Source organism: uncultured Psychromonas sp. (assembly GCF_947489755.1).
In the GTDB taxonomy this organism is placed as follows: domain Bacteria; phylum Pseudomonadota; class Gammaproteobacteria; order Enterobacterales; family Psychromonadaceae; genus Psychromonas.
Genome location: NZ_CANLFB010000013.1, coordinates 1 through 115,343, shown reverse-complemented (window position 1 = coordinate 115,343; position 115,343 = coordinate 1). Strand labels below are relative to the sequence as shown.

Below are 115,343 nucleotides of genomic sequence, written 5' to 3'. Positions count from 1 at the left end.
CAGACTTAAATAAATAAAATGCCAAGCGATTAGTCATTTGTTACACTGTTTTTTCAAACTTTTAAGGGATTATCATGGTCAAGCATAACAATACAAAAACACCACAGTTGAGCCTAGCAGAACAATATCAAAGTTGTGAACGAGCATCATTTTTTAAACGTTTAGGTGCCTATATCTATGATTTATTTGCATTAGGCGCCGTGCTGATGCTTGCCACTGTTTTAGCATTATTAGCGGTCGTTATTGCGAGCAAAGTAGGTGCTATTGACTTAAGTGTTTATAAAGACACTGCTGATTATTTAGGGCAAAGCTTAGTTTTCTTAATTTACTTATCGGTTGTCATTATTGGTTTTTTTACTTACTTTTGGAGCCAAGCAGGACAAACTATCGGCATGAAAGCATGGCGCTTACGCGTGCAAAATAGCGATGGTAGCAATATCAGTTTTACTCAAGCGTTGATTAGGTTATCAACGTCAGCTTTTGGGCTAGGTAACGTGATGGCGCTATTAAAAGATCGTAATGCCTTTCAAGACTTATGGGGTGAATGCGAAGTGATTGTAATGACCAAAGAATTAAGTAATTGGAAAGGCTTTAAAGGCATGGCATTTATGGATGAAGATAAGAAGTAATCATTTTGCCTAGGCAGTGCTTGCCAACAGGTTACAAATTAGGCAGCACTGGCCAGGAATCACTATTAGACAATCATTGCTAGTCAACTATCACTAGCCAATCACTTGCTAGCGATATTAGTTGTAACGTATCGCAAACCTAAATAGATAATAGCCAGTTATTAGGCATTTAATATTAATCAAGTCCTAATAACTGACTGCTCATTATTTTTCTAAGTTTGTTTTCTTAATAAATACATGGCAATAAGCAAGACTAAAATACTAGGTAATAAAGCCCCTAGTATAGGCGGTAACCCAAAGACTAGACTTGCAGGTCCAAATAACTCACCAGACACATGGAATGCGAAACCACTCGCAATACCAAAGATTAAACGCGTTCCCATCGGGACTGTTCTTAGCCCACCAAAAATAAATGAAACTGACAACAACATCATTACAACAACAGTAAAAGGCAATACGGCTTTGCGCCATAACGTCAACCAATAGGTATTTGCATCTTGATCATTACTTTCTAAATAAGTGATATAACCATATATATCACGCATCGACATTTTATCAGGCTCACTAATAATCACTTCAAACTTTTTCGGTGTTAATTCAGTCTTCCAAGTAAACTCAGGAAAACTTTCAACAGCGGTTTTATCATCAAAGAAAGTTGTTTTACTAACGTCTTCTAATAACCAAAAACCTTCTTGATAAGTGGCTTTATTCGCCGCCATTGCATAATCTAACGTTAAGTCTTTGGTGAAAAAATAAAGTTGTACGTTGTAAAGTTCAGCTTTACTGTTCATTCGCCCAATACTGATAAATGAATCGGCATCTTTTGCCCAAATCCCATATTTATTCTCTACTTTTTCACTACCATTTCGTAACTGGTCTCGCATAAAGTAGGCTTCTTTATCGGTTTGAGGGGCAACAAACTCCCCTAATAGCATAACGGCAATAACCATTGGAATGGCCGTTTTCAATACCGAATTTGCAATACGAAATTTAGACATACCAGCGGCCTGCATGACCACTAACTCACTGCTACTTGCCAATGAACCTAAGCCAATAAGCGCCCCAATTAATGCAGCCATTGGAAAAAACAATGCAATTTCAACAGGCATTTTTAATAACACAAAATAAGCAGCAGAAAAAACAGTATAAGCGCCTGTACCGACGCTTTTCATTTGCTCTACAAATTTAATAATGCTACTCAAACCAATTAATACAAATAGGCTTAAAAATGTTGCAGCAAAGATCGTGCGGCCAATGTATCTGTCTAAAATACCCATTTATTTATCCACCTTAGACGATTTAGCATTTTTCAATTTTTCTTTTTTCGGCTTAACATTAAACTTTCCGATAGTTTGTAAATGCAATACAACACCAATAGCAAAGAATAATATTTGCACTGCCCAAATACCAAAATAAGGAATCGCACCGTCCTCTATCAAACTTTTTGAAGCACTTAATAATAAAAAGAAGCTTAAATAGAGTGCTAAAGCCGGCAATAGTTTTGCATAACGCCCCTGACGAGGATTAACTTTAGCCATTGGTACAGCCATAAACGTAATTAATAATATAGAAACAGGGATAGCAATACGCCATTGTAGCTCAGCTTGAGAACGAGTATCGGTAGCACCTATTAATGCAGAAGTAGGCAAAGCATCTACACTACGCTTCTTGCTCTCAACCGCTGCATTAGCGATATGTACTTGATAGGTAGAGAATTGTGAGTTTTCAAATTCATTCTTACCGACTATGCCAGCATAACGTTGGCCATTTTCTAGTGTTAACCATGTACCATCTTTTTTACTAGCCACATTACCTGTTTTAGCAGTGATCACTGAAGGCGATATTCCCTCTTCTTCTTTTGGCCAATGAGCAGCAAACACATTAACTAACGTTTTATTTTGTTCGTATTTTTCAACATAAACCACCCCACCATTGCCAGAGGCTTTATGAAAACGCCCTTCGATTAAGGTCGCAGTACCTGCATTAGCTTCGGCTTTCTCAATAACTGCGACCATTTCATCTTCAGCAGCAGGTGCTAAATATAAGCTATTAAAACTAGCAAAAACAAACGTGAGTAATGACAACATCAGCGTTGCTTTCAGCACTTTATTAGGGCTGTAGCCACAAGAGGTTAACGCCACCATTTCACTTTCACTGTGCAATCGACCATGCGCAAACAATATTGCGAGGTAGAAACTAATGGGTAACATTAACGTTCCCAATGTCGGCATGTTTAAATACAAAACAGTTAATACTAAGTCAGCAGGGATAACACCATTAATCGCCTGAGCAAGAATGGTAATAAATTTCTGACTAACAAATATGAGAACTAAAACAAAGAGAATGCCAATTTGGCTTTTAAATGTTTCTAACATTAAATAACGAAGAATAATCAAGCCGATCTCCAGTGTAAAATAAGATGCTACAAAAGCGGTAAAATAGTGGATTAAGCAAACAATTGCGGTAAAATTGCTATTTTAGTAAGTTTATATTACGTTTCAAGGTCCACAAAGACCAATGATAACTGCATTTTCACAAAAATAGCATAGTTAATCTCAATATAATCGTTTTAAGGATACATATGGAATTTCTCGTAAAAAGTGGTAGCCCAGAAAAACAGCGCAGCGCATGTATCGTAGTTGGTGTATTTGAACCTCGACGTTTATCTCATGCAGCTGAAGTTTTAGATGAAATCAGCGAAGGTTATTTAAGTGCATTATTACGTCGCGGTGATATTGAAGGTAAAGTAGGACAGGTATTATTTTTACACCATGTGCCTAACGTATTAAGCGAAAGAGTTTTATTAGTTGGCTGTGGTAAAGAGCGAGAGTTGACTGAAACACAATACAAACAGATCATCGAAAAAACCATTTCTACATTAAATGATACAGGCGCACTTGAGGCCATTTGTTTTTTATCTGAATTACACATTAAAGGTCGAGATAGCTATTGGGCAGTTCGCCAAGCGATCGAAGCAACGCAAGATAGCTTATACAACTTCGACCAATTCAAAACTAATAAAGACAATACTCGACGTCCATTACGTAAATTAACGTTTAATGTACCAAGCCGTAAAGAATTAACGCGTGCTGAATTAGCATTACAACATGGATTAGCTGTATCAGCAGGTATGAAGTTATGTAAAGACTTAGCGAATATGCCGCCAAACATTTGTACTCCGCTGTATTTAAGCCAACAAGCACAAGAGCTTGATCAACGCTTTGATAAAATCACAACTGAAGTGGTTGATACAGAGCAAATGAAAGCGTTAGGCATGAACAGTTACCTAGCAGTAGCACAAGGTTCGGCTAACCCTGCTTATATGTCGATTATCAATTATCAAGGCGGTCCAACGGATCAAAAACCGATTGTACTTGTTGGTAAAGGGTTAACCTTTGACTCTGGTGGTATTTCATTAAAACCAGGCGCAGGTATGGATGAAATGAAATACGACATGGGTGGTGCTGCATCAGTCTTTGGTGCATTAGAAGCCATCGCTCAACTAGACTTAGGCATTAACGTGATTGGTGTGATTGCAGGTGCTGAAAATATGCCTTCAAGCAAAGCATACCGCCCTGGTGATATCTTAACGACTATGGCTGGACTTACTGTTGAAGTATTAAACACCGATGCGGAAGGCCGTTTAGTCTTATGTGACGCATTAACTTATGTAGAACGTTTTGACCCGGAATGTGTTATCGACGTAGCGACCTTAACAGGTGCTTGTATAATGGCATTAGGTCATAACATTAGTGCACTAATGAGCCCGCATAAAGGCATGGTTCATGAGATTTTAGGCGCATCAAACCAAACGGGTGATAAAGCATGGCAATTACCGATGGATGATGATTTCCAAAAGCAACTTGATAGCCCATTTGCAGATATGGCAAATATTGGCGGTCGCCCTGCTGGATCAATTACAGCAGCTTGTTTCTTATCTCGTTTCACTAAAGCTTATAACTGGGCACATTTGGATATTGCCGGTACAGCTTGGCGCTCAGGTGCTAACAAAGGTGCAACTGGCCGCCCTGTTCCGTTATTAACACAATTTGTCATTAATCGTAGTGAACAAGAAATAGCGGAATTAGACGCTTAAATGTCAACATTCAATAACAAGTTGAGTTCATAATGAGCCAAGTTATCTTTTATATTCACTCAGAAGATACTTTAGCATCAACAGCTGAAGCGAGTTTGCCAACACATTTTGTGCAAGCTTGCCAGCTCGCGGCTTTTTATTACCAACAAAATAAAAAAGTGTTTATTTATACAGAAAATCAACAAGATGCTTTTACAGTTGATGAGTATTTATGGCAGTTTGATGGCGATAGCTTTGTCCCGCATAACTTAGTCGGTGAAGGTCCACGTTATGGGTCTCCGGTTGAGATTAGTTGGCTTGCACCGCAACATCCTCGTGCAGTGCTAATTAACCTCAGCCAAAACATTCCGGAATTTAATTTAAACTTCCAACAAATTATTGATTTTGTGCCAGCACAAGAACAACTAAAAATTAATGCGCGAATGCGCTACAGTGCTTATAAAAAATTAGGCCACACCCTCTCTACTCAAGATGTTAAGACTGCATCTCAAGAGTTAACTAACCAGACAGAAGACAAATGATGGAAAAAATATACAACCCAAGTGCGATTGAGCAAAAGAATTACCAAACCTGGGAAGAAAAAGGTTACTTCAAACCACACGGTGATACTGATAAAGAAAGCTTCTGCATCATGATCCCACCACCAAATGTCACTGGTAGTTTACACATGGGTCATGCATTCCAAGATACCATCATGGATACCTTGATCCGTTACCAACGTATGCAAGGTAAAAATACCTTATGGCAGATGGGTACAGACCATGCAGGTATTGCGACACAAATGGTTGTTGAACGTAAACTTTTTGCAGAAACAGGTCAAACGCGTAAAGAATTAGGCCGTGAAACCTTCATCGAAAAAATCTGGGATTGGAAAGCCGAGTCTGGCGGCAATATTTCTCGTCAAATGCGTCGTTTAGGTACCTCTGTAGATTGGGATCGTGAACGCTTTACCATGGACGATGGTCTTTCTGAAGCCGTTAAAAAGACCTTTGTTGATTTGTATAATGATGACCTTATTTACCGTGGTAAACGTCTAGTAAACTGGGATCCTAAATTACAAACTGCCATTTCAGATTTAGAAGTGGAAAATAAAGACGTTAAAGGGTTTATGTGGCATTTCCGCTACCCATTAGCAAATGGCGTCAAAACAGCTGATGGTAAAGACTACATCGTAGTAGCAACCACTCGACCGGAAACAGTATTAGGTGATACAGGTGTTGCTGTTAACCCTGAAGATCCACGTTATAAAGACCTTATCGGTCAGACTATTTTATTGCCTTTCGTTAATCGTGAAATCCCAATTATTGGTGACGACCACGCTGATATGGAAAAAGGCACGGGTTGTGTGAAAATAACCCCTGCGCATGATTTTAATGACTATGAAGTAGGTAAACGCAACAAATTACCAATGATCAACGTCTTAACCTTTGAAGCTTGTATTCGTGAAAGCGCTGAAGTATTTAATACTAACGGTGAAAAAAGTGAAGATTATCCAACTGATTTACCAGCACAATTCCAAGGTTTAACACGTGAGGCTGCGCGTAAACTGGTGGTTAGTGAATTAGATGCATTAGGTTTATTAGAAGAAGTTAAAGACCATGATTTAACAGTACCTTACGGAGACCGTGGTGGTGTTGTGATTGAACCAATGCTAACAGACCAATGGTATGTACGTGTTGCACCGCTTGCTAAAACAGCAACAGAAGCGGTTGCTAATGGCGATATCAAATTCGTACCGCAACAATACGAAAACATGTACAACTCATGGATGAATGACCTTAACGATTGGTGTGTGTCACGTCAATTATGGTGGGGACATCGTATCCCAGCTTGGTATGACGAAGCGGGTAAAGTTTATGTTGGGCATACAGAAGCTGAAGTACGTGCGAAACATGACTTAGATGATAGCATTGTATTAAACCAAGATGACGATGTACTAGACACATGGTTCTCTTCGGGTCTTTGGACATTCTCTACATTAGGTTGGCCAAACCAAACCATGGATCTTAAAACCTTCCACTCTACTGATGTATTGGTAACCGGTTTTGACATTATCTTCTTCTGGGTTGCGCGTATGATCATGATGACCATGCACTTTATGAAGAATGAAGATGGCACACCACAAGTCCCCTTCAAAACGGTTTATGTAACAGGCCTAATTCGCGATGAGAATGGCGATAAAATGTCTAAATCTAAAGGTAATGTATTAGATCCTTTGGATATGATTGATGGTTTAGACCTAGAAAGCTTAGTGACAAAACGTACTGGCAACATGATGCAACCACAACTTGCGAAGAAAATTGAAAAAGACACACGTAAAACCTTCGCTAATGGTATTGAAGCGCATGGTACAGATGCACTACGTTTCACTCTAGCAGCAATGGCATCAACCGGTCGTGATATCAACTGGGATATGAATCGTCTTGAAGGTTACCGTAACTTCTGTAACAAGTTATGGAATGCGAGCCGTTATGTATTAATGGATGCAGAAGATCAAGATTTTGGTTTTGGCGATAACAAAGCGATGCAATTTAGTCTTGCCGATCGTTGGATCCAAGGTCAATTACAAAATATGATCAAAGAGTTCCGCCAAGCATTAGACACCTATCGTTTTGATATTGCGGCAAATATTCTTTACGATTTCATCTGGAATGAATTCTGTGGTTGGTACTTAGAATTAACTAAACCTGTTTTATTCAAAGGCAATGAAGACGAGCAACGTGGTACTCGCCATACATTAATCAGCGTATTAGAAACATTATTACGTGTTGCACATCCAATGCTACCGTTTATGACCGAAGAAATTTGGCAACGTGTGAAAGCAATCACAGGTCAAGGTGGTGACACTATCATGCTTGAAGCTTACCCTGAATATGATGCAGCGCAGGTTGATGAACAAGCCGTGGCTGATCTAGAATGGGTTAAGCAAGTGATTGATGCAGTGCGTAACATTCGTGGTGAAATGGATATCAGCCCGAAAGTACCACTTAACGTATTAGTTAAAAATGCAAGTAGTGAAGATACGCGTCGCTTTGCTGATAATGAAGCATTTTTAGCGGCATTAGCAAAACTAGAGAGTGTTACTTTTGTTGCTAAAGGTCAAGAAACACCAGCGTCTGTTACAGCTTTAGTAGGCGGCTTAGAGTTGTTGATTCCAATGGCTGGTTTAATTGATGTTGAAGCTGAGCTAGCACGTTTAGCGAAGCAACTTGAGAAAGCAACCAAAGAGCTAGACAAGGTATCAGGCAAGTTAAGTAACGAACGTTTTGTGAGTAATGCACCAGAAGCGGTTATTACTAAGGAAAAAGCGAAACAAGCTGAATTCCAAACAACTTGCGACAAACTAAATGAGCAAATTGAGACAATCAAAGCGCTTTAATATAATGATTAATTAGTTTGTTATTAACGAAGTAAAAACTAAAAAGGGACTTAATTTAAGTCCCTTTTTTTATATTTTTTGTCTCAAAATGAAATATGTTAACTTTTATGTCCTTTTTATTTGTACTCTGAAATAGTCAGCTAATAGTAATAAATCTTTACATAAGTAAATGTAAGCGATTGTTCCCTTTAAGAAATATATAAAAAGAAGTTAATTTTTTAAATCTGCGTAATAAATAAACTATTTATTATGATTGATATAACGCTTAAATTTACAAAAATATAACGCTGAATACGCTAAATTATCCTACACTATTGCCACTTTAAATTTTAATGATAAAAATAGGCATAAATTGGCAGTTTTAATATTCACCATGTTCTCTATATTCACCCTTACTTTTTCAGTATTTAGTCATGCTAAAGAAGCATTAATGACGCCTCCAGCACCACCAAAAATAATTGTTTGGCAACAAACCTTTGATCACCCTACCAATATAATGATGACAATACTTACCCAAGCACTTGATATTACAAAAGCAGAATTCGGTGATTATGAAATAGTCCCATCAATACCAATGGAACAAAAAAGAGCGCTTTCTACTTTATCGGATAAATATGAAGGCGACTTGGATGTTGCACATTTTGTAAGTAGTGAAGGTAGAGAAAAAAGTGCAATTCCAGTTCGAATTCCAATACTTGAAGGATTATTAGGTTATCGAGTTTGTTTAATTAAGCAAAATCATCAATATAAATTCTCTGGCATTAATAACATACAAGACTTCATCGATAAGAATATCACTATCGGACAACAGCAAGATTGGCTTAGTACCAAGGTATTAAGGGGAAATGGGATACAAGTTCAAACATCCTATAAATATTCTTTATTATTTGGCCAGTTACAAAAACAACGCTTTGATTGCTTTTTACGAGGCATTAATGAAATTACTGAGGAACTCGAGCTTCATGAAAGTGCTAATTTTGTAGTCGAAAATAACTTACTCTTTCATTATCCATTTCCAGTATTCTTTTTTGTGAATGAGGGACGTCCAGATTTAGCGTATAGATTAACCAAAGGTTTAACAGTACTTCAACATAATGGCTTCCTAACAAAACTATTAGAAAACTACTATAAAGATAAACTTAAGACATTACATTTAGGTACACGTAAGGTTTTTCATATTGAGAATACTTTTTTACCTGATAAATCACTACACTCAATTAATACAATTCCTTGGTTACCTTTATAACGAGAGTAATCAACAGATAAAAGCTTAATTGACTGTGTAAAACAGTCAATTAATATCAACTAATTGAAGCTACTCAATAAGCGGTCCATCGCTCGATAGTTTAATGCTTCACACAAGTGTGCTTTACTAATATCTTGTTGTTGCTGCAGATCGGCAATGCTCCGAGCAACTTTCAACAAACTATGCCAAGCCCGAATAGACAATCCCATTTTCTCAATCGCTTGCTCTAAAAACAACGCATCCTCCTTCGTTAATACGCAATATATATTCACCTCTTGACTCGATAAGTAATGGTTTAACTTACCTTGACGTTGTAGTTGAATATTACGAGCAACTAAAACCCTTTCTTTAATATCTGCACTTTTTTCGGTTGAATTATGTAACCCTTGCTGTGAATCAGCCAACATTCCCTTAGGTAATAAGGGCACCATAATAGCTAATGCAAAACGGTCTAAAAATGGCCCAGATAAACGATTTAAATAACGTAAGATCTGATCTGGAGTACTGCGCCTGAGCTGTCCGGATATATGACCACAAGGACTTGGGTTCATGGCCGCAATCAGTTGAAAATGAGCGGGGAAAGTTACTTGATTGGCCGCGCGAGAAATAGTGACATTATGGTTTTCCATTGGCTGGCGTAAACTGTCTAACACTTGTCTTGGAAATTCAGGTAACTCATCGAGAAATAAAACACCATGATGAGATAAAGATATTTCACCCGGTTTAGGCTTTCCACCGCCCCCCACTAATGCAACCGCTGAGGCACTGTGATGCGGAGCTCGATAAGGAGGAGAAAACCAATCATCACGTTGCTTGCCACATACTGAATATACAGCCGCCGTTTGTAATGCTTGCTGCTCTTCCAAATTAGGCAATAACGTCATAAACCGCTCAGCTAACATACTCTTTCCAGTACCAGGTGGACCAATCAATAGTAAATTATGGGAACCAGTCGCAGCAATCTCTAATACCCTTTTAGCTTGCTCTTGTCCTAATACATCACTGAAATCAAGGTGAGAATGTTTAGCTGGCGGCGCTTCACTTTGCTCTGCTGAAGGTAATGTTAATTGTTGCTGTAAAAAGGCACAGACATCAATCAAATGTTTTGCAACAAAACCTTGTGCGCCAGTCAAAGCACATTCATGCTCGTTATCAGTACACACAACCACTTGTCGCTTTTGTTGTTTAGCCGCTAAAGCACAAGGAATGATGCCATCGACGCAACGTAATTCACCTGATAGGGATAACTCCCCATAACACTCGAAGTTTAATATTTCAGGGCATTTTATTTGGTCTGATGCTAATAAAATACCGATAGCGATCGCCAAATCAAATCGACCACCCTCTTTAGGCAAATTAGCAGGCGCTAAATTGACGGTGATTCTTTTGCTTGGGAATTTAAAGTTACTATTCAAAATAGCGCTACGCACTCTATCTTTAGCTTCTTTGACCGACGTTTCAGGTAATCCAACTAAAGAAAAACCGGGTAATCCAGTCCCAAGATGTACTTCAACCTCGACTTCAGGTGCATCTACGCCTGAAATAGAGCGACACACTAATCTCGCTAATGCCATATGACTCCCTTTGATACTCATTAGTTAAAGAATTAATTAACTCGGTAATCAATCAAGTATAGAAGTCAAAAATTATTCAGCAAAAAATAGCACAACAATAACCATCATTAAGATATTTAAACAAAGCATTAACACTACAAGAAATAAGGATTTTAATGTTGTTATTTTTCTAACTTGGTATGACTTAAACTGTGATTATTTAATATAAAGGGTATTTAAAGTGGGTGGCTCTTCACGGTATTCCCTCACATTAAATAGTATCGTATGACAACTTAAACAATAGCAAATCAATCACTAAGTGAGGAAATTTAGAATGAGAAGCAATAAAGAAATTGCATTAGATGCCATCGATTTAGTCACACCAGCAATACTTAAATTATTTGAGCGTACCAATCGTAAAGAGCTACATATCGTGGTTATGGACCCTACATTAAAACCATGGGAGTCTGACTTTGATAATGCGATTTTAGTTGAGCAATCGCTAGGAAACCCAAGCGAATGGACTATCCCATTTGACAAATTAGCGAGAAAAAAAGCATATCAAGCTTGGCGTAATGGTTGCGCTAATGTTGATATTCAAAATAAGCACCCTTCAGCATTGCAAGATGACGATATTTTATTTTACGGTTCTTTTGTATACGGCAATATCGTTGTTGGTTGTAGTGGTGTTGAGCAGCATTACGATATGTTAATGAGTAGCTGGATTGCATTAGCGTTTGAACAATTAACTGTCGCAGAATATACAAAGAGTAAAGCTGAAACCCCAACAAAAGCATTTAGATAATTTATTTTTACCTTTCTCAACCTTCGTGGTTAATTAGCTTTTGCTTTAAAAATATAACCACGAAGCGCTCCGTTTCACTAAGAGCACGAAGGTAAATCAAAACACCAAAAATATTTTTAAAAAAATGAGTGTTTTAAAGATATAAATATTTTTAACTTACTTTATTCATCCTCCGTGGTTATTTAGGTTTAGCTTTAAAAATATAACCACGAAGCGCTGCGCTTCACGAAGAGCACGAAGGAAAATCAAAATACTTTTAAAACAAAACACAATATTTAGTGCTTTAAAGATATAAAGATTTTTAACTTACCTTCTTCATCCTCTATGGTTAATTAGCTGTTGATTTTAAAACAACAATTACCGCGAAGCGCTACGCTTGAAGAAGAGCACGGAAAAACAACAAAATATAACCCCTTCTTTCTATTTAATTCATATAAAGCTTCATTCTAATCTCCTACTATCTGCGTGATTAATCCACTTTTGATTTTAATAAAACTAAGCAATACAAAGATTAATAGTAATGCTATTTTATATTTAACAACTTACTAGTAAATATATGCTTAATGATCTGCTTAAAAATGTGACAAAAGTTGTTTGATAAGCGCTTTTTTGCTATAAATAGCACCCTTTTAAAATCAATCCATCCCCATTTTATAAGCGATTGATCATCATTATTTCAGGAAGAACCCATGAACGGTGCACATTTTGTTGTACAGGCCCTAAAAGAACAAAACGTAACACAAGTGTTTGGTTATCCAGGTGGTGCTATTATGCCGCTTTACGATGCGCTTTATGATGGTGGCGTTGACCATCTATTATGTCGTCATGAGCAAGGTGCAGCAATGGCTGCTATTGGCTATGCACGTTCAACAGGGAAAGTCGGTGTTTGTATTGCAACCTCAGGCCCAGGTGCTACAAATTTAATTACAGGCTTAGCGGATGCTTTGCTAGATTCAATTCCTGTGATTGCAATTACAGGACAAGTTCCAACACATTTAATTGGTACTGATGCATTTCAAGAAGTTGATGTGTTGGGTTTATCACTAGCCTGTACTAAACATAGCTTCATGGTTCAAACTGCAGAAGAGTTAGGTTCAGTCATCGAACAAGCTTTCGAAATTGCAACGACAGGCCGCCCTGGCCCTGTTTTAATCGACATACCAAAAGATATTCAAGTAGGTCCAAGTGTTACACACGCACTTGCTAAATTAATAAAAACAGAAAATACACTTAACAGTGCCGCAATCGATCAGGCGAAAAACATGATCAGCCTATCTCAAAAACCGCTTATTTACGTCGGTGGAGGGGTTGGAATGGCAAGTGCGGTTAATGAATTACGCAACTTAATTGCTGCAACGGAAATTCCAAGCGTATGTACATTAAAAGCAATTGGTTGTATCAAACACGATTCTCCTTATTTCATGGGAATGGTAGGGATGCACGGCAGTAAAGCTTCAAATCTAGCCATTCAAGAGTGTGACTTATTGATTGCTATTGGCGCTCGTTTTGACGACCGAGTAACAGGTAAGTTAGATGAGTTTGCACCGAACGCAAAAGTGATTCATTTAGATGTTGATGCGGCAGAAATTGATAAGTTACGTCAAGTGACCCTATCGATGACTGATGATTTAAAACAAGTATTACCTGCTATCACAATCAAACCTAACATTGAGCAATGGCAACAGCATGTTGCAGCAATGAAAGTCGAGCATGAGTGTCGTTATGATCATCCAGGTGAGCCGATTTTTGCACCTGCATTACTTCGCCAATTAGCACAAACAATGCCTGCCGATACAGTAATCTGTAGTGATGTAGGTCAGCACCAAATGTGGGTTGCGCAGCACATGTTTGTCGATCGCCCAGAGAATCACATATCAAGCTCAGGTTTAGGTACAATGGGATTTGGCGTTCCTGCTGCAGTTGGTGCACAAGTTGCACGTCCAAATGATACCGTGATCGCTGTTTCTGGTGATGGTTCATTTATGATGAACGTACAAGAACTAGGCACAATTAAGCGCAGGAAATTACCAGTCAAAATTTTACTGATTGATAACCAACGTTTAGGCATGGTTCGACAATGGCAGAAATTGTTCTTTAATGGTCGTTATAGCGAAACAATTTTAACAGATAACCCAGACTTCGTTACATTAGCTAGCGCATTTGACATCCCTGGTGAAACTATTGTCGCAAAATCACAAATAGACCAAGCATTACAGCGCTTATTAAATAGTGATGGCCCCTATTTATTACACGTATCAATTTCTGAAGAAGAAAATGTATGGCCATTAGTGCCACCTGGCGCCCCTAATGACAGAATGATGGAGAGTATAGAATGATTAACGCATTAACAGTTGAAGCTAAAAATAGCCCAGAATTTTTAGAGCGTTTATTACGTGTTTGCCGTCATCGAGGTTTTACAATCCAAAGTATTAATGCGGAAGTGAATAATACACTGCAAACAACACAGATTAATTTAACCGTTTTTAGTGAACGAGATATTACCCTCTTAACTAAACAAATTGAGAAAGTCGTTGGCGTTATAGAAATCACACTATTGCAACAACCAGAAAACATTAAAGTCAGTGCGTAAATTGTAGATTGTCCCTTTAAGGATTATCTGTTTTACTACCACTAACTATTATTACTATTAAGGCCAAGTTACTTGGTCGCAAGCAGTTTAAGGAAATAAGAATGCCAGTTTATCGTTCAAAAACATCCACACATGGTCGTAACATGGCAGGTGCTCGTGCATTATGGCGCGCAACTGGCGTAAAAGATGATGATTTTGGAAAGCCAATCATCGCGATTGCCAACTCATTTACTCAATTTGTACCTGGTCATGTACACCTAAAAGACATGGGTCAATTAGTAGCACGTGAAATTGAAAAAGCTGGTGGTATCGCTAAAGAATTCAATACTATCGCAATAGATGATGGTATCGCGATGGGTCACTCAGGTATGTTATATAGCTTACCTTCACGTGATTTAATTGCAGATTCAATTGAATACATGGTGAATGCTCACTGTGCCGATGCGATCGTTTGTATTTCTAACTGTGACAAAATCACACCGGGAATGTTAATGGCGGCATTACGCTTAAACATTCCTGTTATTTTTGTGTCTGGCGGACCAATGGAAGCAGGTAAAACTAAGCTTTCTGATCAAATCATCAAACTAGACCTCGTTGATGCAATGGTAATGGGTCCAGATAAAAATGTTTCTGATGAAGATTTAGAAAAAGTAGAACGTAGTGCATGTCCAACATGTGGTTCTTGTTCTGGTATGTTTACTGCTAACTCAATGAACTGTTTAACAGAGGCATTAGGCTTATCATTACCAGGTAACGGTTCAATGTTAGCAACACATGCTGACCGTGAAAATTTATTCCTTGAAGCGGGTCGTCGTATTGTTGAAATTACAAAACGTCATTACCAAGAAGATGACTACTCGGTATTGCCACGCTCTATCGCAGGTCGCCCTGCTTTTGAAAATGCAATGGCACTAGATATTGCGATGGGCGGTTCAACTAATACGATCTTACACCTATTAGCTTGTGCACAAGAAGCTGAATTAGACTTTACCGTTGAAGTTATGGATGAAATGTCTCGTCGTATCCCACAGCTTTGTAAAGTGGCTCCTTCTACACCTGAATACCACATGGAAGATGTACATCGCGCCGGTGGTGTAATGGCTATCTTAGGCGAGTTAGATAGAGCGGGTTTATTAAATAGCGAAATCCCTACTATCCTAAGCCCGACCATGAAAGAGCAGCTTGCTCATTACGATATTATGCAAACTAAAGACCAAGCGATCATCGACTTCTATCGTGCAGGCCCTGCAGGTATCCGCACAGTAAAAGCTTTCAGCCAATCTTGTCGTTGGGATACTGTGGATAATGACCGTAAAAATGGTTGTATTCGTTCACTAGAAAACGCATTCAGCATGGAAGGCGGTTTAGCAGTATTATTTGGTAATATGGCGGTTGATGGCGCAGTAGTTAAAACGGCGGGTGTTGATGATGATAACCTAACGTTTACTGGTCCTGCTAAAATATACGAAAGCCAAGATGATGCAGTTGAAGCAATTTTAGGTGGCAAAGTTGTTTCAGGTGATGTGGTTGTAATTCGTTACGAAGGCCCTCAAGGTGGCCCAGGTATGCAAGAAATGCTTTACCCAACGTCTTACCTTAAATCAATGGGACTTGGCAAACAGTGTGCATTAATTACTGATGGTCGTTTCTCAGGCGGTACTTCTGGTCTGTCAATTGGTCATGTATCACCTGAAGCAGCTGCTGGTGGTGTCATTGGTTTAATTGAAAACGGTGACATCATCGATATCAATATTCCAACACGTGCAATGGACTTAAAAGTCTCTGAAGAAGTACTTGCTGAACGTCGTGCAAAACAAGATGTTATTGGCTGGAAAGCAGTGGATCGTATCCGCCCTATTTCAGCGGCATTAAAAGTCTATGCAATGATGGCAACATCAGCTGACAAAGGCGCTGTACGCGATTTAAGTAAACTTAAATAAGTTATCTAAAGCTGTAAAGGTTATTAAGACAATGTAGATTATTAAAACAATATTGTTTACTAAACTTTTATAAAGAAAAAGCCCATTATGGTTATCCATGATGGGCTTTTTTATTTTCTGTTGTTTATTTGTAATACTTTGCATCTTATTGGTAATACTCACTATCCGATTGAGCGTGACCGTAAAACTATTCAGTAACTAATCAACTAAGGAGCTTAGCGACTTACTTTAAAAGGCAGAACACTAGATCGTTCCACTAAGGTTGGCTCAAGCTGGATCTCTAAATCAGTTTCTCGTTGGGTTTGTATTTTATCTAACAGCGTATCAAAAGCTTGTTGCCCCAAATTGAATTTAGATTGATGAATAGTAGTTAAAGAAGGCGTCATATAGCGCGCTATTTTAATATCATCGTAACCGATGATAGATAAGTCTTCAGGAATAGATAATCCCAGCTCATTCGCCATATTAATCACCCCCATGGCCATCATGTCATTACACACAAATATTGCCGTAGGTAGTGTTCCTTGTGTATGTAATGACTTAAATGCTATCGCCCCCCCCTTACATTCAAAATCAGCCCCCATTATCCATTGAGCATTAATCACTAGGTTTGCATCGACCATTGCTTGTTTAAAGCCGGCATAACGCTTCTTCGCTGTTGCTTTTTCTAATGGACCATGAATACAACCAATATGTGTATGACCTTGGCGGATCAAATATTGAGTCGCAATATAACCACCGCGGTAAGAGTTATCTTGAATTTTATCTGCTGGAAAGTGTGTTTCACCTGAATCCATCACTACGGTAGGGACTGGTTTATGACGCGCGAAGATATCAATATGTTGGTTAACTAATTCATCGCTCATTAGTAATAATCCATCGACTCTTTTCTGTAATAACATATCGATATTAAAACGAAGACGATCAAAATCTCCCTCGGTATTACAGAGCAATAAATTATAACCTTGCTCATAACAACGACGTTCGACCCCTTTTACGACTTCAGCAAAAAAGGGATTAATTGAGGTTGTCACTAACATACCAAAGGTATGTGTATTTTTTAGTTTAAGGCTACGAGCAAGAGCAGAAGGTGCGTAATTTAATGCTTCGACGGCAATCAACACTTTTTCAGTAACCACTTCACTAACATAACGCGTTTTATTTAATACATGACTAACAGTGGAAGTAGAAACTTGGGCATGTTTTGCTACATCTTTGATAGTGGCCATTGTTATATTTATTCCCTTACAGTTATGCTCTTGCAGCTATGCTCTTTCAGTTAAGAACTCAGTCACATCTTGACGATATGGAATCGATGATTGTGCACCTTGCCCTGTTACAGTGATAGCAGCAGCTGCATGGGCAAATTGTACAGCTTCATTTAAATACTTGCCTTCTAACAATGCAGTTAAAAAAGCACCATTAAAAGTATCACCAGCTGCGGTAGTATCTACTGCATCGACTTGATACCCCATTATTTGGATACCTTGACCATCTTTGCTTAACCACACGCCTTGGCTACCTAAGGTAATCAATACTGTTTTGATGCCTTTTTTATGTAATACATCAGCGGCTAATTGTGCTGATTGCGCATCAAAAACGTTAATTCCCGTTAATATTTCAGCTTCGGTTTCATTTGGGGTAATAATATCAACGAGCTTTAATAGCTTATCACTTAAAGGCTGAGCTGGTGCTGGATTAAGTATCACCGTCGTGCCAGATCTATTCGCAACTTCAGCAGCATTTTCAATGGTTTCTATTGGAACTTCTAATTGCAATAATAACATATCAGCATTTTCAATCGAACCAATATGCGCAACTATACGCTTTGGCGTTAAACGTGCATTTGCCTCAGCAGAAATACAAATACTATTTTCACCGGTTGCTGCAACTTGAATCATTGCGATCCCCGTCGGTGTATCTTTTTCAACCATCACTGCATCGATATTAATACCATCTTTCTCAAATTCCTGACGAATATGAAGACCAAAACTATCATCACCGACACAAGCAATAAAATTAACATTAGCACCTAAACGAGCAGCTGCAACCGCTTGATTAGCCCCTTTACCACCAGCAATAACAGAATAACCTTGTCCATGTAATGTTTCCCCTGGGCGAGGAAAACTATCAACCCTCAGAACGTGATCCGCATTAACACTACCTAGTACTGTCAGTTGACGCATAAAAATACCTTTTGAGAAGAGTTAAATGGTATTAGTCTCTCAACCAATACGCATAACTTATTAATAAAAGTAAAAATAAAAGGGAGTTTACTTTCAATAAACTCCCTCAGTGTTATTTTACAACCATCATCAATGGGACAGGGATGCTTTTAGCAACTGTTTTGCCACTTAATAGCGCAACGGCTGACTGCACACCAATTTCACCAATTAAAGCGGGTTGCTGTGCAATCGTCGCGCCTAATAAACCACGTTTTACAGCAGCAATACCATCATCGGTACCATCAAAACCGACAATTAATATTTTCTTGCCAGATGCTTGCACTGCACGGAATGCACCTAATGCCATTTCGTCGTTCTGTGCAAACACCGCTTGTGTTTCAGGTTGTGATGAAAGCAAGTTTTCCATTACATTTAAGCCTTTGGTACGGTCAAAATCAGCGGGTTGGCTAGCAAGTAATACTAACCCTTCGCTTTTCACTGCTTTCATGAAACCTTCGCCACGTTCACGTGCTGCCGATGTACCAGCAATGCCTTCAAGTTGAACAACTTTTGCATTTTTACCCATTTTTTCACTGATGTATTTACCCGCTAATTCACCACCAGCTACATTATCAGAAGCAATATGGCTGATAACATCACCGTTATTTGCTGCTCTATCTAGCGTAAATACTGGTACTTCAGCTTTATTGGCCATACGTACTGCATTTGACACCGCATCAGAATCGGTTGGGTTAATTAGAATTGCTTTTACGCCACGCACTAATAAATCTTCAACGTTAGCTAATTCTTTACTTGGATCGTTTTGTGAATCAAGCACGATTAGTTTATAACCTAAATCATCTGCTTTTTTTTCTGCTCCTTCTTTCATCGACACAAAAAATGGGTTATTCAATGTTGAAACGACCATCGCAATGGTGTCTTGTGCCATTGCACCGACATTAAATGAAGTTGAAATAACAGCTGCTGAAATTAATGTTGTTAACTTTTTCATTGAGCTTTCCTTTTTGAGGTTAAAAATATTTGTTTAATTTTGAGTTTAGATTTGAGCTTAGATTCTAGCTGCTAAGCGGTAGATTCTAAGCTCTCGTTACTGCCGCTTATTTATTTTTGTTATCAACTAATACCGCTAATAAAATAACCGCTGCTTTAACTATCATTTGGAAGTAAGAAGAAACATCTAATAGGTTCAATGCATTATTTAACACACCAATAATTAAAGCGCCGATCAGAGTGCCCATTATGTAACCTCGCCCACCAGCCAAACTGGTACCGCCAACAACGACTGCCGCAATCGCATCTAACTCGTAGCCCATGCCTGCGGTTGGCTGCGCAGAAGATAAACGAGAAGTAATGATGATGCCCGCTAATGCAGATAACAGCCCGCAAATTGAATACACACCAATCTTGATACGATCTACGTTAATACCTGATAATTTAGTAGCAGACTCATTACCGCCTAATGCATAAACATAACGCCCAAAACGAGTGTGATTTAATAAATACCAAATAGTTGCGAACACAAAAATCATTAACCAAACAGGCACAGGAATGCCAAACATATAGCCCGTACCAAACCATGCAAAATGATCCGCTATATCGGTAAAGCCAGTTGAAATAGGACGCCCATCAGTGTAAACCATGGTGACACCACGTAATAAAGTCATCATCACCAAAGTGGCAATAAATGCTTGAACTTTACCTTTCGCAATCACTAAACCAGTAATAGATCCTAGTATCGCACCGCCTAATAACGCGACCAAAACAGCAATAACAGCTGGAATTTCTAAACTGATCATACTGGCGGCAAATGCACCGCATAACGCCAATATTGAGCCAACGCTTAAATCAATACCCGCAGTTAAAATAACCAGCGTCATTCCCGCGGCTAAAATTGCAATCACTGACGTTTGACGCAAAATATTCAGTAAATTATCAATGGTAAAAAAGTATTCATTAAGTACTGATACCACTGCAATTAATACAATCAATGCAATTAATGATTTCTGCTCAATAAACCACGCTTTACTCAAGAAGTGTCTTGATGATTGACTCGATTCAAAATTAGTCATATTTGTACTCATGCTGCTACCCCATTATTATTTTTACCAACAGCGCAAGCCATTAGCTTTTCTTGATCTGCTTCTTTTACGTTGAACTGGCCGCTAATTTGACCTTGATGCATGACTAAAATACGATCGCTCATTCCCAATACTTCAGGCATTTCCGATGACACCAGAATGATGCTCATCCCCTCTGCTTTGAATTTATTAATTAGTTGGTAAATTTCTTTTTTTGCCCCTACGTCGACGCCACGTGTAGGTTCATCTAAAATTAATACTTTCGGTTTTGTCATCAACCCTTTTGCAATCGCCACTTTTTGCTGATTACCACCGGATAAATTACCAATAATTTGATCCATCGAAGGCGTTTTGATATTAAATAATCGAATAAAATCAGTAACCGAAGTGGCTTCTGCTTTATGATCTAACTGCCAGCCTGTAGATAAGTCTTTTAACGCACATAACGACATATTATCTTTAACTGATAACCCTAAAACTAAACCGTCTCCTTTGCGATCTTCAGAGATATAAGCAATACCTGACGCTAAAGCTTGCTGTGAATTTCGAGGGTTAATGATTTGACCATTTAAAATGATGTCACCTGATTCGCGCGCTAATGCACCATAGATAACTTTCATTAATTCAGTACGCCCAGCTCCCATTAATCCTGATATTCCTAAAATTTCACCATGATTTAATGTAAAACTGACGCCGTGAGTGGCTTTTGCATATAGCTCTTTGACTTCTAAACAAACCGTTCCATGAGTACTTTCAATACGCGGGTATTGCTCGTCTAAACGACGCCCTACCATTAATTCAATCAGCTTATCTTCATCCATCGATGATACTGGTTTTTCCGCGATAAACTTACCATCTCGTAACACCGTAATATCATCACAGATTTCGAAAATTTCTTTTAAACGATGTGAAATATAAACAATGCCATACCCCTCATCACGCAGCTCATTGATCACATCAAATAATGACTCTACTTCACTGTCCGTTAATGCATCTGTAGGTTCATCCATAATGATCACTTTCGATTTAAACGATAGCGCTTTAGCAATTTCGACCATTTGCTGTTCACCTAAACTTAACTCACTGAGTTGAGTTGATGACTTGTGCTTCACTTTTAAGCGCTTCAATAATTTATCCGCTTGCTCAAACATAACTGACCAATTAATGGCACCAAATATATTCGTGTTCTCTCTACCTAAAAATATATTCTCTGCAATGGTCAATTCAGGCAGTAAGTTTAATTCTTGGTGAATAATACTGATACCTGCTTGCTGCGAGTCACGCGGACCATTAAAGCGCACAGGTTTATCTTGGTAACGAATGTCACCTTCATCTAAGGAATATATCCCCGTAATCACTTTCATTAAGGTTGATTTACCTGCGCCATTTTCACCTAATAAAGCCATCACTTGCCCAGGATAAACATTCAAACAAGCACCATCCAGCGCCTTGACTCCCGGAAAAGATTTATGGATATTAGTCAGTTGTAATATCGGCTGTTTCATACGATTCCTCAACGTCAATTCTTTATGCGACGGTTTACTAAACGATAATGATTAAAAAACCACACCAGATTGAAAAATAACATTCGCATAAGGTGTACATTCACCGGTACGTACCACAGCCTTGCTATGATTCGTTTTTGCTTTAAATGCTTCGTGACTAATGTAAGTAATGTCAATCTGATGTCCGGTTATTTGCTCAGCCTCAATTAACACTAATAATTGCAAATGTAAGTCTGGGCTTATTTTTTTGAACTCTTCAGCTAAGACCACACCCGTGATCTGCATTTCGCTCAATATCACTTTAACTGTATCGATAAAGCTCGGTACACCGTGCGTCAGGGCTAAATCAATTCGTTCGACCTGACTAGGGATCGGTAAACCAGCATCACAAATAGTCACTTCATCAAAATGCCCTAATGTGGCAATACGGTAAGATAATTGTGCATTTAATAGTGCTGATTTTTTCATTTTATAGCCCTGTAAAATTAACCTAAAAGCCGGTTTAACTAAATTTAATCATCGTTTAAATAAGATTAAAAAACCAAAACAAACGTTTGCGCAATCGTTTCGATGAAGTGAAATTTAAACTTTAATAAAAATAATGCACGTACCTCTTTCGTAAAAAGAGAGCAAGTTCACGATAAATATTTCATTTTTGTTAAATGTACAAATAATCAAAAATGCAGCTTGCGTAAGGCAGGTAGGATTGATACTAATAAAAATAGAAAACAATAAAAATGGACATTAACAGGGAAATATAATGAGTAACCAATTAATACAATTAAAAAAAATGTCGACTGTCGTCGCGGATACAGGTGATGTTCAAGCAATCGCAAAATACCAACCACAGGATGCGACCACTAACCCCTCTTTACTATTAAAAGCAGCGTCATTAACGCAATATCAAGGGTTATTAGAACAAGCAACAGCATGGGCAAAAGAACAATCAAATGATACTTTTCAACAAATTATCGATGCCAGTGACAAGCTTTCAGTCTTAGTTGGATTAGAAGTCTTAAAAATCATTCCAGGTCGTATTTCAACTGAAGTCGATTCGCGCCTTTCTTTTGATACGCAAGCTTCTATTGTCAAAGCGCGTAAATTAATCGCTTTATATAATGAAGCAGGTATCAATAATGACCGTATTTTAATTAAATTAGCAGCAACATGGGAAGGCATTAAAGCTGCAGAAACACTTGAAAAAGAAGGTATTAACTGCAACCTAACCTTGTTATTTAGTTTTGCTCAAGCACAAGCCTGCGCAGAGGCAAACGTTTATTTAATCTCGCCTTTTGTTGGCCGTATTCTTGACTGGTACAAAAAGGAAACAGGCAAAAACTTTTACCCTGCAGATGAAGATCCGGGTGTCGTCTCTGTGACTAATATTTATGACTACTACAAGCAACAAGGCTATAAAACAGTGGTCATGGGTGCAAGCTTTAGAAGTGTTGAAGAAGTGTTGGCATTAGCGGGTTGTGACCGTTTGACTATTAGCCCAGATTTAATGGCTGCATTAGAAAGTAGTAATAAGCCAATTCAACAAAAATTAATCGACAAAAATGCAAGCAAACATGAAGTCAAACCATTAACCGAAAGTGAATTCAGATGGTTATTGAATGAAGATGCCATGGCAACTGAAAAATTAGCGGAAGGTATTCGTAACTTTACACTTGATCAAATTAAACTAGACAAACAGTTAGCGAATTTATTACAAGCATAAATAGATATAACTTATTGTTTCCTTTTTTGAAAAAATCATAACGAAGCACTAAGTTATTTTAGCAAGTAAAAGAGAACAGCCATTTACTGTGATTGCTATTATTAAAAGCTTTTCAGCTCACACACCATAAACTAACCAAAAGAGATCACCGCTTATTCGAGATCTCTTTTTTATTGTCTATTTTATTGGCAAAGTAAAAAAAATCTTATAAAAAACGAGAGATATTAGTACTCTCCTAATTAATTAGGCAAGCCAAAACGTGACGATCCTAAAACCAACAGATACAAAAAAGCCGCGATAAACTATGAGTTAGTTCATCGCGGCTTTTAAACGAATAGAAAGTTAACTAATTATAGTGCGTTAGCTGTTTCTACTACGTTTTTAACAGTGAAACCAAACATTTCAAATAGTTGATCAGCAGGTGCTGACTCACCAAATGTTGTCATACCAATAACTGCGCCGTTTAGGCCAACATACTTGTACCAGTAATCAGCAATACCCGCTTCAATAGCAACACGCTTAGTAACAGATGCTGGTAATACAGACTCTTTGTATTCAGCTGATTGAAGTTCAAACTGCTCAGTACAAGGAATTGAAACAACACGTACTGCTTTACCTGAAGCTGTTAATTCAGTAGCCGCTTGCATTGCTAGTTCAACTTCTGAACCAGTCGCAATTAAGATAATTTCAGCAGGTGTAGCACTATCAAGCAATACGTAACCACCTTTTGCAACGTCAGCCAATTGCTGTGTATCACGAGCTTGTGGTTTCAAGTTTTGACGACTAAAGATAAGTGATGATGGTGCATCCACTGATTCAATCGCAAATTTCCAAGCAACAGCAGATTCAACGCTGTCACATGGACGCCATGTGTTCATATTTGGTGTTAAACGTAAGCTTGCAATTTGTTCTACTGGCTGATGAGTTGGACCATCTTCACCTAGACCAATTGAGTCATGCGTAAACACTTGAATAGAACGTTGCTTCATTAATGCAGACATACGTAATGCATTACGCGCGTATTCCATGAACATTAAGAACGTTGCGCCGTAAGGAACAAAGCCTTTATGTAATGCGATACCGTTAATGATAGCTGCCATTGCAAACTCACGTACACCGTAATGTAAGTAGTTACCAGTAGCGTCATCAGCAGTAATGGCTTTAGTACCAGACCACATTGTTAAGTTAGATGGCGCTAAATCAGCAGATCCACCTAATAGCTCAGGCAATATTGCACCGTAAGCTTCGATACAATTTTGTGATGCTTTACGTGTTGCGATGTTACCTTGGTTTGCTTGTAAGTCAGCAATGTAAGCAGAAGACTTAGCTTCCCACTCAGCAGGTAATTCGTTGTTAACACGACGTTTGTATTCGCTTGCTAATTCTGGGTAAGCGGTTGCGTATGCTGCAAACTTCTCATCCCAAGATTGTTCCGCTGCTTGACCTTGCTCTTTGTTATCCCAACCCGCATAAACGTCAGCAGGAATTTCAAATGGTGCATGTGACCAACCAAGTGCTTTACGTGTTGCTTCGATTTCATCGTGACCTAATGGCGCACCGTGACAATCGTGTGTACCTTGCTTAGCAGGAGAACCGAAACCAATGATCGTTTTACAACAAATCATCGTTGGTTTAGTTGTTTCAGCTTTTGCAGAGATAATAGCCGCTTTAATCTCTTCAGGGTTGTGCCCATCAACAGAAATAACTTGCCATCCGTAAGATTCAAAACGTTTAGGTGTATCGTCAGTGAACCAACCTTCTACTTCACCATCGATTGAAATGCCGTTGTCATCCCAAAATGCAATCAGTTTACCTAAGCCTAATGTACCCGCTAGAGAACAAGCTTCATGCGAAATGCCTTCCATCAAACAACCGTCACCTAGGAAAGTGTAGGTGTGATGATCAACAATCTCGTGACCTTCTTTGTTAAAAGAAGCGGCTAATGAACGTTCAGCAATCGCCATACCGATAGCATTCGTAATACCTTGACCTAATGGACCGGTTGTTGTTTCAATGCCTGGCGCATAGCCGTATTCAGGATGACCAGGTGTTTTTGAATGCAATTGACGGAAGCTTTTAAGGTCTTCAATTGATAAGTCATAACCTGTTAAATGCAATAAAGAATAGATAAGCATAGAGCCATGGCCGTTAGATAGAATAAAACGGTCGCGGTCAGCCCAGTTTGGGTTAGTTGGGTTATGTTTTAAAAAGTCTGTCCATAACACTTGTGCAATATCTGCCATACCCATTGGTGCACCTGGGTGACCTGAATTGGCTTTTTGGACGGCATCCATACTAAGGGCGCGTATTGCGTTAGCTAACTCTTGACGAGAAGGCATCTGTTTCTCCTGATTACATTTTGAATTAATGGAAATTGCGGGCATATGAGCCGCGGATTATCCCAAATACCCAGAGCGGGGGCAATGGTAAAGTTACAATTTGATCACATATTTAAACAAAATAAAGTTCAACTTGAATATGTAATGATAAAGCGAGTGAATATGAGGGACTGAAATAGGTAAAAGCCATTGAATCGCATCAGGAATGGGCTAACATTCCTAATGGAAAATATGAGAGAGATTAACTTTGTTGTTCAGCATATCCTGCATTTTTATTGGGACCAAAAACAAAAATAATGCCTTTGTCTAATAAAATTTGTGTGGTTTTATCAAAAAAGGTAATCGCTTGATCAGTGGGCATGTGTTTTAGAATTAACTCGATAGCAATATCATACCCAGCCGCATCCGGTAATGCTTTAATCAACTCACCTGACTCAATAAAATATAAGTAAGTATTAATTTTTTCTTGCAGTGTAAATAAATGCACATCATCTCGATCCCAAACTAATGAATCAATAATACTTAAGAATACACGTCTTGCTTCTTTTTCCATGCCGATAGCATCAATGCTATCCGTATCAACTACACTCATTATTGGCCTTTTATCTAATCAGAAATACTACGATCATTAAATATCTACTTTACCTACGAAAATATAATTAAACAATAAATACAATAGCCTATAAGAGTTAAAAATATTATTAACTCTATAAAGGATAACCTTGATCGAACGCTAAAAATTGTCTTTATTGAAGAATACATTAATTAAGCAACTTATTTGAAAAAGTAATTAATCAACAATAAAAATTTTCTTAATGGATATGTAGCAAAAAATATTTTTACCTATTCAATTTATACATTTATTTTTAACTCGAAGTCTAATTAAACCAATATAAAATAAAAAATTAGAATCAAATACACCTCTTAATATATAATATATTACAATTATTAGTATTCTACAGTAATAATAATGATATTTAGTTAGTGTACTTAAATCCGTTTTTATAGAACGATTAGTCATTAAATAGTAAATAAAATCTATTAGGATCTTGTTATAAATGAATTTCTTTTCTAAAAGTTACAAAGACTTTCTAAATGAAAGTTTAGCTGAATATTATATGCAAAAACTATGCTTAAAATCTAATAAAACTAAGCTTCAAAAGAAAATACACTCCTGTATTACATTGGATAGTGATAAAGGCCCCAAAGAAATTTTTAAAACACTAAAGTGGGAATTTAAAACAACAACCTTTAAAGCATCAGATATAACATATAGAAATATTGAAAGATTAAGTGCATTAATTTATCAAAGTAATAACTCAGGAATAAAAAGAGATGAATATGAATTAGTGATAAATGATTTTTTATCTCTCTCTTCTAATTCTTTATCCGTAAATGATTGGGATAAGCTTGGATTTATCTGTAATGCTAATGGCTTATTTAAACTTTCAGGTCTTTTCAGAAAAAAAGAAACAGATTTTGTGATAGAGCGATATAAAAAGAAAAGAACAATCAAAAGCTTGATTGCTATGTTTAGGGTTTATCTAGACTTAGGAAATTATGAGCAAGCAGAGAAAGTAATAGAACAAATAAAATCTAAAAATAGCTCAAATTACGTATCTAATTTATATACAAGTTTCTACAATTATCAAAATAATAAAAATACACACTCTGATAATATAAAGAACACTTTTAGTGAATTAATTAAAAACAAAAAAATAGCTGTTGTAGCACCTGGTTTAGTAGAGATAGATGAATCTGTTGTTAACGATATAAACTCTTATGATTTGATTATTTTATTTAATTACAAAGGTAATAAAATGGATGAACGATTCAGTCTTCCTTTTATCTCCTATTATAACTCTGAAGGTGGCGTTATATTAAAGGATAGTTTTAAAAACTTTTCTAATGATTTAGCCTTTTCAGTATTTAAAAAAATATCTCAACCATATCAGCATGAACTTAATAATAAAGGCAGAGCAAAACAGGTAGATCGTGACTTAAATGAGTACTTTTTTGTACCGCAACCTAACCTATTACAAATTGTCTTAGATGATATTTTAATCTATTCACCTCAAAAAATAAAAGTGTTTGGTTCTAACTTTTATTTAAACAAAAACAAGTACTATAAAGGTTATATATACTCAGGAAGATCCGAAGAAAAATCATCTGATATGTGGAGAGCTTTTGCTTACCATAATATATTATCCCAAATTAATTATGTTAGAAATATGTATAATATTAATGCAATCGAACTAGATAAAGCATGCTTTGATGCAATTAATATGAGCGAGGATGAATTATTAGATACATATGAATCGATTTACTCTAATTTTAAATAATCTTTTATATTGATAATCAACTTTATACCTAACTCCACAATATTAAACTAACTTAGATTCAAATAGTAAGTGCATAACTTGAATTGGTAGAAAAGTGGTCAGCTGAATATAGGCTTATCGCTTTTTCTCCGGCAAGAGATGCAACAATGAAAACATATAAACAACTGACTCTACCACTACAGGATAGTATTATTCAAAATTAAAGTGTCCAGTTCAATTAGACCAGAATATGCATTTCAATGTCGAATTCTAAGAGACGTTTTATAAATTAATCACCAGTTAGCCATCCCCCCTTCAACGCTATAAGTATCCTCATAACCTTGCTCAGCCAAATACTGAGCAACACCTTTACTACTGTTCCCATGATAACAAACAACAAAAACTGGCGTATCGAATTCAACTTTATCAAAGAACTCTTTTAGAGTATCATTATTCAAATTAAATGCACCTTCAGCATGATTAGCCTCAAAAGATTGAACATCACGCGTATCAACAAGAATAGCTTCTTCATTTTGCAATCGATGTTTTGTTTCTGCTACTTCTATTAGCTTAAATGTGGGCATGTTTGCTCCTTTTACTAAAATAATTTAATTGATTGATTAATATGTCAAAACTGTAAATAAGAGACTTTAGCAACTTACTCTGTAATAAATAAAATGTTATTGAAAAATAGGCTAAAATATCAACTGAATCCATAGTATATACACTACGAAAAATTAAGAGTTATACTTTAAATTTAATTATGATTCACTAAATAATTAAATTAATAGACATTCTAAAAAATCTGATATTAGATTATGCTTAAGAAGTAGGAATCTTCTTAAAAATAACAAAGGCTACTTTTAATTAAGAATAAAACTCTACTGTTTAGAATTAAATAAATAACTAAAACGCTGATGAATCCTTTTTTCTAAGTATTTTTTATCTTCTTTTAAGGAATTAATAATACTTTTTAAGTTTTCTAGTTCAATATCATCTATTAATGTAAGACGATGACAATAGTCTTCGAAACCAGCTCCTGCAGAAGAAAATAAAGAAATAATATTACATTTATTTTCCCCGTTAAAAATAATTAACTCCAAAGGCACTTTACTCTCCATAATTAAAATATCAGGAAAAGCATTTTTATATTTTAAAACACTTTCTCTTGGATGAGTTTTAATTACAATATTTATTCCTTTACTTTTAAAATATTTAATTATTTCCCGATAAACAATCAAATCCCTCCCGGAGCTAGCGAAATCATTTTGTATTATGGGCTGTGTTGCTAATATATAAGGAGTTTCATTGAGGTTTTCCTCTTTGAAAAAAAACAAACAGTACTCTTTAATTAAATGTGGAAGAATGAATTCTATTTGTACAACTTTCTTTTTCAAATACTCAGGAGCACCATCTTTATTTAACAAGTATATGGCTTTACAGCGAGGATCATCACCAAAATAGCGTTTTTTCTGTTGATTTAATGTAATCAATTTACCTATTTTTTCTAATTTCTTTAATTTAGTACCTAGATAGTTTGCAGCCCCATCTTCTATTATAGAATAAGTACCAGAGGTAAGCCTTAATAACCGTGACAGTTTATTTCTGTCATTAAAAAGGTATAAATCTCCACCTTCTAATTCTTTAATATGATTTGCGATAGGGATTAATTTAGTAAATAATAATTTTTTGAAATAGCTTTGCATTCGAAGGCTTGTATAAATATTGAAATTTGCTAATACTTTTATTCCCTTACCTAATTTATATTTTAATAAATTTTTATTAATATCGCTCCTTTGAATAAAAACAACACGAATAAAATTCGGTAATCGATTTAGATCATAATTTTGAATATCAATATTTTGTTGATCCGTTACCATTAAAAGACAAGATTTTTTATCTGGTGTTGATAACGCTTTTAATAAAGAAAATAATAAATGCCTTACAGTCGAACATAAATAAATATCCATTAACCTTCCGATATAATTAGATTATTACAATAAAAAAGTATGAGTAATATATCGAGTCTATCAATTAACTAATTCAATAGTGTCCGATAAACATTAAGCGTAGCATTAACACCTTGCTCTACATTAAATTTATTTTGAGCTCTTTCTTTCGCATTTTTTCCGTAAAGAGAGCACAATTCTCTGTCGTTATATAATTTAAGTATCGCGTTAGCTAATAATTGTGGTTCAGAGGGAGGAACGACAATACCAGTATGGCCATCTTTAACTAATTCAGCATTACCACCTGTATCTGAAACAATTGCAGGCACACCATAAGAATTCGCTTCTAAAACAGCGCGACACAACCCTTCACGTTTTGTGGTCGGTAAAATGGTCAAATGAGAAGCAGCAGCAACTTCAGGTGCATCCGTTCTATAACCTAACGCATGAACTCGTCCAACACGACCACTAGACTTAATTAAAGCTTGTACTTTTTCTGATGTAGGATCAGCACCAACCAATAAAACATCAAAGTTTGTATCTTCAGGTAACAAAGAAAGTGCTTCCATTAATACTGATAGACCTTTTCGAGGTCTTAAGTTTGCAACGAGAGAGATGATAAAACTATCACCGGGTAATTTAAGAACGGATAAATCAGCTTTTGGTTTTTGATACCAGCTACTATCATGCCCTTTATATACGGTTACAGCTTTATTCTTATGACGGCCAAGATGGCTTTTCAGATCCAACTCAACAGCTTTAGCGACGCAAATAATTTTATCTAAACGAGGGTGTAATAATGTTAAATAACACATAGGATCCAAGCGGCTCATATTGCCAGTTTGCCCTCTGTAAGCAATGACTTTAACATCAGAGCCAATAGCCGCCATCGCACCGTTACAACAAGCAATATTATTTAAGAGATGTAGAATTTTAATATTGTGTTCTTTAATTAAATATTTAATTTTTTTAATAGTGGTTAATGAAAGCTTTTTATTTAATTTATCTGTAAATACTTCAATGCCATGCGACTCAAACAATGCAATAAGTGGAGAATTGGGATTGCATAGAACAGTTACTCGTACTTTACCTGTTTTGTGTAACCCTATAATTTGAGTTGCTTCTGGACGGATAGGGTTAATATTTTCACGTGCATGGTGTGTCACAGCTAAAACGTTGATCATGTTAATTCTAAGTCCAAAAATAGTTAATTGAAGTAGGCATATCTTTTTTAATAGCGTTAAATATTAAAAAAGATAAACAATATATATAATATTTAAGGAATATTACCCTATAAAGAAATAAAATTAGATAACTAAATCAAAATATTTAAAATTTCCAATACCCTAAATTTTTTCTTATTTTGAAGTTTCTTATTATATTTTTTGGTTTTGAATTAGACCAATTGCTATATATCATGTTTTCAACAGCCTCTATCACCCTCTGCGATGATTTCCCATCTAAATATGGTGTTATTGATGGTCCATAATTCTTTATTTTATCCATAAGATCTGGAGTAGGTGATAAAGCTTGTAAAATTGCTTCTTCTAATTCTCTAGATTCTTTTATATTAATTAAACATTCTAAAGGTAACCGGTTATTCACAGTGACAACTGGTTTATTTAATAATAAGAATTCTTGAAAGATTGAAGAGTTATCACAAATCATCAAGTCTGCTCGATGAAGCACTTCAATAACTTTATTATTTTCAAAGAAAATTAAATTTTCACTTTCTAATGCTTTGTATTTATTGACTGTTGAGCGCGCCATTTTAGGATGCAATGTAATAAGCCACTGATATTTTCCATTTTGACTTAACCGTTTAATTTCTTCATAAACAAACTCAGCACAAGATAAAGAAGGTGAAAATGTAGAGGAAAATAAAACTTGAGGCTTATCAAAAAAACCTTTCTTTTGATGCTGAAATAAAGAATCTAATTTTACCCATCCTGTTTCAACAACCTTAAAATAACTTTTATTAAGGTTTGTTAACGTGCGGGTTCGTTCAGGGCCTTCTGTACAATAAAGATCAAACAATCCTCTTTCAGGATAAACATTGCCCCTCTTACTTTCATTAAGCCCATGAAATACTTGCACTTTTATTCCAGGAATAAAATTAGGCACACGGTCGCCAGGAGCAAAAACAGCATCAGGTTGATAATCGATAGCTTGTTTAATTGATACTTTTTTTTCATCGGTTTTTAAATAATGTTCAGAAACTTCAGAACCAACGATTAACCACTTAACTTGGTAACCCAGTTCAATAGCGACTTTCTGTATTGGACGAAGAATATCAAATGAGTAATTTTGCTCTACATAAAAAAGAAATTTAAACTTCTCAGTCGTTTTTTTTGATAACGATGTATGCATTTTTACCCTACCATTTGAACTAAAAATAAAAGATAGTAGTGTACACTACATCTTTTTAGCAAACAGAGAATAATTGATCTTATGCTTCTACGTTTTATTTATAGTTTTTTATTAATGCTAATTTCTCCGTTTTTTTTATTTAGTTTATATAAATCAAAGCCTAATAAACCTAAATTTGGGAAGCGTTGGAAAGAACATTTTGGCTTTACACCTACACTGCAAACTACAAGCTCTGACGTTGCTTGGTTTCATACTGTATCAGTAGGTGAAACAATTGCAGCAACCCCTTTGATAAAGGCTTATCATCAACGTTACCCTACACATACTATTGTTGTGACTACAACCACCAGTACTGGTGCGGAACAAGCTCTAAAAATAGGAAACTTTGTACAGCATCGTTATATGCCTATCGATTTCTCATGGGTAGTTCGTCGATTTATAGGCATTATCAAACCACATAAATTATTCATTATGGAAACAGAACTGTGGCCGAATACACTCACAACAGTTGCACAGCATAATATTGAAATAACCATCATTAATGCAAGATTGTCACAACGTTCATTTCTGCGTTATAAAAGACTTCAAGTTGTATTTAATTTAATGTCTGCCCCTATCAGTCAAATATTATGCCAAACACATGATGATGCAGTTCGCTTTATCGCCTTAGGTATTAATAATCACAAAGTAAAGGTTACTGGTTCGTTGAAGTTTGACATAGATATTTCTTCCGCTGTAATTCAATCAGGAAAAGCATTAAGAGAAAGTATTGGAGTCAAGCGTCCAGTATGGATAGTTGCGAGTACTCACCAAGGCGAAGACGAAATCATATTAACCGCACATCAAAAACTAATAACAACAATAAAAAATCTATTGTTGATTATTGTACCAAGGCATCCTGAGCGTTTTAATAATGTTGCACAGCTAAGTGAACAACACGGCTTTCAAATACAGCGTAGAACCAGCCAACAATTAATTGTTCCTGAAACGCAAGTATTTATTGGAGACACTATGGGTGAAATGCTAACTTTTATTGGGGCTGCTGATATTTGTTTTATGGGGGGTAGCCTTCTTGGCGAGAAGGTTGGTGGGCATAATTTATTAGAACCGGCAGCATTGGGAAAGCCTTGCTTAACGGGCCCAAGTTATTACAACTTCAAATTAATAACAGAACAATTAATTGCAGTTGATGCATGTAGGATTTGTAATGATAGCGAAACAATCACCAATGCAGTTAAACAATTAATAAGTGATAAAGTATTGCAAGAGAGAACTGGAAATACAGCAATTAATATTGTTAAAATAAATAAAGGTGCATTACAAAAGACATTAAATTATCTTTAAAAAAATGACGAATATTATTATTTATCAGCTAAAATAGCTTCTGCTATTTTAAAATCTAAGGCATGGTCAATATCAACAGATCTTATTGTAGGCATTTTAATACTAAACACATTATCAGAATTATTAATCCCTTTATTATGAGTAATTGATTCTGTTGTAAATGCGTACACGGCCCCATTTAAACGATAACAAATAGGTAAATCTTGACTGCGCTTCCCTTTCACATCATCTTTAATAAATTCACTCATATTACCATCATCAGGTAAAACATTACTCCAAAATGGACTATGTTCACATTCACACACAGAAACAACACCATTTGCATTTTTTTTAATTAACAACTCAAGAGCACAATCAATATCAGAAGAAACACGAAGTGGCGAGGTTGGCTGTAATACAACGATAATATCTGCTTTAATTGTTTCTGAAATGGCCTCAATAAAATGTAAAATGACACTATCTGTTGATGCTAAATCACCTGCGATATCATTAGGTCGCAGGAAAGGAGATTCTGCGCCATACTCTATCGCTATGGCTTCAATTTCTTGGCAGTCAGTACTTACCATAACCCGATCAATATATTTTGATTGTAAAGCAGCATCAATTGACCAAGCAATTAGTGGCTTACCATTTAATGGTAATACATTTTTTCTAGGTAATCTTTTACTACCACCACGAGCAGGGATTATAGCGAGCACTTTTTTACCATCAATCATTACATTAACCCTAAATTTAAAATATCCGATTGCGCTCGTTTATAATCTTCCATACGCCCTATATCAAGCCAATACTCATGGATTGGAAACATCATAACATTGCCATTATCTGCAATTTTCTGTTCTAACAATGTTGGCATATCAACGATTTGATTCTCTTTAACTTTTTTAATCATTTCTGGATTGATCACATAGATCCCTGCATTTATATGGAATAACTGAGTCGGTTTTTCTTCCATACTTGTTATTTTCCCAGCTTTACCTTGAATAACTCCATAAGGTATTTGATATTCATACTCACGAACACACATAGTTGCATCTGCATTATTATGACAGTGAAATGAAAGTAATTTTTGAAAGTCGATATTAGTTAAAATATCACCATTCATCATAATCAAAGGCAAAACAGGTAAATCAGAAGGCAGTAAACCTAACGCCCCCCCTGTCCCTAAAGGTGATTCTTCATGAATATAAGTGATCTTAACGTTCCACTTAGCCCCATCACCAAAATGTTCCTTTATCATTTCCGGCATATAATGCGTAGAAATATAAAAGTTAACAAAACCTAACTTAATAAAACTAAGTAATGTCACTTCTAAAATAGGTTTGTTACCCACTTTTAATAATGGTTTAGGACAATTGTCAGTAAGTGGTCTTAAACGAGTACCAAATCCTCCTGCCATTAAAAAGACAGGGTTATCGACTTTAGGCTTAGAGAGAGAATCATGTAATGTACGCAAACCAACCACAATCATTTCATCATTAACAACAGGAATCGAAAGAATTGATTTAGACTCCATCAATTCAATAAGTTGTTCTTTAGTAAAATCAATTGAGGCAACTGTGGGATTGTTATTCATTATTTTATGGACAGGCTCATCTAATGATATACCAGCCAATAAACCTCGTCGTATATCGCCATCACTAACCACACCAAGTAATTTTCTATTTTCATCGATAACAATCGCACCACGCAAAGCTTCTTCATCAATAATAATAAGTGCTTCTCTCACCGAAAAATCAGGTGCGATTAATGTATTTTGCCAAATATGACTCATGATTTAACCTTTTTTATTTTGGACGTTAGCCCTAGCACCAAAAACTATTTTATCGTTTTCAATGTGTTGCGTAATAATGGCCCCAGCAGCAATAACCGACTGCTCTCCGATCGAAATGCCTTGTATCACTATAGCCCCTGTTCCTACGTGGACATTAGCACCCGTAATCACTTGCCCACTTAAGGTCACACCGGGAGCAATATGATTATGCTCTCCAATAATACAGTCATGTTCAATAATGGCTCCTGTATTAATAATAGAGTTATTTCCAATCTTAGCGCCAGCTTGGACGATAGCACCAGCCATGATTTGAACGCCATGCCCTAAAATTGCATAAGGGGATACAATCGCATGCTTAGAAATAACTTGTTTAAATGAATACCCTTTTTCCGAGAACTTACAAAAAATTATTTTTCTTAATGAATTACCAGGAAGTGAGCCAATACCATTCACCAGAAGAAAATGGCGAGGGTCTTGGTCTAATAATATATCTTCATTTGGAAAATGTTTAATATCGCATAAAGATTCACGAGAGAGATCTTGCTCTAGTGAAAAAATGGCATCAACCCCTTCTCCATTTACTTTTAAGCTATCGACTAAAACAGATGAATGGCCACCAGCTCCTAATACATACACCGCCTTAACCATTAATTAAGTCGCCCTCTTGATATGAAGCAGTAGCAACTTTACCTATTAAGTCCCAATAACTATAAGGGCTCAAACCATCACCAGGCCTTTTAACTTGTAAGTTATCTTCACAAAATAACTCACCTTCTTTAATGTATTTCGCCGCTACTAAACTCTTTCTCGCAATCGCTTTATTTTTAATTTCTGATGGGCGAGGGCCTTTTACACCGTTTCCAATAGCTAATTCAACATTACGAATGGCTGAGGTCATAGCTTTTAACTCATAAGGCTCTAAAGAAGCTTTATGATCAGGTCCTTCCATGCTTTTATCAAGCGTGAAATGTTTTTCAATTAACAATGCCCCTCTTGCAACGGCTGCAATAGGGATTTCGATACCTGCGCTATGATCTGAATAACCCACCTTTAAATTAAAAGCCGCACCTAAGGTGTCCATGGCTTTTAAATTAATATCAATCATTGGGGCTGGGTATTCTGTTGTGCAATGCAATACAGTGACTTTTTCTTTTAATAATTTCTGCCCTTCAACAGAAAAATAAGCAGATTGAAAAGCTTCTAAAGAAGGTAAGACATCCGATTCCCCTAAATAACCAAATGCGATAACACCTAAAGCGGATTCTACTTCAGCAAGTGTTGCCATTCCTGTCGAAACAATTAAATCACAGCCACTTTGGGCATGCTGTAAAACCAGAGGAGCATTCGTCAATTCACCTGATGGAATTTTTAACTTTTTCAAACCTAAATCATTGACTAAAAAAGCTAAGCTTTCTTCATCAAAAGCAGTCGATAAAAATTCAATTCCCTTCTGATTACAGTAGTTAACTAACTCATGATGAAACTCATAACTCAACTCTAAACGGCTTAGCATAGACAATTGAGACTCTACTTTTTGAGTATTTTTAACTTGATAATCCGCTTGTTTAGCATTTACGGTAACCAGCTTACTTGCTTTAAATGTTTGAAATTTAACAATATCAACACCTGCAGCTACTGCTACATCAACTAACTTAAAAGCGAGCTTTTCGCTGCCATTATGGTTTACACCTGCTTCTGCAATAATTAATGTCATATTATATTTTCACTGTTGATATCATAGAATGTTTTAATGAGGTCGCTATTAAGGGATTTAATCATTTTAATCACCTTTGAGCTAGCATCTCCAGCCCCGTAGGGATTGAGTATATTCTTTTGATTGCTTTTAAAATTAGATGAAATAGCATGATTAATAGCTTCAGTGATACTTTCTTCATTAGGATCACAATGAAAAACACTTTCAGCAGCTAATCGACCTTTTTGTCGCATGCCAATATCAATCGAGGGTACATGAAATGACGGAACTTCGATAATGCCACTTGAAGAATTACCAATAACGGCACAGGCATGTTTAACTGCACTCAAATAACGTTGTTGACCAAGTGATTTGATGGCTAAAATACGTTTAGGGTTTTGGCTAGCGTAGTCTTCAAGCATCGGAATAATTTTACGGCCACCGTCATCAGCATTGGGATAAGTAATAATAACCTGATGATCAGGAAAACCATCGAGGCTATCTAATAAAGCTTGAAAAGAGGTTTCTGGCGATTCTTTAGCAAGGGTAACAGGATGATATGTAACAAGAAAATAAGGAGAGCAAAGATCAAAGTTTAAAGAATCTGCAACCTTTTCAACACTCAACATCGTACTTCTCGCTAAATGATCTAAACCAATGGCTCCAACGTTAACAACTCTATCAGGAGACTCACCAAGCTGTATCACTCGCTGACGATATTCTTCCGTAGAAGTCCCATGTAAATAACTTAATTTAGTAATTGCATGACGAATAGCGTCATCATAAGCACCTTCAGTAATCTCCCCGCCATGTAAATGCACAACAGGGATTTTCAAGATCATTGCGGTTTGAGCCGCGGCTAAAGCTTCAAATCGATCCCCTAGAATAACCAAAGCTTGCGGTTTTAATCGACTTAATGCATCAGCAAACCCCAACACACCTAAGCCCATACTTTTAGCAACGCCGACAGCAGAGTCGGAGGACAAAAGAATTTCTATTTTCTCATCAATGACAAACCCATCTGCTTCTATTTGCCGATAAGTAGAGCCAAATTCAGGAGACAAGTGCATACCTGAAACAAGTAACTGTAAGTTAAGTTCGATATCAGATTGGATATCTTTTAATAGCCAATATAACAAACCATACTCAGCACGAGTACCTGTAAAAACCGCAACATTTTTTAACATATTCTTAGACAACTTTTATTGGTGAACTTGGCAGATTAATTAAGTGAGCCTCTACCCATTCAGATACTTTTAAATCCCCTCTAAATGAATTTTTAAACATAGGCAAACGATGCATTAATTGCCAAATAGGTCGAGTCATCACACCTTGCTCATTAGTTTCTTTCAGTAACAAATCTCGGCTCACTTTATCTGGGCAAATAATGGCATTTAACCAATAATTAGATTGAGCATATTTAGGCTCAACAACAAATTGAAACTCACTGTCCGAAAATAATGTTTGGTATTTCCCTGCAAGCAATCTTTTTTGTTCTAAGAACTCAGGTAACACTTCCATTTGAGCGCAGCCTAATGCTGCATTTAAATTAGGTAAACGGTAATTAAAGCCAGGTTCATCATGATAAAACTCATAAGGGTGAGGTACTTTAGCTGTGGTTGTAACATGACGAGTATGCACTCCGTCATCTAAGTGTTTACATAACACCATACCACCACCACCTGTTGTAATGATTTTATTACCATTAAAACTAATAGCAGAAAAATCACCGATTGTTCCCGTATGCTTGCCCTTATAGAAAGAGCCTAAGCTTTCAGCTGCATCTTCGACTAAAACAAGATTCCACTTTAAGCATACTGTTAATAACTCATCTAATTCAACAGGGTGACCAAAGGTATGCATAGGAACAACAGCTTTAATTCGACGCCCTGAGGTTTTATGAATGCATTCACCCTCATTATTAACAACTGCATTATCATCAAGAAAATCTGATGTTGCTTGTGAACATAAACCCAAACTTATTTTAGAAACATCAACAAAAATAGGCTCAGCCCCCATATGGAATAAAGCATTACACGTAGCTACAAAAGTGAGGGCTTGCGTTATCACTAAATCACCCGCTTTAACGCCCGCCATATAAAGAGCAGTATGCAATGCAGCAGTACCATTCACAGCTGCAACCGCTTTAGCTGTCCCCGTATAGGCTTCTATATGCTTTTCAAAGTCCTCAACATATTTACCAACACTTGAAACAAACGTACTTTCGATAGTGTCAGTTACATATGCTTTTTCATTTCCAGAAAAAGTTGGTGCATGTAATGGAATAAAATCATTTGTTTGGTAAGTATCTCGAACAAATTGGATTAACTTATTATTCATGATTGGGCCTTACATTTTACCATCGAGGTATTTACCTGTTTCTTTATGACCAAAATCAGGAAGCATTTTGAAAAACAATTGTACAATCTGCTCTTTATTCCATGATTTATTCACTTTCATACCCGCTATTTCTTGTTCAAATAAAGAAACTAATTGCGGATCAAAAACAGCTTCATTTTTAATCACGCCTAAATTATCAAATCGTTGCATATCTAGCGTTTCATTATCAGTAAAAAATTCTTCAAAGTCTTTTTCACCTGTAGTATCACTATCTGTAAATAAACATGGCCATTTCCCTTGCTCGGGTAATGTTTTTGCTAATTCTCGCGCTTCATCTTCAGTTTCACATAAATAAGGTTCAAAACCTAATTGCTCAAGGTATTTAACGGCAATATCTGCAAATGAAATAAGGTGTAACGCTTCGCTTAGTTTAGGGAAGAAAATATCTCTATTTTCACCAAAAATACAAGACATTAAGCACAGTTCACCTGATTCTTGAGGCGTCACGAAATAGCGTTTAATATCTTTAGGCGCAACAATTGGCTGACGTTTTTGAATTCGTTGATTAAAGCCATGTAATAAAGAGCCATCAGAAAACGCAACATTTGCAAAACGCGCAGTCGATATTTTAATATCAGCACTACGGCGCATTAAAAACATTTCCATAATACGCTTAGATGCCCCCATCATATTGACGGGATTAGCAGCTTTATCAGTAGAGACACAGAAGTATTTCTTAGTGCCTTTGGCTGTAGACTGCAGTAATGTTTTGTCTGTATTGAAAACATTTACATCAATCATCCGCATTAATGTAAAAGGATCTTTTTCGCTACGAACATGTTTAAGCGCAGAAAGATTTAATACATAATCATATTTACCGTCAGATTCAATAAATGCATCATATTCAATAGAACCAATATCTAAAGCAAAAGTTTGAAAGTCACCTTCTATATAACCATAAGAACTACGGATATCACGAACAAGTTCAACCATGTTATTTTCACTGATATCAACAGCGTGCAATTTCTTAGGGTTTCGTTTGAATATTTCTTTTGTAACCGCTTGCCCAATCGAGCCTGCTGCTCCAACAACAAGAAAACTACTATTACTTACAATTTCTAACAATTCTTTTTCATGTTTTTTTATATCATTAGAAAATAATACTTTTTCACGACCAATAAGTGGTAAAATTTCGCTCATATTTGTTTACCTTTGTTACGATTAAAACTCAAAAGAAAAACATAAAAATTATATCTAATTCTGGCTTTGTTCAATAAATCACATATCTTACGTGAATAGTTATCTTATGTAATATTATTTTAGTAGGAATAACTTTTGAAAACTAAAGTAATCCTAGTTTATTACTTTATTAATAACCAAGGACTAGAGACTGCCAATCGGCTTCATTCCAGTTAATAGATCTTTTTTTAAGCTCTTTACGGAAAGAGCGCAATAAACGTTGTAAATTGCCCTCTTTCCAATCTTCTCCAACCTGTTGATAACATTTATCAAAATCAATAATCCAAACTTGGCCATTTTCATCTAATAAAATATTATGGATATTCAGATCAGTATGATTGACGTGTGCTTGATGCAATTTTTTAATTTCTTGCCCAATACGTATGTATTCATCTTTCGTTAATTCTCTTTGCTGTAGTACATCAACCAGATCTGAGGCAGCAGGAATTTTTTCAGATAAAATATTCGCTTTATACAATAAACCACAACGTTTAACATTAGCCGCGATGGGTGTTGGTACATTAACGCCTTGCCCTTGCAAGTGATTTAATAAATGAAATTCTGTGATACTTCGCGCTTTTTGATAGCCAGTAAAAAAATAGCTATCAGATATTATTTTTCCAAATAATCCACCTCTATGATAATGACGTAATGCTGCTTGTATGCTATCAAGCTCAACAAACCAAGTCGTCCCACGCCCTTGCGCGCTGCCGATAACCTTTGCTTTATTCTGCCAATATTGTGGCTCAAAACATTCAGATACATCCTCAATGAACTTTTCATTGTAAATAGTATATGCACCTTGGCTTTGAATTATCTTGAACATCTTGTTAACCTTTTAATAAATACTCGCGACTCCAAAAATATTGAAACCTAAAATAACGTTAGTATTGTATACTGAATAAAATCACTTGGAATATCATACTACTATGCCATTATTTTCAACAGCACCTAAATCGATATGTCTTCTACGTTTATCAGCTATTGGCGATGTATGTCATGCTGTTGCTATGGTACAAGCAATTCAAAAGCAATGGCCAAGCACCAAGATAACCTGGATCATGGGAAAAATAGAAGCGCAGTTATTGCATGATTTACCTAATATTGAAGTGATTATTTTTGACAAAAAAACTGGTTACTCAGGTATGAAAGCAATTTGGAAACAATTATCAGACAGAAAATTCGATGCTTTGTTACATATGCAATTAGCACTCAGAGCAAGCGCATTAACAATAGGTATTAAAGCAAAGTACAAAATAGGCTTTAACCGTAAACGCGCTAAAGAAGGTCAGTGGTTATTTACCAATAAAAAGATCCCAGATACTGCATCTCAACATGTGTTAGATAGCTTTTTTGAATTTGCTTATTTTTTAGGTATCGATAAAATAACACCAACATGGAATATTCCACTAAGCTCATCGGATATTGAATTTGCTCAAAGTATTAGTTGCGAAAAAAAGCCTTTATTTGTCATCAGCCCTGCCGCAAGTAAAGATGAGCGAAACTGGTTAACAGAGCGTTATGCAGCAGTGGCCGATCATGCCATCACACAAGGTTTTGAAGTGGTATTATGTGGTTCCCCTGCGCCTCGTGAAGTACTGTTAGGTGAAAATATACAAACGCTAATGCAGGACAAGGCGATCAATTTAATCGGTCAAACTTCGTTAAAACAACTCACAGCGACCTTAAGACAAGCTTCGCTAGTGCTAGCTCCTGATTCTGGCCCTGCACATATCGCAACAACACAAAATACACCTGTTATTGGGTTGTATGGACACAGTAACCCACTACGAACTGGTCCCTATTTAAGTGCCGAACATGTGATTAGTGTTTATGAACAACATGTACAAGAGCAACATAAAAAATCATTATCTGAACTACCTTGGAGTGCACGCGCAAAAGGTGAGCATATTATGCAAGACATCTCCACTGAACAGGTCATTGAACAATTTACAGCCATAACAAGTTCTGATCATTAGTAATTTTAGATTTTTAGTATCAGGCTTAAGTGTTAAAAGCGACAGAGCAAAAAGTAAAAAGGCTAACAAAAGTTAGCCTTAATAAAATGATATTAATTAGATTCGATTTATCACTAATAACCGAATCATCATAGAATCTACTTAGCGTAAAAGTCTTTATACCATTTTACAAATTCAGCAACACCTTGCTTCACAGTGACTGCAGGTGTGTAACCTATTACTTTAAATAAGTCAGTAGTATCTGCATAGGTTTGATATACATCGCCTGCTTGCATTCCACGGAAATTTTTCTTCGCTTCTATGCCTAGTTCGCTTTCAATCGCTTGTACAAAATCCATTAAGCTGATTGGTGAGCCGTGCCCTATATTGTAAACAGCATAAGGTGCAGAACTCGTTGCAGGGCTACCCGTTTCAACAGTCCAATCAGGATTTTTAACAGGTTCAACATCTGCGATACGAATAACGCCTTCTACGATGTCATCAATATAAGTAAAATCGCGCCACATATCGCCATTATTGTTGATATCAATTGTTTCACCTTCCAGAATCTTTTTAGTAAAGATGAACGGTGCCATATCTGGACGTCCCCAAGGGCCATAAACGGTAAAGAATCGTAGGCCTGTTGTCGGAATATCGTAAAGATGAGAGTACGTATGTGCCATCAATTCATTTGATTTCTTAGTGGCAGCATACAAAGAGATAGGATGGTCTACTGAATCATTGGTTGAGAAAGGTACTTTTTCGTTTAAACCATAAACAGAACTTGATGATGCATAAATCAGGTGTCCTACATTATTTTGACGACACCCTTCCAAAATATTGACATGACCGACCAAGTTGCTGTCAGCATAAGCCAATGGATTTTCAATCGAGTAACGTACACCCGCTTGTGCGCCAAGATGAATAACGCGGTCAAACTGTTGATCTGCGAATAAGGCTTTAATGCCTTCACGATCAGCTAAATCTAATTTGATAAATTGAAATAATGGGTTTTCAATACGCTTTAAACGAGCTTCTTTTAATGCAACATCATAATAATCGTTGATATTATCAATACCAATCACTTGATGACCAGCGGCAGTTAAACGTTCAACGACAACGCTTCCAATAAAACCAACAGCACCCGTTACAAGGTATTTCATATAAAACTCCAAATTGTACGCATGATTGTAATAACGACATAAACTCAATCATATAAAGTCGCTATAGTAATGACTTATCTACAATGAGTAAAATACAAAGACAAAAAAACGGTTAACACATATTAAATAATACGCAGTAACCGTTAAATAACGCGGTCAAACTTTAAAACTAGAACCTTTAAAGTTAAAATTCGATGTTAAAAACTTACTTCCACGCTTTCCAAGCATTGATCAATCCATTCGTTGAACAGTCGTGGCTTTCTACACAATCGTTATTACTTAGCTCAGGTAAAATTTGTCCCGCTAATTGCTTACCGAGTTCAACGCCCCACTGATCAAACGTAAAGATATTCCAGATAACGCCTTGCGTGAAGATCTTCTGCTCGTACATTGCAATCAGTTGACCTAATGTTTTAGGGGTAATCTTTTTAACTAAAATTGAGTTAGTTGGTTTATTACCTTCAAATACTTTGTAAGGTACTAAATCAGCCACTTCTTCTGCTGATTTACCTGCGGCAGTAAATTCTGATTCCACTTGCATCTTGGTTTTGCCAAAGGCTAATGCTTCAGTTTGCGCAAAGAAGTTAGAGAGTAATTTAGCGTGGTGATCACCTGCAGGGTTATGACTAACCGCTGGCGCAATAAAGTCACAAGGAATCAATTTAGTACCTTGGTGAATCAATTGGTAAAACGCATGTTGTCCATTAGTACCAGGCTCGCCCCAAATAATCGGCCCTGTTTGATAATCAACAGGGTCACCATTACGGTCTGTGCATTTACCGTTAGACTCCATATTGCCTTGTTGGAAGTAAGCAGGGAAACGATGCATGTATTGATCGTAAGGTAGGATAGCTTCTGATTCAGCCCCATAAAAATTATTATACCAAATACCAATAACCGCTAATAATACGGGAATATTATTTTCAAATTCAGTCGTTGCAAAGTGCTGATCCATCTCATGTGCACCATCAAGCAGTTCTTCATAGTTTTCAAAACCAACGGTTAATGCAATTGATAAACCAATGGCAGACCAAATAGAGTAACGTCCACCGACCCAGTCCCAAAATTGAAACATGTTAGCCGTATCAATACCAAACTCTGTTACTGCCTCTGCATTCGTTGAAAGTGCAGCAAAATGCTTCGCAACAAAGGCTTCATCTTGCGCAAAATTTAAAAACCAGTCTCGAGCACTGTGTGCATTGGTCATTGTTTCTTGTGTAGTGAATGTTTTAGAGGCAATTAAAAATAAGGTTGTTTCAGGGTCGACTTTAGTTAACGTTTCAACAATATGAGTGGCATCAACATTAGACACAAAATGTGTTTCGATACCTTCAACTTTATAAGGGCGTAACGCTTCAGTTACCATGAACGGACCTAAATCAGAACCACCGATACCAATATTAACGACATCCGTAATACGCTTGCCTGTGTAACCTAACCATTCACCAGAATGTACTTTTGAACAAAATGCTTTCATTTGCGACAGTACTTCGTTGATTTTAGGCATGACATCTTCGCCATCAACAAAAACAGGAGCATTGCTGCGATTGCGTAAAGCAGTATGAAGTACCGCACGTCCTTCTGTGATATTAATTTTTTCACCAGAAAATTGCGCTTTAATTGCGCCGCTTAAATCCACTTCCTTAGCAAGATCAATTAAACTGGCTAATATCTCTTCGGTAATTAAGTTCTTAGAGAAATCTAATAAGAAGTCTTCGTTAAATTGACGAGAAAAGGTGTCGAAACGCTGCGAATCTTCGGCAAATAATTCAGATATTTGCATATCAGCATGATCATCAAATAGGCTTTGTAGCGTTGACCAAGCTGCTGTTTGTGTCGGTTGGATATTTTTCAACATAAAAAGTTCCCAAGTTTATGATATTAAAGCTTTATGAATGGTTATAACGTATTTTCACTTATAACAACAGTCACATTTATCATTAAATATTGATAAAAAAGGTAAAATAATGTGATAGAACAACTAATGTACCTTTTATATAGAGAGACTTAAATAACTCTGTTAATAATTAACTTCAGTTCCGGATAAGAAAAGCGATGCAACACCACTATTTAAGCTAATTTCTGCGTTAAATTATTTCCCAATAACTCATTATAGCTTTAATAATTCGCCTTTAACTATGCTCGATCAGCAGCATCACAAAAATCATAATCATATGCTTTTAAATGATTTTAAATTTTCGTCACCAAAATAGAGGTTAATTAACAATATAATCAATGCGCCCCAATTTAAAGTATTAAACCAATATATACCTGTCATCATTCGATGGAACAAAAACCAACAAATCATGAGACAATCAGGTTCTAAGCATAAAAGTAAAGATCTAACAGGTTAAATCGAGACTTTATAAAAACGAAGATGGTTGCGTATCGACTTGTCCTGCAGCTCACCAACTCGAAAACTAATACTGTGTTGTAACATTCGATAAGGACTAGCGATCCATTGTCATCATGTTACTCCTTGTCTTTATGTCCGAGTTAACGATTGAATAATACCTGTTCATTAGTCACGAGTATAATATCCAATAATTTAGTAAAACTTTGTAATAAAGCGTAACATTAAAAACAAAATCAATGATTTAAAACATAAAATTAGGCAAACAATAAAGATCCAAATATTGTTGAAAAATTGCTATCATGCAATCATATCTAATCAAGCAATAATTTTTATCCGTAAGGTAAAGAGATAATCATGCAAGAAACCCCAGACAATAAAACTCACTTTGGTTTCAAAACCGTTGAAGAAGATAAAAAAGTTGAATTAGTGGCTGACGTATTCCATTCAGTTGCCGCAAAATACGACATCATGAATGATGTGTTATCGATGGGTATCCACCGCATTTGGAAGCGCTTTACCGTTGACTGTTCAGGTGTTCGCCAGGGTCAAAAAGTCTTAGACTTAGCGGGCGGAACTGGTGATTTAACCGCAAAGTTTTCACGTATTGTAGGTGCAAAAGGCCAAGTGGTACTAGCAGACATTAATGATTCAATGCTAAAAGTAGGTCGTACTAAGTTACGCGACATGGGCATTGAGGGAAATGTAAGTTACGTTCAAGCCAATGCTGAAGAGTTGCCTTTTCCTGATAATCATTTTGACTTAATCACTATTGCGTTTGGTTTACGTAACGTGACGGACAAAGATAAAGCCTTAGCGTCTATGTACCGAGTGCTAAAGCCTGGTGGTCGTTTACTGGTATTAGAATTTTCAAAGCCCGTTTATACACCCGTTGAAAAGTTTTATGATTTTTACTCGTTCAATATTTTGCCTAAACTAGGAAAATTAATTGCGAACGACAGTGAAAGTTATCAATACCTAGCTGAAAGTATTCGTATGCATCCAGACCAAGATACGCTTAAAGAGATGATGAATAATGTCGGTTTTGAAGGGACAGAGTACTTTAATTTAAGTGCAGGTATTGTCGCTCTACATCGTGGTTATAAATACTAATCTGATATTGCAAACATTAATGAGTCACTTTTATAACGAGAGCCAACATGCCATTAACTAACTTATTATGCGGTTTATTAGAAACAGGTGTAAATCAATTACATCAATTAGATAGTAGCGCTGTCATAAAACGTAAACAACTTAATGGCACTATCATCTCTGCAAGCTTAAAAGAACTTAATTTTCCCTTGTATTTTGTTATTTCAGACCAACAAGTAGATGTATTAAATAAATTTGAAGGTCAGGCTGATTGCAATATTCGTGTCAGTTTTAACGCATTAAATAAGCTGCAAGATAATCACCAATTAACACATTTAATTAAAACAGGACAACTAGAAGTTGATGGTGATATTCAATTAGTACAGCAGTTTGCAAAACTATTGACGGATATGGATATCGATTGGGAAGAACATTTATCTCATAAAGTGGGTGATGTCATTGCACACAAACTTTGCTATCACGCTAAAAAAATCCATCAAGGGTCGTTGGCTCAATTTAATAAGGTTGAAAAACAAACGGCTTTATATGTAACAGAAGAAATTAAACTGGCCCCTAGCGGTTTAGAAGTTGCTTATTTTTGTGAGCAAGTGAAAACACTAGAAACACAAGCAGATAAATTATTACTAAGCCTTAACAATAAGTTAGAACAGTTAGCAGTAAAGTCTAATAAACGACTCGGCGCAAACTCACTAGCTGGGAAATAAATGATAAAAATAACAGAATTATCGCGTCTATATCAGATAAATAAAACGTTTATTGAATATGGTTTAATTGAGTTAGTCCCTAAAGCACAAATACCTAAAAGCTATTGGATTTTAAGGCTTTGTTTATTTTGGTTACGCAATCAACATAAAGAGATGGGATTACCTGAACGCCTGCGCTTAAGTTTACAATCATTAGGGCCTATCTACATAAAACTAGGGCAAATGCTGTCGACTCGCCGTGACTTATTAGCGCCTATCTATGCGGACCAATTAGCTCACTTACAAGATAATGTACCGGCCTTTTCTGGTGATTTAGCGATCAAACAAATAGAAAAGTCTTTTCAACGACCAATTAACGAGATTTTTGATAATTTCAATGAAGTTGCACTCGCTTCAGCATCAATAGCACAAGTTCACACAGCCACACTTAAAGAAGATGGCCGAGAAGTTGTCATCAAAGTAACAAGACCCGGTATCGCTAAAACCATTGCCGCTGATATTCAATTAATGAAATGGATGGCTTCATTAATGCAACGTTTTTTAAAAGATGCTAAACGCCTACGTCCTGTTGAAGTGATCAGAGAATACGAAAAGACCATAATAGACGAATTAGATTTAATGCGTGAAGGGGCTAACGCTATTCAATTACGCCGTAACTTTTTAAATTCTAAAGTCTTATATGTCCCTGAAATATATTCAGACTATTGCACTAAAGATGCATTAGTCATGGAACGCATATATGGCATTCCAGTATCAGATATTGAAGCATTAAAAGCACAAAACACCAATTTAAAACTACTTGCAGAACGCGGCGTAGAAGCTTTTTTCACACAAGTATTTCGCGATAGTTTCTTTCATGCAGATATGCATCCTGGTAACGTATTTGTATCTTACGAACACCCTGAAGATCCACTTTGGATCGGTATTGATTGTGGCATTGTCGGTACGTTAACCAACGAAGATAAACGTTACTTAGCTGAGAATTTCTTAGCGTTTTTCAACCGAGACTACAGACAAGTAGCACAATTGCATATTGACTCAGGTTGGGTGCCCGCAGACACGCCTGCGGAAGAGTTTGAATTTGCGATACGTGCCGTTTGTGAACCTATTTTTGAAAAACCATTATCAGAAATTTCATTTGCTCACGTATTAATAAATTTATTCAATACGGCACGTCGTTTTAATATGCAAGTGCAACCCCAATTAGTACTGTTACAAAAAACACTGCTTTATATCGAAGGTTTAGGGCGTCAACTATATCCGCAGTTAGATTTATGGGATACCGCAAAACCATTTTTAGAAAACTGGATGCGAGAACAAGTTAGCCCTCAGACACTGTTCAATAAACTCAAAGTGAAAGCGCCCTTTTGGTTAGAAAAGTTACCCGATATCCCTGAATTGGTTTATCACAACCTAGCGCAAACCAAACAAGTGCAACAACAGCAACAGTTGTTAATGCAGCGTTTTAATGATCAACAGCAAAAAAACAGTAAAAACCAAGTGATAACATCTTTAGCTGTGACGCTAAGCATTATTACTGCGTTATTCTATTTACAGTCTGATGATAGTTTTAACTTGTATTTAACGATTCCAGCAGTAGTATCTTGGGTAATTGCTTGGCGGTTTAGTAACAAACTTTAATATCTTTAGTGGCTGATAAAAAATGCGACTAACATTAATTAATTTTAATCTATTATTTACATAAACAGGCGTGATAGAGACTTTCTTTATAAGCATGCTTAAATCAATACACACAATGACTTACAACATTATTTACATATAGGAAATATATTATGGGTGGTATCGGAATTTGGCAATTAGTGATTATTGCAGTGATTGTTATTGTTTTATTTGGCACTAAAAAACTACGCGGTATCGGTGGTGATTTAGGTGGTGCAATTAAAGGATTTAAAAAAGCAATTAAAGAAGAAGACACCTCTTCTCCTGAGTTAGATAAAAAATCTGATGCTAGCTTCAAAGAAGAGCAAAAAACTGAAGCTGAAAAAAGTAAAAAAGACTAATTTATTAGTCTGAGAGTAGCCTGTAATGTTTACCGTCATTTAACATATTGACCCATTATAGGCACTTATTATACTTCTAATGAGAAACGTATTCTTAAAAAAGACGGTTATAACAATGACCCGAAACAAGGTGCATTAATTAATGTTTGATATTGGCTTTTGGGAAATCATGTTGATTTCCGTAATAGGATTAGTCGTGCTAGGGCCTCAGCGTTTGCCTATCGCTATTCGTACTGTGATGAAGTGGGTTAATACTGCTAAAAGTATGGCTAATTCAGTAAAGAATGAAATATCTCAAGAGCTTGAATTACATGAAATGAATGAGAATATGATCAAGGCCAGCAAGCAAGGCTTAGATAAAATAGATCCTGATTTAAAAGCATCAATCGATGAAATGAAAGAGAGTGTTGAACAATTAACGCGCCCTTACAAAAACAACGTTGATGATTTAATGAATGCTCAAGCTAAATCTCAAAAAGAAGCGAAAGCAGTCGACACTGATACACAAGCCTTAACAAAAAATGAAAAATCAGAAGCGACTATTTCAAAAGTAACACCTTCAGAACTAGCACCTTCAAAAACAATACCGCAGCAGGAAAAATAATTAATGAGTGAGCAAGCGTCAGATCAGGCACAACATAGTTTGCCATTAATTACTCACCTTTTAGAGTTACGTGATCGTATTCTAAAAGTTGTTGTCGTGGTATTAGCTATCTTTCTTAGTTTGGTTTATTTTTCAAATGATATTTACCAATACATTGCAATTCCGTTAACCAGTCAGCTGCCTGAAGGCTCAAGTATGATTGCTACAGGTGTCGCAACGCCTTTCTTCACACCGATTAAATTAACTATCGTACTCTCTATTTTTGTCGCAATACCTGCAATTTTATATCAAGTATGGGCTTTTATCGCACCTGGTTTATACAAGCACGAACAAAAGCTCATTGCTCCGTTAGTGATTAGTAGCGCACTGCTATTTTATTTAGGCATGGTATTTTCTTATTACGTTGTCTTCCCTTTGGTATTTTCATTCTTTACCAGTACTGCGCCAGAAGGCGTGACTATCGCTACGGATATCAGCAGTTATTTAGACTTTGTATTAAAATTATTTTTTGCCTTTGGCTTAGCATTTGAAATACCCGTTGCCACTTTGCTGTTATGTTGGACAGGCGCAACAACACCTGATTCATTAAGAGCTAAACGCCCTTATATTGTGGTTGCCGCTTTTATATTTGGCATGTTATTAACGCCACCAGATGTGATATCTCAAACCTTATTAGCAGTACCAATGCTTATTTTATTTGAGTTAGGTTTATTATTTGCTCGCTTTTATGTGAAAAAACCAGCGTCAGATGATGAGCAAGATCCAGAAGAAAATACCATCCATAAAGAATCAAAAGCTAATGATTGATATTGGCGTTAACTTAACTAATAAGCGTTTTGATAAAGACTTAGCATCGGTTATTGAAAATGCTAAACAAGCTGGCCTTACAAAGCTAATGGTAACCGGTACTAACCTTATTGAAAGCCAGCAAGCCTTAGTGTTAGCTAAAGCAAACCCTGACTTCATCTACAGTACCGCAGGTATTCACCCGCATGATGCAAGTTCAATGACAGCAGCATCAGTGGCACAATTACGTGAGTTATTAACGCAACCAGAAGTAAAGGCGGTTGGTGAATGCGGTCTAGATTTTAATCGAAATTTCTCAACACCTGCAGAACAAGAAAAAGCGTTTATACAACAACTGGAATTAGCCGTTGAGTACCAGTTACCTGTTTTTATGCATGAACGCGATGCTAATCAACGTTTTATTGAGTTATTAACGCCTTACATCAAACAACTGCCTAGCGCAGTAGTACATTGTTTCACGGGCACTCAAGAAGAGCTCGAGCGTTGTTTAGCCTTAGATTTACATATTGGTATTACGGGCTGGATATGTGATGAACGTCGAGGAACACATTTACTAGAATTAGTAAAAATGATCCCAGATGATCGTTTAATGATTGAAACCGACAGCCCTTATTTATTACCTCGTTCAATGCGTCCTAAACCAAAATCAAGTCGTAATGAACCGAAGTATTTACCTTATATCGCTGAAACCATTGCGCATGCTCGTCAGCAAGATTTACACGAGTTTTTAGCCTCTACCGAAAAAACAAGTAAGGCTTTTTTTAACCTAACTTAAAGCGCATTATTAATGTTCGCTCTCACTTTCAATTGGGTTTATTTCAATTGGCTTTAAGGTAGTAAATATTTTTATTTGTATTTAACATTACTTTTGAATAATTATTGTCGAAAGATTAAATACAAAATTAACCACTCATACAGGGGACACCATGACTCTTTCTCAATCTTTTCCTGCTCGTCGTTTACGTCGTTTACGCAAACACGATTTCTCACGCCGTTTAGTACAAGAAAATCAATTAACGGTTAATGACTTAATTTACCCGATGTTTGTTGTAGAAGGCACTAATCGCCGTGAAGCAATTCCTTCAATGCCAGGTATTGAGCGTTTATCGCTGGATTTATTAGAAATTGAAGTCAAAGAATTAGCGGCTTTAGGCATTCCTGCAGTGGCAATATTTCCAGTAACACCGAGTGAAATTAAAACGGAAATGGCGGAAGAAGCTTATAACGAAAATGGCTTAGCTCAACGTGCAGTTATGTGTATTAAAGAAACCTGTCCTGAATTAGGCGTGATCACTGATGTTGCATTAGACCCTTTCACTACGCATGGTCAAGACGGCATTATTGATAATGAAGGTTATGTACTTAATGACATCACCACTGAAATCTTAGTTAAACAAGCGCTTTCCCATGCTCAAGCAGGTGCAGATATTGTTGCCCCTTCAGATATGATGGATGGTCGCATTGGTGCAATCCGCGAAGCATTAGAAAATGCAGGCTTCATTAACACGCAAATAATGGCTTACAGCGCGAAATATGCTTCTAGCTACTATGGCCCTTTCCGTGATGCAGTAGGCAGTGCAGGTAACTTAAAAGGCGCGAATAAATCAACTTATCAGATGGATCCCGCTAACAGCGATGAAGCCATTCATGAAGTTGCGCTAGATATCCAAGAAGGTGCAGATATGGTGATGGTTAAACCAGGTATGCCGTATTTAGATATTGTGCGTCGTGTTAAAAGCGAATTAAAAGTGCCAACGTTTGCTTATCAAGTCAGTGGTGAATATGCGATGCATAAAGCGGCTATTGATAACGGTTGGTTAAAAGAAAGAGAATGTGTTTTAGAGTCTTTATTATGCTTTAAACGTGCAGGTGCAAATGGCATTTTAACCTACTTTGCTAAGCAAGTAGCCCAGTGGTTAAAAGAAGATCAAAACAATAAGCTATAACAATTTAAGCTGTCATTGGTTACTTACTTAGATATTTAGTTTCTTACCTTGATATTTAATTAGTTACTGGTTCTTTAACGCTTAATGACTTGATTCTTTAACAGTTAATGACTTAGTTTTTTAGCGACTAGTCACCTGGCGATTTAATTGCTTAACAGTTATCGACACATACAAAAATGCCGCTTTAATAAAGCGGCATTTCTCTTTTAAGCTTATTAAAACATTACTTAATAAGTTCTAAATGATCGATATCAATCTTGTTTTCAGACCAGTCACTGTCCACTTCACCAGTGATACGAATTTTATCTTCAGGCGTTACGGTAACATGGCGGAAATCTTCGCTATCTATTTCGACCATTACTTCACCCGTTTGGTCTCTGAATAAGTAGTGTTCGTCAGAAGTTTGTTTAACTAGCGTGCCTTCTAATGCGACTTTGCTATCATCTGCTAATTCAATAGCTTCTTTTACTGTGGTTGTTTGTATTGATGTTGATCCTGGACCAACGAATGCAGCAAAAGCGCTAAGAGAAAATAAACTAGTAAATAGAACTACGATTAAACCTTTAAACATAAATATCCTCATTCTTTAAAAGAAATAAAAAGTGAAAGTAGCCTTTAATATCATTGACTTTATTAACTAATAATTGTTATTTAAACAATAGGTTAAGGTTGGCAATTGATTAAAGCCCTCACTATTTATGACTAAGGAAATTAATGATCGTTCAAATTTAATTTGAAGATTGAAGATTGAAATTTCGCTCAGTTAAATTAAGCTCAATTTAATAACAGTTCACTTTCAATAGGATGAAATACGCTACAAGCATCTATTAATGCTTTTGCCGTTAACTTAGGCACACCGTAAGCTTCTGTTGTGACTTGATAAACGTCTTTTACTTTATCTAGTAAAATAGCAAAATCTCCATCACCCGTTAGTAAAATCACTGTATCAACTGAAGACGCCACTTCCATTACATCAATAGTAATGCCGACATCCCAATCGCCCTTTGCAGTACCGTCACTACGTTGAATAAAAGGTTTAAGTTTTACGTCAAATCCAACGTATTTTAACACCTCTTGAAACTTTTGTTGTTTGTCATCACCACGGTCAATAGCATAAGCATAAGCACAAACAATGTCGCCTTGAGCTGATATCTGTTGCCACAACTTACGATAATTAAATTGTTTTCCATAGGCTTGGCGAGTGGTGTAATAGATGTTTTGAACATCAGCAAAAATAGCAATTTTTTTCATTAATAGTGACCTTTCGCCGCAGTGACTAACGTTAGTGGATAGCACTTTCTAATACGGAGATTAACACAGATTAAAAAGGTAACATGTGCTTAATAATTAGAACTATAAATACAGGCAATCAGTCGACTATTAATTAAACGGATACCAAAATAACTGAGGCTCAATGACGCGTTTAACAATTGCTAACGAAACGCAGACGATAATCGTTAGTAAACAGACCCAGTCTTTACCGGTTAAAGGTTTTAAACTATACCAAGTCCGTGACTTATTACGTCCAAAACCACGTAATGTCATGGCATTTGATATCTCTTCTGTTCTATCCAAGCTAGTGAAAATTAATGGGCCTAAAATATTGGTTAGATTTTTTAAACGAGAAAATAAAGATGCTTTCTTAGACAACTCAATACCACGCGCTTGTTGAGCATGCATTATATTCACGTAATCTTTTTTAATTTCAGGTAAATAACGTAATGTTAAACTCACTGCATAAGCTATTTTATAAGGCACACCTAAACGGTTAAGACTCGCCGAAAATTCAGTAGGATGTGTCGTAAACACAAACACTAACGCAATCGGAAACATGCTGAAATACTTTAAGGTGATCGTCACTAAATAAAAGAGTGTTTCTTGCGTAATTGAATAAAAACCAAGGGGCAATAGCACCGTCTCAGTTCCCATGAATTCAGTTCCCTGCTGTGGCGCTAATAAAAACATGAATAAAGCATTTAATGACAACACACTCGCGGTAGCAATCAACAATGCGCGGTAAGCTTTAACAGGCACCTTGGTCATTTTAAGCAGTAATAAGCCTAAACAAACTAAGGCAATAATAAGGCGTAAATCAAAGGTCGTCAGTACCACTGTCACCCAAGCCATAAACAGAACAAACTTAGTAATTCCATTTAATTGATGAAGAGCGGACTTAGTATCAATATAACTTATCCCAAATGATATTTTTTCTGCTTTCACGCAATGTTTCTCGCTTGTTCTGTTTGAATGAAATATTGCATAAACGCACTGGTATCATGGATACCTAAATGAACCGCTAATTCATATAAACTGGTGGTAGTGAGGTTAGCTTTGGCTAATAAATCAGGTTGACTAAACACGTCAGTCATTGGCGCATCTGCAATTAACTTGCTATCGGATAACACAATAGAGCGTGTTGTATATTCCAAAACCAGATGCATATCATGAGAGATGATCACCACGGTAATGCCTAAGTTAGCATTCAGTTCTTTAATGAAACTCAACATGGCAGTATAACTACGGTAATCCTGCCCTGCCGTGGGCTCATCTAAAATCAATAACTCAGGCTCTAACACCAGAATAGAAGCGATAGTGACACGCTTTTTCTGGCCATAGCTTAATGCATCAATTGGCCAATTACGGTATTTTTTTAACCCACAAAGCGTGAGTACATGCATTACTTTTTCATCAATGATCTTTTCGTCGACACCCCGATTACGCAGACCAAAAGCGACTTCATCCACTATCATGTGATGTGAAATCATATGATTGGGATTTTGCATCACCACACCAACACGTTGGCTACGTTCAAAAATACTTAACTCAGCAAGATCTTGATCATTAAGGAAGATCTTACCTAAGTCAGGCTCAACAACGCCCATAATGAGTTTTGTTAACGTTGATTTGCCTGAGCCATTTTTACCTAGAATCGAAACAAACTCACCTTTGTTAACCGAAAAACTAACATCATCAACGGCATTAACATCGCCATTATAAGAGTAAGTTAATCCTGATAACGTTAATAACGCAGGTTGCTCTATAGGCAGAGCATCTATGTGAGAAGCATTAAACCAATCCAATACATCCCCTTTATATTGTTCTAAAGACAATGATCTCAAATTAGCTGGTTTATCATTCCTGTTAAGAGTACAACCCGCAGACTTTAATGCCGACAAATAAAGTGGTTCACGTATTCCATGGGTTTCAAGTAACGAAGAAGCTAATAGTTCATCAGGCGTCATATCAGCAACGATTTGCCCTTCTGCCATCAAAATAATACGGTCAACATCGCGATGTAAAACATCTTCTAAACGATGTTCAATAATAATAATGGTTTTACCTGCATCACGATGTAACTGGTCGATAATCTCAATGGTTTTTTTACTAGTTTTAGGATCGAGTGCCGCTAAGGGCTCATCAAACAATAAAATATCAACATCATCTACTAGAATCCCCGCTAATGAAACACGCTGTTTTTGTCCGCCAGACAACTCTTGCGGAGAACGATCTAACATCGATTCTAGCTCAACCATCTGTGCTGTGGATTTTACGACGGGATACATTTCAACTGTTGGCGTACATTGGTTTTCTAATGCAAAGGCAATATCTTCACCTACCGTCAATCCCACAAACTGGCTGTCAGTATCCTGTAATACAGTACCAACTAATTCCGTATAATGTTGCATTTCAAAACGGCTAGTATCTTTACCCGCAATGTTAAGTTGGCCCGAACACTGCCCTTTTATCGCATGTGGAATCAGTCCATTTAAACATCGACCGATAGTTGACTTACCACTGCCACTTGCGCCGATGATGACAATTTTTTCGCCTTTTTGTATTTTCAGATTAATATTTTTAAGCGTTGGTTTATCCAACGATTTATATTGAAAAGAAAAATCTGAAAATTCAATCTGCATTACTGATTATTCCTCGCTCAGATGACTACTTTGTTGATTTCGCTTAGCAGCAGATTTCAAAATAAAGTAACCCACTACAGCAATTAACAGCGTATTACCCGAAGCAACAAATATAAGCTGCGTAAATACTTTAGCAAACGGTTCTGCATATAAAATCGTATCTAAGAAAGCAGAACAACCATAACCAACGACATTACCAACTAACGCAAGCACAACAAACAATATAAAATCTTTCATCTCAAAGAGACCAGATTGAATTCTTTGATTCGTTAACCTTGGGAATAAACCAATCACCAAACCAACAATCCCTGAGCCTAACACCCAAGTAAACCAAACGCCCCAACCTGCGAATAAATCAGTCACCCAGTGACCGATAAAACCCACTAAAAAACCAACTAGCGGACCAAATAAGACAGAAAATAGCGCAAGAATCGCCATCGCAGGTTTTAACGTTGTATTAGCGAATACAGGTATACCAAACATAGGTAACCCACCAATGCCATAAAGGGCAGCCCCTACAGCAATAACAACAACCGTTTTAGTGGTTAACTTCATGTATACCTCATTAATTAAATTAGACGGCGCTGATTATACGGGTAATGAAAAGCAATAAGAAGTCTAAGAGTCTAGATGTCTAGAAATAAAAGAATAATCAGCCGATATTAATGGGATCTTATTTAAGAAGGAATTAGTCCTTCTGCACTCATCGAAGAGCTTAAATTCGGAGTTCAGTCTTTTTGCCTTTAAGTTTAAGAGAGCCAATGATCCCCTGTGATCTGTTTTTAACTTTTTTAATGTGTTCTTAGCTTGAAGTTTGGTTATACCCTCGTTATAATTGGATTTGGAAGAGCGTTTTTGGTTGGATTACTTAGCTACAAGTCTGCCAATTCTCCTGCCACAAACTTTGCTAAGAGAGTTTGATTATAGTTACATTCAATAATGGATGATCTCTGACCCCATTGTGCTAAAGAGAGGCTACGAACTATATCCTTTAACTGCTGAGGCTTAATATTTAAGCCTTTTCTAGTTTTGCAAATACAACTCCTCTACTATTTTTTCTCCCATATGCTGAAATAATTGAATATTCATTACCGCCACTAATATCTTTCTTTAACTGCAAAGAAACTAAACCTTTTTGTGTATTTAACACAACTGGTTTATTTGAATCTTCATATAATATATCAACTCCAGCCGTAAGTATGTTAGCAAGAGTTTTAGGTAAGTCTTCTGGTTTCTGGATAGATAAGTCCGTCTGGTGCTTTTCCCAAATATGCCTAGCTCCAAAAGCTCCTTTTCTCGCTGAACCGTTCCCTATATAGCCTAATCTTAAGTAAATAAGACCACTTGGTATCCCTGTTGGGTTATCAGGAATTTTTCCAAAAATAAGAGTACCGTTATCAGGGTTTAATACTTTATTATTTTTTGTTGTGTTAGCTTCCATAAGCTCACAAGTTAAATCTGTATTTTTAAGCATTAAATCCTTCAGTAATTCTTATAAATAATCATCAAACAATCATATCAAATCCCTAGAAAATAATTTAAATTAACTTCAAGTATTACTATGTCAATCGCATTTAGAACGCAAGACAACCACTAACCAAACCAACAGTATCAATAAGTTAATAAAGAACGATACAAAATGTGGCTACGTCTACCCTCCCGTTGAATTTTTCTGAATCAATTACAGCCTTTAGCAAGGTAAGGCAGGGAGCGATTTATGCGACAGCATAGTTAAATAAGCGGGCTAAGCTCTGCGTGCACTTTGCCGTTGCTAGCTCATTTCGAGACATGGATGTCGAGTATGGGCGGTGCGTTAAGAAGGCTGTTATTTATTCAGGTTAAAAAACGAATTGGGTGCCAGTCTCTTTGCTTACTTTCTCTGCTGGCAGAGAGAAAGTAAAGTCGCCGACAAGGCGAAAACACTGCATACAATAATCAAAATGCCCCAACGAGCGCAGACGAGCCAAAATCAAAAATCAAAAATAAAAAGCAGCAGACTAACACTCAAACAACACCAACAAAAAAGCCCTTATCATCAATCCAAATAGACTGAAAAATAAAGGCTTTCTTATTGTGCTTGTTACTTTCACATAACTTAAAAACTAAACATTAACCTACCCGCCTACAAAATTATTTCTTGGTCCGTTTTGTTTCTTAGCACTGCCTGTTCTTGCACCAGAACGAACACCATCTTTATGAGGTACTTTTGGTGATTTTGGTTTTTTAACTTGTTTCTCGTGTGTACCTAATACAGAAGGCTGTAATGGTTCACCTGGTTCAAAACCTGCAAATATTTTGCGTGGAATAACCTTTTTAATCAGACGTTCAATATCTTTTAATAGTTTGAACTCTTCTTGACATACTAGCGATACCGCTAAACCTTCATTACCTGCACGACCAGTACGACCGATACGATGTACATAGTCTTCACTGACATTAGGTAAGTCGAAGTTAACAACATTAGGTAGTTGATCAATATCGATACCACGTGCAGCAATATCAGTTGCGACTAATACTTGGATTTGGCTATCTTTAAATTGTGCTAATGCTTTAGTACGTGCACCTTGACTTTTATTACCATGGATAGCAGCACTACGAATACCACGTGCGTCTAAGTTTTTAACCAGACGGTTTGCACCGTGTTTAGTTTTTACAAACACTAAAACTTGACGCCATTTGTTATCAAGAATTAACTGACTCAATAACGCCGTCTTTTTAGTTTTATCTACTTCATATAAAGCCTGTTCAATTTTTTCAACCGTTGTATTACGCGGGCTTACTGAAATCTCAACAGGATTATTAACTAAGCCTTTTGCTAATGAACGAATTTCATCAGAAAAAGTCGCTGAGAATAATAAGTTTTGACGCTTAGCGGGTAACGCTTTAAGGATCTTTTTAATATCATGAATAAAGCCCATATCTAACATACGGTCAGCTTCATCTAAAATTAACACTTCTAACTGTTGAAAACGTACTGCATTTTGCTGATATAAGTCTAATAAACGACCCGGTGTTGCCACTAAAATATCTATACCGCCACGTAACATTTGCATTTGTGGGTTAATTTTCACACCGCCGTATACCACCATGCTGCGTAATGGCATGTTTTGGCCATATTTTTGTACGCTTGCTTGTACTTGAGCCGCTAGCTCACGTGTCGGCGTTAATATTAGCGCACGAACTTGATTCGGTTTAGCGCGTTCACCTTTTTCTAGCATTGCTAATAATGGCAATGTAAACCCAGCAGTTTTCCCGGTACCTGTTTGTGCAGCAGCCATCACATCTTTACCGGCTAATACAGCAGGAATAGCTTGCTCTTGGATTGGGGAAGGCGTTTCGTAGCCAGCATTTTTCACTGCTTCTACTAACGATGCGGGTAAACCTAGGGAATCAAAACTCATATTAAATCTCATTAAAGTACGGCACTTGCCATTAGACGCGTAGCTTACCTTAAGCGTCGCGATCAAGCTATGTGTTAGTTTTATTGCGACACAACTTTACTTTATAAAAATGACGCACGAATTTCATACAATTCAAAGGTGATTAACCTCACGGTATCTGTATAATACCCATCTTTAAAAAAGCAATACTCAAACAATTTAGGAATAAGCCGTGTTAAGTACAAATAACATCACCATGCAATTTGGTGCAAAACCACTTTTTGAAAACATTTCTGTAAAATTTGGTACTGGAAACCGTTACGGTTTAATCGGTGCAAATGGTTGTGGTAAATCAACTTTCATGAAAATCTTAACCGGTGACCTTGAGCCTAGCGCAGGTAATGTAACAAGAGATCCAAACGAACGTATCGCTAAACTACATCAAGACCAGTTTGCTTTTGAAGAGCACACGGTTCTTGATACGGTATTAATGGGCCACAAAGAAATGTGGGAAGTCATGAATGAGCGTAATCGTATTTACGCTTTACCAGAAATGACTGAAGCTGAAGGCATGCATGTTGGCGATTTAGAAAATGAATTTGCAGAAATGGATGGTTACACAGCTGATTCACGTGCAGGGGAAATATTGTTAAGTGTTGGTATTCCACTTGATCAACATTACGGTTTAATGTCTGAAGTTGCACCGGGTTGGAAGTTACGTGTATTACTTGCACAGGTACTTTTCTCAAATCCAGATATCATGTTACTCGATGAGCCAACCAATAACTTGGATATCGATACTATCCGTTGGTTAGAAACTGAATTAAAAGCACGTCAATGTACGATGGTAATCATCTCGCATGACCGTCACTTTTTAAACTCAGTCTGTACACACATGGCAGATATCGATTACGGCGAACTACGTCTTTTCCCTGGTAACTACGACGAATACATGACGGCAGCAACACAAACACGTGAACGCTTACTGAATGAAAATGCAAAGAAAAAAGCACAATTATCTGAGCTTCAAGACTTTGTAAGTCGCTTTTCTGCAAACGCATCAAAAGCAAAACAAGCAACATCACGTGCTAAGCAGATGGATAAGATTGAACTAGCAGAAGTTAAAGCTTCAAGCCGTGTTAATCCTTACATCGTCTTCAAACAAGAGAAGAAACTGTTCCGTAACGCTTTAGAAACAGTATCAATGACTAAAAGCTTCGAAAACACTTTATTCAAAGACTTAAACCTGATGATTGAAGTCGGCGAACGTGTTGCTATCATTGGTCAAAATGGTGTTGGTAAAACAACATTATTACGCACGTTGATGGGTGAAATTGAATTATCTTCAGGTGAATACAAGTGGTCTGAAAATGCACATTTAGGTTATTACGCACAGGATCATTCATCTGACTTTGAAAAAGATCAAACATTGATTGATTGGATGGGTCAATGGATGCACGAAGGCGATGACGAGCAAGCTGTACGTGGCACATTGGGCCGCTTATTATTTGGTGCTAATGACATTACTAAATCTGTAAAAATCATCTCTGGTGGTGAACAAGGCCGTATGTTGTTTGGTAAGTTGATGATGAACAAACCAAACATCTTATTAATGGATGAGCCAACCAATCACTTGGATATGGAATCAATCGAATCATTAAACTTAGCCTTAGAAAACTACGAAGGGACGTTATTGTTTGTAAGTCATGACCGTGAGTTTGTATCTTCACTAGCAACACGTATCATCGAAATTAAAACAGATGAAGTGATTGATTTCCACGGTACTTATGAAGAATACCTAAAAACTAAAGTTTAGTGGGCTAACTAAAATAATGGCTACGCATTGTTATTCCTTATGTAACGATTCGATATGGTCATTTAACGTAGCTATTTAGCGTATTTAGCATAGCCACTTAGTTGAAATGGTTTAATAGCAATAAACTTAAATCCGATGCCTATAAAGCATCGGATTTTTTTATGTCTTTTGTTTGTTGAAAGTAAAAAATTAATAGAAAAGAATAGAAGAAAAAAGATAATTAACCACGAAGGGTAAAGAAGATAAAATCAAACAAGTGTTAAATAATTGTTGCTTTACCTTAGTATTATTTATGAGCGCGACACTTCGTGGTGAATACTGTTTTAACAAAAAGAGTTAACCTCCAAGAGCAAAGAAGCTTAAGTATAAGAAGTATTAAATAGTTGATGTTTTACCTTCATATTATTCATGGCGAAACGCTTCGTGGTGAGTATTATCTTTAAAAATAAAACCGAGCTAGCCACTAAGAGCAAAGAAGCTTAAGCCAAAAGAAGTATTAAATAATTTAAGCTTTACCTTCGTGTTCTTCGTGAAGCGAAGCGTTTCGTGGTTAATACCCTTTTTAAAACTAAAATCGAGCTAACTACTAAGATCGAAGAAGCTTAAGCATAAGAAGTATTAAATAATTAATGCTTAACCTTCATGTTCTTCGTGAAGCTTAGTGCTTCATGGTGGATACTGTTTTAACAAAAAAAGTTAATCACCAAGGGTAAAGGAGCTTAAATCAAAAGAGTATTAAATAATTGATGCTTTACCTTAGTGTTCTTCGTGAAGCGCAGCGCTTCGTGGTGAATACTGTTTTAACAAACCAAAAGCGAGTTAACCACTAAGAATAGTGCAAGGTAAACGTGTTACTTTATTTATATTTTGGGCAAATTTATTATATGAATCCCAATAAAGCACCTGTTGCGGCAAATAAAAACACTAATGCCATAATCGGTAATTTTCGAAATTTTAACAAATAGAAACCAACTAATACCATCGCCATATCAATACCATTAAATACGGCACTCACAAACACAGGTTGATATAACGCACTTATTAATAAGCCGACCACTGCAGCATTAACGCCATTAATGGCAGCAGCTAACTTGGGTATTTTAGCAAGTCGTTTCCAATTTTTTAAACAACTTAATAGTAATAAAAAACCGGGTAAGAACACAGCCAATGTCGCAACTAATGCTCCAATAATGGGAGCGCTCGGAAAAATAAAATAACCAATGTAAGTCGTTAAGGTAAACATAGGACCCGGAATAGCTTGTGCAATAGCGTAACCAGTCAAAAACTGATCTGGGGTAACCTGCCCTTCTACTATATTTTGTAAAAGCGGCAAAACAACATGGCCACCGCCAAATACTAAACTACCAGCTTGAAAAAAGTCAGAGAAAAGAGAAAAACTATCCAACACTACTGAGTTAGTCGCTGGGTAGAGAAGTAGGAATAAAGGTAATATTAACAATAACAGTAAAAATATAATTAATGGTTTGTAATTAATCAAAATACAAACGTTACTAATTAAACAATGTTTTTTCTTTTTTAGTATTTCGACTTTTTTATCTGAGCCTAAATCTTGTAAAAAAATAACGCCTATAACAGCAGCAAAAATAAGTACTAATATTTGTTCGATAACACCAGGGGAAATAAGTAACGTACAAGCAGTAATCAAGCATAATAAAATACGAGGTTTATCTTGGCAAAAGTTTTTATACATCAATAAAACAGCATCAAATACCACCACGACCGCTAATAACTTAAGCCCGTGTATTACTGATTGAAAAATATCATTACCAGCCAATTCACCGGCGCTAATCACAAGTAACAACATGATGACGATTGAAGGAAGCGTAAAGCCTAAAAATGCACTACAGGCTCCTTTTAAACCTAATCTATGATAACCAATAGCAAAACCCACTTGGCTAGATCCAGGTCCAGGTAAAAACTGACTCAATGCAACAAACTCTGCGTATTGTCGTTCGCTTAACCATGCTAAACGCTGTACAAAAGTTTCTCTAAAGTATCCGATATGCGCAGCTGGGCCGCCAAAGCTAATACAGCCTAATATGAAGAAGGTTTTGAAGATTTCCCACATAGAATATTCCAATTCAAACACAAATAATGATTAAGAGAAAACAATTCAAAATATAAAGCGACATTGAATATTAATAAAATAGCGTAAAATACAGAAGCATTGTGACAGTGAGATGACAACTTAAAGTGTCAAACATCCATACGATATATAAAGTTAGAATATTTAGGTTTATTGTAAAGCATGGCTAGCTGGACGAGGCCTAGTGTTATGAGCGAAGGAGCTTTGCGAGTATTGTTTTTAGCTTACAGATCTTTTTTGTGTTTATGTTAATACTTTGTATGCTATTAATTTTCTACTACAAAACTAAAAAACATTACACAACCCTCTTCAGCCTAAAATCAACGCTTCAACAGGTCATCGTTTTTTGCGGTTGATTGTCTAATCTAGAATAAAAATCAACACATGAAACCCTGCAGGCTAAAGCCAGCGCCCCAAAACCATCACCTTTTGCTGTTGATTATCTAATCTAGAATAAAAAACAACACATAAATCCTGCAGGCTGAAGCCAGCGCCCCAAGGTCAAAACATGCTAATGATTGATTCTCTAATTCAAAATCACAATAAAAGCGACACATAAAACCCTGCAGGGTGAAGCCAGCGTCCCAAGGTCAAAACATGCTAATGATTGATTATCTAATCCAAAATAAAAAACAACACATAAATCCTGCAGGCTGAAGCCAGCGCCCCAAGGTCAAAACATGCTAATGATTGATTCTCTAATTCAAAATAAAAAACAACACATGAAACCCTGCAGGCTGAAGCCAGCGCCCCAAAACCATCAATCTTTTGCTGTTGATTATCTAACCTAGAATAAAAATCAACACATAAAACTCTGCAGGCTGAAGCCAGCGCCCCAAGGTCAAAGCATGCTAATGATTGATTATCTAATCCAAAATAAAAAACAACACATAAATCCTGCAGGATGAAGCCAGCGCCCCAAGGTCAAAATATGCTAATGATTGATTCTCTAATTCAAAATAAGAAATAAAAGCAACACATAAAATACTGCAGGCTGAAGCCAGCGCCCCAAGGTCAAAATATGCTAATGATTAATTCTCTAATTCAAAGTAAAAAATCAAAGTAACACATAAAATCCTGTAGGCTAAAGCAAGCGCCCCAAGGTTAAAAAATGATTATTTTCTATTTTTTGACCAATTAATAGTATAAAGATTAATAGACGGTAGCTTCCATTATTTATTAGTCATAGCTTATTAGTCATAATTTATTAGTTATTAGCTATCAATAGGCTACTTATAGAGGGGGTAATGATAGGTGTAGATACTGTAGGTCATTGCTCCACAGTTGTAAGAATTTTCTTGATTGGTCTTTATTACTTAAGCATTTAGCGAATAAAATAATATTTGCACCGACTAAATCAGTATTTTTACTAATGGAATATTGTTCTAAAAAGGCTTGTCGAAAAAGCTGAATGGGAATAGCGACGTTCTTAGCATCGGCGACATTCAACCATAAGAGATCTTTATCTGCATTGTTGATAGTTCCCCAATACATTCTAGGGGGCAAGTTTTCTAGCACTTCAGCATCAGAGAAATTGACAAATAAATTCTTCGCTCGCCATTTATGCTTATCACTGGTGTGAACCCATACATTAGAAGATCCTAAGGAGCTGTTATTTAATAAACTCTTTAGTAATTTAGGTAGGGTTTGTTTAATCGACTTATTTGAGTTTTCACTGATTATAGCCAATGATTTAGAATCGGTTAATTCGTTAATATTTTTTATCTTATCTTCATTAACAGTGTTTTTTTCACGCTCTATAATATGCGTATTTTTAACGACTATATTTTTATTCACGACTGAAAAATCAATGAAAAAACCTTCATCTAAATTTTCTACAGACCTCGTTATTTCAATAACATTTTGTTTAAGGCTTTCTTCAACAATTTTATTATTTTTAACTTCTATTTGTCGTTTAATATTATCATCGATAAGTTCTTCATCATTTGACTCAATCGTCATTAAAATGTCTTCATTTAAATCACTCTTCAAATCGACTAAAGATTTCTTAGTGACTTTAGTTAATTCTGAGCAATTAGGGAGGTGATGACGAGAACCAAAGCAAGCTTGCTTACCATCTTTAGAAGCTCTTCTAAAATAAGCAACTTGTAAGCATTCAGGACAAAATAATGAATGGCGATATTGTGCAATTTGTTGTGCTGTAAAATGCTTAAACTCAAAAATGGAGAAGGTTATTTGATGATGACTACTAGCCCTAGTAGTTAACTTAGTCGAGACACGACTCTTAACATCAGCTCTTATGATTGAAGGCAATTTCTGTGATTCTAATTTAACATCAGAAGCAGACTTAGCATCATCAGGCATATAAATAGCATCCAACATAACCTACACCTCTGTATAATTTTTCATCGATTATTCACGGACTGATGACAAAAGCATACAGCGGCTTAATTTTAATTTTATGCTAAAACGAGCAGCTATAAAAAAAGCGATAACATTATCATGCTATCGCTTTTTTATGTCTCTAAATCAACTTTATAGAATGGATATTTTAAGGCTGCTCTTATTTATAAAAAACAACCCAATAATAAAGCCACTATATTAACCAATAACACTACCTAATTCGAAGATAGGTAAATACATAGCAACAATCAAACCGCCAACTACCACACCTAATACCACCATGATCATCGGCTCTAATAAACTGGTTAGCGCATCAACGGCATCATCTACTTGGCTTTCATAAATGTCAGCGACCTTACTTAGCATACCGTCTAAATCGCCTGACTCTTCACCAATCATGACCATTTGTGACACCATATCTGGAAACGCCCCTGTTGTTTTCATTGCGACATTAATTTGCATTCCACTAATCACTTCTGTACGCATATTGTTAACAGCACTTCTATAAACATAGTTACCTGATGCTCCAGCAGCAGACACCAATGCATCAACTAATGGAATACCGGCTGAAGAGGTAGTAGATAACGTACGAGCAAAACGAGCCACTGCTGCTTTATCTAAAATAGCACTAATAACAGGGATTTTTAGAATAAACTTATCCGTATTATTTCTTACTTTTTCACTGCTACGATGCGCCCTTTTAAATAAAAATACAGCGAGTATCGCGCCACCAATGATCATATACCAATACGCTTGAACAATGTCTGAAATGCCTAAAACGAATAAAGTAAATGCAGGTAGCTCTGCACCAAATCCAGTGAATATGTCTTGAAATTGAGGGATTACAAATAAGAGTAATAACAGAGTTACAAAGAATGCAACTGCAACAACAGCAGCAGGATAAAACATTGCTTTTTTAATTTTTGATTTTAACGCTTCTGATTTTTCTTTATAAGTCGCAATACGATCATAAATAGTGTCTAACGCACCTGATTGTTCACCCGCTTCCACTAAGTCGCAATATAACGTATCGAATTGTCTTGGGTAAGAGCGCAAAGTTTGAGAAAGAGGCGTCCCTGTGGAGACCTCATTAGCGATTGACGTCATGAGTTTTCGAAGTGATGGTTTTTCATTACTTTTGGCTATCAATTCAAGGCTTTGCACTAAGGCAACACCCGCATTTAACATGGTCGCGATTTGACGAGACACAATAGCAATATCCATTGGCTGTACTTTGTCACCAAACGAAAATAATGACTTTGGTTTCTTTTTAGTACGCGTAACACTGACACCTTGCTTGCGTAATTCAGCCTTTATTTCATTAACCGTTGCACCTTGTAACTCTCCTGATACTTTTCCGCCCTTACGATTAATGCCGTGCCAGGTAAAAGTATGTAATTCAGGCGAAGATTGTTTAATGGCCATGACGTTCTCTTTAGATAGTATTTAGGTAAGCGTAATGTAAGTGAGTACTTTAAGATAACTATTTATTAGATAAGCTACCTTTAAATAAGCGTTAAGTTATCTTTAATTAAATTAGATTTTTAATATAGTGATTAAAATAGTTACTAATATGGTCTAAACATTAATATAATCTAAGTTGTAATATATTAGCTTTTATTTTATGAGCTTAAAAACCAATAACTATTGTGAACCAGTCTTTAGATTTTAATGTAATCTATATTTTTAATGTAATCTATATTTTAATGTCTCAGATTTAAAGCAGAAGTAAAAATATGGATAAAAAAATCAAGTAATACGAGTCACTTCTTGCAAACTAGTGACGCCATTTAACGCTTGTTTAATGGCTGATTGCCTTAAGGTATGCATACCTTCATTTATTGCAGCATCGGCAATTTGCATCGCATTACCATTATCTAAAATAATGCGTCCCAGTTCGTCTGACATTTCCATAACTTCATAAATACCGACACGCCCTTTGTAACCGTCAGTACATTTATCACAACCAACAGGTTGGCATAAATGACTTTTTTGAGCTAACTGTTCGTGAGTAAAGCCGATAGATTCTAATTCTGAATCAGGAATTTGCAAAGGTGCTTTACATTGATCACATAAGCGTCTTCCTAGTCGCTGTGCGATAATTAGTGAAACAGAAGATGCAATATTAAAAGCGGGTACACCCATGTTTAATAAACGCGTTAAGGTTTCAGCAGCAGAGTTGGTATGTAAGGTTGATAACACCAAGTGACCAGTTTGTGCCGCTTTAATACCTATTTCAGCCGTTTCTAAATCACGAATTTCACCAACCATCACGATATCAGGATCTTGTCGTAAAAACGAACGTAACGCGGAAGCAAAAGTTAACCCGGCTTTGTTATTAATTTGTACTTGGTTAACGCCGGTTAAGTTAATCTCTACCGGATCTTCTGCTGTTGAAATATTACGTTCAACGGTATTTAAAATATTTAACCCGGTATACAAAGAAACGGTTTTACCACTACCCGTAGGACCGGTAATCAAAATCATACCTTGCGGTTTTGCTAGTGCAGCCAAATATTTTGCTTTTTGCTCGTCCGTGTAACCGAGTATATCGATATTTAATGCAGCCGCAGAACTATCTAAAATACGCATTACAATTTTTTCCCCCCACATAGTAGGGAGTGTACTCACACGTAAATCAATATTACGTTTATTGGAGATTTTAAGTTTGATACGACCATCTTGTGGCAGACGTCGTTCAGCAATGTCTAATTTAGACATAACTTTTAAACGTGCAGAAAAACGATTGGCTAGATTAACAGGAGGAGACGCAACTTCTTTTAAGATACCATCAATACGAAAACGAATACGGAATTTTTTTTCATAGGGTTCAAAATGTAAGTCTGACGCGCCTTTTTTAACCGCATCAATCAACACACTGTTAATATATTTTACAATCGGGGTATCGTCATCGGCATTTTGTGATTCATCTAAGCGGGAATCAGTGTCATCCACTTCAATATCATCAATATTCCCCATGTCGCCGAGTGAGCTCACATCGTCTTCTAAAATAGACTCGATGGTTTTATTAAGTTGAGTTTCTTCAATGAGTAATGCTTCGGTGTGCATACCAAAACTAAAACCAAAATCTTCTAAGGCAGCGATATTCGTCGGGTCAGACATGGCAATATAAAGGGTCTTATTCTGCACATAAACCGGTAATACATGATGCTTCTCTATTAGTTTTTCGTTAATAAACTTTTCAGGGATATTATCAAAATCTAAGGATTCATTATCTAATAGAGGAATACCATATTCAGCTTCACAGAATTCAGCTAAGGCTAAGCTAGAGATATACTCATTTTCAACAAGGTAGGAAACTAGTGCTTTACTTTCAGAAGCCGCAGATGAACATATTTGTTGTAGCTTATCAAAGTTTAATAAACCACGAGTGGCTAGGCTAGAAGCCAAGCCACTAATATTATGAGTTGTCATGAGCCTTAAAGATCTTCAGTAGTTACCCAAGAAACTTTTCCTGTTGCATCCCAAGTACCAGTTAAAATATACTGAGCTCCAATAGGTAAACTACCTAAAGCAGCTGTAGTTTTAGCTATAACAAAAACCGTCCCAGCAGCTCCAGTTCGAGTCAAACCACTAGTAAGTGCATCCGGTGTAGCAGATTGAGCAACAGTGGTAATACCATCCTCTCCCAAAGACGCAGGCACACTTGTTGTAGTTGTTGTACTAGAGCTAACACAACTAGATGTAAATAATACATCCGTTGAAGCTTCTATTTGTCCACACACTTCAACTGCAGATTTAACAGCCGTAGCAGCAGAAACTAAATTAGCAAATTGAGCCTTCTTAGTATAATTGTTATAAGCAGGTAATGCTACCGCTGCAAGAATACCGATAATCGCGATAACGATTAGTAGTTCGATTAATGTAAAACCTTGTTGTACTTTTTTCATCTTTATTTCCTTAGCTTTGTTTGACATTTTTAGTCATTAGTATTGAACGTAATGACAAACAATAATTGGTTTTTAACTTATATATACAAACAATCCCTATTCGTATCTTTCGGAAATACTCACAAAAATTATTATTATATAAATTGAGTTTGAAAGTTTAATTCCAGTAATGCTATTTATTACTCTATTAAAGGTAGTTTTTTTCAGGTGAAAAAACAAACTTTAATTTAATAAAAACAATATTAAACCGAAAAAACTAACATATTACTAACTATTACTAATGCTCTCTTTAAATAACGATTTAAAATGAGAACAAAGCTCTAGGTTTTAATTCTAATTCAGTAAAGCAAATCCTTTACTTTTTTATAGCAGATAATTTATACCAAATAATCAATATTGAAGTAAAGATTAAATACCTCTAATTGTATATAAACACATAAAATATTAACTTTAGTTCATATAATAACCTAACTGATCAATTATTGACAATTAACATATCCAGAAAAAACAAATAAAAACAAAGTAAATAAATCAACTAACTACGCTAAATAAACTAAATAGGTAGCGAGATAAAACCTAAATAATGATTTTATTCAGACTCTCAGAAACCTACTTTAAACACTGCTTAAGCATTTCATTGTCGCTAAAAACGTGACTTAACTAAATGTACTTAGCTAAGTCTTACTTGGTCAAATGTTACTTGGCTAAATGTTACTTGGCTAAATGTTGCTTGGTAATATGTAACTTGGTTTAATTCTGCTTAACTAAAATAAGCAGCATTAAACCAAAGATGCGTATAAATACTGGCGATATAACCTAGTGCTATCACAGGTGCCCACTTTAAATGCGCACCAAAAGTATAAATACCGCGAGCCTGTCCCATTAATGCCACGCCAGCAGCACTACCAATTGATAACATGCTACCACCGACACCTGCCGTTAAGGTGACTAATAACCATTGCCCTGTATTCATATCAGGTTCCATACTTAACACCGCAAACATCACTGGAATATTATCAACAATCGCTGACAGCACACCCACTGTAATATTAGCGTAAGTGGCATCCCAGTTGCTATACATGGCTTCTGAAATCATTCCCAGGTAACCAATAAAACCTAAACCGCCCACACACAGTACAACACCGTAAAAGAACAACAGCGTATCCCACTCGGCTTTTGCTACTTTATTAAAAATATCAAAAGGAGCGCCATCGCCTAAACCACGTAAACGTTCGTGCTCTTTTTTATCAACCGTATGTGCCATCGCAAATTGGTAATGGTTCTTTTGCGTTTTACGTAAGAAGAAAGCAAAAAACTGTAAAATACCTAGCCCTGTCATCATGCCTAATACTGGTGGCATGCCTAAGAAAGAATGCCCTGCAACCGCAAAGAAAATCGTCACTAAAAACAAAATAACAATACGTTTTGCACCGCGTCTCATTGACACCACTTCACCATCACCTTTTGCAACATCTTTAGAGATAAAGAAGCTCATAATGATAGCAGGCACTAAGTAGTTAACCGCAGAAGGCACTAATAATGCAAAGAAGGTCGTAAACTCAACCATGCCTTTTTGCCAAACCATTAACGTAGTGATGTCGCCAAAGGGACTGAATGCACCACCTGCATTAGCAGCAACGACAATATTGATACAAGCCAAAGCGATGAATTTTTTATTTTCCCCGCCCACTTTCATAACAATGGCACACATTAATAAAGCCGTAGTTAGGTTGTCGGCAATCGGTGAGATAAAGAAAGCTAATATGCCGGTTAACCAAAAGATCAAACGTAACGTGAAACCTTTATTAACCATCCAAGCGCGTAAAGCATCAAACAACTGACGCTCTTCCATGGCGTTGATGTAAGTCATCGCTACCAATAAGAAGAAGAACAGCTCTGCATACTCTAATAAATTATGTCGAAAAGCCGCTTCTGCATCATGGCTCATACCATGTTGAGAATAATAGTAACCAATCATTCCCCAAATAATACCTGCCGCCACTAAAACTGGTTTTGATTTACGTAGATGAATAACATCTTCTAACATCACTAAACAGTAAGCAAAAGCGAAAAATAAAATAGCGGCGTAACCAATTCCATGTGAGGTTAAGTCGATTGTTTCCCCTGAACTAGCCAATACGCTAGCAGAAAATAAAAGTGTAAAAAGGGTCACCATGACACTTAATACTTTAGACTGCTTAAACATTACATCTTCCTTAAAGTAACTAATAGATTGAAGCAAAAAATTCGCCCGATTCTAGCATAAGCGGGCACTTTCTCCGTACCGTTAAAAAAGCACTAAATGTGAAAACTTTGAAGGCTGAAGCAATAAGACATAAAATGGCTAAAATCGCTAAAGATAAAAGATAAAAGCCATAAAGGTTCACTTATTAATGGCAGGCTTGCTCAGTAACATTTTATTCATTTCTTTATTAAGTATTTTATTACTGTATTCATTAACGAAAAATCAGTGAATAATGATTAAGTATTCAAATAATAACGGCATAACATTAAACGCTATCACTAACACATAAAACGAATCATTAAGGTAAAAAAGTAGCAGAAATAGGTAAGCGTTGGCAGTTAGTAATTACTAATACGATGTAAATTCAATAAGCGAGTATGAGCGTAAAAATTAGTTAACGTCATTTACAGTAAATGATTAACGCCTACACAACGCGATAATTCAATTTGTGCGGGAACAAGGTCAATACTGGACACACTCATTTTATCAATTTTCAAAGATAAGGAGTGTTGCAATGGAATGTGTAAAAATGCAGATAATATCGAACGAATGACACCTGCATGACAAATGATAATGACAGGTTTTGATTGCTGCTCTTGATTGGCTTGGTTTAGATTATTCACTTGATTTAATTGGCTTAATTGAATTTGCAATTCATCCCATGCTTGAATCACTCTTTGATCAAACTCACGTGCACTTTCTCCATTTTCAAAAGTGTAATCGAGTAAATTATCACTCCAATCTTGTATTGCTTGCGTTCCAATGTCTTGCCACGTCAATCCTTCCCAGTCACCAAAGTTGATCTCTTGAAATGCTTCATTTATTTGCAATTCAATGGTATCAGCAACACCTTTTTGTAAGCGCTCACTTACGCCTAACCTTAACGTTGACAGTAAATTTAACTTTAGCCCTTCAGCTAACGCTAAGCAACGCGTTAAAGGGCTACTAAGAATCAATGGCGTTTCATCTACTTTTAATTGACTCATTACGTTAGTGTCAACATAGCGTGTTAGTTTTAATAAATCTTCATCAAAAGAGTCAGTAACTGCACAATCCAATTGACCATAACACATGTCAGAAGGTGCATTGACATCGCCATGGCGCACTAAGTAAATTTTATGTGTTGTTAATTGTTTACTGTCCATTTTGATTCCATTGCTATTAGAGAAAGCCACAAACATTTAAGCTAAATTGGTATTATAAATTGGCACTATAAATTGGCACTGAATAGCGCTAAGCAAGTTAATAAAATAAGTAACTCGTTTAGTTGTTGTAAAAAACCTAAACAATCGCCGGTATACCCTTCAATTTTCTTATTAAAATAAGCTTTACATAATAAGGTACTTGTCGTGGTGACTATCACAATGGCTAATATGGACATCACTGGCATCCAAAGTAATGATAATAAACTAAACAATAAAGCACCTACTAAATAAGACTGAGGCAATTGGTGCGATGATTGTGTCGATTTGCTTGTTTCATCTTCTCTGGCATATTCGCTATATTGAATCAACCATAAAGCACTAAAGCGACTAACCACAGCCGCACTAAAAAGAACGCCAAAGAAATGAAGTAAGCCAAATTCAGAAAATTGATTAAGCTCGCTAAGTTGAATCAGCGCTGTGACTTTAAGCGCAAACAATATGATCAAACCAAGCACACCATAGGTCCCTATCTGGCTATCTTTCATAATCGCTAAACATTGAGTTTTGTTATATCCACCACCAAAGCCATCGCAACAGTCAGCTAAACCATCCTCATGAAAAGCTCCCGTGAATAACAGGCCCGCTAACAACATTAGAATGACGCTAATAGTATGTTCAAACACGCTTAAACTTAAGTAATAAACAACAAAACAGATAACGGCATACAAAGCACCAACAAATGGAAAGTAAGCGTTTCCTAAATGAAATGGATAAGCTTTAAAATTAATTGTTCGAGGAACAGGACAACGCGAAAAAAACGATAGCGCATAACAGCACAAAGTCCATTGCTTAGTTAACTGCTTAAACAGTTGCTTAGGTAGTTTTTGAGGTACCTTTTGAGATAGCAGCTTAAATAGCGATTTAGATGCAACTTTATCCCTCTGCTTATTTAACTTTTCTGACATTAAATTCTCTTTTAATTATTTCTGTTCATTGCATGCTGCTATTAACGTTAAAGACATATTAGCTAACTTTTTCATAATTCTGATGATTAACTACTGACTATCAGATACACCCGCATCGGCAAAAGAGGCCATTTCATTTAAAAAAGTTAATGCGGACACTAATAAAGGATAAGCGACCGCAACACCAGAGCCTTCACCTAAACGCATGCCTAGTTTCAATAGTGGGGTGGCACTCATAGAGGTTAATAATAGTTGATGCGCTTGCTCATCTGATTGGTGACAAAACTGTGTGTATTGTAAAAAATCATCATGCATTTCACTGGCAACCAATGCTGCGCTAGAAGCAATAAACCCATCAACTAAGACTAACATCGATAATTCAGCCGCTTTTAACATTGCGCCTACCATCATCGCAATTTCAAAGCCCCCTACAGTTTGTAATACTGTTAAAGGTTCCGCTTCTGTTAGTTGATATTTTTTAATAGCATCGTCAATCACTTGTGCTTTTAATGAAACTGTTTGTTGATCAATCCCTGTGCCTTTACCTGCACATTCTTGACCCGTTAAATTTAAAATTGCCGCCATGATCGCCGCAGCTGAAGTCGTATTAGCAATGCCCATTTCACCAAAGCCAATAACGTTACAACCAAGTTGATGCTGTTGATTTACAATATCAGCCCCTTTATTAATCGCCGTTAGACATTGCTCTTGTGTCATCGCGGGCTGCTGTGCAAAATTTTCAGTCCCTAACGCAATCGGGGAATTAACAAAGTGTTCATGTTGAATATGGTCAAAATTAGCTTTCACACCAGCATTAACAATTTTTAAGTTGATATCATGCTGCTTTGAAAAACAATTAATAGCGGCCCCGCCCTGTAAAAAGTTTAATACCATCTGCTCGGTGACCACTTGCGGGAATAAGCTCACGCCTTGTTCCGCAATTCCATGGTCAGCTGCAAAGATAATAACGCTTGGTTCACTAAAAACAGGCTCTACCGTTTGTTGCAATAGCCCAACTTTGAAGGCGATTGATTCTAATAACCCTAAACTACCTTGAGGCTTAGTTTTAAGGTCAATTTTGTCTTGAAGTGCATTTACAAATTGAGGCGTTACTTTATCTAGAGGAGCAATAATATCAAACACAGAATATCCTTCGTATAATTCAAAATTTATAGCTTATTTGTTCAATAAGCATCAGTAAATAAGGTACATTAATGGTTTCGTTCGTTTATTGTTATTAAACATAAAAAATACAATTGAGTTAATAAGCCACTGACGTTAGAACATTCAACCAAGGCATAGATAGAATACACGTTTCTCAGGTGTATTTTAAAACTACGTGAGTTTTTATGTAAATAATGATTCGCAGTATATTGAGTCCCCAGTGACTTACCTCCTTTATGTCGCACTACATTTTATCAAGCAACTTTTAGTTTGAAGATTAAATACGTTAATTGATAGACAATTCACCCTAAATGCAATCTTTGCTCTATAATGTGCTCTTTGTTTTATTGTATTGGAAAATTTCATGTCATTTGAGTCGCTTGAGCTGGATCAGCATTTATTAAACGCCGTTGCTAAAATGGGACACACACGCCCAACTAGTATTCAAAAAATGGTCATCCCACCAGCAATGGATGAACGAGATATCATGGCAAGCGCCCCTACTGGTACAGGTAAAACACTCGCATTTTTATTACCCGCAGTACAACGTTTAATTGATTACCCTCGCCGTAAAGGCGGTTCTGCTCGTATTTTAGTATTAACACCAACACGTGAATTAGCAGTACAAATAAGCGAAGTGGCTCAGCAATTAGTTGAAGGCACAAAATTGGTCGTAGGTAATATCATCGGTGGTATTTCATACGAAGCGCAAGAAGATATCATTATGGGCTCGGTGGATATTGTCATTGCAACACCTGGTCGTTTAATGGAATACATTGATGCTGAAGCATTTGACTGTCGTGAAGTTGAATGCTTGGTGCTTGATGAAGCTGACAGAATGCTAGATATGGGCTTTGTAGCAGAAATGGACCGCATTGCAGGTGAAGCACGCTGGCGTAAAATGACCGCTTTATTTTCGGCAACATTAGAAGGTAAAGGGTTACGTGAATTTGCTCGTGATGTATTAAAAAATCCTGTTAAGTTAGATGCAGAAGTGACACGCAGAGAAAGCGGTAAAATATTACAATATATTCATCTAGCTGATAATCCTGAGCATAAGTTACAGTTACTTGCTGCGATTTTAGAACAAGCGCCTGAACACGAAGAACAAGTCAATAAGATGATCGTATTTGTTAAAACTCGCGATCGTCTTGCGCAATTGGTTGCTCAATTAGCCGAATTAAATATCCGTTGTAACTATCTACGTGGTGAAATGGATCAAGAGAAACGTAATTTATCACTACGCCAGTTTAAAGAAGGCACCACAAACATTTTGATTGCGACTGACGTTGCAGCCCGTGGTATTGATGTGCCAGATATAACACATGTGATTAACTATGACATGCCACGCAGTGCCGATGTTTATGTTCATCGTATTGGTCGTACTGCTCGTGGTGGTAAAAAAGGCACTGCCGTTTCTATTATCGAAGCACATGACATTGATATTCTGTCAAAAGTTGAGCGTTATACTGACCAAATATTAAAACGTCGTGTGATTAAAGATTTACGCCCTCAAAATAAAGAAGCGAAAGTCAGTTTACGTAAAACGAAAAAACCAATGACTAAAAAAGGTAAAGCACGCGAAGAAGAAGTGAAACGCCTACAAAAAGAAAAGCGTCAAAAGAAAAAGTTAGAGATGGGTAAACAACGCCATCGTACTATTAAAGCAAAAGGCAAACCTAGCTGGGCAGGTAAAAACAAACCTGAAACTGATAAACCAGAATAGGAAGTTATTTTACTTCTTTCTCTATCATTCAAGCAGTTAACTTCTATTTAAAGTGAGAAGTTGATTGCTTGATAACCACAAATAGTACTTTCGAGGACTACACACAAGTATTAACACACTGCTATACTAAGGGCATATATTTTTCTCTGCAGAAGCTGCCTAAGGTCAATTATGCGTTTTTCGTCCTCTTTTTTACTGATAACACCGCTTATCCTTGTTTTATCTGCATGTAGTTCAACTACCTCACCAAACTCTACCACTCAAATAAAAGAAAATGTAATCACTCCAGCACCAGAAGTTGAGCATAAAGCGTATTCAAATATATTAGATGGAAACTTTAGGGGACAACTCAGCTATAAAAACAATAAACCTTACTTTCAATCTTGTAATGATCCACAGCAATATCAAATCATAACAGACACTGCATTAAACAGTGTTTATGAAAAGATTGATGATAATGAAGATGACCCAGTTTATATTGAGTTCACAGGACAAATCGTTTTCCCTAAGAGTAAAAAATCTAAACCATCAGTACTCGTCAGCCTTGATCGCCTAGATCATATGGCCTCGACCAAAACCTCGTTACAATGTGCGAAAGCAACCGATACCTTTAGTTTTAAAGCCAAAGGTAATGATCCTTATTGGCGTATCAACATTCACGACAACAAGCTATTTTTGGCCACTAAAGCGAGTAATCAGTCATATGCAGTGACTAAATCAACCATCGAATCGACAAGGCAACGAGAATTAACTGCCATTAAATCTGATGGCCAAACATTATCTTTAAAAATACAGCCAGGAGATTGTTATGTCCCTGAAAATAAAGAGTACTGGGGTTACATTACCGTCGTTGAAAGCGTTCATGGCAAATTCAGTGGTTGCGGAGAGTTAGGCCAATTAACCAGTGATCAATCATTTGCAGGTGAATACTTAAGCCAGTCCATACAGCAACCAGAGCAAGACGTTAACTTATCGTTAAATGCTAACCATACTTTAGAATACCAGCAAGGTAATCAATTAACGAAAACAGTTAAAACTGGTTTTTGGAAAAGTAATACTCCCGATACCGTCGTTGCTATGTTTACCAAGCAAGATGGTAAAAAGATACAGCAGGAAATAGTCTTTAAACGTAAGGGGTTAAGCCTTTCTAGCCATGAAATTAACAAAGATAATATACTCACTACACTAGATGAAACATTAACGTTCGATAAAATGAATGGTAAACAAGTTTCAGGAGAGGGAGATAACATTCAAATTAAGCGTCAATTTACGGCTCAATTTATTAACCCCACCAATAGCATTGATCTCGACGTACAAAAAGCAGTGCGTAACTACTTTAAAATACACAGAACCGATCCTAAAAATACACGTTTTAACTCAGTGAGATTCGATTTAAATGGCAATGGTAAAGACGAAGCAATTGTTCTTTTAGATTGGTGCTCAAGTAATGGCTGTGAAATGCTAGTATTTGAATCGAAAGATAAAGGGTTAATCTTCTCAAGTCGTGTATCTCGTGTACAAGCGCCTATTTTAGTCGCTGAAACTCAACACTTTTCTTGGCAAGACTTGTTTGTGGCTAAAGACAATAATTGGCTACAACTAGATTTTGATGGCTTAAGTTACCCACTTAAAATAAGTGCAGCAAAAAGTATTGAAAGACCAACAGAATCAAGCGGTGTTGTATTATTTAGCGAAGGCAGACCAACAACTTGGTTTTCTATTAAATAACAGCTTTAGTTTTATGCCACTTTAATAAAAGGCTTTATCAATATTGATAAAGCCTTTTTAAAATGCGAATACCGTGCAACACACAAAAATCCTGCAGGCTAAAGCCAGCGCCCCAAGTTCAAAAGCTCATCATTATTGTTCATCTAACCTTTTCAAAAAAACAACACACAAAAATCCTGCAGGCTAAAGCCAGCGCCCCAAGATCAGAAGCTCATTATTATTGTTCATCTAACCTTTTCAAAAAACAACACACAAAAATTCTGCAGGCTAAAGCCAGCGCCCCAAGTTCAAAAGCTCATCATTATTAATATTCTAATCTATCCAGATAAAACACACAAAGTTCTGCAGGCTGAAGCCAGCGATCCAAGATCAGAATCTCATCATTATTAATATTCTAATCTATCCAGAAAAACACATAAAACCCTGCAGGCTAAAGCCAGCGTAACAAGACAAAGGGTTTATCTCTGGGGCGCATGCTTCAGCTTGCAGATGTTTTGTGTCGCTCTGTTTTTTTGTGTTATCAATTTTCTAATTCAAAGTATAAACACACAACCCCCTGCAGGCTAAAGCCAGCGCCCCGAAGTCAAAACCTTTGATGATTGGCTCTTTAATTCAAACCAAAATAACACACAAAACCCTGCAGGCTAAAGCCAGCGCCCCAAGGTCAAAACCTTTGATGAATGGTTCTTTAATTCCAACCTAAATAACACACAAGCCCCTGCAGGCTGAAGCCAGCGTCCCGAAGTCAAAAGAACGGATTGAAACCTGCAGAGTATTACTTTTCAATTATTAAGAGCAACTTAATTAAATATTCGGTTAAAAAAGGCTTTTTCAAATAAATAGATAGACGCTTTTTTATCACGGGGAAGTTTTGCTTTAACCGAACTGTTTACTGGGTTATACCCGTTGGTCATTAATACAAATAATTTGTCACCAGTGTCACTTTTAACAATACCCGCTAGGTTGGCAACGCCTTTTAGTGAACCTGTTTTTGCGACTACTTTACCCTTTAACTCAGGTGCATTAACGCCTCGATGATACTTTAAAGTCCCATCAATACCTGAAATGGAAAAGGTGTTGAGCAGCCCTAACTTTTTGTCCTGCTGATAAACAAACTGCATGACTGACATAAATAACTCAGCACTCATTAAGTTATGACGAGATAATCCAGAGCCATCAGCGATGTAAGCATTTTCTAAGTTAACGCCATTACTTTTTAGGATGGCTTTCATTGCTTTAGCACCATTACGAAAGTTACCTGGCTGTTGGTAATAATGCGCACCAATCGTTTTGAATAAACTATCTGCAATTAAGTTATCTGAACGCTTCATCATTCTTGTTAATAAGATATTCAGTGAATCAGATTGGTGAGAAGCAAAGATGGATGGTGCGACTGGCTTTATAGCTTCATTCGCTTTATTTTTATCTTTTATCTCAACTGCTCCTATTAAGTTGATACCAACCTGCTTTAATTCAGCCTTTATTATTTTTTGAGCATAAGTATTAGGATCATTCACAGCAAATGCTAAAGGGAATGCGCGCTTACGAGGTACCATACAACCCCATAAATGATATTTATTATGGCTATCGCGGGTAATTTCTAAATCACAAAATTGTTCTGCACGTTGTTTTTTAGTCACAACGGACACATCACTGGTAATATCGACAGGTTCATAAGCAGGAATAAACAACGTTGCTTTTTCTGCGTCGTCACTGGCTAAACTCAAATTACCTTGCACACAGTTTCGGTTAACAATGATTGCATTAGAAGGAGAGGTATAACATACACCTAAATCGTTCCATGCTTGACCGTTACTCCATTGGTAACCATTAAAGAAACTATTATCCAGTAAGAAGTCCCCTTCTATTTTGTTAACCCCTAAACGTTTTATATCTTGTAACAATTCACGAATATGTTGGCGAGTTAGCGTCGGGTCTCCCATAAAGCGTAAACTTAAGTCACCTTTATAAATCCCCTGATTAAGTTGCTTTTTATCACCTTCAATCACAGTTTGATATTTAAAATCACTACCTAATGCTAATTTAGCAGTCGTTGCCGTTAATAATTTTTGAACACTGGCTGGCGTTCTTAATGTTTCCTGTTGAAAACTAGCCACTTCTTTTTGTGTATTCGCATCAACCACTAAATAAGAAACCTGCGTTCCTTTAGGTAATAACGATTGTAAATCCTGCCACTGTTCGGCCATCGCGTTACAACACACCACACTACTCATTATAAACAAACACGTTTTTAACATCACAAACCACTCAACTAAGAAATCAATTTTGAGAATAACCTTTCTATTGTCTGCATGCGATGAAAATTTCATACATTAATAACAACAAAAACAATTGTTAGTGATATAATTTTTTGCATTATCTGCTTCACTTTTAACTGCCCTGACAATATGAGTGTGAAAAAATGAATAATCCGTTATACCAAAAAAACATTATCTCCATTGCTGATTTATCACGTTCTGATCTAGAACTCATCCTACAAACAGCCCACTCTTTAAAGCAAACACCGCAACCTGAATTATTAAAAAACAAAGTCATTGCGAGTTGTTTCTTTGAAGCATCAACGCGTACTCGTTTATCTTTTGAAACAGCAGTACAACGTTTAGGTGGTAGTGTGATTGGTTTTGATAGTGGCGGTAATACTTCGTTGGCACAAAAAGGCGAAACACTAGCGGATTCAGTAAAAATAATCGCCTCTTATGCGGATGCATTTTTTATGCGTCACCCGCAGGAAGGTGCAGCACGTTTAGCGTCTGAATTTACGTCAATTCCAGTCATCAATGGTGGCGATGGTTCAAATCAACATCCAACTCAAACATTACTTGATTTGTTCACTATTTATGAAACACAAGCAACATTAGACAATCTAAATATTGCCTTTGTTGGCGACCTAAAATATGGACGAACCGTTCATTCATTAGCGCAGGCATTGTCTTTATTTAATTGTAATTTCTACTTCATTTCGCCAGAAGCATTAGCGATGCCTGATTACATTCTTGAAGAATTAAAAGAGCGCAATATTAACTTCTCTTTACATAGCAGTATTGAAGATGTCGTTGATGACCTTGATATTCTTTATATGACACGCGTTCAAAAAGAGCGTTTTGACGAAACTGAATATCAACATATGAAATCAGCTTTCTTATTAAATGCCGATATGCTTAATAATGTAAGAGATAACTTAAAAGTGTTACACCCATTACCACGTATAGATGAAATTAATATAGATGTTGATGAAACACCTTACGCTTATTATTTTCAACAAGCACAAAATGGTGTTTTTGCTCGCCAAGCATTACTCGCTTTGTTATTAACTAATCATTTTCAAGCAAACGCTTAAGGTTTTATCATGCAAAAGAAATTACAAGTAGAAGCGATTGAACAAGGTTCAGTGATTGACCATATCCCAGCGCAACAAGGGGTAAAAATCTTAAAATTCTTTAAATTTACTCAAACTAAAGAAAAAATCACCATCGGCTTAAATCTGGCCACTCATAATGGTGAAAGCAAAGATCTGATTAAAATTGAAAATACTTTTTTTAATGATCAACAAGCGAATCAACTCGCTTTATTTGCACCGAATGCGACAATTAATCAAATTAAAGACTTCAAAGTAGTTAATAAATTCCAGGTGCAATTACCTAGTTCATTTATTGGTGTATTGGCTTGTCCTAACAGTAATTGTATTAGCCATAATGAGCCGGTTCAAACACGTTTTTATGTCCTCCAAAAAAACACATTAAAGTTAAAATGTCATTACTGTGAAAAATCTTTTGAACGTGGTACTTTTGACGAATTAGACTAAGAGACAAAATTAAGCTTAGTTTCAACAAATATCAGAGAATAAGATTGAATTAGAGTCTGTTACGTTTATACTAAATTTAACTTCATCAATAAAAAGTGAGCATTTATATGCAATACAATACTTCTGTTTTATGTGATATCTACGCAGATACAATTGACGTAGTAGAACCACTATTAACTAACTTTGGTGGGCGAAACTCCTTTGCAGGAGAAGTCGTTACAGTTAAATGCTTTGAATCGGTAGGATTGATTTATAAAGCATTAGAAGAGAATGGTGCAGGCAAAGTTTTATTGATTGATGGCGGTGGCTCATTACGTCGCGCTTTAATTAATGCACATATCGCAGATTTAGCAGTAGAAAATGCTTGGGAAGGTATTGTTGTTAATGGCTGTGTACGTGAAGTAGATGCGCTAGAAGAACTCGATATTGGTATTCAAGCGATCACAGCTATCCCTGTCGGTGCAGATGATGACGAAGTGGGCGAAATAAACGCAGCAGTTAATTTTGCTGGCGTGACTTTCCTGCCTGAAGATTTTTTATATGCAGATAGTACCGGTATTATTATTTCCCCTGAGCCATTAGTGCTTGATGACGAAGATGCTGAAGAAGAAGAGGTTTTTTAAACACACCTTTAACTTTAGTTAATGCTAACTTAGTAAAAATTGAAATTAGCAGTTATTTAAGTTTAGCAAACCTTAGTTTGGCAAATAATAGATACAAAAAAGCCCAATTAAATATTGGGCTTTTTGTTAATTAGCGATTTATTATTGAGCGAATCATTATTTAATTAAACTTACTGACGACTCAATTAAATATTGCCTATCTCTCAACTAGATTCTTATCTTTTCAATTAGCGATAGGTAAACACAAAGCTAAACAATAAATGCTAATTGCAAATTATTACTCTGCGTTTTCTTCTGCTTGTTCGATTTTACCAACCAATGCACTTAAACGATCTTGCCATTGCTGATGTTCTGCATTTAAGCGATCGTTATCAGATTGTAACTGTTCAGTTTTACCTGATAGGCTAGCTTTATCTTCTTTAAGCTCTTCAATTTCCATTTGCAACAGTGCAATAGTCTCTACAGCTTGGTTAATTTTATTTTCTAATTTTTCTAATAGCTCAAATGTCATTTGAAGACCCTTAATACAAAGTAAATGGTTAACTGGAATGCAATGAGAATAAGCATTCCACGATGCTTATTCAACCTTTGTTTTAATTTTTATGAAAAAAAGATGTAAATCGTCTTTAAAGTCGCATTATGTTAGTCTGATTCCGATTAATTAAAATAATTAAAAAGGAAAAATATGTCTACACAACTACAAATAGGTAAGTACCAACATTACAAAGGCAGCTTTTATCAAGTCGAAGACATTGCTATTCATAGTGAAACAGAAGAAAAAATGGTGGTTTATCGTCCTTTATACGGAGAAGGGCTTTTATGGGTAAGACCGCTTGCTATGTTTTTAGAACAAGTAGAAATTGAAGGGAAAAGCCAACCTCGTTTTGCTTATGTTGACTTAGAATAAAAATAAGTTTTAAAGTATGAATCCCTAGAATAGTCACTATTCTAGGGATTATGATCTAAAGGACTAAGGAGCGCTTTAGATCATAAAATTTCAAATGTTTTGTTCCATCGATAAAGATGGCATATCGCATGATGGCCTGCCTACAATCTTAGCAGGAACACCTGCAACTGTTGTATGTGCTGGAACCGTTTCTAAAACCACACTACCAGCCCCTATTTTTGCACCAACACCAATCTCAATGTTACCCAATACTTTTGCGCCCGCACCAATCATTACTCCTTGACGAATCTTTGGATGACGATCGCCACTGTCTTTTCCTGTCCCGCCTAAAGTAACGCCTTGTAATATTGATACATTATCTTCAATCACAGCGGTTTGACCAACAACAACACCCGTTGCATGGTCAAACATAATACCTTTACCAATAGTCGCGGCAGGATGAACGTCAACCCCAAAAATAACCGAGCTACGATTTTGTAAATATAATGCGAGTGCTAATCGATTTTTATTCCATAACCAATGAGCAACACGGTGAATTTGAATGGCATGAAAACCTTTCAAATATAAGAGTGGAATCGAGTACTCTTCAACAGCAGGATCTCTATCTTGTACCGCAAGAATATCTGCCATTGCACTTTCTATAATACTTGGATCGTCAGCAAATGCTTCGTCAATCACTTCACGTACTAAAATACCAGGCATAGTGCGGCTATCTAAACGGTTAGCTAATTGATAACTTAATGCTGATGATAAATCTTTATGATTTAAAATAGTCGAATGGAAAAAACTGGCTAAAATCGGTTCACCTGCAGAACTAGCCCAAGCCTCTTCTCTAATTTTATCCCAGAGATCTTTTACCTTACATTCCATTCTTTTATCCTTAACGATTAAATCTATGTCCTATCGACATTTTATTGGGCACTATATTTCTATTTCATGAGTCGAATTATTATTAGGTACGACTGAAATAGGATCTAAATGAATCAATATATCGGCCCCCGGAAATGCCGCTTTAAGAGCAAGCTCTAGCTCATCAGCCTTTTCATGTGCATCAAATAAGCTTTGCTCATCGTCTAACTCTAAATGTAATTGTATAAATTTAATGTAACTTGAATAACGTGTTCTTAAATCATGAACGCCACGAACACCCTCAACTTTATAGGCAAGCTTAAGGATCAATTCTTGATCTTCTTGAGGTAGCTGCTTATCCATTAAAGCATCAATTGATTGCGTTCCAATTTCCCAAGCACCTTGTAAAATATAAAGGCTCACTGCAATAGCAAAAACACCATCAGCCCAATCCCAGCCATAACCAGCTAATACGATAGCTAATAACACCGCTCCATTAAGAATAATGTCTGTTCGGTAATGTAACGCATCTGCTTTAATCGCCATGCTATTGGTTTTGATCACGACATAACGTTGAAATAATACGAGTGCAATCGTAACAACCAATGAAAACAACATGACAGAAATACCTAAACCACTGGCATTAATTTGATGGTTGTTCACTACCGCTGAAATACCATTAATCATCAAGAATACAGATGAACCAGAAATAAAGGCCGCTTGTGCTAATCCCGCTAAACTTTCCGCTTTACCGTGCCCAAAGCGATGCTCTTTATCAGCAGGTTGTAAGGCAATTTTTATTGCAAAGAGATTAATAATAGAAGTCGTTACATCCATTAATGAATCTGTCAAAGCAGCTAAAATACTTGAGGAACCTGTCATGATCCAAGCAATCAATTTAACAATAATCAATAAAGAAGCGGCAATAATGGCAGCTTGGCCAGCTCGTTTAACTAAATAAGCATATTCTTCGGAAGGTGCTGATTGATTCACAATAATATAACTCTGAAAATTGTTGGACGCTCATTATACCCGTTATCATTTCAGATACAAAACACCGCCTACATCAGCCACTTTGTGTTTAAACAATAGAGCCCAGACATCATTTTTTATATTTATATCATCAACTTAGAATTTAAAAAGTTCGACAATTTATCTCTCAGCAAGATCAGTTAATCACCTTTATTTCAAAATACGTCATACAAGTCATCACATTATTTACTCTGTTAAGTATATATACAGCCCTTTTATCCGACCAATCAATCAATTACGCACAATATATAAAACATAAGTCCTTATTCGCACAAAAAATACCTCTTTATAGGGTATAATTAACAAATAAGGGCTACATTTAAGTCGAATAAACGATATAGGCATAAAAATAAAAGACGACACATTGAAATAAAATAAATTTAAAAGAGATGTGAAGTAAAAAATTGCTATTTACAGCAGCCAATTTACAAAGGCTTATAAGATGAAAAATCTATTATTAATTGATGATGACAAAGAGCTGGTCTCCTTTTTAGAGAAGTTTCTAACATCAGCAGGGTTTAAAACAGAAGTTGCTTTCGATGGTGAAGAGGGTCTATCTAAAATTCTAAGTAAAGATTACAACCTGATCTTATTAGATATAAAGATGCCTCGTATGGATGGCTTTGAAGTGTTGAGATTACTACGCCAAAAAAATGATACACCTGTTTTAATGCTGACCACTGAAAATAGCGAGCAAGATATACTACTCGCTTTAGAAATGGGTGCAGATGATTACATCTCAAAACCTTTTAGCGAGCAAGAACTGCTTAAACATGTTCAAGCTGTTTTACGATATACAGAGCATAAAACAGGTAATACTGATGACAAAATAAGCCATCAAGATATTGAATTATTTCCCACGCAACAGCAAATCACCTGCCAAGGTTTTACTATTGAATTAACTTCAACTGAATTGTTACTACTAGAGAAATTCCTCACTCACCCTGGAAAACTATTAACCAGAGCAGATCTGAGTGAACAGATTTTAGGGAAAAAATTAATCCCATCAGATCGTAGTATTGATATGCATTTAAGTAATTTACGCCGTAAAATTCCGACTCGTTTAGATGGCCAACTTCGCGTTAAAAACATCCGTGGTCAAGGTTATGTCTGGTTGGGTGAGCAAGAAGCAATAATACAAAGTAGTTAAGCGTTCCAGTCATCAAAGTAAAAGAACAGCAGTGCATAAACAGCCCTAACGTATAAAAATGACTCAAATAAAAAGAGTACTAAAACGTAAGGGCGACCATTACATCAATAGCACCATGATATTGATAAATAGGGACACTCAAAGGAGCATTAATTTACGCTCCTTTTTTGATCAACCCGTTATATTTAGGAGCTCATCCTTTAACAAGACTTCTTATCTAAAAATATAAATTAACAGTGATTTTTTAGACGGAAAAATAGATCTGCTATTTATTATGATTGGTATAAAATAAGCGCCTATCGATTTTAGTGATACGACATTAACCACAAAAGTAGAGTTTATAAATGATTGAAGTTGCATTGTACGAACCAGAGATCCCGCCTAATACCGGTAATATCATCCGTCTATGTGCGAATACAGGCTGTGTATTGCATTTAATTGAACCGCTTGGGTTTGACTTAGATGAAAAAAAAGTAAGACGTGCAGGGCTAGATTATCGTGAAATGACGAATGTTTTCATACATAAAGATTTTGATACTTTTATGAAAATGGTTGACGGTAAACGTATACTCGCTTGTACAACTAAGACAACAACCTATCACCATAATGCAAACTTCCAAGATGGTGATGTCTTATTATTTGGTCCTGAAACACGTGGTTTGCCAGCAACAATATTAGATGCGTTACCATTAGAGCAAAAGTTACGTATTCCTATGAGAGCCGATAGCCGGTCAATGAACTTATCCAATGCAGTTTCTGTATTTGTATATGAAGCGTGGCGCCAATTAGATTTCCCGGGCGCAGTATAAATAAACGTATTTGTCTCATTTATTGTTGTCATCAGCTATTAACGGTTTATGCGTTTCAGTATTAAACCAGTGTTTATAAATTATTGGGGTTTAAATGAATAACAAAGTAATGGGGTTAGTCTTAATCGTTTTCGGGTTTATATTATTTGTATGGGGTTATGACGTCTATAGCGCACAAGAGGTCGAAGCGAGTAGCGCTATTCCCCCGCTTCGCGCATGGGTTGGCATGATAGTCGGTGCGATTAACGTTTTTGTTGGAGTGTTAAAGCTAAAATCTACACCCTAACCGCTCATAACAAATTGAAAATGAAACGCTAGTTAAACTGCCATAAAAACAATTCTGTAAAAACAATGCTGCAATACAAAACGTAACAAAAAGGAGCGCTATCGATAGCGCCCCTTTAATACTTACCTTGGTGTTAGCATTTGCACCAATAACTGCACGGTTCTTTGTCCTCTAAATTCATTAACATCTAAGCTATAGACACAAAATACTTCTTTAACAGACAAGTTAGGCCATGCTTCAGGGTCAATATTAAAGGCAATCGCATCAATTAACTTATCGCCCTGCTGTAACACCATTTTCAAATGTTTCAGACCAACAATGCGTTGTTGTTTTAATTCAAAAACACCGTCAAAAATAGGCGCTGGAAAACCTTGTCCCCATGGGCCTGCATCGCGTAGTTCTTGCGCAATGCTTAAATCAAATTGCTCAGCATCTAATTGCCCATCTGACAAAATCACATTTTGTAGTAAATGATCTTCGACCTGTGCTTTTAAAATAGCGTTGAAAGTGTCGTTAAATAAATCAAAATCTTTTTCTAATAGGCTTAAACCAGCAGCCATTGCATGACCACCAAACTTTAAAATAACACCGGGAATGTGTTTATCTACCAGATCCAACATATCGCGAATATGCACGCCAGGGATCGAACGAGCAGATCCTTTAATTTCACCATCATTCGCACGGGCAAAAGCAAACGTTGGGCGGTAATATTTTTCTTTAATACGAGACGCCACTAAGCCAATCACACCTTGATGCCAGTCAGCTTCAAATAAACATAAAGCCAATGGTAAATTATCTTGGTCGATTGATAACTTTTGTAAGCTCACCATCGCTTCTTGTTGCATGCTTTGCTCTATCTCTCGACGTGATAAATTAAGTGCATCAAGCTCTGTTGCTAGGGTATTGGCACGTAAATGATCTTCACATAATAACAACTCAACACCGTGGCTCATTTCATCCAAGCGCCCTGCTGCATTTAATCTTGGGCCTAATGAAAATCCTAGATCAGTAGCGACTAGTTGTTGTTGATTACGTTTTGCAACTTGAATTAATGCACTAATACCAGGACGACAATAGCCAGCTCTAATACGCGCTAAACCTTGATGCACCAATGTTCGATTATTTGAATCCAACTTAACCACATCGGCTACCGTACCCAATGCAACAATATCTAAAAAGTTAGCTAAATTAGGAGCTGGGAAGTGTGTAAAACAACCTTTTTCTTGCATTAAGGATTTGAGCGATAGCATGACATAAAACGCAACACCAACGCCCGCTAGGTTTTTACTTGGGAAATCACATCCAACTTGATTCGGATTAACAATCGCATCGGCAATAGGGGTTTCCTCTCCCGGTAAATGATGGTCAGTCACTAAGACTGAAATGCCAAGCTTTTTAGCATGTGCCACACCACTAATACTAGAAATACCGTTATCGACTGTCATTAATAAATTTGCGCCCTGTTGTACCGCGAGGTCAACAATTTCAGGGCTTAACCCGTAACCGTAATCAAATCGATTCGGAATTAAATAATCTATACTTTGAAATCCTAAGGCTTTCAGCGATAACATACTTAATGCAGTGCTCGTCGCCCCATCGGCATCAAAGTCACCAATAATAATTATTTTTTGACGAGTTAAGTAAGCTTGATATAACAATTCACAAGCATCACTCATTCCCTTTAACTGATTAGCATGAATCAATGTCTTGGTGCTGTTATCTAATTCGCTGTCGGCAGTAATGCCTCGGTTAGCATAGAGTTTAGTTAATAATGGAGAGCATGATAATGACAATAAACTACTATCATGTTGGAGACGTTGTTGTACTTGTGTTGTTATTTCTGAAGACATAAAAAAACTGCACGATAAAGGATTATCAATGCAGTTTATTATGAATGGAGCAATAGCTGAAGTATTACTCTATTTTTTTTGTTCTATTGCTTGCAGTAAATTATCAGCAGGTAAATAACCAGGCATCATTGTACCGTCTTCTAAGAACAATGTTGGCGTACCTGTGATACCTAAAGCAACACCTAAGTTATACTGGTCAATAACATTATTGTCACAAGTAACTGGTTTAATACTACGACGTTTTTTGGCTTCATCCATTGCTGCTTTTTGATCATCCGCACACCATACCGACACCATAGTACGGTAAGCATTAGAATTAACACCGCCACGAGGGAAAGCAAGGTAGCGAATCGTAATACCTAACTTATTATAATCAGGGATTTCAGAATGTAATTTCTGACAATAAGCACAACTTGTATCAGAGAAAACCGTCACAACGTGTTTTTCATTTTCTGCTTTGTAGACAATCATGTCTTTTTCAAAGTCTTTAATTTTTGCAAAATGTTCAGCAGTATTCGCTTTGCGTATTTCGGCAACCTTTGTACTGGTTAGATTGTTCATACTATTATCTAAATCGAAAATATCGCCATTTAATAAATATTGACCATTTTCACTAATATAATAAATAGCACCTTGGCTAACTATTTCATATAAACCTTTTACAGGCGATTCACTGATAGAGTCAACGTCGACTTTCAATGATTCTAACTTTTTAAGTAATGATTCATTTACTTCGTTTGATACCGCAGCAAAACTGCTTGAGCTAATCAGCATCCCCACAATTAATGCGCTTATACTTTTTTTAACGTTCAATATGGACATGACTTCCCCTGAAAAATTAAATTAATGACGATTGATTATGCCTATCTTAACGCATAAAGTGAATGCTAATTGCCCATATCCGCTATATCTCAGATAACATTGACTTAACATCTAAGACAAGACTCTGTGATAAATCATTTCTGCTATAATTTGCTGTTAATTTATTATCTAAATTTAAATAGACAATAATAAATACTCTAAAACATTTCGTGATTAACCGCCTATTATTAAGCACAAGAAATTGCGTACGAGGAGTTACGCACGAGGATGATGTTCACTGTGTAATGCTTTTAATCTATCTTTGGCGATATGAGTATAAATCTGCGTGGTCGATAAATCACTGTGCCCTAACAACATTTGTACGACACGTAAATCTGCACCGTAGTTCAATAAATGAGTGGCAAAGGCATGGCGCAGTACATGGGGCGATAAAGACTCTTTATCAATGCCCGCCAGTTGAGCGTAAAACTTAATACGGTGCCAAAAAGTTTGCCTGACCATTTGAGAACCTCGACGACTAGGAAATAACACATCGCTACTCTGCCCTGACAATAAAGCAGACCGCATTTCCTCAATATAACGCTCTAACCAATACACAGACTCTTCACCTAAAGGAACTAATCTAGTTTTATTACCTTTCCCCGTGACACGTATCACGCCTTGTTGTAAGTTTATTTCTTCCATGGTTAATCCCACCAGCTCAGAAACACGTAATCCTGTCGCATATAAAACTTCCAACATGGCTTTATCTCTGAACTGTACCGGATCGTTTAATTCCGGAGCAGATAACAAAGCGTCGACTTCAGATTCAGATAATGATTTAGGTAACGGTTTAATCACTTTAGGGCTTTCTAATTTTGCACTGGGATCGTCAATGCGTATTTTTTCACGGCATAAGTATTGATAGTAACGACGAACAGCACTCATCAAACGTGCCGTAGAAGTATTTTTATAATCAATCTCACCCTGTAAACGAGATTCAAAATAATCGCTTAACTGCCTCTCACTCGCATCGCTCAACATCACATCTTTTGTTTGTAAATAAATCTCTACTAAACTCAAGTCATGGCGGTAAGAATCTAAGGTGTTCTTGGATAATCCTCTCTCTAACCAAAGAGAATCTAAAAATTGTTCGATGCTTAATACTTCCATTCCAACGGCCTTAACGGTAAATTAGCGCCTCTTTTATTTTTCTTCAAAAGGTCACATATGAAAATCGGTTTATTTTATGGTTCTAGCACTTGTTATACAGAAATCGCTGCAGAAAAGATTCAAGCAGAGCTAGGGGAATCATTAGTTGACCTATTTAACATAAAAGATGAGGGTTTAAGCAAGATAAATGATTACGATATTGTCATTTTAGGCATATCAACATGGGACTTTGGCGAACTTCAAGAAGATTGGGGTAAGTTATGGGATCAAATTGATGGGCTCAGTGTTAATGGTAAAATCGTCGCTATTTTCGGGTTAGGCGATCAAGACGGTTATAGCGAATGGTTTGTTGATGCCGTTGGTATGTTGCATGAAAAGTTATTGCCACAACAACCTAATTTTATCGGTTACTGGCCAACTGAAGGTTATAGTTTTGACGCTTCTAAAGCACTCTCTGAAGACGGTGAGTATTTTGTAGGATTGGCTTTAGATGAAGATACGCAATATGAGTTAAGCGACCAGCGTATAAGTGATTGGTGCTTACAAATTTTAGAAGAAATGCAAACGTTACTCTAAAACATAAAAATCTAACTAACTCCCTCTACCTTCAAGTTAAATGCTTGAAGGGGATGGTATTTTAAAAGATTAACTCACTCTATTAATAACCGCTTACTTTCACTACACCTTGCCTAGCCATCGTTTTTGATAGCACCTTTTAACAATGTTTTTTCTAACAGCTACTTTCCTAAATTATTGTTTCCTCACCTCACTTTCTAGGTTATTCCTTTCTAAGCTCTACTTTCTAAGCGCTTAATTTCTAAATGATGGTCTTCTAACTTAAAGCGATAAAATCGACTTAAAATCTGTTTCAAAAAATCCAACTTCATTTAATAACTGATGACATAAAGAAATGCCTTAAAAGAACAAATCCAAATAAAACTGTAATTAAATTACAAGTAGTCGAACAAGTTGATGTGAATCAACTTTTGTACATGAGCATTTGTTAAACTAAGCACTAATTCATCACGGGGTAACTTCTAAGATGCAAGTAGACAATCGAACTAACAAGCTTTTAGCTTATCAAATAACAAGCAAGCCTCAGAACATTGCTGACAATAAAATAAGCAACGCTTTTTTATCTGACTCTTATCTTGCGACCAATACAAGCCTGTTTATTGTCTTGTTATTTATGGCCTACTTTTTAAACCCTCAACAGAATACGCATTTTAACATTATTTTTTAATCACTAACGGTAAAGGTAAATCTTTATGACTAATTTAAACGAAGCATTTGTATCAGCATGGGAAGGTTTTGCAGGTGACGCTTGGAAAACTGACGTAAACGTTCGCGACTTTATACAACAAAATTACACTCCATTTGATGGCGATGAAAGCTTTCTAGCGGATGCAACACCTGCAACAGATACGTTGTGGGAAAAAGTAATGGAAGGCATCAAGCTAGAAAATGCAACGCATGCGCCTGTTGATTTTGATACCGACGTTGTTTCTACTATTACTGCTCATGATGCCGGTTATATTAACCAAGACTTAGAAACGATTGTAGGGCTACAAACTGAAAAACCATTAAAACGTGCGCTTATCCCTAACGGTGGTATTCGTATGATTGAAGGTTCTTGTAAAGTGTACGGTAAAGAACTCGATGCAGGTATCAAACAAACTTATTCTGAATTCCGTAAAACACATAACCAAGGTGTATTTGATGTTTACACTGGCGACATTCTTAAATGTCGTAAATCAGGTGTATTAACGGGTTTACCTGATGCATACGGTCGTGGTCGTATTATTGGTGATTACCGTCGTGTTGCTTTATACGGTATCGATTACCTAATGACTGAAAAAGCGGCTCAACATAAAAGCCTAGAAGCTGAACTGATTGCAGGTACTTCATTAGAAGATACAATGAAATTGCGTGAAGAGATCTTCGAACAATATCGTGCACTTTCACAAATGAAAGAGATGGCCGCTAAATACGGTTCTGACATTTCAGGTCCAGCACAGAATGCCAAAGAAGCAATCCAATGGACTTACTTTGGTTACCTAGCAGCAATCAAATCTCAAAATGGCGCGGCAATGTCATTTGGTCGTACAGCAACGTTCTTAGACATCTACATTGAAAAAGATCTAAAAGCAGGTGTGATTACTGAGACTGAAGCACAAGAGCTAATCGATCACCTTGTTATGAAGCTACGTATGGTACGTTTCCTACGTACACCTGAATACGATGACCTATTCTCTGGCGACCCAATTTGGGCAACAGAATCAATTGGTGGTATGGGTGTTGATGGTCGTACATTGGTCACTAAAAACTGTTTCCGATTCTTACATACTCAATACACTATGGGTCCTTCTCCAGAGCCAAACATTACTGTTTTATGGTCTGAAGCATTACCTATTAACTTTAAAAAATACTGTGCAAAAGTATCTATTGATACATCATCTATTCAATATGAAAATGATGACCTAATGCGTACTGACTTTGATAACGATGATTACGCGATTGCGTGTTGTGTATCACCGATGATTGTTGGTAAACAAATGCAATTCTTCGGTGCCCGTGCCAACTTAGCAAAAACATTGTTGTACTCCATCAATGGCGGTGTTGATGAAAAATCTAAAATGCAAGTCGGTCCTAAAACATTACCAGCGATCACTTCTGAAATTTTAGATTACGATGAAGTTTACGCTAACCTTGACCACTTCATGGATTGGTTAGCAGAACAATACGTGACTGCACTTAACTGTATTCACTACATGCACGACAAATACAGCTACGAAGCATCACTAATGGCACTTCATGACCGTGACGTTGAACGTACTATGGCGTGTGGTATTGCGGGTCTTTCAATTGCAGCGGATTCTTTAGCGGCAATTAAATACGCAAAAGTACGCCCAATTCGTGATGAAGACGGTATTGCGACTGACTTTGAAATCGAAGGCGATTACCCTAAATTTGGTAATAACGACCCTCGTGTTGATGATATTGCTTGTGAACTTGTTGAAACGTTCATGAAAAAAATAAAATCTCGTCCAATGTACCGTAACGCACGTGCAACACAGTCAATCCTTACTATTACATCAAATGTTGTATACGGTAAGAAAACAGGTAACACACCTGACGGCCGTCGCTCTGGTGCTCCTTTTGCGCCAGGTGCAAATCCAATGCACGGACGTGATGAGAAAGGTGCTGTTGCATCATTAACATCAGTGTCTAAACTACCGTTTGCTTACGCACAGGATGGTATCTCTTACACATTCTCAATCGTACCAAACGCACTAGGTAAAACTGACGATTCACAAAAATCTAACCTTGCTGGTTTAATGGATGGATACTTTAAGCACACACCTGAGATTGAAGGTGGTCAACACTTAAACGTCAACGTAATGAACCGTGAAATGTTATTAGATGCAATGGAATACCCTGACAAATATCCTCAGCTAACCATTCGTGTATCTGGTTATGCGGTGCGATTTAATTCATTAACAGCAGAACAAAAACAAGATGTGATTACGCGTACTTTTACAGCTAAACTGTAAGAGATACGATAAGAAGATTAACTTTTGGTTAGCCTGTTATAATTAAAAAGGTTTCATTCTTCGGAATGAAACCTTTCTTTTTATCAAAGCAACAGTGATTATCTATAAAGATTAATCAACAAAGGCTTATCTATAAAAATTTATCTGGAAATAATCATCTATATTAACTTTGAACTCTCTTAATAATAAACAGCTAGAGTTAATACAAATAATTAATTTTCATGAGGTTATAAAATGTCAGTGACTGGACGAGTACACTCGGTAGAAACCTGCGGCACCGTTGATGGGCCAGGGATCCGCTTTATCATCTTTTTACAGGGATGTTTAATGCGTTGTCAGTATTGTCATAACCGTGACACGTGGGACACCGAAGCCGGTAAAGAGATGACCGTTGAAGAACTAATGAAAGAGTTGCTTCAATATCGTCATTACATGGAAGCATCAGGTGGTGGCATCACTATTTCAGGCGGTGAAGCGATGCTTCAACCTGAATTTGTTTTAGCCATGTTTAAAGCTTGTCGGTTAGAAGGTATTCACACTTGTTTAGATACCAATGGCTTTGTGCGTAAAATAGATCAAACAACCAAAGACATTTTAGATCACACTGACTTAGTGCTCTTAGATATTAAGCAAATGGACAATAAAAAACATATCGATTTAACCCATGTGAGCAATAAATACACCTTAGAGTTTGCGAAATATTTAGCAGAACACAACCAAGCCGTCTATCTACGTTATGTTGTCGTACCGGGGATTACAGATAGCCTGAAAGATGCGCATTCGTTAGGTCAATTTATTCAACCGATGAAAAATATAGAAAAAATCGAAATGCTGCCTTACCATGAGCTAGGTAGACATAAGTGGATTGAAATGGGTGAAATCTATCCTTTAGAAGGCGTACATGCTCCTACCAGAGAAACAATGGTGGCAGTACAGGATGTACTTTTACAGTATCATAACAGTGTCATATTTTAAGATACTCGCCTAGATTTCCTCTGTGCCTCAATTTCCTCTGTGATAACACCTTGTATACTCATTATTATTCAAGGTTGGATCTGCTTAATGCCAAAATCAATAACAATGAGTAATGCATGTTGATTAATAACAAATATATAACGGCTATATACCAACACTATTTTCACTTACCTTTCATTAATAGTCGTTATTCCACCTAAAGGCAGTGTAAACTGCCCTTATGATAATATTACTTTTCCTTTTTAAGCAGTGAACTCTATGACCCCTTTCATTTGCCCGCTATGCCAAAACACATTCACACAAACCAACAACACCCAAATTTGCCAACATAATCATCACTTTGATATTGCAAAAGAAGGTTATTTGAATTTACTGCCTGTACAGTCTAAAAGCTCTAAAAATCCAGGTGATAATCAAGAAATGATGATGGCAAGACGTGCTTTCCTGAATACCAGTGGTTACTTACCGCTCGCTGAAAAAGTAGCGCAAATAAGCCAGCAATATTTAGAGGGAACTGAAAACGCGCAAATTTTAGACTTAGGCTGTGGCGAAGGTTATTACACCGATCTTATTCATCAGCAACTTCCACAACATCATATCTGTGGTATTGATATTTCTAAAGTCGCTATCCGTTATGCGGCTAAACGCTATAAAAAGATCCACTTTTGTGTCGCAAGTGCTTATCAAGTACCACTTGCAGATGAAAGTGTTGACCTGATGACACGCATTTACGCACCTTCAAAAGCAGAAGAGTTATTACGTTTAATAAGCAAAAAAGGTTATCTAGTAACAGTGACCCCTGCCCCTCGACATTTATATCAATTACGAGAAGCAATTTACGATAATGTAAACGATCATGCCCAAGAAAATGAAGCGGTAACAGGTTTTACCAAAGTAGAGCAAATAAGGTTAAGTTACGAACTAACGATTGACCAGTCTCAACAATTAAAAGATCTGATCAACATGACTCCCTTTGCTTGGAAGTTTACGCCAGAGAAGCTAGCCGATTTACTGAGCTTATCGCAATGGAAAATAGAGTGTGATTTCAATATTGAAGTCTTTCAAAAAGATTAAATCGCGCCATTACATTAAATCAATTCATTATTATATAAAAAGTTATCGCCTCCTTTTCTAAACCCTTTATTTAATAACTTAGCAAGATCGATAAACCGAGGTTTGTCGATCATCACTTGCTGTCCTAGTTGCTTACCATTTAAAACTTCCGCAATTTCAACATACCAAGTAAACAAAGGTGGAGAGAGTATTTGTTGAGAGCGCTTTCCTAGCCATAAAAGACAATGCACAGGTAACCCAATCAAAAATAAAATAAAAGTAGCCGTGCTCGCCCAAGAAAAATACAGCGGGAAAATAATATAAAGTGAAGCAACTAATACAATAAAAACAGGGAAAAGTTTAATTAATAACTGTGTATAGCAAATCATCTTACTGTCTACAAATAACGAATATAAACAGCTTTGTTTAGGCCATGTTTTTAAATATTGATCGCCTTTTTTTAATAAATCAAAAAACGTAAACAATTAAATTCTCCTCTGAAAAACTTCAATAAAATCGACATACGAATAATAGTCCGTTTAATCCAAAAAATATATTTGTAATAAACTTGATTTGAAATAACTTTTTACTCAATTGTCATTTGTAATTTTATTACATAAATGTAAGATAAAAACTATAATTTAATGTGTGTAATGTAACTAAGCAACGTAAATAGCATTACTTAAATTGTCTCTAATTATTATACCTTAGCTTAATATCGAACCTTGTTTGATATTTTTTGTTTATTTTTACTGACTGGAATCTTACATGAGCAATAAATTAGTCCTTGTACTCAACTGTGGTAGCTCTTCGCTTAAATTCGCTGTCATCGATGCCAATAATGGTGATGAAGTCATCAGTGGTTTAGCTGAATGTTTTAACCTTCCAGATGCTCGCATCAAATGGAAATTCAACGAAAAAAAAGAATCAACAAGTCTCCCTGAATATAGCGCTCACTCTGCAGCAATCACCTTTATTGTAGAAGAAATAATCAAAAAAGTTGATGGTCTTGAGGCTCAATTTATTGCCGTAGGTCACCGAATTGTTCATGGTGGAGAAAAATTCACTGAGTCAGTCATTATTGATGAAACCGTGTTAGAAGGCATTGAAGCATGTTCATCACTTGCACCCCTTCATAACCCTGCACATGTTCTAGGTATTAAAGCGGCACAAACAGCCTTCCCAACGTTAACTCAAGTGGCTGTATTTGACACCGCTTACCACCAAACCATGCCAGCGAAAGCGTTCCTATATGCATTGCCATACAACCTATATAAAGAAAAAGGCATACGTCGTTACGGTATGCACGGCACAAGCCATTTATTTGTGACAAATGAAGCGGCAAAAGCATTAAATAAACCCGTTAAAGAAACCAACATCATCTCAGCTCATTTAGGTAACGGCGCATCGGTTACTGCAATTAAAAATGGACAATCAGTTGACACCAGTATGGGCATGACACCTCTTGCAGGTTTAGTGATGGGGACGCGTTGTGGAGACCTTGACCCAAGCATTATTGAACACCTTATTGAACGTGAAGGTTACAGCTTAAAAGGTGTGATGGACATGTTACAAAAACAAAGTGGTTTGTTAGGTATCTCTGGTCTTTCAAGCGATTTTCGTGATATCGAACAGAACTACGAAAAAGGCCATGAAGGTGCTATATTAGCAGTAGATATGTTCGCTTATCGCTTAGCAAAATATATCGCTTCTTATGCGGTACCACTTGGACGCATTGATGCGATTGTATTCACTGGCGGTATTGGTGAAAACTCTGTCCGTATTCGTACAAAAGTATTGGATAACTTAGCTATATTTAGTTATCAAATAGATGAAGATAAAAATAAAGCTGCAATATTAGGCGGAGCTGGCATCATTACTACTGATAACTCACCCATCGCAATGGTTATTCCAACTAACGAAGAATGGGTTATCGCGCAAGATTCAGCTAAACTGGTATCTGCATAATCTACATTAATTTCAAGGGAGTATTAACTCCCTCTTTATGATCTATTAAAAGGAATAGTCATGGCTCGTACAATAATGCTAATACCAATTGGTTCTGGTGTCGGTGTCACTTCGGTAAGTCTTGGAATGATTCGCGCGATGGAACGCCAAGGTGTTGCCGTTAATTTCTACAAACCAATCGCACAACCTCGTCAAGGTGACCTTGGAACAGAACGTTCTACGACAACACTACGTAACTCAAGTAATATTCTTCCCCCAGAACCTTTTGCAATGAAATATGCAGAAAACCTGATTTCATCTGGGCGCACTTCAGAATTACTTGAAAATATTGTAGAACGTTTTCGTGAAGGTACTAAAGATAGCGACGTTATTATCGTTGAAGGCTTAGTACCGACTGACAAGCATCAATTTGCTAATAACATCAACTACAGTATCGCTAAAGCACTCGGTGCAGAAATGGTATTTGTAACGCACCCAAGTAACGATACGTCACAACAATTGAAAGAGCGCATGGAAATTGCCGTTTCTTCATTTGGTGGTAAAGAAAACAAACGTATTGCAGGCTGTATTATCAATAAAGTAGGCGCGCCTATTGATGAAAATGATAAAACAGGCGTTGATATCACTGAAGTATTTGATATTCCAGAAGCAAGCATTAATAACAATCTTGAAGTGTTACAAATGTTTAGCAAAAGTCCACTGCCTATCTTAGGTTGTATTCCATGGAGCGCTGACTTAATTGCGCCTCGTGTTAAAGACTTAGCCGTTCATTTAGAAGCAAAAATCCTGAATAAAGGCGATCTAGAAAACCGTCGTCTACATTCAGTTACCTTCTGTGCCCGTTCAATTCCAAATATGGTTGAACATTTTAAAGCTGGCTCAATGTTAGTAACGTCTGGCGACCGTAGTGATGTTATTATCGCAACGTGTCTAGCCGTAATGAATGGCATGAAAATCGGCTGTTTACTACTAACAGGCGATTACATGCCTGAAGAAGAAGTATTAAAACTTTGTCGCAGTGCAATGGATTCAGGTTTACCTGTATTACTGATAAAAAGTAATACTTGGCAGACCGCACAACGCTTACAAAACTTTAATATGGAAATCCCAGTAGATGACCTTGAGCGTATTGAAAAAGTACAAGAATACATTGCGAGTCATATCGATAAGCATTGGTTAAACACATTAACGGAAGATTCTTCATTATCTCGTCGTTTATCGCCACCAGCATTCCGTTACCACTTAACTGAATTAGCACGTAAAGCAAACCAACGTATCGTGTTACCTGAAGGTGAAGAGCCACGTACGATTCAAGCTGCGGTTATTTGTGCACAACGTGGTATCGCAAAACCTGTATTACTAGGTAACCCTGAAGAAATTCATCGTATAGCAACACAACAAGGCATTATCGTCACTGATGAAGTCGAAATTGTTAACCCTATGGATGTGATTGAACAGTACGTAGCACCGATGGTTGAATTACGTAAAGGTAAAGGCCTAACAGAAGTGGTTGCGCGTGAGCAATTACAAGATCCTGTTGTATTAGGCACAATGATGTTAGCGGAAGGTGAAGTTGCTGGTCTAGTATCAGGTGCGGTACACACTACAGCCAATACTATTCGTCCTGCATTACAGTTGATTAAAACGGCACCAGGCGCAAGCTTAGTCTCTTCAATCTTCTTCATGCTGTTACCAGACCAAGTATTAGTTTACGGTGACTGTGCAATCAACCCAGACCCAACAGCAGACCAATTAGCAGATATCGCCATTCAATCAGCTGATTCTGCAATTGCCTTTGGTATTGACCCTAAAGTAGCGATGATCAGTTACTCGACAGGTACCTCAGGTGCAGGTTCTGACGTTGAGAAAGTACGTGAAGCAACTAAAATTGCGCAAGAGCGTCGTCCAGACTTATTGATTGATGGTCCATTACAATACGATGCGGCTGTTATGGAAAATGTTGCAAAAAGTAAAGCACCAGATTCTAAAGTAGCAGGTCAAGCAACAGTATTCATCTTCCCTGATTTGAATACCGGTAACACGACATACAAAGCAGTACAACGTAGTGCTAACTTGATCAGTATCGGTCCGATGCTACAAGGTATGCGTAAACCAGTGAATGACTTGTCACGTGGTGCATTGGTAGATGATATTGTTTACACCATCGCACTAACAGCAATTCAAGCAACACAAGCTAATGAAAAAGCGGCGTTAATCGAAGGTTAGTACTTTAACCCTTTGCTACGATTCGTACTAAGCATCTATAAGCCTACAATTATAAGCCCACAATGAATTCATATGAAATCATTGTGGGCTTTTTTAATTATGCTTCCCTCACCTTTATATGATAATTTTAATACTTATTTTTAAAATTATCTTAAACAACAGCGCTAAAACAACTACTTATTTCTATGGAGAGATGTAATGAAGTACCTTCTACTAACAGGGTTACTATTAATCACCAGTTTTACAGAAGCTAAACAAGCGACTAGCGACTTAGGTTACAGTATCGAAATTCCTGACAGCTGGTTGCCGTTAACCAGATCTGAAATTAAAGAGAACTCTGACTTATTTGATTTTAATAAAATAGGAGGTGTTTCACCTTTATTATTAGAAAGAGTCATGCCAATTATACGGTCAGGAAAAATGGATATTTACTTCATACCTGATAATACAGATAACATTACAGAAAATATTAGTGTTATAAAGCAAATAGGTAAAATACCTAATGCAGAAATCTGTGCAGCAGGAAAAGAAGAGTTAACGAATATCTTTCAACGTGAGATTACATTGCATGAGTGCAAACAAACTGAAGTAGCAGGCAGAAAGTCTTTTTATATTCAATTTTCAGGGATTTTAGAAGAGAATATAACGATGCAATATCACATTACTTTATCTGATAAAGTATTTCTAATATTTAATGCAACAGCAAAAATTGATAATAAGAAAAAAATAGAAAGTGCGCTTTACCAAGTAATTAACACGCTCAATATTAGATAACAGCTAAATGTGTAAAAGCTCGTTTAACAACCTAAAGAAGGAGCGACACTCGCTCCTTTTCTAAACAACTTAATAGCCCACAATTATTCACTCTGTAAAGCGACTAGCACACACTTTAAGCCTTTATCCAGTTCAACATTAGTAAACTCAACAGGCGGTTTAATAATATCGATGATCTTCGCTTGAGGGCAATGTTCTGCTAATGCATCAGTAATAAACTGGAAATCAAGATCAGGGCTATTCAAGCACAATAACGCTTGTCCACCTTCATTTAATAACTCAGGTAAACGACGCATAATCTTAGGATAATCACGCTTAATATTGACACTACCTTTTTGTAAAGACGGTGGATCGGCAATGATAATATCATAAGGCCCTAAGCGTTTTACTTTCCCCCAAGACTTAAACAAATCATGCCCTAGATATTTCACTTTATCTAAGTCATGGCCATTTAAACGATGATTATCACGCCCTACCGCTAACGCTGCCTTGCTCATATCTAAATTAACCACTTGTGTGGCCCCACCCGCAATCGCAGCAGCAGAGAAAGCACAAGTGTAAGAAAACAGGTTAAGCACACGTTTGCCTTCACTTTGCTCTTTCAGCCAACGACGACCATTTTTCATATCTAAGAAAATACCGTAGTTTTGGTTTTTACCGAGGCTAATCTTGTAAGATAGCCCATTTTCATTGGCAGCATAATCAGTCACTTCGTCACCAAACAAAACAAACGTAGGGGCAAGATCGCGACAACGAAACTGTACTTGAATGCTAGTCACCGCAAAGCCTCTTTTTGTCATTTCAGCTAACAAAAACTCACTTAAACTGGCTAACCATTGGTCACTTTCTTCTTTATATAAAATCACCAATACAACCGGTGATAACCAATCAATATTAAAATGTTGATATTCTGGATACTGAAAACCACGCCCATGAAACAAACGTGCCATTTCTTTTTCTTGCCCTGCTATTACTTCAGGGAAGTGCATTTTCTCTAATAGTGCTGTAAACATATTCTTTTCTTCTTGTATAACGGGAGTCACTAGCTAAACCAGTAAAGTTAATTAATTCGTTTCATTGTTATTCTTATCGGCACCAGCTGCAGCATTATTCTCTGCATCAGTCTTCTTTTCTGCATCATAGTCAGTTTTTGTATCGGTGCTCGTCTCTTTATTAGTATCAACTAGCTCGCTTGACTCAAGACATTCACCAGGCTCAATCGACTTCTCTGCACAGTTTTTCTCAAGCGCTTCAACTTCTTCATCAGAGCTTAATAAAATAGCGAACCAACGGCCATCTTCACTGCTTTCTAATGCAATTTTAAGGATCATCGTCAGTGGCACGGACAATAACATACCGACCATGCCTAATAACCAGCCCCAAAAGATTAATGATAAAAATACCACTAACGTCGATAACCCTAAACTGCGCCCCATGAACCTAGGTTCAACCACATTCCCCATGATCATATTCACACTAACAAATAAGCCAACAACAACAGACGCGTAACCCGCACCAAGTTGTAAAAACGTTAAAATAACGGCAGGTACTGCTGCAATAATAGAACCAATATTAGGAATATAATTTAACAAGAAAGCCAGTAATGCCCATAACACATAAAACTGTACGCCCATCCCCCACAATACAGTCCCGATGATAATCCCTGTTCCGAGACTAACCATGGTCTTAATCGCCATGTATCGATTTACCATGTTTAAAAAGTGGTCTAAACGTTTTTCAGTTTGTGTCGATTCATCAAACGCCATGTGTAGTTTTTTAGGAAATACTTTTCCCTCCGCCAACATAAATACCACGGTCAATAACAATAAAAAGATATTACCTAATACACTACTAAAGCCAGTTAAAGTGCTGGTGACTAAGTTCATTACTTTAGCAGGGTCAAGATAACCACTCACTTCATCCATAGAAATCGAAATATTATGACTTGCTAACCAATCAATTAACCAAGTAATTTGTTCAGATAACTGAGCTTCATAAGTAGGAATCGCTTTTCTAAAATCATTAACTGCAGCCCCCACTACGCCACCCAAAACAATAAATAAGGAGAAAATGGTCATGATCACAATGGTAATGGCTAGCCCTCTTGGAATTCTTTTTCTCTCGAGATAATTAATTGCAGGGTTACAGATAATCGCAACAAATAATGACAATAAAAAAGGAACAACAATCGGTGCAGCAACTTTAATACCCGCGAGTGAAATAACCAAAGCTGAAAAATATAAAGCAGTGCGTGCTGCAGTGGACGTATTAACCATGTTGCACTTTCCTTAATGAGATGAGGGGATTAATAATGCGATTGATTCGCAGTATAAAGGATACTAAGCGATTAATAAAAATTACTTAACTCATGATCTTAACTAACTGAAATATAAAAAATATTATAATACTAATATAAAATTAATCACTCTCTCCAACGCTTATTTACCACTAATCAACAACTTACTTTCCTCACTTCAAAAAAGGTGATTTTGATCACGTAAAAAACAATATGAACTCGAACAAAATAGTGATCTTGATCAATGTTAAAAACACTAACCTTCCTATAATCAAGTTGAAAGTTATTTACTAAGTCTGTTTTTAAATACACCGTTTTAATAAAGCACTTTTAAAATTTTTAAATTTATTAAACTTTGGAGAAATATATGACGGTAAGCAATGTCACTGAACTAAATGCAATGGTTGCTAAAGTGAAAGCAGCACAAAAAGAATTTGCAAACTACTCCCAGGAGCAAGTTGATAAAATATTTCGCGCCGCATCATTAGCCGCTTCTACAGCACGTATCGAATTGGCTAAAATGGCTGCGACTGAATCAGGCATGGGTATTATGGAAGATAAAGTGATTAAAAACCATTTTGCTTCTGAATTCATTTACAACAAATACAAAGATGAACTGACTTGTGGCGTTATCGAACGCAATGAAGAAGGCGGTACAATTACTATCGCAGAACCAGTGGGAATCGTATGTGCCATCGTACCAACCACTAACCCAACATCTACTGCTATTTTTAAAGCCTTAATCTGCCTTAAAACACGTAACGGCTGTATCTTCTCACCACACCCACGCGCTAAAAATGCAACAAACTATGCCGCTAAACTAGTACTAGAAGCAGCAGTTAAAGCAGGTGCACCTAAAGACATTATTGGCTGGATTGACCAACCTTCTGTTGAGCTTTCAAATGGCCTAATGAAACATGACGACATCAACCTTATCCTTGCAACGGGTGGTCCAGGCATGGTGAAAGCAGCTTACTCTTCAGGTAAACCAGCTATCGGTGTTGGTGCAGGTAACACCCCTGTTGTTATCGACGAAACAGCTGATATCAAACGTGCAGTCTCTTCAATCTTAATGTCTAAAACATTCGATAACGGCGTTATCTGTGCATCAGAGCAAGCAGCGATTGTTGTTGAATCAATTTACGACGAAGTAAAAGCACGTTTTGCAAAATATGGCGCAGCAGTATTAAGCCAAGCAGACGCAGACAAAGTACGTAAAGTGATGATCATCGATGGTGCACTTAATGCTAAAATCGTAGGTCAACCAGCTTACAAAATTGCCGCATTAGCCGGTGTTAAAGTACCAACGTCTACTAAAATCCTGATCGGTGAAGGCTTAGAAGCTTCTTGGGATGACGAATTCGCACATGAAAAACTATCTCCAACATTAGGTTTATTTAAAGCAAAAGACTTTGAAGATGCAGTACGCCAAGCAGGTATCGTATTAGACATAGGCGGTGTTGGCCATACATCAGTACTTTACACAGACCAAGATGCAAACGCTGAACGTATCGCTTACTTTGGCGACAAAATGAAAACAGCGCGTATTCTTATCAATACACCAGCATCTCACGGCGGTATCGGTGACCTTTACAACTTTGAGTTAGCACCTTCTTTAACGCTAGGTTGTGGTTCATGGGGTGGTAATGCTATCTCTGAAAACGTAGGTCCAAAACACCTTATCAATAAAAAAATTATTGCGAAGAGAGCTGAGAATATGTTGTGGCATAAACTACCAAAATCAATCTACTTCCGTCGCGGCTGCTTACCAGTTGCAATGACTGACCTTGAAGGCAAAAAACGTGCACTTATCGTGACAGACCGTTTCTTATTCAATAACGGTTACATCGATGATTTACGTAACATCTTAAAAGAAAAAGGCATGGAAGTTGAAGTGTTCCATGAAGTAGAAGCAGACCCAACATTAGCAGTCGTAAAAGCAGGTGCAGCAGCATGTTTAAGCTACCAACCTGACGTGATATTAGCAGTAGGTGGTGGTTCACCAATGGACGCAGCGAAAATCATGTGGGTAATGTACGAACATCCAGAAACTGATTTTGAAGACTTATCAATGCGCTTCATGGATATCCGTAAACGTATCTACAAATTCCCTAAAATGGGTTCAAAAGCAGAGTTAGTGTGTATCACAACAACATCGGGTACAGGTTCAGAAGTAACACCATTTGCCGTTGTTACAGATGAAAAAACAGGTCAAAAATACCCATTAGCAGATTACGAACTAACACCAAACATGGCGATTGTAGATGCTAACCTTGTAATGGATATGCCTAAATCTTTATGTGCATTCGGTGGTTACGACGCAGTCACTCACGCAATGGAAGCTTACGTGTCTGTATTAGCAAACGAATACTCTGACGGCCATGCATTACAAGCACTTAAAATGTTAAAAGAGTACTTACCAAGCTCTTACCAAAACGGCAAAAAAGATCCAATTGCCCGTGAGAAAGTACATAACGCAGCGACTATCGCTGGTATGTCATTTGCTAATGCATTCCTAGGTGTTTGTCACTCAATGGCGCACAAACTAGGTGCTGAATTCCATGTACCACACGGGTTAGCCAATGCGTTATTAATCTCGAATACTATTCGTTACAACGCAACAAACAACCCAACTAAACAAACTGCATTCTCACAGTACGATCGCCCTAAAGCACGTGCTCGTTATGCAGAAATAGCAGCGCACTTAGGCTTCACTACAGGTAACACTGAAGATAAACTAAACGCACTACTAAACTGGTTAGAAGAGTTAAAAGTGGAATTGGATATTCCATTATCAATCCAAGCGGCAGGCGTAAACGAAGCAGAGTTCATGGCAAAAGTGGATTCACTAGCAGAAGACGCATTTGATGACCAATGTACAGGTGCAAACCCACGTTACCCATTAATCGCAGAGCTTAAAGAAGTCTTAATCGCTTCTTACTACGGTACTGCTTACGCTGACGTAATGGATGTGCCAGAAGTTGAAGTTGCAGTAAAAGAAGAGAAAAAAGTAATTAAGAAAGTTAAAGAATTAGTTAAATAGCTCCCTTTAAAAGAATTAATTAACTAGCTCTCTTTAAAAAATGATTACCAAGCCTGCTTTATGCAGGCTTTTTTGTGCTTGTAATTTGGTAAATAAACGAAAAGACTAAAAAGGAAATTCACCACGAAGCGCTTCGCTACACAGAGGACACGAAGGGTTAAAGCTTAAACATGAGTAATTTTAAATAGGATTAAACCTTGTTGATTATTCATAGCTTCAATGTGGAATACGCTAAATAGACGACAAGCTTAAAAAGAATATTAACCACGAAGCGCTGCGCTACACAGAGAACAAGAAAGGTTATGTGTAGAGGTGTTTTTTAAATATGCTAAAAATCCTTACTTATCCAAAAAATATGGTTTTTAATACAATGAGAGATTATAAAAAGAAGGTGAAAATGTTCTTTTTTGGAGAAATCCTACAGCCTCACCCCCCTTAATAACAGGCACGTAGGTTGGCGTTGTTTTTGCCGTGTTTTTCTTTTTTCAAAAACGATGACAACCGTTATGCGTACGATTTAATAGCCTTGTTAGAGTTTATTTGCAAGGATCTCAAAAAAATCGTTATGTATGTTTTTAGCTTGTTTAAAAGCTAGCGAACCAGTTTGTCTTACATTATCTGGGTTTGGTGTTATTAATGCAGGAGATTTTGTGTTGGCAAATAAATGATCAACCGTTTCAAATAAGTAAGCTTGAAATGGGAAAAAATCACGATCCAAATTAATAACAATTAATTGATCAAATCCTCTATTTAACTTTGAAAGTGTCCTAGAACTATTAAATACCGAAGTTGACTTTACTTGAAAAAGAACTTGTGAATCTCCATTTTTAACTTTTATATCCCATGATTTTTCATTTGCCCGACCATACTCAACTATCGAATCTGCATACTTTTCTTCTAAATATTTCTTAGCGTAATATTCACCGATAGTACCTATAGATACAGAACCTTTCGGGAACTCGCTATTATTTTTATTTACCTGATTCCACAACGAGTTATAGCCCTGAACATACTTCTCTAACGATATTTCTATTTCACTCAAAATTCAATACCTTACTATATGTAAACACTAACGAGGCTGTAGAATTTCTCTATTTCAGGAAAAACACAGCTATTTTTAAAATTTAATAACCAATTAAAACAACATGTTATAAAGTCAAGTTTTGCTCTGAATTGTAAAAATCGAGTTATTCTACATTCTCAACGCCCAATTAAGGTGTGAAGTACGCATCCACAACACTAGATTTGAACACCTTAATCACAAAAAACTTCCCCAAACCCAAAGTGCCAATCGTGCTGAATCACTCTTAAATTGTTTGTTAGCAACGTTCTAATTGTTTGTAATATATTCATTTAATACAATAAATGAAGCTCTCTCAAGTAACTCGTCGTAAGTTATAATTTCAACATTTCTGGAATCTCTGCGGAATAGTTCGAGTGTTTTTCGCTTCATTTTTTTAATACCTGGTGGTTCAGTTGATTTATCAACTTGATCCCAGCTACCTACAATTAAAACGGCCTTTGAGTCATAGGCATTCTGATTTATCTCATTGTAATCATCTGTGTATAAGTCAGGTGTTGTTTCAACCTTTAGAGTGCCACTAGCCTTTTGCTCCAAGATCTGTGAGTAAGCCTCCATGAGTTCTTTTGACAATTTCCAACTTTGGGCTCTATTCTGCGCGCTATTGAACAGTGGTGTTGTCGGTAACTTAAGTTCAACAAACGTTGTGAATTTATTATTACCTATTAAGAAGTCAGCAATAACACCCTCACTACCTCCAGCATTAGTATCAGACGCATGGAACTCTTTTTGTAAAACACCTTGGTATCGATAGTCTAAACCATACCCAAATATCCATTGATTCACTGCGAAAAAGTGCTGCCACGCTGTCTCATTTTTTGTCTTTGGCTTACCAATATCCACTTTATACTGTGGTAAATAATCTGAATAGAGCAATTTCTTGAATATTTCGAGCTGTGATTTTCGATAACCAGTATTGACTAAGTCTTGAGTTGTAATCATACCTTGGGACAACAAGTCTCTAACTACATCTCCACCATCCGAGCCAGAAAGTAACGTCGTTATTTTCTGTTTAGTATCAGCATCTAGCACGTCCATTGCATCATCAGATAACTTAATGCGTCTCTCTGCTACACCTTTAAGATCTAATTCTTGAATGAAGCTCAAGAATGTTTTTAATTGCTGCATATTGAACTTTGATAGTTCAATTGTTTGTTTTTCCTGCCCATTAACTAGCTTACAAAGTTTAATGCCCTCGATGTCATCTTTGTCTTTAAGGTAAACAACTTTCATCATTGTCCGAGGAGCTAATTGAATATGAAATTCACTCTCATCGGAGAAAATAACTTGGAAAAACCTACCTTTTTCAAAAGTGTGGTTATATAGAGTATCTAATTTAGAATTTCTAATCACATCTTCTTCTGTAGGCTTAAAATCTGGAACATCAAACATCGATAACCTCTGATCTATCGTTCATGTTTCATTACTTCTAACTCTTTCTCTATGACAATGTTGAATTCTGAATCAACAATATTTAGTAGAAACTGAGAAAGCACTTTACATATATTTATTACTGTATCTGGATCAACCTCATTTGCATTTGGAGTTAATGGCCCGTGAGTAAATATATGCCTAATCGATGAAGCTAAATACTGTGGATTGCAAGGGTCTGAATTAAAATATCTGTCCAATTCTTTTTTATGCCTAGATTCGCATAATAAGTGCAATTTCTTAGATTAGATGGTCAGCTGTTATAGTTTGCCATTTTCTCGCCAAAGGAAATTGCTAATGAACTACAAACAGCTGACACAAGAAGAACGATATCAGATTTATGCGTTAATGAAAGCCAACCACAATCAAAAAAATATTGCTAACATACTAGGACGCTCAGCTTCCTCAATATCGAGAGAGATAAAGCGTAATAAAGGACTTAAAGGTTATCGCCCTAAACAAGCTCAACGTTTAATGCTACATCGACGTGTGACCGCGAGTAAATCAATAAAAATAACCAATGTAGTTAAAGGTTGGATTGAAGATTTGCTTTTTCAAGACTTAACACCCGAGCAAATAGCAGGCCGCCTAGCGTTGGAAGGGAAAATACAATTACATCACGAGAGTATCTATCGTTATATTTATCAAGATAAAGCTAACGGCGGTCATTTATATCAAAAGTTGACTCGAGCCTGTAAGAAATATAAAAAACGCTATGGAAGTTACGATAAACGAGGGCAATTAGTTAATCGCATTAGTATTGATGAACGACCAGATATAGTGGATAGCAAGAGCCGTATTGGTGATTGGGAGGGCGATACTGTTATTGGTAAAGGTCGTAAGAATGCCTTTGTAACTATGGTTGAGAGAAAGACGTTGTTCACCGTGGTAAAACGTATTGAAAGTAAACATGCTGATATCACCGCTGATGCGCTTATTGCCAGTATGATGCACCTTAAAGCCAGCGTTCACACTATTACGTTAGATAACGGTAAAGAATTTGCTCAACATGAACGAATAGGTAACGCATTAGATGTATCGGTTTATTTTGCTCATCCTTACTCTTCTTGGGAACGAGGAATAAATGAGAATACTAATGGTTTACTTAGGCGTTACTTCCCTAAAGGCACTGATTTCATGATGCTAAGTGAAGAGGAAATACAGACGGCTGTTAATAAGCTCAACCACCGTCCAAGAAAGACTCGAGGCTATAAAACGCCTTATGAATTATTTACAGGGCAGTCAACAAAACTGGTGGCTGCATAAACGATTGCACTTATTACTTGAATTCAAGATGCCTTTTGTTCACCCTATCGTAAATGAATTTATAAAATTTATCGCTTATATCAAGGCTTCGAATTTCTTTAATCACACCATCAGATGAATACTTCTTCATAAGAGTTTCAGTATTCGAAACGTTCAACCCGACCAAAGGCAAAGAACTCTCAAAAGCTGACCATGATAGGAGCACCTGACACAATGCTGAGTACCCATCTTTTGTTTTAGCTGCATAGTCATTTAGTTCGAGTGATTTAAATGATGCAGCAACACGGTATCTAGCTCCAAACCTGTTTATATCACCTTCTGACACCTTGAAGTCAAAACGACTATAGCCATGAGATTTAACAAAACCATCATAGTTACCCCATTGTAATGGATAATTTCCCATAAGATTAATCTCGACTATTTACTCTGAACACTAACCGCTTACATAAGCGGAAAATTACAGTTGGCTAAAATATTTGAGGAACGAAAATAGCCAACTGTAATTTTTCCATTTGATGTTCTTGTTATTTGCTTAGACCTCAAATAATTGTTGGGGACTTATTGATGACCAATTCATACTTTTTAGAGCTTTCAATGGTTTTAGAGATTTTAAACCTTTGAGAGGTTTTAAAGACTTAAGTCCTTTCAATGGTTTGAGTGCTTGTAATGGTTTCATTGGTCCCCCACTCGAACCTTGAGTAAATAATACAACTCCACCACGATGATCCCAGATATTACCATTTTCAAAAAAACCTAAATGAGCACCTGAAAATGAATAAATTGAATCACCATCGATGAATGCTATAGGGGCACCACCAAAGGTAAAAATGGTATCTCCATCATCACAATACGCATAAGGTTGACCTGATGAATCAAAAAAATCTAACGACATAACTTATCTCCGAGTGAGTAACGGCACATAACAGCGTAATTAAGTAGAATTATTCCATATTTCCGGTGAATAGACGGAACGCACTTATTTATTTAAATTTGATATTAGAATAGCAAGCTGAATAAAGTAATCAACAAGTTAAAAATAAAACTGAAACCTTGGTCATGTAGATAGACAGAATAATTCCGCATTTACGGCGGAAATACAGAATCACATGGATTATGTAAAAAATAGATTATAGTTTTGCCATGTTGAATAAAATAAGTAGTTAACATTGCCCATCATGGATGTGCCGCAAGAGTCGGTGCGTTATAAAAGTGATTTATTATTTGGATCAGAAAATGATCCGGTGTCAGTTTCTTTGGCTTTTCTAGGCTCTGGTTTCTTTTCCGGCAAAAGAAAGCCGTATCACCGACAGGGTGAAATCACCGATAATAAATATCAAGCTGACAGGATGAGCGCAGACGAGCCCAATTCAAAGCAAAACCATTCCAAGACCTCTTATCAGAGTTATAAGCCTGAATTCCCACGCAGAGCATGGGAACTAGAATCTAAGCATAAAACATTGCTCAATGTGGATGTACAGTCCCGCCGTTGAGTTTTCCCACATAATTAATCGCTTTTAGCAAAGCCAAACAGGATGTTTGGATTAGGCTCGTTTGGCACATGAATGTGCCGCAAGAGTCAGTGAGTGATAAAAGCGATTTATTATTTGGATCAGAAAACGATCCGGTGTCAGTTTATTTAGCTTTTCTAGGCTCTGGTTTCTTTTCCAGCAAAAGAAAGAGGTGTCGCCGACAGGGTGAAATCACCGATAATAAATATCAAGCTGACAGGATGAGCGCAGACGAGCCCAATTCAAAGCAAAACCATTCAAAGACCCCTTATCAGAGTTATAAGCCTGAATTCCCACGCAGAGCATGGGAACTAGAATATAAGCATAAAACATTGCTCAATGTGGATGGACAGTCCCGCCGTTAAGTTTTCCCAAATAATTAATTGCTTTTAGCAAAGCCAAACAGGATGTTTGGATTAGGCTCGTTTGGCACATGGATGTGCCGCAAGAGTCGGTGCGTTATAAAAGCGATTTATTATTTGGATCAGAAAACGATCCGGTGTCAGTTTCTTTGCCGCCTTTCTTTTCTGATAAAAGAAAGACGTGTCGCCGACAGGGCTACGGCTAGCGCATTTTAATCCCACTCTCCAACAGGGTTGAACGATATTTATCATCTAACCCTGCCATTTTCT

Annotated in this window: 97 protein-coding genes; 42 read left to right on the top strand and 55 right to left on the bottom strand. The window is 36.7% G+C overall.

All coding sequences use genetic code 11. The features are described from left to right. The first annotated feature begins 74 nt into the window (after positions 1–74). Positions 75–629: an RDD family protein gene (locus Q0794_RS09435; RefSeq protein ID WP_298941469.1), complete on the top strand. Its 555-nt coding sequence runs from the start codon at positions 75–77 to the stop codon at positions 627–629. A 212-nt stretch (positions 630–841) separates the two neighbouring features. On the opposite strand, the gene lptG is transcribed toward Q0794_RS09435, so the two are convergent. Beyond that, positions 842–1,906 (bottom strand): LPS export ABC transporter permease LptG, encoded by a 1,065-nt coding sequence (gene lptG, locus Q0794_RS09430; protein ID WP_298941468.1) that lies wholly within the window; start codon positions 1,904–1,906, stop codon positions 842–844. Continuing rightward, entirely contained in the window at positions 1,907–3,025 is a 1,119-nt protein-coding gene (gene lptF / locus Q0794_RS09425) for an LPS export ABC transporter permease LptF (protein ID WP_298941467.1), read from the bottom strand. 185 nt (positions 3,026–3,210) lie between these two features. On the opposite strand from lptF, the gene pepA reads away from it, so the two are divergent. The 4 genes from pepA to Q0794_RS09405 all read left to right on the top strand — a co-directional run bounded on the left by pepA (position 3,211) and on the right by Q0794_RS09405 (position 9,350). Continuing rightward, positions 3,211–4,725: a leucyl aminopeptidase gene (gene pepA, locus Q0794_RS09420; protein WP_298941466.1), complete on the top strand. Its 1,515-nt coding sequence runs from the start codon at positions 3,211–3,213 to the stop codon at positions 4,723–4,725. A 32-nt stretch (positions 4,726–4,757) separates the two neighbouring features. Continuing rightward, the gene (locus tag Q0794_RS09415) at positions 4,758–5,246 is read left to right on the top strand and encodes a DNA polymerase III subunit chi (RefSeq protein ID WP_298941465.1); all 489 of its coding nucleotides are present in this window, start codon (positions 4,758–4,760) and stop codon (positions 5,244–5,246) included. After that, on the top strand, positions 5,246–8,104 hold the full coding sequence (locus tag Q0794_RS09410; RefSeq protein ID WP_298941474.1) for a valine--tRNA ligase: 2,859 nt from the start codon (positions 5,246–5,248) through the stop codon (positions 8,102–8,104). Before Q0794_RS09415 ends, Q0794_RS09410 begins: the two co-directional genes overlap by 1 nt. Before the next feature lie 352 nt (positions 8,105–8,456). Next, positions 8,457–9,350, top strand: coding sequence for a hypothetical protein (locus tag Q0794_RS09405; protein ID WP_298941464.1), 894 nt, complete (start codon positions 8,457–8,459; stop codon positions 9,348–9,350). 59 nt (positions 9,351–9,409) lie between these two features. On the opposite strand, the gene Q0794_RS09400 is transcribed toward Q0794_RS09405, so the two are convergent. Beyond that, complete coding sequence (locus Q0794_RS09400; protein ID WP_298941463.1) at positions 9,410–10,924, bottom strand: YifB family Mg chelatase-like AAA ATPase; 1,515 nt, start codon at positions 10,922–10,924, stop codon at positions 9,410–9,412. Positions 10,925–11,237: 313 nt separating this feature from the next. Between Q0794_RS09400 and Q0794_RS09395 the strand changes: the two genes are divergently transcribed. The 4 genes from Q0794_RS09395 to ilvD all read left to right on the top strand — a co-directional run bounded on the left by Q0794_RS09395 (position 11,238) and on the right by ilvD (position 16,238). Next, the gene (locus tag Q0794_RS09395; protein WP_298941462.1) at positions 11,238–11,708 is read left to right on the top strand and encodes a hypothetical protein; all 471 of its coding nucleotides are present in this window, start codon (positions 11,238–11,240) and stop codon (positions 11,706–11,708) included. 689 nt (positions 11,709–12,397) lie between these two features. Beyond that, entirely contained in the window at positions 12,398–14,044 is a 1,647-nt protein-coding gene (gene ilvG, locus Q0794_RS09390) for an acetolactate synthase 2 catalytic subunit (protein ID WP_298941461.1), read from the top strand. Further along, positions 14,041–14,298 carry an acetolactate synthase 2 small subunit gene (ilvM, locus tag Q0794_RS09385; RefSeq protein ID WP_298941460.1) on the top strand — a complete coding sequence of 86 codons (258 nt, stop codon included), beginning with the start codon at positions 14,041–14,043 and terminating at the stop codon, positions 14,296–14,298. Before ilvG ends, ilvM begins: the two co-directional genes overlap by 4 nt. Positions 14,299–14,399: 101 nt before the next feature. Then, the gene (gene ilvD / locus Q0794_RS09380) at positions 14,400–16,238 is read left to right on the top strand and encodes a dihydroxy-acid dehydratase (protein ID WP_298941459.1); all 1,839 of its coding nucleotides are present in this window, start codon (positions 14,400–14,402) and stop codon (positions 16,236–16,238) included. 215 nt (positions 16,239–16,453) lie between these two features. On the opposite strand, the gene Q0794_RS09375 is transcribed toward ilvD, so the two are convergent. The 6 genes from Q0794_RS09375 to rbsD all read right to left on the bottom strand — a co-directional run bounded on the left by Q0794_RS09375 (position 16,454) and on the right by rbsD (position 22,475). Then, positions 16,454–17,467, bottom strand: a complete 1,014-nt coding sequence (locus Q0794_RS09375; RefSeq protein ID WP_298941458.1) for a substrate-binding domain-containing protein — start codon at positions 17,465–17,467, stop codon at positions 16,454–16,456. Positions 17,468–17,503: 36 nt separating this feature from the next. Then, the gene (gene rbsK, locus Q0794_RS09370) at positions 17,504–18,424 is read right to left on the bottom strand and encodes a ribokinase (protein ID WP_298941457.1); all 921 of its coding nucleotides are present in this window, start codon (positions 18,422–18,424) and stop codon (positions 17,504–17,506) included. Between the two features lie 112 nt (positions 18,425–18,536). Further along, positions 18,537–19,415 (bottom strand): ribose ABC transporter substrate-binding protein RbsB, encoded by an 879-nt coding sequence (gene rbsB / locus Q0794_RS09365; RefSeq protein ID WP_298941456.1) that lies wholly within the window; start codon positions 19,413–19,415, stop codon positions 18,537–18,539. A 106-nt stretch (positions 19,416–19,521) separates the two neighbouring features. Beyond that, positions 19,522–20,505 carry a ribose ABC transporter permease gene (gene rbsC, locus Q0794_RS09360; RefSeq protein ID WP_298941455.1) on the bottom strand — a complete coding sequence of 328 codons (984 nt, stop codon included), beginning with the start codon at positions 20,503–20,505 and terminating at the stop codon, positions 19,522–19,524. Further along, on the bottom strand, positions 20,502–22,007 hold the full coding sequence (rbsA, locus tag Q0794_RS09355) for a ribose ABC transporter ATP-binding protein RbsA (protein WP_298941454.1): 1,506 nt from the start codon (positions 22,005–22,007) through the stop codon (positions 20,502–20,504). Before rbsA ends, rbsC begins: the two co-directional genes overlap by 4 nt. 51 nt (positions 22,008–22,058) lie before the next feature. Further along, on the bottom strand, positions 22,059–22,475 hold the full coding sequence (gene rbsD / locus Q0794_RS09350; protein ID WP_298941453.1) for a D-ribose pyranase: 417 nt from the start codon (positions 22,473–22,475) through the stop codon (positions 22,059–22,061). 292 nt (positions 22,476–22,767) lie between these two features. On the opposite strand from rbsD, the gene tal reads away from it, so the two are divergent. Further along, positions 22,768–23,727: a transaldolase gene (tal, locus tag Q0794_RS09345; RefSeq protein ID WP_298941452.1), complete on the top strand. Its 960-nt coding sequence runs from the start codon at positions 22,768–22,770 to the stop codon at positions 23,725–23,727. Positions 23,728–24,077: 350 nt separating this feature from the next. Here the strand turns inward: tal and tkt are convergent, their stop codons facing one another. Next, positions 24,078–26,066 carry a transketolase gene (gene tkt / locus Q0794_RS09340; protein WP_298941451.1) on the bottom strand — a complete coding sequence of 663 codons (1,989 nt, stop codon included), beginning with the start codon at positions 26,064–26,066 and terminating at the stop codon, positions 24,078–24,080. A 241-nt stretch (positions 26,067–26,307) separates the two neighbouring features. Continuing rightward, positions 26,308–26,658: a DUF6572 domain-containing protein gene (locus Q0794_RS09335; protein WP_298941450.1), complete on the bottom strand. Its 351-nt coding sequence runs from the start codon at positions 26,656–26,658 to the stop codon at positions 26,308–26,310. Positions 26,659–27,124: 466 nt separating this feature from the next. On the opposite strand from Q0794_RS09335, the gene Q0794_RS09330 reads away from it, so the two are divergent. Continuing rightward, a complete protein-coding gene (locus Q0794_RS09330) occupies positions 27,125–28,408 on the top strand; it encodes a hypothetical protein (RefSeq protein ID WP_298941449.1) in 1,284 nt (427 codons plus the stop codon). A gap of 272 nt (positions 28,409–28,680) precedes the next feature. Here Q0794_RS09330 and glpE read toward each other — a convergent pair whose 3' ends face one another. The 4 genes from glpE to Q0794_RS09310 all read right to left on the bottom strand — a co-directional run bounded on the left by glpE (position 28,681) and on the right by Q0794_RS09310 (position 32,706). Further along, positions 28,681–28,971: a thiosulfate sulfurtransferase GlpE gene (gene glpE, locus Q0794_RS09325; RefSeq protein WP_298941448.1), complete on the bottom strand. Its 291-nt coding sequence runs from the start codon at positions 28,969–28,971 to the stop codon at positions 28,681–28,683. A 297-nt stretch (positions 28,972–29,268) separates the two neighbouring features. Next, the gene (locus Q0794_RS09320) at positions 29,269–30,357 is read right to left on the bottom strand and encodes a glycosyltransferase family 52 (protein ID WP_298941447.1); all 1,089 of its coding nucleotides are present in this window, start codon (positions 30,355–30,357) and stop codon (positions 29,269–29,271) included. Positions 30,358–30,425: 68 nt separating this feature from the next. Continuing rightward, on the bottom strand, positions 30,426–31,520 hold the full coding sequence (locus Q0794_RS09315; protein WP_298941446.1) for a glycosyltransferase family 4 protein: 1,095 nt from the start codon (positions 31,518–31,520) through the stop codon (positions 30,426–30,428). Between the two features lie 145 nt (positions 31,521–31,665). Further along, positions 31,666–32,706 (bottom strand): UDP-N-acetylglucosamine 2-epimerase, encoded by a 1,041-nt coding sequence (locus Q0794_RS09310; protein ID WP_298941445.1) that lies wholly within the window; start codon positions 32,704–32,706, stop codon positions 31,666–31,668. An 81-nt stretch (positions 32,707–32,787) separates the two neighbouring features. On the opposite strand from Q0794_RS09310, the gene waaA reads away from it, so the two are divergent. Continuing rightward, a complete protein-coding gene (waaA, locus tag Q0794_RS09305; protein ID WP_298941444.1) occupies positions 32,788–34,050 on the top strand; it encodes a lipid IV(A) 3-deoxy-D-manno-octulosonic acid transferase in 1,263 nt (420 codons plus the stop codon). Positions 34,051–34,067: 17 nt separating this feature from the next. Here waaA and Q0794_RS09300 read toward each other — a convergent pair whose 3' ends face one another. The 8 genes from Q0794_RS09300 to Q0794_RS09265 all read right to left on the bottom strand — a co-directional run bounded on the left by Q0794_RS09300 (position 34,068) and on the right by Q0794_RS09265 (position 41,922). Further along, positions 34,068–34,766 carry an acylneuraminate cytidylyltransferase family protein gene (locus tag Q0794_RS09300; RefSeq protein WP_298941443.1) on the bottom strand — a complete coding sequence of 233 codons (699 nt, stop codon included), beginning with the start codon at positions 34,764–34,766 and terminating at the stop codon, positions 34,068–34,070. Further along, on the bottom strand, positions 34,766–35,824 hold the full coding sequence (locus tag Q0794_RS09295; protein ID WP_298941442.1) for a nucleotidyltransferase family protein: 1,059 nt from the start codon (positions 35,822–35,824) through the stop codon (positions 34,766–34,768). The genes Q0794_RS09300 and Q0794_RS09295 overlap by 1 nt, the downstream gene beginning before the upstream one ends. 3 nt (positions 35,825–35,827) lie before the next feature. Then, positions 35,828–36,472, bottom strand: a complete 645-nt coding sequence (locus Q0794_RS09290; protein ID WP_298941441.1) for an acetyltransferase — start codon at positions 36,470–36,472, stop codon at positions 35,828–35,830. Further along, positions 36,465–37,538, bottom strand: coding sequence for an N-acetylneuraminate synthase (gene neuB, locus Q0794_RS09285; protein ID WP_298941440.1), 1,074 nt, complete (start codon positions 37,536–37,538; stop codon positions 36,465–36,467). Before neuB ends, Q0794_RS09290 begins: the two co-directional genes overlap by 8 nt. Beyond that, entirely contained in the window at positions 37,535–38,704 is a 1,170-nt protein-coding gene (neuC, locus tag Q0794_RS09280) for a UDP-N-acetylglucosamine 2-epimerase (protein ID WP_298941439.1), read from the bottom strand. The genes neuB and neuC overlap by 4 nt, the downstream gene beginning before the upstream one ends. A gap of 4 nt (positions 38,705–38,708) precedes the next feature. Continuing rightward, positions 38,709–39,857, bottom strand: coding sequence for a LegC family aminotransferase (locus tag Q0794_RS09275; RefSeq protein WP_298941438.1), 1,149 nt, complete (start codon positions 39,855–39,857; stop codon positions 38,709–38,711). Positions 39,858–39,866: 9 nt separating this feature from the next. Beyond that, positions 39,867–41,057: a UDP-N-acetylglucosamine 4,6-dehydratase gene (locus Q0794_RS09270; protein ID WP_298941437.1), complete on the bottom strand. Its 1,191-nt coding sequence runs from the start codon at positions 41,055–41,057 to the stop codon at positions 39,867–39,869. A 169-nt stretch (positions 41,058–41,226) separates the two neighbouring features. Further along, the gene (locus Q0794_RS09265; RefSeq protein ID WP_298941436.1) at positions 41,227–41,922 is read right to left on the bottom strand and encodes a 3-deoxy-D-manno-octulosonic acid kinase; all 696 of its coding nucleotides are present in this window, start codon (positions 41,920–41,922) and stop codon (positions 41,227–41,229) included. Positions 41,923–42,025: 103 nt separating this feature from the next. On the opposite strand from Q0794_RS09265, the gene Q0794_RS09260 reads away from it, so the two are divergent. Beyond that, positions 42,026–43,075, top strand: coding sequence for a glycosyltransferase family 9 protein (locus tag Q0794_RS09260; RefSeq protein WP_298941435.1), 1,050 nt, complete (start codon positions 42,026–42,028; stop codon positions 43,073–43,075). A gap of 137 nt (positions 43,076–43,212) precedes the next feature. Here Q0794_RS09260 and Q0794_RS09255 read toward each other — a convergent pair whose 3' ends face one another. Together Q0794_RS09255 and pgi are read right to left on the bottom strand one after the other, a co-directional pair. Continuing rightward, positions 43,213–44,217 carry an NAD-dependent epimerase gene (locus tag Q0794_RS09255; RefSeq protein ID WP_298941434.1) on the bottom strand — a complete coding sequence of 335 codons (1,005 nt, stop codon included), beginning with the start codon at positions 44,215–44,217 and terminating at the stop codon, positions 43,213–43,215. A gap of 205 nt (positions 44,218–44,422) precedes the next feature. Next, on the bottom strand, positions 44,423–46,075 hold the full coding sequence (pgi, locus tag Q0794_RS09250; protein ID WP_298941433.1) for a glucose-6-phosphate isomerase: 1,653 nt from the start codon (positions 46,073–46,075) through the stop codon (positions 44,423–44,425). 852 nt (positions 46,076–46,927) lie between these two features. Between pgi and ubiE the strand changes: the two genes are divergently transcribed. The 8 genes from ubiE to hemB all read left to right on the top strand — a co-directional run bounded on the left by ubiE (position 46,928) and on the right by hemB (position 53,765). Further along, positions 46,928–47,683 (top strand): bifunctional demethylmenaquinone methyltransferase/2-methoxy-6-polyprenyl-1,4-benzoquinol methylase UbiE, encoded by a 756-nt coding sequence (gene ubiE, locus Q0794_RS09245; protein WP_298941432.1) that lies wholly within the window; start codon positions 46,928–46,930, stop codon positions 47,681–47,683. A gap of 47 nt (positions 47,684–47,730) precedes the next feature. Continuing rightward, the gene (locus Q0794_RS09240; protein WP_298941431.1) at positions 47,731–48,387 is read left to right on the top strand and encodes an SCP2 sterol-binding domain-containing protein; all 657 of its coding nucleotides are present in this window, start codon (positions 47,731–47,733) and stop codon (positions 48,385–48,387) included. Beyond that, positions 48,388–50,028 carry a ubiquinone biosynthesis regulatory protein kinase UbiB gene (gene ubiB / locus Q0794_RS09235; RefSeq protein WP_366522538.1) on the top strand — a complete coding sequence of 547 codons (1,641 nt, stop codon included), beginning with the start codon at positions 48,388–48,390 and terminating at the stop codon, positions 50,026–50,028. A gap of 152 nt (positions 50,029–50,180) precedes the next feature. Then, the gene (tatA, locus tag Q0794_RS09230) at positions 50,181–50,408 is read left to right on the top strand and encodes a twin-arginine translocase TatA/TatE family subunit (protein WP_298941430.1); all 228 of its coding nucleotides are present in this window, start codon (positions 50,181–50,183) and stop codon (positions 50,406–50,408) included. A gap of 142 nt (positions 50,409–50,550) precedes the next feature. After that, positions 50,551–51,012: a Sec-independent protein translocase protein TatB gene (gene tatB / locus Q0794_RS09225; RefSeq protein ID WP_298941429.1), complete on the top strand. Its 462-nt coding sequence runs from the start codon at positions 50,551–50,553 to the stop codon at positions 51,010–51,012. A gap of 3 nt (positions 51,013–51,015) precedes the next feature. Beyond that, complete coding sequence (tatC, locus tag Q0794_RS09220) at positions 51,016–51,819, top strand: twin-arginine translocase subunit TatC (RefSeq protein WP_298941428.1); 804 nt, start codon at positions 51,016–51,018, stop codon at positions 51,817–51,819. Further along, positions 51,812–52,594 carry a TatD family hydrolase gene (locus Q0794_RS09215; protein ID WP_298941427.1) on the top strand — a complete coding sequence of 261 codons (783 nt, stop codon included), beginning with the start codon at positions 51,812–51,814 and terminating at the stop codon, positions 52,592–52,594. The genes tatC and Q0794_RS09215 overlap by 8 nt, the downstream gene beginning before the upstream one ends. Before the next feature lie 151 nt (positions 52,595–52,745). After that, a complete protein-coding gene (gene hemB, locus Q0794_RS09210) occupies positions 52,746–53,765 on the top strand; it encodes a porphobilinogen synthase (protein WP_298941426.1) in 1,020 nt (339 codons plus the stop codon). A gap of 223 nt (positions 53,766–53,988) precedes the next feature. Here the strand turns inward: hemB and Q0794_RS09205 are convergent, their stop codons facing one another. The 7 genes from Q0794_RS09205 to Q0794_RS09175 all read right to left on the bottom strand — a co-directional run bounded on the left by Q0794_RS09205 (position 53,989) and on the right by Q0794_RS09175 (position 61,083). Then, on the bottom strand, positions 53,989–54,336 hold the full coding sequence (locus tag Q0794_RS09205) for a NirD/YgiW/YdeI family stress tolerance protein (protein ID WP_298941425.1): 348 nt from the start codon (positions 54,334–54,336) through the stop codon (positions 53,989–53,991). 203 nt (positions 54,337–54,539) lie between these two features. Then, positions 54,540–55,016: an NYN domain-containing protein gene (locus Q0794_RS09200; RefSeq protein ID WP_298941424.1), complete on the bottom strand. Its 477-nt coding sequence runs from the start codon at positions 55,014–55,016 to the stop codon at positions 54,540–54,542. Positions 55,017–55,145: 129 nt separating this feature from the next. Next, a complete protein-coding gene (locus Q0794_RS09195) occupies positions 55,146–55,985 on the bottom strand; it encodes an energy-coupling factor transporter transmembrane component T (RefSeq protein ID WP_298941423.1) in 840 nt (279 codons plus the stop codon). Beyond that, complete coding sequence (locus Q0794_RS09190) at positions 55,982–57,682, bottom strand: ABC transporter ATP-binding protein (protein WP_298941422.1); 1,701 nt, start codon at positions 57,680–57,682, stop codon at positions 55,982–55,984. Before Q0794_RS09190 ends, Q0794_RS09195 begins: the two co-directional genes overlap by 4 nt. Positions 57,683–57,688: 6 nt before the next feature. Next, the gene (locus tag Q0794_RS09185) at positions 57,689–58,237 is read right to left on the bottom strand and encodes an ECF-type riboflavin transporter substrate-binding protein (protein WP_298941421.1); all 549 of its coding nucleotides are present in this window, start codon (positions 58,235–58,237) and stop codon (positions 57,689–57,691) included. Positions 58,238–58,694: 457 nt separating this feature from the next. Beyond that, positions 58,695–59,156: a hypothetical protein gene (locus Q0794_RS09180; protein ID WP_298941420.1), complete on the bottom strand. Its 462-nt coding sequence runs from the start codon at positions 59,154–59,156 to the stop codon at positions 58,695–58,697. A gap of 640 nt (positions 59,157–59,796) precedes the next feature. After that, positions 59,797–61,083, bottom strand: coding sequence for a DEAD/DEAH box helicase (locus tag Q0794_RS09175; RefSeq protein WP_298941419.1), 1,287 nt, complete (start codon positions 61,081–61,083; stop codon positions 59,797–59,799). A 211-nt stretch (positions 61,084–61,294) separates the two neighbouring features. On the opposite strand from Q0794_RS09175, the gene Q0794_RS09170 reads away from it, so the two are divergent. Beyond that, positions 61,295–62,878, top strand: coding sequence for an ABC-F family ATPase (locus Q0794_RS09170; RefSeq protein WP_298941418.1), 1,584 nt, complete (start codon positions 61,295–61,297; stop codon positions 62,876–62,878). Positions 62,879–63,758: 880 nt separating this feature from the next. Here the strand turns inward: Q0794_RS09170 and chrA are convergent. The 9 genes from chrA to cobT all read right to left on the bottom strand — a co-directional run bounded on the left by chrA (position 63,759) and on the right by cobT (position 76,758). After that, complete coding sequence (gene chrA / locus Q0794_RS09165) at positions 63,759–64,967, bottom strand: chromate efflux transporter (RefSeq protein ID WP_298941417.1); 1,209 nt, start codon at positions 64,965–64,967, stop codon at positions 63,759–63,761. Positions 64,968–66,218: 1,251 nt separating this feature from the next. Then, positions 66,219–67,328 (bottom strand): hypothetical protein, encoded by a 1,110-nt coding sequence (locus Q0794_RS09160; protein ID WP_298941416.1) that lies wholly within the window; start codon positions 67,326–67,328, stop codon positions 66,219–66,221. Between the two features lie 219 nt (positions 67,329–67,547). Then, positions 67,548–68,774 carry a type II secretion system F family protein gene (locus Q0794_RS09155; protein ID WP_298941415.1) on the bottom strand — a complete coding sequence of 409 codons (1,227 nt, stop codon included), beginning with the start codon at positions 68,772–68,774 and terminating at the stop codon, positions 67,548–67,550. 324 nt (positions 68,775–69,098) lie between these two features. Further along, positions 69,099–70,784: a type IV-A pilus assembly ATPase PilB gene (gene pilB, locus Q0794_RS09150; protein WP_298941414.1), complete on the bottom strand. Its 1,686-nt coding sequence runs from the start codon at positions 70,782–70,784 to the stop codon at positions 69,099–69,101. A 5-nt stretch (positions 70,785–70,789) separates the two neighbouring features. After that, positions 70,790–71,260: a prepilin-type N-terminal cleavage/methylation domain-containing protein gene (locus Q0794_RS09145; RefSeq protein ID WP_298941413.1), complete on the bottom strand. Its 471-nt coding sequence runs from the start codon at positions 71,258–71,260 to the stop codon at positions 70,790–70,792. Between the two features lie 760 nt (positions 71,261–72,020). Beyond that, positions 72,021–73,436 (bottom strand): sodium:proton antiporter NhaD, encoded by a 1,416-nt coding sequence (gene nhaD / locus Q0794_RS09140; protein WP_298941472.1) that lies wholly within the window; start codon positions 73,434–73,436, stop codon positions 72,021–72,023. 473 nt (positions 73,437–73,909) lie between these two features. Further along, entirely contained in the window at positions 73,910–74,650 is a 741-nt protein-coding gene (locus Q0794_RS09135; RefSeq protein WP_298941412.1) for a histidine phosphatase family protein, read from the bottom strand. 65 nt (positions 74,651–74,715) lie between these two features. After that, positions 74,716–75,615: an adenosylcobinamide-GDP ribazoletransferase gene (cobS, locus tag Q0794_RS09130; RefSeq protein WP_298941411.1), complete on the bottom strand. Its 900-nt coding sequence runs from the start codon at positions 75,613–75,615 to the stop codon at positions 74,716–74,718. A gap of 90 nt (positions 75,616–75,705) precedes the next feature. After that, on the bottom strand, positions 75,706–76,758 hold the full coding sequence (gene cobT / locus Q0794_RS09125) for a nicotinate-nucleotide--dimethylbenzimidazole phosphoribosyltransferase (protein WP_298941410.1): 1,053 nt from the start codon (positions 76,756–76,758) through the stop codon (positions 75,706–75,708). Positions 76,759–77,143: 385 nt separating this feature from the next. Between cobT and srmB the strand changes: the two genes are divergently transcribed. Together srmB and Q0794_RS09115 are read left to right on the top strand one after the other, a co-directional pair. After that, on the top strand, positions 77,144–78,505 hold the full coding sequence (gene srmB / locus Q0794_RS09120; protein ID WP_298941409.1) for an ATP-dependent RNA helicase SrmB: 1,362 nt from the start codon (positions 77,144–77,146) through the stop codon (positions 78,503–78,505). Positions 78,506–78,676: 171 nt separating this feature from the next. Further along, a complete protein-coding gene (locus Q0794_RS09115; RefSeq protein ID WP_298941408.1) occupies positions 78,677–80,233 on the top strand; it encodes a hypothetical protein in 1,557 nt (518 codons plus the stop codon). Positions 80,234–81,033: 800 nt separating this feature from the next. Here Q0794_RS09115 and dacB read toward each other — a convergent pair. After that, positions 81,034–82,563, bottom strand: a complete 1,530-nt coding sequence (dacB, locus tag Q0794_RS09110) for a D-alanyl-D-alanine carboxypeptidase/D-alanyl-D-alanine-endopeptidase (protein ID WP_298941407.1) — start codon at positions 82,561–82,563, stop codon at positions 81,034–81,036. Between the two features lie 92 nt (positions 82,564–82,655). Here dacB and pyrB point away from each other — a divergent pair, with 92 nt between their 5' ends. The 3 genes from pyrB to rraA all read left to right on the top strand — a co-directional run bounded on the left by pyrB (position 82,656) and on the right by rraA (position 84,679). Then, positions 82,656–83,591, top strand: coding sequence for an aspartate carbamoyltransferase (gene pyrB / locus Q0794_RS09105; RefSeq protein ID WP_298941406.1), 936 nt, complete (start codon positions 82,656–82,658; stop codon positions 83,589–83,591). A gap of 9 nt (positions 83,592–83,600) precedes the next feature. Continuing rightward, a complete protein-coding gene (gene pyrI / locus Q0794_RS09100; protein ID WP_298941405.1) occupies positions 83,601–84,056 on the top strand; it encodes an aspartate carbamoyltransferase regulatory subunit in 456 nt (151 codons plus the stop codon). A gap of 107 nt (positions 84,057–84,163) precedes the next feature. Beyond that, complete coding sequence (gene rraA, locus Q0794_RS09095) at positions 84,164–84,679, top strand: ribonuclease E activity regulator RraA (RefSeq protein ID WP_298941404.1); 516 nt, start codon at positions 84,164–84,166, stop codon at positions 84,677–84,679. A gap of 277 nt (positions 84,680–84,956) precedes the next feature. On the opposite strand, the gene Q0794_RS09090 is transcribed toward rraA, so the two are convergent. After that, positions 84,957–85,190 (bottom strand): cell division protein ZapB, encoded by a 234-nt coding sequence (locus Q0794_RS09090; RefSeq protein ID WP_025563456.1) that lies wholly within the window; start codon positions 85,188–85,190, stop codon positions 84,957–84,959. A gap of 174 nt (positions 85,191–85,364) precedes the next feature. Between Q0794_RS09090 and Q0794_RS09085 the strand changes: the two genes are divergently transcribed. After that, positions 85,365–85,586, top strand: coding sequence for a DUF1653 domain-containing protein (locus Q0794_RS09085; protein WP_025563457.1), 222 nt, complete (start codon positions 85,365–85,367; stop codon positions 85,584–85,586). Positions 85,587–85,676: 90 nt separating this feature from the next. On the opposite strand, the gene cysE is transcribed toward Q0794_RS09085, so the two are convergent. Both cysE and Q0794_RS09075 read right to left on the bottom strand, forming a co-directional pair. Beyond that, entirely contained in the window at positions 85,677–86,456 is a 780-nt protein-coding gene (cysE, locus tag Q0794_RS09080) for a serine O-acetyltransferase (protein WP_298941403.1), read from the bottom strand. A gap of 51 nt (positions 86,457–86,507) precedes the next feature. Next, a complete protein-coding gene (locus tag Q0794_RS09075; protein ID WP_298941402.1) occupies positions 86,508–87,428 on the bottom strand; it encodes a cation diffusion facilitator family transporter in 921 nt (306 codons plus the stop codon). Between the two features lie 481 nt (positions 87,429–87,909). On the opposite strand from Q0794_RS09075, the gene Q0794_RS09070 reads away from it, so the two are divergent. The 3 genes from Q0794_RS09070 to Q0794_RS09060 all read left to right on the top strand — a co-directional run bounded on the left by Q0794_RS09070 (position 87,910) and on the right by Q0794_RS09060 (position 89,712). Beyond that, entirely contained in the window at positions 87,910–88,617 is a 708-nt protein-coding gene (locus tag Q0794_RS09070) for a response regulator transcription factor (RefSeq protein ID WP_298941401.1), read from the top strand. 344 nt (positions 88,618–88,961) lie between these two features. After that, a complete protein-coding gene (gene trmL, locus Q0794_RS09065; protein WP_298941400.1) occupies positions 88,962–89,426 on the top strand; it encodes a tRNA (uridine(34)/cytosine(34)/5-carboxymethylaminomethyluridine(34)-2'-O)-methyltransferase TrmL in 465 nt (154 codons plus the stop codon). Between the two features lie 94 nt (positions 89,427–89,520). Continuing rightward, on the top strand, positions 89,521–89,712 hold the full coding sequence (locus tag Q0794_RS09060; protein ID WP_298941399.1) for a DUF3185 family protein: 192 nt from the start codon (positions 89,521–89,523) through the stop codon (positions 89,710–89,712). A 122-nt stretch (positions 89,713–89,834) separates the two neighbouring features. Here the strand turns inward: Q0794_RS09060 and recJ are convergent, their stop codons facing one another. The 3 genes from recJ to xerD form a co-directional block, all read right to left on the bottom strand. Then, positions 89,835–91,562, bottom strand: coding sequence for a single-stranded-DNA-specific exonuclease RecJ (gene recJ, locus Q0794_RS09055; RefSeq protein WP_298941398.1), 1,728 nt, complete (start codon positions 91,560–91,562; stop codon positions 89,835–89,837). Between the two features lie 69 nt (positions 91,563–91,631). Then, positions 91,632–92,384 carry a bifunctional protein-disulfide isomerase/oxidoreductase DsbC gene (dsbC, locus tag Q0794_RS09050; RefSeq protein ID WP_298941397.1) on the bottom strand — a complete coding sequence of 251 codons (753 nt, stop codon included), beginning with the start codon at positions 92,382–92,384 and terminating at the stop codon, positions 91,632–91,634. A 255-nt stretch (positions 92,385–92,639) separates the two neighbouring features. Then, positions 92,640–93,536, bottom strand: coding sequence for a site-specific tyrosine recombinase XerD (xerD, locus tag Q0794_RS09045; protein WP_298941396.1), 897 nt, complete (start codon positions 93,534–93,536; stop codon positions 92,640–92,642). A 57-nt stretch (positions 93,537–93,593) separates the two neighbouring features. Between xerD and fldB the strand changes: the two genes are divergently transcribed. The 4 genes from fldB (at position 93,594) to rlmA (ending at position 99,139) form a co-directional block, all read left to right on the top strand. After that, positions 93,594–94,112, top strand: coding sequence for a flavodoxin FldB (fldB, locus tag Q0794_RS09040; RefSeq protein WP_298941395.1), 519 nt, complete (start codon positions 93,594–93,596; stop codon positions 94,110–94,112). A 692-nt stretch (positions 94,113–94,804) separates the two neighbouring features. Further along, the gene (gene pflB, locus Q0794_RS09035) at positions 94,805–97,090 is read left to right on the top strand and encodes a formate C-acetyltransferase (protein ID WP_298941394.1); all 2,286 of its coding nucleotides are present in this window, start codon (positions 94,805–94,807) and stop codon (positions 97,088–97,090) included. 234 nt (positions 97,091–97,324) lie between these two features. Beyond that, positions 97,325–98,065, top strand: coding sequence for a pyruvate formate lyase 1-activating protein (gene pflA / locus Q0794_RS09030; RefSeq protein WP_298941393.1), 741 nt, complete (start codon positions 97,325–97,327; stop codon positions 98,063–98,065). A 258-nt stretch (positions 98,066–98,323) separates the two neighbouring features. Continuing rightward, positions 98,324–99,139: a 23S rRNA (guanine(745)-N(1))-methyltransferase gene (gene rlmA / locus Q0794_RS09025; protein WP_298941392.1), complete on the top strand. Its 816-nt coding sequence runs from the start codon at positions 98,324–98,326 to the stop codon at positions 99,137–99,139. A 14-nt stretch (positions 99,140–99,153) separates the two neighbouring features. Here rlmA and yfbV read toward each other — a convergent pair whose 3' ends face one another. After that, positions 99,154–99,603, bottom strand: a complete 450-nt coding sequence (gene yfbV / locus Q0794_RS09020; RefSeq protein ID WP_298941391.1) for a terminus macrodomain insulation protein YfbV — start codon at positions 99,601–99,603, stop codon at positions 99,154–99,156. Between the two features lie 283 nt (positions 99,604–99,886). Here yfbV and Q0794_RS09015 point away from each other — a divergent pair, with 283 nt between their 5' ends. From Q0794_RS09015 to Q0794_RS09005, 3 genes are all read left to right on the top strand, one after another. Beyond that, positions 99,887–101,086, top strand: coding sequence for an acetate kinase (locus Q0794_RS09015; RefSeq protein WP_298941390.1), 1,200 nt, complete (start codon positions 99,887–99,889; stop codon positions 101,084–101,086). A gap of 60 nt (positions 101,087–101,146) precedes the next feature. Then, positions 101,147–103,312 (top strand): phosphate acetyltransferase, encoded by a 2,166-nt coding sequence (pta, locus tag Q0794_RS09010; protein WP_298941389.1) that lies wholly within the window; start codon positions 101,147–101,149, stop codon positions 103,310–103,312. Positions 103,313–103,510: 198 nt separating this feature from the next. Then, on the top strand, positions 103,511–104,086 hold the full coding sequence (locus tag Q0794_RS09005) for a hypothetical protein (RefSeq protein ID WP_298941388.1): 576 nt from the start codon (positions 103,511–103,513) through the stop codon (positions 104,084–104,086). Between the two features lie 83 nt (positions 104,087–104,169). Here the strand turns inward: Q0794_RS09005 and Q0794_RS09000 are convergent, their stop codons facing one another. Both Q0794_RS09000 and Q0794_RS08995 read right to left on the bottom strand, forming a co-directional pair. Then, positions 104,170–105,129 carry a class I SAM-dependent methyltransferase gene (locus Q0794_RS09000; RefSeq protein ID WP_298941387.1) on the bottom strand — a complete coding sequence of 320 codons (960 nt, stop codon included), beginning with the start codon at positions 105,127–105,129 and terminating at the stop codon, positions 104,170–104,172. 21 nt (positions 105,130–105,150) lie between these two features. Beyond that, entirely contained in the window at positions 105,151–106,362 is a 1,212-nt protein-coding gene (locus Q0794_RS08995) for an AI-2E family transporter (protein ID WP_366522536.1), read from the bottom strand. Between the two features lie 387 nt (positions 106,363–106,749). On the opposite strand from Q0794_RS08995, the gene adhE reads away from it, so the two are divergent. Next, a complete protein-coding gene (gene adhE / locus Q0794_RS08990; RefSeq protein WP_298941386.1) occupies positions 106,750–109,425 on the top strand; it encodes a bifunctional acetaldehyde-CoA/alcohol dehydrogenase in 2,676 nt (891 codons plus the stop codon). A 529-nt stretch (positions 109,426–109,954) separates the two neighbouring features. On the opposite strand, the gene Q0794_RS08985 is transcribed toward adhE, so the two are convergent. Then, positions 109,955–110,467, bottom strand: a complete 513-nt coding sequence (locus Q0794_RS08985; RefSeq protein ID WP_298941385.1) for a hypothetical protein — start codon at positions 110,465–110,467, stop codon at positions 109,955–109,957. A 288-nt stretch (positions 110,468–110,755) separates the two neighbouring features. Beyond that, positions 110,756–111,898 carry a Shedu anti-phage system protein SduA domain-containing protein gene (locus Q0794_RS08980; protein WP_298941384.1) on the bottom strand — a complete coding sequence of 381 codons (1,143 nt, stop codon included), beginning with the start codon at positions 111,896–111,898 and terminating at the stop codon, positions 110,756–110,758. A gap of 336 nt (positions 111,899–112,234) precedes the next feature. Between Q0794_RS08980 and Q0794_RS08975 the strand changes: the two genes are divergently transcribed. Beyond that, complete coding sequence (locus tag Q0794_RS08975) at positions 112,235–113,203, top strand: IS30 family transposase (protein ID WP_298941383.1); 969 nt, start codon at positions 112,235–112,237, stop codon at positions 113,201–113,203. A gap of 13 nt (positions 113,204–113,216) precedes the next feature. Here Q0794_RS08975 and Q0794_RS08970 read toward each other — a convergent pair whose 3' ends face one another. Together Q0794_RS08970 and Q0794_RS08965 are read right to left on the bottom strand one after the other, a co-directional pair. Next, the gene (locus Q0794_RS08970; protein WP_298941382.1) at positions 113,217–113,606 is read right to left on the bottom strand and encodes a hypothetical protein; all 390 of its coding nucleotides are present in this window, start codon (positions 113,604–113,606) and stop codon (positions 113,217–113,219) included. Between the two features lie 129 nt (positions 113,607–113,735). Continuing rightward, a complete protein-coding gene (locus tag Q0794_RS08965; RefSeq protein ID WP_298941381.1) occupies positions 113,736–114,095 on the bottom strand; it encodes a 4-fold beta flower protein in 360 nt (119 codons plus the stop codon). 283 nt (positions 114,096–114,378) lie between these two features. Here Q0794_RS08965 and Q0794_RS08960 point away from each other — a divergent pair, with 283 nt between their 5' ends. Continuing rightward, positions 114,379–114,693: a hypothetical protein gene (locus Q0794_RS08960; protein WP_298941380.1), complete on the top strand. Its 315-nt coding sequence runs from the start codon at positions 114,379–114,381 to the stop codon at positions 114,691–114,693. A 68-nt stretch (positions 114,694–114,761) separates the two neighbouring features. After that, positions 114,762–115,076 carry a hypothetical protein gene (locus Q0794_RS08955; RefSeq protein ID WP_298941379.1) on the top strand — a complete coding sequence of 105 codons (315 nt, stop codon included), beginning with the start codon at positions 114,762–114,764 and terminating at the stop codon, positions 115,074–115,076. Positions 115,077–115,343 lie beyond the last annotated feature (267 nt).

Coding starts and splice junctions, on each gene's coding strand:
- ilvG (WP_298941461.1), top strand. CDS start 12,398: ATGAACGGTGCACATTTTGTTGTACAGGCCCTAAAAGAACAAAACGTA.
- Q0794_RS09300 (WP_298941443.1), bottom strand. CDS start 34,766: ATGATTGATGGTAAAAAAGTGCTCGCTATAATCCCTGCTCGTGGTGGT.
- fldB (WP_298941395.1), top strand. CDS start 93,594: ATGAAAATCGGTTTATTTTATGGTTCTAGCACTTGTTATACAGAAATC.
- Q0794_RS09175 (WP_298941419.1), bottom strand. CDS start 61,083: ATGAGTTTTGATTCCCTAGGTTTACCCGCATCGTTAGTAGAAGCAGTG.
- Q0794_RS08970 (WP_298941382.1), bottom strand. CDS start 113,606: ATGGGAAATTATCCATTACAATGGGGTAACTATGATGGTTTTGTTAAA.
- Q0794_RS09435 (WP_298941469.1), top strand. CDS start 75: ATGGTCAAGCATAACAATACAAAAACACCACAGTTGAGCCTAGCAGAA.
- Q0794_RS09320 (WP_298941447.1), bottom strand. CDS start 30,357: ATGGATATTTATTTATGTTCGACTGTAAGGCATTTATTATTTTCTTTA.
- Q0794_RS09160 (WP_298941416.1), bottom strand. CDS start 67,328: ATGTTGGATGCTATTTATATGCCTGATGATGCTAAGTCTGCTTCTGAT.
- Q0794_RS08960 (WP_298941380.1), top strand. CDS start 114,379: ATGGATGTGCCGCAAGAGTCGGTGCGTTATAAAAGTGATTTATTATTT.
- Q0794_RS09015 (WP_298941390.1), top strand. CDS start 99,887: ATGAGCAATAAATTAGTCCTTGTACTCAACTGTGGTAGCTCTTCGCTT.
- Q0794_RS09315 (WP_298941446.1), bottom strand. CDS start 31,520: ATGATCAACGTTTTAGCTGTGACACACCATGCACGTGAAAATATTAAC.
- xerD (WP_298941396.1), bottom strand. CDS start 93,536: ATGGAAGTATTAAGCATCGAACAATTTTTAGATTCTCTTTGGTTAGAG.
- rlmA (WP_298941392.1), top strand. CDS start 98,324: ATGACCCCTTTCATTTGCCCGCTATGCCAAAACACATTCACACAAACC.
- cobS (WP_298941411.1), bottom strand. CDS start 75,615: ATGTCAGAAAAGTTAAATAAGCAGAGGGATAAAGTTGCATCTAAATCG.
- rbsK (WP_298941457.1), bottom strand. CDS start 18,424: ATGCGTCAACTGACAGTACTAGGTAGTGTTAATGCGGATCACGTTCTG.
- trmL (WP_298941400.1), top strand. CDS start 88,962: ATGATTGAAGTTGCATTGTACGAACCAGAGATCCCGCCTAATACCGGT.
- glpE (WP_298941448.1), bottom strand. CDS start 28,971: ATGCCCACATTTAAGCTAATAGAAGTAGCAGAAACAAAACATCGATTG.
- dsbC (WP_298941397.1), bottom strand. CDS start 92,384: ATGTCCATATTGAACGTTAAAAAAAGTATAAGCGCATTAATTGTGGGG.
- neuC (WP_298941439.1), bottom strand. CDS start 38,704: ATGTTAAAAAATGTTGCGGTTTTTACAGGTACTCGTGCTGAGTATGGT.
- rraA (WP_298941404.1), top strand. CDS start 84,164: ATGCAATACAATACTTCTGTTTTATGTGATATCTACGCAGATACAATT.
- Q0794_RS09330 (WP_298941449.1), top strand. CDS start 27,125: ATGAATTTCTTTTCTAAAAGTTACAAAGACTTTCTAAATGAAAGTTTA.
- adhE (WP_298941386.1), top strand. CDS start 106,750: ATGACGGTAAGCAATGTCACTGAACTAAATGCAATGGTTGCTAAAGTG.
- Q0794_RS09335 (WP_298941450.1), bottom strand. CDS start 26,658: ATGAGTGTAGTTGATACGGATAGCATTGATGCTATCGGCATGGAAAAA.
- Q0794_RS09060 (WP_298941399.1), top strand. CDS start 89,521: ATGAATAACAAAGTAATGGGGTTAGTCTTAATCGTTTTCGGGTTTATA.
- Q0794_RS08965 (WP_298941381.1), bottom strand. CDS start 114,095: ATGTCGTTAGATTTTTTTGATTCATCAGGTCAACCTTATGCGTATTGT.
- Q0794_RS09255 (WP_298941434.1), bottom strand. CDS start 44,217: ATGAAATACCTTGTAACGGGTGCTGTTGGTTTTATTGGAAGCGTTGTC.
- pepA (WP_298941466.1), top strand. CDS start 3,211: ATGGAATTTCTCGTAAAAAGTGGTAGCCCAGAAAAACAGCGCAGCGCA.
- dacB (WP_298941407.1), bottom strand. CDS start 82,563: ATGAAATTTTCATCGCATGCAGACAATAGAAAGGTTATTCTCAAAATT.
- Q0794_RS08975 (WP_298941383.1), top strand. CDS start 112,235: ATGAACTACAAACAGCTGACACAAGAAGAACGATATCAGATTTATGCG.
- Q0794_RS08980 (WP_298941384.1), bottom strand. CDS start 111,898: ATGTTTGATGTTCCAGATTTTAAGCCTACAGAAGAAGATGTGATTAGA.
- Q0794_RS09415 (WP_298941465.1), top strand. CDS start 4,758: ATGAGCCAAGTTATCTTTTATATTCACTCAGAAGATACTTTAGCATCA.
- pyrI (WP_298941405.1), top strand. CDS start 83,601: ATGCAAAAGAAATTACAAGTAGAAGCGATTGAACAAGGTTCAGTGATT.
- Q0794_RS09005 (WP_298941388.1), top strand. CDS start 103,511: ATGAAGTACCTTCTACTAACAGGGTTACTATTAATCACCAGTTTTACA.
- Q0794_RS09265 (WP_298941436.1), bottom strand. CDS start 41,922: ATGTTCAAGATAATTCAAAGCCAAGGTGCATATACTATTTACAATGAA.
- Q0794_RS09190 (WP_298941422.1), bottom strand. CDS start 57,682: ATGCAGATTGAATTTTCAGATTTTTCTTTTCAATATAAATCGTTGGAT.
- Q0794_RS09085 (WP_025563457.1), top strand. CDS start 85,365: ATGTCTACACAACTACAAATAGGTAAGTACCAACATTACAAAGGCAGC.
- Q0794_RS09070 (WP_298941401.1), top strand. CDS start 87,910: ATGAAAAATCTATTATTAATTGATGATGACAAAGAGCTGGTCTCCTTT.
- rbsD (WP_298941453.1), bottom strand. CDS start 22,475: ATGAAAAAATCAGCACTATTAAATGCACAATTATCTTACCGTATTGCC.
- Q0794_RS09215 (WP_298941427.1), top strand. CDS start 51,812: ATGATTGATATTGGCGTTAACTTAACTAATAAGCGTTTTGATAAAGAC.
- Q0794_RS09200 (WP_298941424.1), bottom strand. CDS start 55,016: ATGAAAAAAATTGCTATTTTTGCTGATGTTCAAAACATCTATTACACC.
- srmB (WP_298941409.1), top strand. CDS start 77,144: ATGTCATTTGAGTCGCTTGAGCTGGATCAGCATTTATTAAACGCCGTT.
- tatC (WP_298941428.1), top strand. CDS start 51,016: ATGAGTGAGCAAGCGTCAGATCAGGCACAACATAGTTTGCCATTAATT.
- Q0794_RS09275 (WP_298941438.1), bottom strand. CDS start 39,857: ATGAATAATAAGTTAATCCAATTTGTTCGAGATACTTACCAAACAAAT.
- pilB (WP_298941414.1), bottom strand. CDS start 70,784: ATGACAACTCATAATATTAGTGGCTTGGCTTCTAGCCTAGCCACTCGT.
- Q0794_RS09295 (WP_298941442.1), bottom strand. CDS start 35,824: ATGAGTCATATTTGGCAAAATACATTAATCGCACCTGATTTTTCGGTG.
- Q0794_RS09135 (WP_298941412.1), bottom strand. CDS start 74,650: ATGGACAGTAAACAATTAACAACACATAAAATTTACTTAGTGCGCCAT.
- pflA (WP_298941393.1), top strand. CDS start 97,325: ATGTCAGTGACTGGACGAGTACACTCGGTAGAAACCTGCGGCACCGTT.
- Q0794_RS09410 (WP_298941474.1), top strand. CDS start 5,246: ATGGAAAAAATATACAACCCAAGTGCGATTGAGCAAAAGAATTACCAA.
- Q0794_RS09185 (WP_298941421.1), bottom strand. CDS start 58,237: ATGAAGTTAACCACTAAAACGGTTGTTGTTATTGCTGTAGGGGCTGCC.
- rbsA (WP_298941454.1), bottom strand. CDS start 22,007: ATGAAACAGCCGATATTACAACTGACTAATATCCATAAATCTTTTCCG.
- cysE (WP_298941403.1), bottom strand. CDS start 86,456: ATGGAATGTAAGGTAAAAGATCTCTGGGATAAAATTAGAGAAGAGGCT.
- Q0794_RS08995 (WP_366522536.1), bottom strand. CDS start 106,362: ATGGTTAATACGTCCACTGCAGCACGCACTGCTTTATATTTTTCAGCT.
- Q0794_RS09270 (WP_298941437.1), bottom strand. CDS start 41,057: ATGAGCGAAATTTTACCACTTATTGGTCGTGAAAAAGTATTATTTTCT.
- tatA (WP_298941430.1), top strand. CDS start 50,181: ATGGGTGGTATCGGAATTTGGCAATTAGTGATTATTGCAGTGATTGTT.
- Q0794_RS08955 (WP_298941379.1), top strand. CDS start 114,762: ATGAATGTGCCGCAAGAGTCAGTGAGTGATAAAAGCGATTTATTATTT.
- tatB (WP_298941429.1), top strand. CDS start 50,551: ATGTTTGATATTGGCTTTTGGGAAATCATGTTGATTTCCGTAATAGGA.
- chrA (WP_298941417.1), bottom strand. CDS start 64,967: ATGTGGGAAATCTTCAAAACCTTCTTCATATTAGGCTGTATTAGCTTT.
- Q0794_RS09375 (WP_298941458.1), bottom strand. CDS start 17,467: ATGGCCACTATCAAAGATGTAGCAAAACATGCCCAAGTTTCTACTTCC.
- rbsB (WP_298941456.1), bottom strand. CDS start 19,415: ATGAAAAAGTTAACAACATTAATTTCAGCAGCTGTTATTTCAACTTCA.
- Q0794_RS09180 (WP_298941420.1), bottom strand. CDS start 59,156: ATGCTTAAAAATACAGATTTAACTTGTGAGCTTATGGAAGCTAACACA.
- lptG (WP_298941468.1), bottom strand. CDS start 1,906: ATGGGTATTTTAGACAGATACATTGGCCGCACGATCTTTGCTGCAACA.
- ubiE (WP_298941432.1), top strand. CDS start 46,928: ATGCAAGAAACCCCAGACAATAAAACTCACTTTGGTTTCAAAACCGTT.
- tal (WP_298941452.1), top strand. CDS start 22,768: ATGAGTAACCAATTAATACAATTAAAAAAAATGTCGACTGTCGTCGCG.
- pgi (WP_298941433.1), bottom strand. CDS start 46,075: ATGTTGAAAAATATCCAACCGACACAAACAGCAGCTTGGTCAACGCTA.
- hemB (WP_298941426.1), top strand. CDS start 52,746: ATGACTCTTTCTCAATCTTTTCCTGCTCGTCGTTTACGTCGTTTACGC.
- ubiB (WP_366522538.1), top strand. CDS start 48,388: ATGATAAAAATAACAGAATTATCGCGTCTATATCAGATAAATAAAACG.
- ilvM (WP_298941460.1), top strand. CDS start 14,041: ATGATTAACGCATTAACAGTTGAAGCTAAAAATAGCCCAGAATTTTTA.
- nhaD (WP_298941472.1), bottom strand. CDS start 73,436: ATGGTGACCCTTTTTACACTTTTATTTTCTGCTAGCGTATTGGCTAGT.
- pyrB (WP_298941406.1), top strand. CDS start 82,656: ATGAATAATCCGTTATACCAAAAAAACATTATCTCCATTGCTGATTTA.
- Q0794_RS09260 (WP_298941435.1), top strand. CDS start 42,026: ATGCCATTATTTTCAACAGCACCTAAATCGATATGTCTTCTACGTTTA.
- Q0794_RS09205 (WP_298941425.1), bottom strand. CDS start 54,336: ATGTTTAAAGGTTTAATCGTAGTTCTATTTACTAGTTTATTTTCTCTT.
- Q0794_RS09290 (WP_298941441.1), bottom strand. CDS start 36,472: ATGGTTAAGGCGGTGTATGTATTAGGAGCTGGTGGCCATTCATCTGTT.
- neuB (WP_298941440.1), bottom strand. CDS start 37,538: ATGACATTAATTATTGCAGAAGCAGGTGTAAACCATAATGGCAGCGAA.
- Q0794_RS09395 (WP_298941462.1), top strand. CDS start 11,238: ATGAGAAGCAATAAAGAAATTGCATTAGATGCCATCGATTTAGTCACA.
- Q0794_RS09145 (WP_298941413.1), bottom strand. CDS start 71,260: ATGAAAAAAGTACAACAAGGTTTTACATTAATCGAACTACTAATCGTT.
- ilvD (WP_298941459.1), top strand. CDS start 14,400: ATGCCAGTTTATCGTTCAAAAACATCCACACATGGTCGTAACATGGCA.
- waaA (WP_298941444.1), top strand. CDS start 32,788: ATGCTTCTACGTTTTATTTATAGTTTTTTATTAATGCTAATTTCTCCG.
- tkt (WP_298941451.1), bottom strand. CDS start 26,066: ATGCCTTCTCGTCAAGAGTTAGCTAACGCAATACGCGCCCTTAGTATG.
- Q0794_RS09240 (WP_298941431.1), top strand. CDS start 47,731: ATGCCATTAACTAACTTATTATGCGGTTTATTAGAAACAGGTGTAAAT.
- pta (WP_298941389.1), top strand. CDS start 101,147: ATGGCTCGTACAATAATGCTAATACCAATTGGTTCTGGTGTCGGTGTC.
- Q0794_RS09090 (WP_025563456.1), bottom strand. CDS start 85,190: ATGACATTTGAGCTATTAGAAAAATTAGAAAATAAAATTAACCAAGCT.
- Q0794_RS09155 (WP_298941415.1), bottom strand. CDS start 68,774: ATGGCCATTAAACAATCTTCGCCTGAATTACATACTTTTACCTGGCAC.
- Q0794_RS09400 (WP_298941463.1), bottom strand. CDS start 10,924: ATGGCATTAGCGAGATTAGTGTGTCGCTCTATTTCAGGCGTAGATGCA.
- Q0794_RS09310 (WP_298941445.1), bottom strand. CDS start 32,706: ATGCATACATCGTTATCAAAAAAAACGACTGAGAAGTTTAAATTTCTT.
- rbsC (WP_298941455.1), bottom strand. CDS start 20,505: ATGAGTACAAATATGACTAATTTTGAATCGAGTCAATCATCAAGACAC.
- pflB (WP_298941394.1), top strand. CDS start 94,805: ATGACTAATTTAAACGAAGCATTTGTATCAGCATGGGAAGGTTTTGCA.
- recJ (WP_298941398.1), bottom strand. CDS start 91,562: ATGTCTTCAGAAATAACAACACAAGTACAACAACGTCTCCAACATGAT.
- Q0794_RS09115 (WP_298941408.1), top strand. CDS start 78,677: ATGCGTTTTTCGTCCTCTTTTTTACTGATAACACCGCTTATCCTTGTT.